Source organism: Sphingomonas panaciterrae, from assembly GCF_036890205.1.
Taxonomy (GTDB): Bacteria; Pseudomonadota; Alphaproteobacteria; order Sphingomonadales; family Sphingomonadaceae; genus Sphingomonas; species Sphingomonas panaciterrae.
This window is the reverse complement of sequence record NZ_JAKNQR010000001.1, coordinates 1233947-1345985: the sequence shown is the minus strand read 5'-3', so window position 1 is coordinate 1345985 and position 112039 is coordinate 1233947. Positions and strand designations below refer to the sequence as shown.

Here is a 112039-nt window from a genome sequence, read left to right as displayed (position 1 = left end):
CGGCCGGCGGACGCGTCTGCGCAGTCGCGGGGCCGGCGAGCGCGAGCAGGCTGGCGGCGAGGGCGGCGAGCATGCGGGGCAGAAGCGCACTCACCGGGCGTTGCGCCATGCCTCGGCCAGCGCCGCCACGTCATCGTCGCGGATGTCGCCGACATGCTGCTTCACCACCACGCCCTTGCCGTCGATCACGAAGGTTTCCGGCACGCCCGACGAGCCGAGCGAGAGCTGCACCTGGCTGTCGCGATCGTCGCCGATCCGCTGATAAGGGTCACCGTGGCGGGCGAGGAAGGTGGCGATGGCGGGGCCGGTGTCGCGGATCGCGACGGCGTCGATCGGAATGCCCATCGCCCTAAGCTTCATGAGCTGCGGCGCCTCCGCGATGCACGGCACGCACCAGCTGGCGAAGATGTTGAGGAGGCGCGGCTGGCCGGTCCTGAGATCAGCGGGCGCGAGGCCGGGCTTGCCCGGGACGATCGGCGGCAGGGTGATGTCGGGCACGGGCTTTCCGACCATCGCCGAATAGACCGTCCGGTCGCTCGGCCGGCGCAGCTCGCGCACCGCGAAGCCGGCGAGGATCACGAACACGACCAGCGGGAGCCAGAGGAGCCAGCGCTTCATGCCCAGGCGAGCGCCTCCGCCGCCTCATCCGCGCGCTTCTTCTGCCGGCGATCGCGCAGCCAATGGCCGAGGATCGACAGCGCGCCGCCCAGCGCGATCAGCCCGCCGCCATACCAGATCAGCGTCACCCACGGCTTCCACCACAGCCGCAGCTGCCAGCGGCCCGCGCCATCGGGCTGGCCGATGACGGTGTAGAGCTGGCCGTCCGCGCTGGTGAGGATCGCGCTTTCGTTGGTGGTCGTCGGCGGGTTGGAGAAATAGCGCGATTGCGGGGCGAGGAAGCTGACCGGGCCATCTCCGCGCTGCACCTCAAGCCGGGCCTCCAGCGCGGTCCAATTGTCGCCGATCACCGGGCGGATCCCGCGCAAGGTGACGCGATAGGGTCCGACGCGCGCGGGCTCCCCGACGCCGGCGGCGACCAGCGTTTCCTTGGTGTACGCCGAGGATGCGGCCATGCCGACGAGGCTGACCGCAATGCCGAGATGGGCGACGACCATGCCATAGACGAACAGCGGCGTGCGGCGCAGGTTGCGGCCGAACAGCGGCGCGACGCTGGCCACAGCGAGCCCGGCGGCCAACGCGATCGCGATCAGCGGCATGATGCCGATCCCGCCGCCGAACACGACCAGCGCCGCGGCGGTGAAGACGGTGGCGGCGATCGGCCAGGTCATCCGCTGCAGAAGCGCCTGCGCATCATCCTTGCGCCAGCGTAGCAGCGGCCCGACCGCCATGATCGCCACAAGGATGAGCGCGATCGGCCCGGCCGCCTTCTCGAAGAAGGGCGGGCCGACCGACAATTGCGTACCCATCGCGGCGGCGACGATCGGGTAGAAGGTGCCGATCAGGACGATGCCGAGGATCACCGAGAGGAGGAGGTTGTTGGCCACCAGGCTCCCCTCGCGGCTCAATAGCTCGAACGTATTGCCCGCCCGGACCACGCCGATACGGGTCGCGAACAGCGCCAGCGCGCCGCCGATGTAGAGCGACAGCAGCACCAGGATGAACAGGCCGCGTTCGGGATCGACGGCAAAGGCGTGGACGCTCGTCAAAATGCCCGAGCGGACCAGGAACGTGCCGAGCATCGACATGGAGAAAGCGACCACCGCGAGCATCACCGTCCAGGCGCGCAGCCCATCGCGGGTGGCGAGCACGCTGACCGAATGGAGCAGGGCGGTTGCGGCAAGCCACGGCATCAGCGAGGCGTTCTCGACCGGGTCCCAGAACCACCAGCCGCCCCAGCCGAGCTCATAATAGGCCCAATAGCTGCCCGCGGTGATGCCGATCGTCAGGAACACCCAGGCGGCGAGCACCCAGGGGCGCATCGCGCGAGCGAAGGTGGGGCCGACGTCGCGGGTGACGAGCGCGCCGACCGCGAAGGAGAAGGCGACCGACAGGCCGACATAGCCGGCGTAGAGCGTCGGCGGGTGGAAGGCGAGGCCGGGGTCCTGCAGCAGCGGATTGAGCCCCTGACCGTCCGCCGGCGGATTGACCAGCCGCGCGAACGGGTTCGAGGCGAAGAGCAGGAAGGCGTAGAAGCCGAGCGCGATCAGCGCCTGCGCGCCGAGTGTCGCCGTCAGCGTGCGTTCGGCGAGGCGGCGTTCGAGCGCAGCGACCGCGGCGCCCGCGAGGCCGAGGATGGTGACCCACAGGAGCATCGAGCCTTCATGGTTTCCCCAGGCGCCGGCGAATTTGTAGAGCCACGGCTTGGCCGAATGGCTGTTCGCCACGACCAAGGCGACCGACATGTCCGATTGGAGGAACACGCCGATCAGCGCGGCCATGGCGACCAGCGACAGCCCGCCCTGGACGATCGCGACGGGGCGCACCGCCCTGGCGAGCGTATCGTCGCCGCGCCTCACCGCCAGCGCGGCGAGCAGCAATTGCATCGCCGCGAGCGCGGCAGCGAACCACAGGGCGGCGAGGCCGGCTTCCGCCATCATGCGGGGATGCCCGCTTCGCGCGTGGGGACGTCCGCCGAGCGCGCGGGTGGGGCCACGATCATGTCAGCCACCGCCGCTCACCTGCTGCTCAGCGCTCATAGGCCTTGGGCAATGCGCCTTCGGTCGGCACCAGATAGCGATCGCGCAGCTGCGACTGGCGCGAGCGCATCGGCTGGGGCTGGCCATCGATCCACACCGCGGTCGGCGCGGAGGCAATCTCCAGCGGGTCGCCATCCCACAGCACGACGTCGGCGCGGCGGCCGGCACGCAGCGAGCCGAGCTCATTGTCCATGCCGAGCGCGGCGGCCGGGCCGGAGGTGATCGCGGCGAGCGCCTCGCCCCAGGTCAGGCCGGTGTGGCCGGGCACGCGGGTAATCGCGACGAGATTGCCGGCATATTGGCGCAGATTATGCTCCCCGCCATTGTTGCCGGTCGAGGCGAGCGCGACCTGGACGCCGGCAGCGCGCATGCGGCCGACGTTGGATTCGGTCGCGCCGAGCGATTCGAACTGCGCCGGCAGATCGGCGAGCGCGGCGGCGATGACGGGCACGCGGGCGGCGGCGATTTCACGCGCGACCATCCACCCCTCGGTGACGCCGGTCAGCACCAGCTTCAGCTTGGGATACTCACGCGGGAGTGCCAGCACTGTCAGGATATCGCTCGCACGCTCGACATGGACGACGAGCGGCACGCTGCCGTCGAGCACGCGCAGCAGCGCCTGCGCGTCGCCGCGCTTCACCATCGAGTCCTTTTCGCGGCCCCCAAAGGCGGCGGGGTTGCGGCGGTAATCCTCTGCCTGCGCCAGCGCATCGCGCAGCGCAGCATAGGCCGCCGGGCGGCTGCCGCCGGCGAGACGCCCGCCGGCTTCGCCAAGCTCGACGAACTGGAAGGCGCGTGGGCGAGTGACGGCATTGGGATCATTGCCGAGATCGATCACCGCGCCCTGGCCGGCGAAGATCGAGTTCGACGCCTCCGGCGCGACCAGCGCGCGGGTGACGCCGCCCAAGCGCTCGTTGGCGATCTTCACCTCGGCCGGGTTGATCGAGGTGGAGACGTCGATCGCGGCGTTGAACGGCGCGGTGCGCGCGCCCGTGTCATTGCTTTCGCGCACGCCGCCGGCATCGCTGATGCCGAGATCGCTGAAGCCGGCGATGAAGCCAGGCGCGACCCATTTGCCGCTGCCGTCGATCACTTGCGCGCCGGCGGGCACGGCGACGCCGGAGCCGGCAGCGACGATGCGGCCGTTCTGGAACACGACCGTGCCGCCTTCGACCGGGGCGCTGCCATCGCCGACCGCGATCGTCGCATTGGTGATCGCGACCGTCTGTGCGGCGACCGGGCTCGCCAGCATCGTGGCGAGGAGGAGGAAAGCGCGCTTCACTTGACGTCTCCCGAACCGGGCTGGCCAAGCTCGAAGTCGCTCACCGGGCGACGCTTGGGATCATTGGCATCATAGAGGAGCGCGCCGTCGATCCACACCTTTTCCGGGCGGGTATAGACGCTGTACGGATCGCCATTCCACAGCACGACATCGGCCATCTTGCCGGGGACGAGGCTGCCGGTCTGGTCGGCGATGCCCATCGCCTTGGCGGGGCCGAGCGACAGCCACTTCCACGCCACTTCCGGCGCGATGTTGATGCCGACGCGGCGACCGCTGGCGAGCACCTTCGCGACTTCCTGGTTCAGCCGCTGAATGCCGTTTTCGTCATCCGAGTGGATCATCGCGCAGGCGCCGGCATTTTCGAGGATGGCGAGGTTTTCGCCGATGCCGTCATAGCTTTCCATCTTGAAGCCGTACCAATCGGCCCAGACCGCGGCGCAGGTGCCGTTCGCCTTCAAGAGGTCAGCGATCTTGTACGCCTCGACCGCGTGGTGGAAGGCGGTGACCTTGTAGCCGAACTCCTTCGCCATATCCTCGACGATCGCCATTTCGTCGGCGCGGTAGCAGTGGTTCTGGATCAGGATCTCGCCCGCCAGCACGCCGCGCAGCGTGTCCATCGCGATATCGCGCGCGGGGGGCTCACCGCCGTCGGCCTCATACTTGTCCCACTTGCGGCGATAATCCTGCGCCTTGGCCCAGGTCGCGCGGTCGACCGCGATATTGCCCATGCGGGTGGAGGGCTGGCGGTTCTTGGAGCCGTAGACGCGCTTGGGATTCTCGCCGCACGCCATCTTCAGGCCGTAGGGCGCGCCGGGGAATTTCATGCCCTGCATGGTGCGCGAATAGACGTTCTTGAGCGTGACCGAGCGGCCACCCATCAGGTTCGCCGAGCCGGGAAGAATCTGCAGCGTCGTCACGCCGCCGTTCGCCAGCGCGCGGCTGAAGCCCGGGTCCTGCGGCCAGACGCTGTGTTCAGCCCAGACATCGGCGGTGATCGGGCTGGTCGCCTCGTTCCCGTCGCTGTGCGCCTGGACGCTGGGGGTCGGATAGTCGCCGAGGTGGCTGTGAATGTCGATGATCCCGGGGGTCACCCACTTGCCGGTGCCGTCGATCACCTGTGCATCCGCCGGCGCATTCACGCTGGCGCCCACCGCGACGATCTTGCCGTCGGCGAAGAGCACCTGGCCATTGTCGATCCGGCCGCCCTCGCCATCGTAGATCGTGACGTTGCGCACCACCGTCGGCACGCCCGGATAGGCGCGGTAGGTGGAGGGGTAGGGATCGCGCGAATAGGGCTTGGCCGGCGCCTTGGACGAGGCGGTCTTGGGGCGGGCATCGCCCTGCGAGCAGGCGACGAGCGACAGCGCGGCGACGCCGGTCGCGAGCAAGCGCCCGGCGGTAAGGGTGCGGAGGGTCATGGACGCCGTGATTGGACGGACGCGGGGCGGAAGACAAGCGCTTAGCCGCCGCCCCGGAACAATCCGCCGCAATCCGTCGCAATCAGCCGGCGCGGCCCGTCAGGTCGCGCTGTCGAGCGTTTCCACGACGAGGCGATCGTTGGTGTAGACGCAGACCTCCGCCGCGATCGCCATCGCCTTGCGGCAGATCGTCTCGGCGTCCTTTTCATAATCGACCAATGCGCGGGCGGCGGCGAGTGCGAAATTGCCGCCCGAGCCGATCGCCGCAATGCCCGCCTCCGGTTCCAGCACGTCGCCGTTGCCGGTCAGGATCAGCGTCACGTCCTTGTCGGCGACGATCATCATCGCCTCCAGGTTGCGCAGATATTTGTCGGTGCGCCAGTCCTTGGCCAGCTCCACCGCGGCGCGCATCAGATGGCCCTGATGGCGTTCGAGCTTCGCCTCGAGCCGTTCGAACAGGGTGAAGGCGTCGGCGGTCGCGCCCGCGAAGCCGCCGATCACCTTGCCTTCGGGGCCGAGCGTGCGGACCTTGCGCGCGTTCGGCTTCATCACCGTCTGGCCCATCGATACCTGGCCGTCGCCCGCGACGACCACTTTCCCGCCGCGACGCACCGACAGGATCGTGGTGCCGTGCCAGACGGGCATGCTGCTTTGTTCACTCATGGCGCGCGATGTAGGGTGGTTGGGGGGCGTGGAACAGACCCCCGGACGCCGGCACGGCAGGGTTTTGCGGGGGCCAAACTTCCCGAACCTTGCGCACAGGAGGGAGAGAAGAGGTCACCGCGCCTTTGCCTTCCCCCATTCGCGCGCGACGGTGTAGCCGAGATAGCCGGTGGCGAAGAGCGCGTAGAGCGGCTCCGGAATGCCGGAGAGATAGGCGTTCATGCCGCTGGCGATGACCCGTGCGGTCGACGGGCTGACGGCGGCGATGATCCCCATCGGGATCGACCAGAGCAGCAGCACGTACATGACGTAGAGGAAGCTCGGCCGTGCCCGGCTGGTCCAGGGATCGGGCGATTCCGCCTCCGCCAGCACAGCGGCCATCTGTGCCTTCAGCCGGTCGAGTTCCTGCGATCCTTCGAGGCGGAGCAATTCGAGCTTCGCCGCCTCGCGCGCCTTGGGATCGGGGATGATCTTGTCGATCAGCCCGGCGACCGGGCCGATGATGGTATCGAGCAATGCCATTTTGCCTTCTCCTTCAGGCGAGGCGGTTGGCGAGCCAGCCGTAGAGGAATGCCTCGTTCGCGGGGCGGCGCTCGGCGAGCGAGACGTAACGCTCGCCCTGAAGTGCCTCGAGCGCCTTGAGCAGCACCGTCTCTCCGGCCGCGCCGCGCGTCGCGAGGAAGCCGTCGAGCGCGCGGAGCGTCTGCGGGCCGATGCGGCCGTCGAGCAGTATGTCGGGATAGTCGCGTGCGCCGCGGTTGAGCGCGTTCAGCGCGCGCTGGAGGAAGGCGAGGGCGACCGCCGGCCCCATGTTGACTCCGGTATCGAACAATTCGGCGGCGATCAGCGGCGCGCGCGTTGCCACGTCGTCGATCCGGGGGCGCTGCCAGTAGATGCGGCGGTAGATGGCGGCGGCGGCCTCACGCGCGAAATGGCGCATGTCGCCGGCATAGCCATTGGCGCGGGCGACCGCCTCCGTAATGCCCCAGCGAGTCGGCCCGCCGCGATCCGCCGGATGGTGGACGTAGCCGCCCTCACGGTCGATCACGCCGTTGATGAGATCGTCGATCATATTCCTCTCCTGCGTTGGAACAGAAGAAGAACATAGGCGCGTTGGAGGGATGTAGGACAGCGGCGCCGCGTGCGCGGCGAGGGTTGCGATTATGGATTCCCGCCTTCGCGGGAATGACGAAGGACGGCGCTAGGCGATGCCGTGGTAGCTTTTGAACCAGTCGACGAAGCGGGGGATGCCGACCTCGATCGGGGTGGTGGGGGCAAAGCCGTGGTCGCGCTGGATCGCGGAAATGTCGGCATAAGTGGCCGGGACGTCGCCGGGCTGCATCGGCTCCAGGCTGCGCACCGCCTTGATGCCGATCGCATCCTCCAGCACGTCGATCATGTGCAACAGCCGTTCGGGCTTGTTGTTGCCGATGTTGTAGACCCGGTGCGGCGGACGGCTGCCATCGTCGGCCGGCGGGCTGTCGGTCACCGCGATCACGCCGGAGACGATATCGTCGATGAAGGTGAAATCGCGGCTCATGTCGCCATTGTTGAAGACGCGGATCGGCTTGCCCTTCAGAATCGCGTCGGTGAACAGCCAGGTCGCCATGTCGGGGCGGCTCCACGGGCCGTAGACGGTGAAGAACCTGAGGCCGGTCAGCGGCACGCGATAGAGATGGGCATAGACATGGCCCATCAGCTCGTCCGACTTCTTGGTCGCGGCATAGAGCGAGACCGGCGCGTCGACGCGATCATCCTCGGCGAACGGCAGCTTGGTATTGCCGCCATAGACCGAGCTGGAGGAGGCGTAGCTCATCGACACGAGGCCGTCGCATGACCGGGCATATTCGAGCAGATTGACCTGCCCGACGACGTTCGACTGGACGTAGGCGTGCGGGTTGGTGAGCGAGTAGCGCACGCCCGCCTGCGCGGCGAGATGGACGATATGGGTGATGCGGTGCGGTGCCAGCGCGGCGGTGAGCGCCGCCTGGTCGGCGATGTCGACAGCAGTGAAGGTGAAGTTCGCTCCGGCGAGCGTCGCGAGGCGATCGTGCTTCAGCTGGACGGCATAATAATCGTTGAGATTGTCGATGCCGACGACCTGCTCGCCGCGATCAAGCAGTTGCCGCGCGACGGCGGCACCGATGAACCCGGCCACGCCGGTGACGAGATAGGCCATATGCTCCGCTTCCCTGTGTCTGGCGCCGCCCTAACGCCTGAGCATTGCGGCGAGCTTAAGACAACAGGGGCGGGCCGGTCGCCCCGGCGCCCGCGCGGGCGCCGGGGCTGGTGGATCAGGCTGCCTCGGCGAGGTCGGCGGGCAGGCGGATGAGATAGTCGAACGCCGACAGCGACGCCTTCGACCCTTCGCCCATCGCGATCACGATCTGCTTGTACGGCACGGTCGTGCAGTCGCCGGCCGCGAAGATGCCGGGGCGCGAGGTTTCGCCGCGATGGTCGATCTCGATCTCGCCGCGGTTGGACAGGGCGACCGTGTCCTTCAGCCATTCGGTGTTGGGGACGAGGCCGATCTGGACGAAGATGCCCTCCTGCTCGATCTCATGCAGCGTGTCGTGATTGCGATCCTTGTAGGTGAGCGAGGTCACCTTGCTGCCGTCGCCCTTCACCTCGGTGGTGAGCGCAGAGGTAATGACCTTCACGTTCGGGAGGCTGGCGAGCTTGCGCTGAAGCACCGCGTCGGCGCGCAGGTCGCGGTCGAACTCGATCAGCGTCACATGGGCGACGATGCCGGCGAGGTCGATCGCTGCCTCGACGCCCGAATTGCCGCCACCGATCACCGCGACGCGCTTGCCCTTGAACAAGGGTCCATCGCAGTGCGGGCAATAGGTCACGCCCTTGTTGCGATAGGCGTCCTCGCCCGGCACGTTCATCTGGCGCCAGCGTGCGCCGGTCGACAGGATCACGGTGCGCGCCTTCAGCGTCGCGCCGCTTTCCAGCGTGACTTCGTGGAGGCCGCCTTCCTGCGTGGCGGGAACGAGCTTCGCCGCCTTCTGCAGGTTCATCACGTCGACGTCATAGTCGCCGACATGCTGTTCGAGCTGGGCGACGAGCTTGGGCCCCTCGGTATGCGGGACGGAGATGAAATTCTCGATCGACATGGTGTCGAGCACCTGGCCGCCGAACCGCTCGGTCGCGATGCCGGTGCGGATACCCTTGCGCGCGGCATAGATCGCCGCCGAAGCGCCGGCCGGACCGCCGCCGACGACGAGCACCTCGAACGGCTCCTTGGCCGAGATCTTCTCCGCGGTGCGGGCGACCGCGCCGGTGTCGAGCTTGGCGAGAATCTGCTCCACGTCCATGCGGCCCTGCGCGAACGGCTGGCCGTTGAGGAAGATCGCCGGCACCGACATGATCTGCCGCGCCTCGACCTCGTCCTGGAAGGCGCCACCCTCGATCGCGACGTGGCGGATGCGCGGGTTCAGCACGCTCATGAGGTTGAGCGCCTGCACCACGTCGGGGCAGTTCTGGCAGGTGAGCGAGAAATAGCTTTCGAACTGATAGTCGCCGTCGAGCGCCTGGACCTGCGCGATCACTTCCTGCGACAGCTTCGACGGGTGGCCGCCGACCTGCAGCAGCGCGAGGACGAGCGAGGTGAATTCATGCCCCATCGGCACGCCGGCGAAGCGCACGCCGATGTCGGTGCCGACACGGCGGATCAGGAACGAGGGGCGACGCTGGTCGTCGTCGGCGCGCACCACGCTGACCTGGTCGGACAGTGCGGCGACCTCGTCCAGCAGCTCCATCATCTCGCGCGACTTGGCGCTGTCGTTGGTGGAGGCGACCAGCTCGATCGGCTGGCGGATGTTGGCGAGATAACCCTTGAGCTGGGTCTTCAGATTCTGGTCGAGCATCAAAAGCCCTTTTCGTGATTGCTGTCTGCCGTCACGTCAGCGGTGCGGCCCCGCGTCGGGGGCAGGGGGGAGACGCGGGGGGAGGGCGCCGCACCGCTGGCGTGAGGGCAGGTGGGGGGACCGTCGTCGCCCCGGCCGCGTGGCCGGGGCCCATCCTTGTCCAGCATACCGGGCGCGGGGGCGCGCCTGCGGGGTGGTGGATGCCGGGACGGGCCCGGCATGACGGCGTGCTGGACGGGGCCGTTACGCTGCCCCGCCCATGATCGTTGCGTGGCCGCTCAGATCTTGCCGACGAGGTCGAGCGACGGGGCGAGCGTGGTTTCACCCTCTTCCCACTTCGCCGGGCAAACCTCACCCGGGTGCGCCGCAATGTACTGCGCCGCCTTGATCTTGCGCAGCAGCTCGACCGCGTTGCGGCCGACGCCTTCGCTGGTGACTTCCATCAGCTGGATCACGCCATCGGGATCGACGACGAAGGTGCCGCGATCGGCGAGGCCCTGGCCAGCGCGCAGGATCTCGAAATTGTTCGAGATGGTGTGGTTCTGGTCACCCAGCATGGTGAACTTGATCTTGCCGATCGCCGGCGAGGTGTCGTGCCATGCCTTGTGGCTGAAATGCGTGTCGGTCGACACCGAGTAGATCTCGACGCCCATCTTCTGGAACGTCTCGTAATGATCGGCGAGGTCCTCCAGCTCGGTCGGGCACACGAAGGTGAAGTCGGCCGGGTAGAAGAAGAACACCGCCCACTTGCCACGGGTATCGGCGTCGGTGACGGTGATGAACTTGCCGTCCTTGTAGGCCTGGGTCTCGAACGGCTTGATGGTCGTGCCGATAAGCGACATGCGTAACTCCTTGGGTGTATCCGAGGCCCCGAGATAGTGCGCCGCAGCGAGTGATCCAATCGTTTATATTGGATGTGGGTGATCGAAAGAGTCGATTACCGTTTTCCTGAATACATCGTTTTTCAACGGGTTGGGATCGCTGGGGCGCCGCGCGACCGACTGGTCGACGGATCAACGCATTGCGGCGCGGCAAGGATCCTGCCGCGGCACATCATTTCGTCGCCTGTGGCTTGCCGGCGCCAGTAACGTCGCCTAGCCTCATGGTTAACGGGGCGGGGAAAACATGATGTCGCAGCGAAAGGTGGCGCTGATCACCGGCGTGACGGGGCAGGACGGGGCGTATCTGTCCGAATTGCTGCTGGCCAAGGGCTATCAGGTCCATGGCGTGAAGCGACGATCATCTTCGTTCAACACGGGGCGGATCGAACATATCTATCAGGATCCGCACGAAGACGATCCTCGCTTTCACCTTCATTATGGCGACCTGACCGACGCGACCAACCTGATCCGGCTGGTGCAGCAGGTGCAGCCGACCGAAATCTACAATCTGGCGGCGCAGAGCCATGTGCAGGTGAGCTTCGAATCGCCCGAATATACCGCCAACGCCGACGCGATCGGCACCTTGCGGCTGCTGGAGGCAATCCGCATCCTGGGGCTGGAGCAGACGACGCGGTTCTACCAGGCGTCGACGTCGGAGCTGTACGGGCTGGTGCAGGAAGTGCCGCAGCGCGAGACGACGCCCTTCTACCCGCGATCACCCTATGGCGTGGCGAAGCTGTACGCTTACTGGATCGTGGTGAATTATCGCGAGGCATATGGGATGCACGCCTCCAACGGCATCCTGTTCAACCACGAGAGCCCGGTACGCGGCGAGACGTTCGTCACGCGCAAGATTACGCGGGCGGCGGCGGCGATCAGGCTGGGGCGGCAGGAGCGGCTGTATCTCGGCAACCTCGATGCGCGGCGCGACTGGGGCCATGCGCGAGACTACGTCCGCGGCATGTGGATGATGTTGCAGCAGGACGAGCCGGACGATTATGTGCTGGCGACCGGCGAGACGACGCCGGTGCGGCATTTCGTCGAATGGGCGTTCGCCGATGTCGGGATCACGCTGCGCTGGCATGGCGAGGGGGTGGCCGAGAAGGGCTATTGCGATCGCAGCGGCGATTGCCGGGTGGAGATCGACCAGCGTTATTTCCGGCCGACCGAGGTCGACCTGCTGATCGGCGACCCGCGCAAGGCCAAGCAGAAGCTGGGCTGGGCGCATGAGACGAGCGTGCGGGAACTGGCGCGCGAAATGGTGCTGGCGGACCTCGATGCGATGAAGACCGCGCCGATCGCGCATCATGCCTGACGTGATGGCGGGGTTGCGGGCGAGGGCGCGCGCGTGATCGGGCGGCCGTATGACCTCGCGGGCAAGCGCGTGCTGGTCGCGGGGCATCGCGGGATGGTGGGCGCCGCGCTGGTGCGGCGGCTGCAAGGGGTGGGCTGCACCATCGTGACGGTCGGGCGGGAGGAGCTTGACCTCACCCGGCAGGCGGCGGTGGGGAACTGGTTCGCCGCCAACCGCCCGCAGGCGGTGTTCCTGGCGGCGGCGCGGGTCGGCGGGATCCTGGCCAATGATCGCTACCCGGCCGATTTCCTGCACGACAATCTGATGATCGCCGCGAACGTCATCGACGCGGCGCACCGATCGGGGGTGGAGAAGCTGCTGTTCCTCGGGTCGTCGTGCATCTACCCGCGGCTGGCAGCCCAGCCGATCCGCGAGGAGGCGCTGCTCGCTGGGCCGCTGGAGCCGACCAACCAATGGTATGCGATCGCCAAGATCGCCGGGGTAAAGCTCGTCCAGGCCTATCGCCGCCAGCACGGCTGCGACTTCATCGCCGCAATGCCGACCAACCTTTATGGCCCGGGGGACAATTTCGACCTTGAATCGAGCCATGTCCTGCCGGCGCTGATTCGCAAGGCGCATGAGGCGCGCGTTGCGGGGGCCGCGGCGATGCCGATCTGGGGCAGCGGGACGCCGCGGCGCGAATTCCTGCACGTCGACGACCTGGCCGACGCCTGCGTGTTCCTGATGATGCATTATTCGGACGATGCGCCGATCAACGTCGGGTCGGGCGAGGAAGTGACCATCCGCGAGCTGGCGGCGATGGTGGCGCGCGCGATCGGGTTCGACGGCGCGATCGTGGCGGACCCGGCGAAGCCCGATGGCACGCCGCGCAAGCTGGTCGATTCAGGCCGGCTGCGTGCGCTGGGATGGCAGCCGCGCATCACCCTGGCGGATGGGATTGCGGGCACCTGTCGCTGGTTCTGCGAGGCGGCGGGCGATGTGCGCGGCCAGCGTTAGGGCTGGCGACACGAAACGAAACACGACATTAGCCCCCTCATCTGACAATAATCATGCGGGAATGGGGATGACGAGAGGCCAGGAGATCGCCGCCAAGGTCGAGGCGTTCGTGCGCGGGACGATCGTGCCGTACGAACGGGATCCGCGGTGCGGCACGCACGGGCCATCCGACGAACTGGTGCAGGAAATGCGCGGGCTGGCGCGCAAGGCGGGCGTGCTGACGCCGCACATCCTGCCCGACGGTGGCCATTTGACGCATCGCGAGACGGCGGACGTGCTGCGCGCGTCGGGGCTGTCGCCGCTGGGGCCGCTGGCGGTGAACGTGATGGCCCCGGACGAGGGCAATATGTACCTCCTCGGCCAGAAGGCGAGCCCCGAGCTGAAGGAGCGGTTCCTGAAGCCGCTCGTCGCCGGCGAGGCGCGTTCGGCCTTCTTCATGACCGAACCGGCGATGGACGGCGAGGGCGGCGGTGGCGCCGGTTCCGACCCGTCGATGATGCGCACCACCGCAGTGCGCGACGGCAACCACTGGGTCATCAACGGCCGCAAGACGTTCATCACCGGCGCTGATGGCGCAAAGGTCGGCATCGTCATGGCCAAGGCCGACGAAGGGGCGTCGATGTTCCTCGTCGACCTGCCCGACCCTGCGATCCGCATCGAACGCGTGCTCGACACGATCGACAGCTCGATGCCGGGCGGCCATTCGGTGGTGACGATCGACAATCTTCGCGTGCCGGCCGACCAGATGCTGGGCGATCCCGGCGATGGCTTCAAGCTGGCGCAGGTTCGCCTCGCGCCCGCGCGGCTGACGCACTGCATGCGCTGGCATGGCGCCTGCGCCCGCGCGCATGAGATTGCGACCGATTACGCCAATCGCCGCCACGCCTTCGGCAAGCCCCTGGTCGACCATGAAGGCGTCGGTTTCATGCTGGCGGAGAATCTGATCGACCTGAAACAGGCCGAGCTGATGATCGATTGGTGCGCCGACGTGCTCGACACCGGCGTACTGGGCACGGTGGAAAGCTCGATGGCGAAGGTCGCGGTGTCGGAGGCGCTGATGCGCATCGCCGATCGCTGCGTTCAGGTGATGGGCGCGACGGGCGTCAGCGGGGACACGATCGTCGAGCAGGTGTTCCGCGAGGTGCGCGCGTTCCGCATCTATGACGGCCCCACCGAGGTTCACAAATGGAGCCTCGCGAAGAAGGTGAAGCGCGACTGGAAGGCGGCGCAGGCCGGCTGACGCCATGCGGCGCGGGGCGGCCTTGTGCCGGCATGCCCCCTGCCGCACAGTCGGCGACCGCGATGGCGTGGAAAACCGAAGAGCCCGGGGCAGCAGGCCCGGCGCGTAGATGGAGAATGTGATGCTGGGTCTGATGCAGTCGGGGCAACTGACCGTCGATACCTTCCTCGACCATGCCGCCACCTGGCAGCCGGGGCGCGAGGTCGTGTCGCGCGATGCGGCGGGCCATGTGACCCGCAGCAATTACGCCAGCATCCGCGACATGGCGAAGCAGGTGTCGTCGGCGCTGTCGCGCGCCGGCATCCGCCAGGGCGACCGGGTCGCCACCATGGGCTGGAACACGCATCGCCATGTCGCCGCCTGGTATGGTGCGACCAACATGGGCGCGGTGCTCCACACGCTGAACCCGCGGCTGTTCCTGGAACAGATCGTCTATATCGCCAATCACGCCGGCGATCGCATCCTGCTGGCCGATCCCAATTGTGCCGATCTGGTCGCGCAATTGCTGCCGCAGGCGCCGTCGATCGAGCGGGTGATCTTCCTGTGCGATGCCGCGTCGATGCCGGCGACCGATTATGCCGCCACCGCGTTCGACGACTGGATCGCGGGCGAGCCGGCGGAATATGCCTGGGGCGGGTTCGACGAGAAGCTTGCCTGTGGCCTGTGCTACACCAGCGGGACGACCGGCAATCCCAAGGGCGTGCTGTATTCGCACCGCTCCAATTACCTCCACACCATGCTGACGCTGCAGGCCGATGCGCTGGCGCTGTCGGGACGCGACACGGTGCTGCTGGTGGTGCCGATGTACCATGCCAATGCCTGGGGCGTGGTCTATTCCGCGCCCGCAGTCGGCGCGAAGCTGGTGCTGCCGGGGCCCCGGATGGACGGCGAATCGATCTGCGACCTGATCGAGAGCGAGGGCGTCACATATTCCGCCGCGGTGCCGACGGTGTGGCAGGGGCTGCTGCAGTATCTGCGCACATCGGGGCGGCGGATCGACACGCTCAGCCGGGTGACGATCGGCGGATCGGCGGTGCCCGAGGCGCTGGTCCGTGCGTTCCGCGACGAATATGGCGTCGAAGTCACGCAGGGCTGGGGGATGACCGAGACCTCGCCGCTCGCCACCCTGTCCTCGCCCAGCGCCGAGGTGGCGGCGATGGATGACGATGCGCAGGTCGCGCACAAGATCAAGCAGGGCCGGCTGATGTGCGGGCTAAAGTTCAAGCTGACCGATGATGACGGCAACCCATTGCCGCATGATGGCGAGACGTTCGGGCACCTCAAGATCAAGGGGCCGACGATCGTCTCCTCCTACTTTGGTGGCGAGGGCGGCGAGATCCTGGACGAGGAGGGCTATTTCGACACCGGCGACGTCGCGAAGATCGACCGGCGCGGCTATATGCAGATCACCGATCGCGCGAAGGACGTGGTGAAATCGGGCGGCGAATGGATCAGCTCGATCGAGATCGAGAATATCGCGGTCGGCCACCCATCGGTGGCGATCGCCGCGGTGATCGGCGTCGCGCATCCGAAATGGGACGAGCGACCGATCCTGCTGTGTCAGCTGAAGCCGGGTGAGGCAGCGACGGGCGACGACCTGCTCGCGTTCCTGGAGGGCAAGATCGCCAAATGGTGGATGCCCGACGATGTGGTCTTCGTGGAGGAGATCCCGCTCGGCGCGACGGGGAAGATCGACAAGAAGCTGATCCGGCAGCAGATGGCCGGCTATGTGCTGGCGGTGGCGCTCGACTGACGCGCACGGGCGCTTTCCGTCGATAATTGTCATCGAACGCAGGGCAATGACGCGATGATCGCCGCGCGCTACAGACGCGCGCGATGATCTCGCGTCGAACCTTGTTGGTGACCGGAGGGGCGGGGGCCGGGCTCGCGCTCGCCTGGGCGGTGTGGCCGCGCCATTATGCCGTCGACCTCGCGCCCGAGCGCAACGAGACCGCGATCGGCGCGTGGCTGAAGATCGCGCACAACGGCCGCATCACCATTGCCGTTCCGCAAGCCGAGCATGGCCAGGGCGTCTATACCACCCTGCCGCAGATCGTCGCGGACGAGCTGGGCGCGGACTGGCGCACTATCGGGGTGGAAGCGGCGGTTCCTGGGCCGACCTATGCCAATCCGCTGGCCGCGGCGGCGCTGTTCGGCGGCGGATTGGCGCATGTCCCCGACGCGATCCGGCGCGAGCATTGGGTGCGATCGGGGCTGGTGCTGACCGGCGGCTCCACCTCCGTCCGGATGTTCGAGGCGCCGCTGCGCGAGGCGGGGGCGGCGGCGCGCGTGCTGCTGACCAAGGCGGCGGCCAAGCACTGGGGCGTCGACTGGGAGCAATGCGACACCGCTGACGGCTTCGTTGTTAACGGCAACCGGCGGCTGCGCTTCGGCGAGCTGGCGGCGGAGGCGGCGGGGTTCGACCTGCCCGAGGAATTGCCGCTGCGCTTTGGTGACGAGGGGCGGTTGTCGGGTCAGTCGCTGCCACGGCTGGACGCGCCGGCGAAGGTCGATGGATCGGTGAACTTCACCGCCGACGTGCGGCTGCCCGACATGGTGTTCGCGACGATCGCGCAGGGGCCCGCGGGCGTCACACACAGCCGACTGGTGCGGGTCGACAAGCCGGCGGCGGACCGGGTGCGCGGCGTGACCGGGGTGGTCGAGAATCCGCATTGGGTGGCGGTGGTCGCCAATACCAGCTGGGCGGCGATCCAGGGGCTGGCGGCGCTTCGCCCGCGGTTCGAGACGCGCGGTGGGCTGGCGGACAGCGCGGCGATCGATGCCGGACTGGAGGCGGCGTTCGAGCGACCCGCACTGGCGTTTGCGCGGCACGGCGAGGCGGCGGACGAGCTGGCGGGCGATGTGGCGCGCGCGAGCTACGCGATCGGGCCCGGTGTCCACGCATCGCTGGAGACGCCGTGCGCGACGGCATGGTGGCACAGCGACCGGCTGGAACTATGGGCGCCGACGCAGGCGCCGGGGCTGGCCCGTGCCGCCGCCGCGCGCGCGATCGGCGTGTCCGAACAGGCCGTCACCATTCATCCGATGGTGATCGGCGGATCGTTCGGCCGCGCGCTCGACCATGAGGCGGTGGAGCAGGCCGCGATCCTGGCGGCGACGCTGCGCCGGCCGGTGCAGCTGCTATGGACGCGGCGCGAGGCGACGCTGCACGACCGGTTCGGCGCGCCGGCGCGTGCGCGCATGGCCGCGCGGCTGGCGAGCGACGGGCGGATCCTGGACTGGCAGGCGCGCATCGCCACCCCCGCCACCGGCGCGGCGCTGACCGACCGATTGCTGGGCCATGATGCGCTGGCACGGTCGGCGATGTTCCTGCCCCAGCGCGCGGATGGCTATGCGATGGCCGGCGCGGTGCCGCCTTATGCCTTTCCGGCGGCGTCGATCCTCCACCATCCGGCCGATATCCCGCTGACCGTCGGGCATCTGCGCGGCGGGGCGGATCGCGCCAATGCCTTTTTCACCGAATGTTTCATCGACGAGCTGGCGCATCGTGCCGGAACCGAGCCGATGTCCTACCGGATCGGGATGCTGGGCCATGACCCGCAGCTCGCCCGCTGCCTCAGCACCGCCGCCGCGCTCGGCGAGTGGGACGGCGGGGCGGCGGGCACGGGGCAGGGGCTGGCGTGCCATGCCATGGCCGGCAGCCGGATCGCGCTGGTCGCCGAGGCGCAGCAGGACGGCAGCGGCGGGGTGAAGGTCGACCGGATCGTCGCTGCGGTGGATTGCGGGCGGGCGATCAACCCCGATGTCGTACGCCAGCAGGTGGAGGGCGGCATCCTGCTGGGCCTGGCGCTGGCGACCGGCCGGGCGCCGCATTTCACCGCCGGGCTGGCCGATACGCGCACGCTGGGCGACCTGCGGTTGCCGCGGCTGGCGGATACGCCGGAGATCACCGTCGAACTCATCCCCAGCCGGGGCGATCCGGGCGGGGTCAGCGACCTTGGCGTCGTGGCGGTTGCCCCCGCCATCGCCAACGCGCTGGCCGCCGCCGCGGGCAACCGCCCCCGCACCCTGCCGTTTGGAGCATCATGACCCCGCCCCCCGATCACCCCCCGATCGCGCCGCGCCGTATCGGCGTCCTGCTGATCAACCTCGGCACGCCCGACGCGCCCGATCCGCCCGCGGTGCGCCGCTATCTGGCGGAATTCCTGTCGGACCCCCGTGTCGTCGAGATCCCGCGGCTGATCTGGCAGCCCATTTTGCGCGGTGCGGTGCTGACCACGCGACCCAAGAAGTCGGCGCACGCCTATCAGCAGGTGTGGCGCGCGGATGGTTCGCCACTGGCGGCGATCACGCGCGCGCAGGCGCAGGCGCTGGCCGGTGACTTCGGGCCGGACGTCACGGTGGATTACGCCATGCGCTACGGCAATCCTGCGATCGGCGACCGGATCCAGGCGCTGAAGGATGGTGGCTGCGATCGCATCCTGCTGGCGCCGCTGTATCCGCAATATTCGGGTGCGACGACGGCGACCGCGAACGACAAGGCCTTTGCCAAGCTGGCGCAGATGCGTTGGCAACCGGCGATCCGCACGCTGCCGCCCTACCATGACGATCCCGCCTATATCGCCGCGCTGGCGACGTCGGTGCGCCAGGCGATGGCCGCCTTGCCCTTCACGCCCGACGCGCTGCTCACCAGTTTCCACGGGATGCCCGAGCGGACGCTGAAGCTGGGCGACCCATATCATTGCCAGTGCCAGAAGACGGCGCGGCTGCTGGGCGAGGCGCTGGGGCGCGAGGTGACGATCACCTTCCAGTCGCGGTTCGGCCGCGCCCGCTGGCTGGAGCCGGCGACCGATGTGGTCCTGGCCGAGTTGCCCGCGCGCGGCATCCGCAAGGTGGCGATCGTGGCGCCGGGCTTTTCCGCCGACTGCCTTGAAACGCTGGAGGAACTGGCGATCCGCGGGCGCGAGACGTTCATCGAGGCGGGGGGCAGCGACTTTGCCTATCTGCCGTGCCTGAACGACAGCCCGGTCGGACTTGATTTGTTACGCACGCTGATCCGCCGCGAGCTTGAAGGCTGGCTGCCCGTCACCTAGCGTTCGCGGACACTGAACGAGGGGGGACTGATGGGGCGGGTTGCGATCGTCACTGGCGGCACGCGGGGCATCGGTGAAGCCGTCAGCATCGCGCTGCGCGACATGGGCCTGACCGTGGCCGCCAATTATGCCGGCAACGACGCGCGTGCGGCGGATTTCACCGCGCGTACCGGCATCCGCGCAGTCCGCTGGGACGTCAGCGATCATGAGGCGTGCCTGGCGGGGGTTGCCGACGTGGAGGCGGCGCTGGGCCCGGTTGACGTGCTGGTCAACAATGCCGGCATCACCCGCGACGGCACCTTCATGAAGATGACCTACCAGATGTGGAAGGAAGTCATGGACACCAACCTTGGCGGGTGTTTCAACATGGCCAAGGCGGTGTTTCCGGGAATGCGCGAGCGACAATGGGGGCGGATCGTCAACATCGGGTCGATCAACGGCCAGGCCGGGCAATATGGCCAGGTGAATTACGCCGCGGCGAAGAGCGGCATCCACGGCTTCACCAAGGCGCTGGCGCTGGAAGGGGCGCGCGTCGGCGTGACCGTCAATGCCATCGCGCCCGGCTATATCGACACTGACATGGTGGCGGCGGTGCCGGGCGAGGTGCTGGACAAGATCGTCGCCAAGATCCCCGTCGGGCGGCTGGGCCGTGCGCAGGAGATCGCGCGCGGCGTCGCCTTCCTCTGTTCGGAGGACGGGGGCTTCGTTACCGGATCGACGCTGAGCATCAACGGCGGCCAGCACATGTACTGACCGCCGCCGCGGGGGTTATTCCACCAGGGCGAGCAGGCGGCGGGCGCTTTTGAGGTGTGGGGCGTCGATCATCTTCCCGTCGAGCTGAAGCGCGCCGGCGCCTGGATTGGCCTCGAACGCGGCGATGACGGCGCGGGCGTGCGCCAGTTCGGCCTCGCTCGGCGTGAAGGCCTGGTTGATGACGGCGACCTGCGTCGGGTGGATCGCCAGCATGCCGGTGAACCCGTCGCGGCGGCCGCGCGCCGCATAGGCGGCGAGACCGTCGAGGTTACGGAAATCGGGAAACACCGTTTCGATCGCAGGCACCCCGGCGGCGTGCGCGCCGAACAGGGTGAGCGCACGGACCACGCGATAGGGATCGGTGTAGCTGCCGTCCTCCTCACGCGCGCTGGTCGCGCCGATCGCGGCGGGGAGATCCTCCGCGCCCCAGGTGACGCCGGCGAGGCGGCCCGCGACGCTGCCGAAGGTGCCGAGCTGGAACACCGCCGCGGCCGTCTCGCTGGCGACGGGCAGGATCGCATAATCGCCCGGCAGGCGATCGGTGAGGGTGGCGACCGAGGACGCCCCTTCCGCCTTGGGAAGGACGATTCCGTCGGGCGACAGGCCGGCGAGCGCCTCCAGATCGGCGGCCACATCGTCGCTGTCGATCGGGTTGCTGCGCACGAAGATGGCCGGACCATCCTCGCGCGGGGCCTCGATCCAGGCGCGGACGGCGGCGCGCGCCTCCGGCTTGCGATCAGGGGCGACGGCGTCCTCGAGGTCGAGGATCAGCGCGTCAGCGCCGGTCGCCACTGCCTTGGGGAAGCGTTCCGGCCGGTCACCGGGGACGAACAGGAGCGATCGAAGCTTCATTTACCCATCTCCGCAAGCTTGCGTTCCCAGGCGAGCGCATCGCGCACGATGCCGTCGAGATCGGCGCGCTTCGGCTGCCAGTCGAGCGCGGCGAGGATCGCGCTGTTATCCGCCACCAGCTCCGCCGGGTCGCCCGCGCGGCGGCCCTCGATGCGGCGCTCGATCGTCATGTTGGTGACGCGATCAACCGCGTCGAGCACTTCGAGCACCGAGAAGCCGCGCCCATAGCCGCAATTGAAGGTGAAGCTTTCGGTCGGGGCGGCGATCAGCTGCTTCAAGGCGGCGACATGCGCATCGGCAAGGTCGGAGACGTGGATGTAGTCGCGCACACCGGTGCCGTCGCGGGTGGCGAAATCGGTGCCGAACACGCCGACGGCGGCGCGCTTGCCGGTTGCGGCCTCGACCGCGATCTTGATGAGGTGGGTGGCGCCGACGGTGGACTGGCCGCTGCGCGATTGCGGATCGGCGCCCGCGACGTTGAAATAGCGCAGTGCGCCATAGTTCATCGGATGCACCGCCGCGACATCGCGCAGCATCGCCTCCGTCATCAGCTTCGACATGCCGTACGGATTGATGGGCAGTTGCGGGTCGGCCTCGGTGATCGGCGACTTCGTCGGGTTGCCGTAGGTCGCCGCGGTCGATGAGAAGATGAAGTGCGGTACGCCCTCGGCCACCGCGCTTTCGATCAGGCTGCGCGTAGCGGCGGTGTTGTTGCGATAATATTTGAGCGGGTTCTCGACCGATTCCGGCACCACGACCGAGCCGGCGAAATGCATGATCGCGCGGACGTTGTGATCGCGGATCACGTCGCGCACGCCCGGATCCTCGACCGCGATGTTGACGAAGGCGGCGCGCGGATCGACCGCCCAGTCGAACCCGGTGACGAGATTGTCGATCACGACGACGTCATGGCCGGAATCGAGCAGCGCCAGCACCGCGTGGCTGCCGATATAGCCGGCCCCGCCCGTCACCATCACCTTGCCGCCCAAAGTTTCGCCGCCAAGCGCCATGTCGATCTCCCTCTTTGCGTGCGACCTAGCGGCTTCCTACATGGGCCGCAAAGGAGACTGCATCCATGACCGAATATGCGACGCTTGCCGGTGGCTGCTTCTGGTGCACCGAGGCCGTGTTCAAGGACGTGATCGGCGTGGAAAGCGTCGAGAGCGGCTATATCGGCGGCACCGTGCCCAAGCCGACGTACAAGCAGGTGTGCAGCGGCGATACCGGCCATGCCGAGGCGATCCGCGTCGGTTTCGATCCGCAGCAGATCAGCTATGGCGACCTGCTCGACATCTTCTTCGCGACGCATGATCCGACGCAGCTCAATCGCCAGGGCAATGACGTGGGCACGCAATACCGCTCCGCCATTTTCCCGATGACGGTGATGCAGGAGGAGCAGGCGAACCAGGCGATCGCGCGGGCGCAGGAAGACCATGACAAGCCGATCGTCACCACGATCGAATATGCCGACGAATGGTATCCGGCCGAGGATTACCACCAGGAATATTGGAACGGCGAGGGCCAGCGGAACCCGTACTGCCTGGCGGTGATCCCGCCCAAGCTGCAGAAGCTGCGCAAGAGCTTCGCGGCGCGATCCAAGGCCGCGACCGTCTCCGCCTGACGCGATGGCGTTCGACCTCCGCGCCGCGCTGCTGAAGAAGGCGGAGGTCGAAACCGCGCGGCTGGTGGACTTCGAGTTCCGGCTGCGCGCCCGCACGATGCGGGTGCTGGCGGCGCAGATCGGAGAGGATGCGGATGCGCTGGTCGGGCGCATCGTGCACGCGGACGATGCGGCGATCCTTGACGGGCTGGAGACAGCACGAGGGTTGGCGCCCGGGGCGCTGGGGGCGGACTATCGCCGCAGCCTCGCCGAGGCGCGGGCGCAATTGATCGACGAGGTGGGCGATCCGTCGCCCTATCGGCTTGCCTGAGAACTAGCGGTGCGCGGCGCGGCGCAGGCGATCGTTGATCGCGGCGCCGATACCGTCGTCCGGCACGGGGGCGATGGCGATCTTCGCCCGCGAGGCAGTGTCAGCGCGGTGAAGTGCGTCGAACAGGCGGGCGGCGGCCTCTACCGGATCGCCGGCGGCCGAGAGCGTGTCATCGCCGGCGATATCGCCATAGCCGATCAGCCATTCGTCGCCCTGACGCGCCGTGGCGTTGAGGCGCAGCGGCTTGGCGGGGGCGTAATGCGTGGCGAGCTGGCCGGGGGCAGTCACTTTCTGGCCGAGAACGGCCGCTACCAGGCCGAGCTGCTCCGCGGTGATCGGGCCGGGGCGAAGGATCGTGCCGTTTTCGACAATGGTGGATTCGAGGCCGGCGGTCGTCGGGCCATCGTCGAGGATCAGCGGCACGCGGGTGCCAAGGCTGGCGGCGACATGCGACGCGCGGGTCGGGCTGATCGCGTTGCTGGCGTTGGCGGAGGGGGCGGCGAGCGGGCGAGCCGAGGCGTGCAGCAGCGCCTGCATCGCGCGGTGCGCCGGCACCCGGAGCGCGATCGTGTCGAGGCCGGCGGTGACGAGGCCGGCGATTCCCGCGTCGGGGCGCAGCGGCAGGACGAGGGTCAGGGGCCCCGGCCACCAGCGATTCGCGAGCGCGCGGGCGGCATCGTCGAATACGGCAATCCGTTCGGCGGCGGCGCGATCGGGCAGGTGGACGATCAGCGGGTTGAAGCTCGGCCGGCCCTTGGCGGCGTAGATCCGCGCGACGGCATCGGCATTGGTTGCGTCAGCGGCGAGCCCATATACCGTTTCCGTCGGCACGGCGACGATCCCGCCCGCGTGGATCAGCGCCGCCGCCTCGGTGATCGCAGCATCACCAAAGGGCAGGATTCGAGGGATTTGAGCCGTCATCGCGTGCCGGTATAGCGGCGCGACACTGGAGAAGAACATGCCTTACACCGCCCCGGTCGCCGAGCAGCGCTTCGTGCTCGAGCATATCGTGCGCATTGCCGAGCTTGCCGCTACGGAACGCTACCATGCCGCCAGCCCCGACGTGATCGAGGCGGTGCTGGAGGGAATCGGGCAGCTGGCCGAGGGCGAATGGGCGCCGCTGGCGCGCGCCGGCGACACCGTCGGGGCGAAGTGGACGCCGGACGGGGTGGTGATGCCCGACGGCTACAAGGCGGCGTACAAAGCCTATGTCGAAGGCGGCTGGGGCACGATCGGCGTGCCGGAGGAATTCGGCGGACAGGGCCTGCCCTTCGCCGTGCAATGCGCGGTGCTGGAGACTTTGGGCAGCGCCAACATGGGATTTGCGCTGGCGCCGATCCTGTCGGTGGGGGCGATCGAGGCGTTGCAGCATCACGGCACGCCCGAGCAGCAGGCGACGTGGCTGCCCAAGCTTGCCACCGGCGAGTGGACCGGCACGATGAACCTGACCGAGCCGCAGGCGGGCAGCGACGTCGGCGCGCTTCGGGCCACTGCCACGCCGCGCGGCGACGGCACCTATTCGATCAAGGGCACCAAGATCTTCATTTCGTTCGGCGACCATGACCTCGCCGACAACATCGTCCATCTGGTGCTCGCCCGGACGCCCGATGCGCCCAAGGGGACGAAGGGCATTTCGCTGTTCCTGGTGCCCAAGGTGCGCAGCGACGGCACGTCCAACGACGTTCGCGTCGTTTCGATCGAGCACAAGATGGGGCTCCATGCCTCGCCGACGTGCGTGCTGTCGTTCGGCGATCATGACGATTGTGTGGGTGAGCTGATCGGGCCGGAGTTCGGTGGCATGCGCGCGATGTTCACGATGATGAACAATGCGCGCCTCAACGTCGGCCTGCAGGGTGTGCAGGTGGCCGAGGCCGCGACGCAGAAGGCGGTGGAATATGCCCGCGAGCGGATCCAGGGCGCGCGCGAGGGCAAGGCCGCGGCGATCATCGAGCATCCCGACGTTCGCCGCATGCTGATGCGGATGAAGGCGCAGACGCAGGCCGCGCGGGCGCTGGTCTATTATGCCGCGGGGCAGGTGGATCGCGCCAATCTGGGTGACGCGGCGGCGCGTGATCGGCTGGAGATCGCGACGCCGCTGGCCAAGGCGCATGGCACCGACATCGGCAACGAGGTCGCGAGCCTCGGCGTGCAGGTGCATGGCGGCATGGGTTATATCGAGGAGACGGGCGCGGCACAGTTCTTCCGCGATGCGCGCATCACCCCGATCTATGAGGGGACGAACGGCATTCAGGCGGCCGACCTGGTGGGCCGCAAGCTGTCGCTGTCCAATGGCGCAGCGTTCGCGACGCTGATCGAGGATCTACGCGGCGCCGCGCATCCGGCGCTGGGCGAGCTGGTCGCCGCGTGCGACGCGGTCGGCCGGCGGTTGCAGACGGCGGATGCTGATGATCGGCTGGCCGCGAGCTATCCGTTCCTGACGATGCTGTCGGTCGCGACCTGCGGCTGGCTGCTGGAGCGGGAAGCGGCCGAGGCTGGCGATGATGCGTTCGGCAAGGCGAAGAAGGCGGTGGTCGCCTTCTACCTCGACCAGATCGTGCCCGAGGCGCTGGGCCTGCGCGCCGCGGCGGAGGCGCCGGCCGCGCCGCTCTACGCGCTCGAGGCGGAGGCGTTTGCCGCATGAGCCTGCCGTTCAACCTTCCCGCCTATCTGGAGCGCATCCGCCTGCCGGCACGCGCGACGGTCGACCATCATGGCCTGTCGGCGGTGCAGCGCGCGCACCGACTGGCAATCCCGTTCGAGAATCTCGACGTACCGCTCGGGCGCGGGATCAATATTTCGTCCGACGCGGTGTTCGGCAAGCTCGTCGTCGCGGGGCGGGGCGGCTATTGCTTCGAGCACAACCGGCTGTTCCTCGATGCGCTGGCGGCGCTGGGGTTCGAGGCGCGGCCGCTGCTGGCGCGGGTGTGGCTGAACGGCGGCGGGGTGCCGCCCAAGACGCACACGCTGAGCCTCGTGACCTTCGGCGATGAGCAATGGATCGCCGATCCGGGATTCGGCGGCAGCTATACCCCGGCGATGCCGCTGGTAGATGGCGCCGAGGCGGAGGCGCCCGATGGGGCGACGTTCCGCCTGGTGCGCGATGCCGAACATGGCTGGATGCTGCTGCGCGATGGGCATAGCGCGACCACCGACGGGCGTGGCGGGGGCGAGGGCTTCCAGCCGCAGTACAGCTTCACCACCGACACGGTGTGGCCGGCGGATCTGGAGATGGCGAACCGCTGGACGTCGACCGCGCCCGACACCCGCTTCACCACGCTGAAGGTGGTGAGCATCGTACTGCCGCACGGCTTGGCGACGCTGACCGACCGGCAGTATCGCCGGCGGGCGGGCGAGGAGGAGACGGCGGCGGTGATCGAGGATCCGCGCGTCTATCGCATGCGGCTGAGCATGATGTTCGGCATCGACCTGTCGAAAGAGGATGTCGCGGCGCTCGGGCTGTTCTGAGCGGGCGCGTCGCGAATAGCCGATACATGAACGCCGCGGTCCTGATGGAGCCGCGGCGTTGGAGGATATGGTTCCGCCTTCGCGGGAATGACGGGTCGGCCGGGCGTTACGCGTCGACCTCGATCACGCCGTCGCTGAGTTCCTCGGTGAACAGCGCCTTCACCACATCGTCGCGCGCCGTCAGCGTCGCGCGCTGGTTGACGTAGCCCTTGTCGGTGATCTCGCCGGCGTCGATCGACGGGGGCGTGCGCAGGATGGTGAAGCGGCGGATGCGGCGCGAGGAGCCGCCGGCGGTGGCGTTGAACGCCTCCAGCTTCTCCTTCACCAGCGCTTCAAGCGTCGGGATCGGATCGGCACCGGGGGATGCCTCGGCAAGCGTCTGAAGCGCGGCCTGCGAGGGCCAGGCGAGGATGGCGATATAGGGCTTGTCCTGACCGGCGATCACCACGTCCTGAATGTACGGCGAGCAGGCGGCGCAGATGTCCGGGCGAAGCGTGCCGACCGAGACCCAGGTGCCGGTCGACAATTTGAAATCCTCGGTCACGCGGCCGTCGAACACAAGGCCGAGCTCGGGCCGCTCGGGATCAATGAACTTGGCCGCGTCGCCGAGCATGTAGAAACCTTCCTCGTCGAAGGCTGCGGCGGTCTTTTCCGGGTCATTGTGATAGCCTCTCGTGACGGTCGGACCCTTCACGCGAACTTCCAGCTTGGCGCCGTTGGGCACGAGCTTGAGCGTCGAGCCCGGCAGCGGCAGGCCGATCAGGCCGACGCGTTCCGATGCCCAGTGAACGACGGTGACGCCCAAGGTTTCCGTCGCGCCGTACATGGTGGTGAAGGGCATGCGCTCACCCGTCTCGGCGATCGCCAGCGCCTGCATGCGATCGTAGAGATCGTCGGACAGCGTCGCGCCGCCATAGCCCATGCCGCGCAGGTTCTTGAAAAACGCCTGGCGGAGTGTGGAATCGCGCTCCATCGCGTCGGCCAGCATGGCGAAGGCGACAGGGGCCGAACCGAAGCTCATCGGGGAGACTTCGCGCAGGTTCGCGATCGTCGTCTCGAACATGCCGGGGATCGGCTTGCCCTCATCGATGTAGAGCGTGCCGCCGCCGGCGATATTGGCGTTGAAGTGGATCGTGCCGGCAGAGATGTGGTTCCACGGCATCCAGTCGAGCGAAATCGGGTGATCGACGGGATCGGGATCATCGCGCAGCCCCTCGGACGCGGCGATGAGGTTCACGAACATGCCCTGATGCTGCGGCACGCCCTTTGGCATGCCGGTCGAGCCGGAAGTGAAGAGATATTTGCCGACCGTCTCGTGAGTGAGCGCGTCGCGCGCTTCATCCACCGCCGGGGTGGCGGGCGTGCCGGTCAGGTCGCTGAAGGGGATGGTGCCCGCACCGCCATCCATGGTGACGAAGGTGAGCGAGGAGTCGAGATCGCGCAGCGTGGCGAAGGCGCGTTCGAACTGCGCGGCATTTTCGGCAAAGACGATGCGCGGGCGGACGGTGTTGAAGCAATGCTTCAGCTTGGCGTGATCGGTCGAGATCAGGCTGTACGCGGGACTCAAGGGCGCGATCGGCACGCCGGCGGTGAAGCAGCCGAGCATCAGGACGCCGTGCGCGACCGAGTTGCCGCTGATGCACATCACCGCGTCATTGGCGCCCAGCCCGCGATCGAGCAGCCACTGCGCGACGCTGTCGGCGGCAGCCTTGCCCTCGCCATAAGTGACGCCCTGCCACGGGCCGTGGTTCGGCGCGCGCTGCATCAGCCACGGGCGATCGGGGTGGAGCGCGGCCTTTTCCGCCATGAGGTGCGGGATCGAGCGGGCGGGCGTGCCCATCGCATGGTTGGAGCTGATGAGGATCGAGCCGTCGGCGCGGTGCTCGACGGAAATGTCCGGGCCCTTCTGCGGCAGGCGGCGGAAGGGCGGCTGGCTGGGCATGGCGGGGGCGGTTGCCATCGGGTCTCTCTCCTAATTTTGTCCCGATATAAGCCAGCCGTATTACTTTCGCCTAGCGCTGAATCGCCTTTGCCTTGCCGCCCTCGCGCACGGCGACGCGGACCAGCACCGCGGTGGACACGAGGATCGCCGACACGAGCCCTCCGATCGCGAGCAGGCCGCCGCTGGTGATGTCGATGCGCGCGCCGATCCGGGCGCGCTTGCCGGCGCGAACGGTGGCGTTGGCGTGGTGATGGGGAGGTTTGGCCATGACGGGTCAACGCCGACTGGGCGCGCAGGTTCAGTCGATGGTAGCCGCGCTTGGCGGGCTCGCCGCGTGGCGCTAGGCCCCCCGCAACGCGAGGGAGGGAGAGCGATGGAGCAGTTCGACGGCTGGACGCCGGTGGAAACGGTACAGGCCGATGATCTCGTCGCGGCGCCGCTGCGCCGGCTGGCGGCGCTGTTCGATCATGACGGCGGGCATTGGCCGGCAGGTGAACTGCCGCCGCTGGCGCACTGGCTGTATTTCCTGCCCGAAGCGCCGCAATCGACCATCGGCGTCGACGGCCACCCGGCACGCGGGGCGGCGCTGCCGCCGATCGAGGCGCCGCGCCGGATGTGGGCGGGCGGCCGGCTGACCTTCCATGCGCCGCTGCCGATCGGCGCGCGGGCAGAGCGGCGAAGTATCGTCACCGATGCAAAGGTGAAGGATGGCCGGTCGGGGCGGCTGACCTTTGTCACCGTGCGGCATACCATCGTCGTCGATGGCGCGACCGCGATCGTCGAGGAACAGGACCTGGTGTTTCGCGGCGCCGGCAATGGCACGCCGCCGCCGGCACCGGCCGATCCGCGCGTCGCCGAAGCGAAGCAGCCGGTTCGGTTCGACGCAACGGCGCTGTTCCGCTTCTCCGCGCTGACGTTCAACGCGCACCGCATTCATTACGACCGGCCCTATGCGCAGGAGGAGGAGCTGTACCCCGACCTGGTGGTGCATGGGCCCTATCAGGCGATGCTGCTGGCCGATCACTTGCTGCGCCAGCGGCGGGGCACGCGGTTGACGCATTTCTCGTTTCGCGGGGCGCGGCCGCTGTTCGTCGATCGGGCGGCGGCGCTGAACCTGGCGGGGGACGGCAGCGTCGCGCTGTGGACGACCGATCAGGATGGCTGCGCGTGCATGGAGGCCGAGGCGCAGATCGCCTGACGGCGCGCGCTCAGTTCGGCATCGGCCCCGCGATCAGCAGCGGGTCGATCCGGGCCTCGCGCCACTTCATCGCCCAGTGGAGATGCGGGCCCGAGGCGCGGCCGGTGGCGCCGATCGCGCCAACCGTCTGCCCCTGACGGACGCGTGTGCCGACCGGCACGTCGATCCGCGAGAGGTGCAGGAACGCGCTGTTCAGCCCCATGCCATGGTCGATGATGAGGAGATTGCCCTCCAGCGTGAAGGGGGAGGCGGCGGCGAGCACGACCACGCCATCGGCGGGCGCCACGACCGGCGTGCCGCTCGGCCGGGCGACGTCGACGCCGGAATGGTAGGAGCCGGGCTCGCCGCGATAGATGCGCTGCGCGCCGAACAGGCCGGAGATGCGGCCGGTGACCGGCCAGACCAGCCGCTGGCGCCAGCCCTCGACCGGAGACTCGATCGCGCGTGCGGCCTCGATCTGCGCCAGCTCGCCGGGGCGGCGGCGCTGGAAATCGGCGCTGGGCACGGGGTATTTGGCGACGCGGTCGAGCCGCTCGATCCGCCAGGCGCGCGGCGCGACGGTCAGCGTGCGGCGGGCTGTGCGCCCATCCTCCAGCCGTGCCTCGAGGGTGGCGGTGGGTGCGGCGTCACGGTCAAAGGCGATCAGGAAGCGGCGGTCGGGCGCGATCGCGACTTGCCGGCCGTCGAGGGTGAGCGACACCGTTCCTTCGGGCGCGGTGCCGCGCGCGAGGCCGCCCTGGCTGAACGGACCGTCGATGGTGATGACGGCGGGGGGCAGCGGGGCCGGTGCGGCCTGCACCGGTACCGGCGCGGGCTGTACCGGCGCCCGCACGGGCTGGGGGCGAGCCGAAATGAAGGCGGGGCCGGCGGCGGCTGGCACGCAGCCGGTGAGGGCGAGGACGATCGCGGGGCCCAGCCGCCAGTCGATCATTGCGGAGCCATCGCCTCCGAGGCGAGGGTGGCCGAGGCGAAGGCATGCTGCGACGCCACGTCCCAGTAACGCAGATCCTCGATCGCGATTCGCGCGCCGCTGACCGCGCAGGTGACATGATCGCCCGGCGTCAGGACACGGAAGCCATTGGCCATATAGTGCAGGCGGGCGGGGCGATCGGTATTCGACATCAACATTTCTATCTCCCTAGAACAGCGTCGGCTGTTCGGGTTTCTTGGTCGGATAGGAGCGCGCGCGGGCGCCCTCAACCTTTGCGTCCACCGCAGCGTCAGCGAATTTGAGCGTCAGCTCCCCCGCGGCGCGGGCGGCGGCGGCGCTGGTCAGCGTGGCGCCGGACCGATCGGTTACGCGGGCATAGCCACGCGCGAGCGGCGCGTCGGGATCGACCGAGGCGAGCAGCCGGCCCAGATCCTCCAGCCGTTGCCGGGCGCCATCCAGCCGTTGCTGAAGCAGCGCCGGGCGCAGGATCGCGCCGGTGCGGTCGAGTTCGCCGCGGGCACGCACCACGCGGCGTTCGAGCCCGCGATCGAGCCGCGCGCCCAGATCGTCGGTGCGCTGGCGCTGGGGACCGAGCAAACGGTCGCGCGTCGGCAGCAGGCGCACCATCGCGTCGAGCCGCTCGCGCCCGCGATCGATATAGCGGCGCGCGCACCGCTCGGTCCGCTGGGCATGCGCGGCGACGGTGAGGCGCAGGTCGGCGAGCACGGGGACGGCCAGTTCCGCCGCCGCGGTGGGCGTCGGCGCGCGCAGGTCGGCGGCATAGTCGCACAGCGTCGTATCGGTCTCGTGGCCGACGGCGGAGATGATCGGGATCGAGCAGGCGGCGATGGCGCGGACCACCGATTCCTCGTTGAAGGCCCACAGATCCTCGATCGAGCCACCGCCTCGCGCGACGATGACGAGATCGGGACGCAGGTGATCGGGCAGCGAATCGAAGCCACGCACCGCCGCGGCGATCTCGTTCGCCGCGCCATCGCCCTGAACCTTCACCGGCCAGACGAGGACATGGCTGGGGCAGCGATCCTCCAGCCGGTGGATGATGTCGCGGATCACCGCGCCGGTGGGGGAGGTCACGACGCCGATGCGCTGCGGCAGATAGGGCAGCGGGCGACGCGCCTTTGACTTGGCGAACAGCCCCTCGGCGTCGAAGCGCGCCTTGTTGCGTTCGAGCAGCGCCATCAGCGCGCCCGCGCCGGCAAGCTCCATCCGCTCGATGATCACCTGATATTTCGAGCGGCCGGGATAGGTGGTGAGGCGGCCGGTTGCCACGACCTCGATCCCGTCCTCCGGCCGAAAGGCGAGCGCGGCGGCCTGCCCCTTCCAGATCACGCCGTCGATCACCGCGGCGTCATCCTTCAGGCACAGATAGCAATGGCCGGACGCGACACGCTTGAACCCGGAAATCTCGCCGCGCAGGCGGACGTGGCCGAATTCGCCCTCCACCACGCGCTTCAGCCGGGCGGAGAGTTCGCCCACCGACATCGCGGCTGCGTTGTCCCCCGGCACCGGGTCCGCTACGAGCCGCGCGGGAACGTCAAATAAGGGGTCGGGCATGAACGTCCTGCTGATCGGATCGGGCGGGCGCGAGCACGCTCTGGCATGGAAACTCGCGCAGTCTGAGCGTCTAGATACGCTCTATGCGGCGCCCGGCAACCCCGGCATCGCCCAGCATGCGACGCTTGCCGCGCTGGACGTGACGGATCACCGCGCGGTGATCGATTTCGTCCGCCGGCACGGCATCGGCCTGGTGGTGATCGGGCCGGAACAGCCGTTGGTCGACGGGCTGGCCGACAATGTGCGCGCGATCGGCGTGCCCGTGTTCGGGCCTGGCCGCGAGGCGGCGAAGCTGGAGGGGTCGAAGGGCTTCACCAAGGATCTGTGCGCGCGCGTCGGCATCCCAACGGCGCGTTATTTCCGCGTCACCAGCCGCGATGGGGCGCTGGCCTGCCTCGACGATTTCGCGAGCGGCGACGAGTTGCGCTGCGTCATCAAGGCCGATGGTCTGGCGGCGGGCAAGGGCGTGGTCGTCGCGATGACGCGGGCTGAGGCCGAGGCGGCGATCGCCGCGCTGTTTACAGGCGGGCCGGCCGAGGCGGTGATCGAGGAATTCCTGGAAGGGGAGGAGGCGAGCCTGTTCGTCCTGTCGGACGGGACCAGCACGGCGAGCTTTGGCAGCGCGCAGGACCACAAGCGCGTTGGCGACGGCGACGTCGGTCCGAACACCGGCGGGATGGGCGCTTACTCCCCCGCCGCGGTGCTGACGCCCGAGCTGGAGGAGCAGGCACTGGGCGAGATCGTGCGCCCGACGATCGACGCGCTCGCCGCGTCGGGCACGCCCTATGTCGGGGTGCTCTATGCCGGGCTGATGCTGACCGCCGAGGGGCCGAAGCTGATCGAATATAACGTGCGCTTTGGTGATCCCGAGTGCCAGGTGCTGATGGCGCGCTTCGCCGGCGACCTGGTCGAGACGCTGCTCGCCGTGGCGGAAGGGCGGCTTGCCGATATGCCGGCGCCCCCCTTTGCCGATGACGTGGCGCTGACGGTGGTGATGGCGGCGAACGGCTATCCGGGCACGCCCGAGACCGGCGGCGCGATCCGCGGGATCGAGGCGGCGGAGGCGACCGGGGCGGTCGTGTTCCAGGCGGGAACGCGCGCCGATGGTGAGGAGATCGTGGCCGCGGGCGGGCGCGTGCTGGCCGTGACCGCGACGGGCGGCGACGTCGCCGAGGCGCAGCGCCGGGCCTATGCCGCGGTCGATATGATCGACTTTCCGACCGGTTTCTGCCGCCGCGATATCGGCTGGCGCGCGCTCTGATCGAGGAAAATCGCGCCGGAACGGTCGCGACGGGGATGACCGGTAACGTTTCGCCCCCGTTGCGGGAACCATGACGCGCCCCTAAGGCTTGGCGTTCGGCGTAGCGGAGTGTCTTCATGCAGCCCACCACGGTGGACAATACATTGATCGGCATCGTGCTCGCGATCATCGCGGTTATTGCGGTGCTGGCGATCGTCGCGATGCTGGCCGGCAATCGCAGGAAGCGGGCCCGGCAGCAGGCGGAGCGTTCCGAGCGCGACCGTCTGGCCGAAGCGTCGCAGCCGCACCAGCGTGCCGCTGCGCCCGAGAGGGTAGCGGCTCCGGCGCCGGTCCCCGTGCAGCCGCCGGTCGCCCCGCCGCCACCGCCGCTGACCGACCTGCCCGAAACGGCACCGGTAGCGCCGGCACCGGTTACGCCAGCGCCGGTCGCGTCCGCATCCGCACCTGTCGAACCGGCGCCGGAACCTGCCGCGACCGAGCCGCCGCCGCTGGCGGACGAGCCGATTGCCGCGGCTGCCCCGCTCGATGCCTCCCCCGCGGTCGAGGCGCAGCCCGAGCCGCTGGCACCGCCCGCGCCGTCACCTGCAGCGCCGCCCGCCGCCGCCCCCGTCCCCGCCCCCGCCGCGCCGCCGCCGGGGGACGCGCCGGTGACGCGCATCAAGGGGCTGGGCCCGAAGGTCGCTGCACGGCTGGCCGAGCTGGGCATTTCGACCGTCGGGCAACTGGCCGCGCTGGACCAGCGCGCCGCCGAGGACCTCGACGCGCATCTTGGGCCGTTCACCGGCCGGATGGGGCGCGATCGCTGGCTGGAACAGGCGCAATTGCTGGCCGCCGGCGACATCAAGACGTTCGAGGAACGGTTCGGGAAACTGTGAGTCGCGGGCGGCGCGATCCGGCGCCCACCGCATTGTTTGTTCGCGGCGCGCCGATCCGCTAAGCGGCCCCCATGCCGCACCTCTATCTCGTCGATGGCTCGAGCTTCATCTTTCGCGCGTACCACGTGCTGCCGAAGCTCACGAACAAGCATGGTGAGCCGGCCGGTGCGGTTTATGGCTATACGACCATGTTGTGGAAGCTGGCCAACGACCTGCACAAGGCCGATGGTCCGACTCACCTGGCGGTCATCCTCGACAAGTCCGAGACGACGTTCCGCAACGAATTGTACGACCAGTACAAGGCGCATCGCCCGCCCGCGCCGGAGGATCTGAAACCGCAGTTTCCGATGATCCGCGATGCAACGCGCGCCTTTTCGCTGCCGTGCATCGAGGAAGCGGGCTGGGAAGCCGACGACCTGATCGCATCGTACAGCAAGGCGGCGCTGGCGCAGGGCTGGCAAGTGACGATCGTCAGTTCCGACAAGGACCTGATGCAGCTCCTCACTGAGCCGGGCATCGACATGCTCGACACGATGAAGGACAAGCGCTTTGGCCCGCCCGAGGTGGTGGAGAAGTTCGGCGTCGGGCCGGACAAGCTCGGCGAAGTGCTGGCGCTGATGGGCGACAGCGTCGACAATGTGCCGGGCGTGCCGGGCGTGGGGCCCAAGACCGCGGCGAAGCTGATCCTGGAGCATGGCAGCGTCGAGGCGGTGCTGGCCGCCGCGCCCGAGATGAAGAAGGGCAAGCTGCGCGAGAATCTGATTGAGTTCGCCGATCAGGCGCGGCTGTCGCGCAAGCTGGTGGAGCTGGCGTGCGACGTGCCGCTGCCGCACCCGCTGGAGGAAATGGCGCTCGACGGGATCCCAGAGGCGCCGCTGCGCGCGTTCCTGGAGCATCACGGGTTCAAGTCGCTGCTGACGAAGCTGGCGGCGGAGCAGAATGACGGCGTCGATCCGACGCCGCCCGAGCCGGTCGGCGTGCCGCAGGAGGAAGACCCGCCCTGCGACCATGACAGTTACGAAACGGTGGTCGACGAAGATGCGCTCGATCGCTGGATCGCCGTGGCGCGGCATCAGGGCTGGGTTGCGATCGATACCGAGACGACCGCCAAGGATCCGATGCTGGCCGAGCTGGTCGGCGTGTCAATGGCGCTGGCGCCCAATCTCGCTTGCTATGTGCCGCTGGCGCATGTCGGCGAGGGCGGCGGGGGCGACATGTTCGCCGAGAAGCCCGTGCAGCTCGACCGCGACCTGGCGCTCGCCAAGCTGAAGCCGCTGCTGGAGGATCCGGCAGTGCTGAAGATCGGGCACAATCTGAAGTACGATATGGTCGTGCTGGGGCGGCTGGGGATCGCGCTTGCGCCCTATGACGACACGATCGTGATGAGCTTCGACCTCGACGCCGGGCTGCACGGGCACGGGATGGACGAACTGGCGGCGACGCACCTGTCGCACAGCTGCATCGCGTACAAGGACGTGACGGGCACGGGGAAGAAGGCGATCGGGTTCAACCAGGTCGATCTGGCCGCCGCGACGCGGTACGCGGCCGAGGATGCCGACGTGACGCTGCGGCTGTGGCGGCGCTTCCGCCCGCGGCTGCCGATCGAGCGGGCGACGCGGGTGTATGAGATGGTCGACCGGCCGCTTGTTTCGGTCATCGCGCGGATGGAGCGGCACGGGATCAAGGTGGATCGCGAGCGGCTGGCGCAGCTTTCGACCGAGTTCGCGACTCAGATGGCGGAGCTGGAGGGCGTGATCCACGGCATCGCCGGCGCACCGTTCACGATCGGCAGCCCCAAACAGCTGGGCGACGTGCTGTTCGAGAAGATGGGCATCAAGGGCGGCCGCAAGGGCAAGAGCGGCGTCTATTCGACCGACGTCAACGAGCTGGAGCGGATCGCCGCCGATAAGGATTCACCGGGCAAGGAGATTGCCGCGCGGGTGCTCGACTGGCGCCAGCTGTCGAAGCTGAAATCGACCTACACCGATGCGCTTCAGGAGCAGATCAACCCGGCGACGGGCCGCGTCCACACCAGCTATTCGCTGACCGGCGCGCAGACCGGGCGGCTGTCATCCACCGACCCGAACCTGCAGAACATCCCGATCCGCACCGAGATCGGCCGGCAGATCCGCGACGCCTTCGTCGCCGAGCCAGGCAACGTCATTCTGGCGGCGGACTATTCGCAGATCGAGCTTCGGCTGGCGGCGCACATGGCCGACGTGCCGGCGCTGAAGGAAGCGTTCGCGCGGGGCGACGATATCCACTCGCTGACCGCGCAGGAGCTGTTCGGCGCGGTCGATCGCGACACCCGTGGGCGCGCCAAGACGATCAACTTCGCGATCCTCTACGGCATCAGCCGCTGGGGCCTTGCCGGGCGGCTGGACGTGACGGCGGACGAGGCCCAGGCGATGATCGACCGCTATTTCGAGCGGTTCCCGGGCATCAACCGCTACATCGCCGAGACGCTGCAAGCGGTGCGCGAGCAGGGGTTCACCGAGACTCTGTTCGGCCGCAAGACGCATTTCCCGCGGATCAAATCAAAGGTGCAGCACGAGCGGCAGGGCGCCGAGCGCGCGGCGATCAATGCGCCGATCCAGGGCACGAGCGCCGACATCATCAAGCGCGCGATGGCGCGGATGGAGCCGGCGCTGGCCGAGGCCGGGCTGACCGGCACGCGCATGCTGCTGCAGGTGCACGACGAACTGGTGTTCGAAGTCCCCGAAAGCGAAGTCGAGGCCGCGAAGCCGGTGATCGAGCGCGTGATGGCAACCGCAGCCGAGCCGTCGGTGAAGCTGGACGTGCCGCTGGCGGTGGAGATCGGCACCGGCGCAAGCTGGGGGGCGGCGCATTGACCGGCCCATTGACTGGCGGGCAGCGCGGGACCGGCGGGACGCCCCGGTGACCGAAACGTCGAAGGATATTGCGCAGCTCGCCAAGGGCGGGCGCACCAATGTCGCGGGGTTCATCCTGCGGCTGGCGGCGCGCATCCCGTTCCTGTTCATCGCCGGGCGGCTGTACGGACCGGAGCTCGTCGGGCGGTTCGCCATCGCGGTGGTGGTGGTGGAGCTGGCGGCGCTGCTGGCGACGCTGGGACTGAAGCGCGGGCTGGCGCAGGCGCTGAGCCGCACCGACCGGCCGCACGTCCATGTCGTCGCCGACGGGCTGGTGGTCGCGGCGCTGCTGTCGCTGCTGGCGAGCGCCGTGCTGTGGACCTTCCCCGAGGTCATGTACCCCAATACGCCCATCATCGGCCTCGATCGATGGCTGCCGTTGATCGTGCTGGCGATCGCCTGGTCCGACGTGAGCCTGGCGGCGCTGGCCTATCGCCACAACGTGAAGGCGGCGGTGACGGCGCGCGCGGTGGTGGAGCCGTGGACGATCTCGATCGCGGCGTGGATATTCTCCTTCTTCACCACGCGCGATGGGCTGGTGCTGAGCTATGTCGCGTCGATGATCGCGGCGCTGATCGCATCGATCGTGCCGCTGGTGCGCAGTTACGGCCTGCCGCGTGGCTGGTCCCCGCACGTGCGCGGGCTGCTGGCGATGATCCGCGACAATGTGCCGCTGGCGGGCGCGGATGCGTTCGAATGGGGCACGCGTAATGTCGACCGGTTCATCCTGGGCGTGATGTTCGAGCCCAAGATCGTCGGCATCTATTATATGGCGCAGCAGGTCGCGAGCCTGCCGCAGAAGCTGAAGACATCGTTCGACCCGATCCTGGGCCCGGTGATCACGCAGAGCCTGGCGGTGAACGACCGGCTGGCGATCGCCAACCAGGTGCGGCAGGTCGCCTTCTGGATCATGGCGGCGCAGCTTGGCCTGGCGCTGATGGGATCGATCCCGGGCGAGGCGGTGATGGGGACGGTGGGGCCGCAATTCGTGGCTGGCACCGCGGCGCTCGCCTTCCTGCTGTTCGCCGAAGTGCTCGCGTCGACCGGGGCGGTGTGCGAGACGGCGCTGGTCTATACCGCGCGGCACCGCAACCTGCTGATCTCCGCCGTGATGCTGGCGTTCCAGGTGGCGCTCAGCTTTGGCATGATCATCGCCACGCGGCGGCTCGGCTGGTCGGAAGAGGCGCAGGCGGCGGCGCCGGCGGTGGCGCTGATGGTGAGCGTCGCGCTGACCTCCGTCATCAAGGCGCGGCTGCTGCGCCACATATTGTCGGCGCCCGTGTCGCCCCTGCGCTGGCCGCTGGTGTGGGCGATGCTGGCGGCGCTGGTCATCGGCGGATTGGTGACGTCGCTGCCGCATGAATATGAATGGGCGGAGATCGTGTTCGGCATCCCGGCAATCGCCGGCGTCTACCTGTTCGTGCTGTGGCGCTGGGCGTTCACGCCGGCCGACCGGGCATTGTTCGGCAAGATGCCCAATGCCGAGGAGGCGACGCTGCCGAACGTCGGGTCGCCGGCGCGCTGAGCGGCGCGCGGATCATCCCAGGAGCCAAGAAGGAAGATTGTGGACATCACGACCGAACCCGGCATCGCGCTGACGCCGATCGACGACGGTGAGTGGCAGGGATGGCTGCGCTGGCCGGGGACCGACCCGTTCGAGGACCATGCCGGGCCGTTCTTCGCGCGCTATGATGCCGAGGGGCAGATCGAGTGCGGTTTTCGCCCCGACGCCAAGAACCGCAACGGCGGCGGCAACGTCCATGGCGGGTCGCTGCTGACCTTTGCCGATTTCTCGCTGTTCATGGTCGCGTCGGCAGTGCTGCCTGCCTTTCACGGCGTCACCGCGACGCTGAACGCCGAGTTCGTCGGCGCGGCGGTGCCCGGCCGGTTGCTGACCGCGCGGGGCGAGGTGGTGAAGGCCGGGCGCAGCCTGATCTTCGTGCGCGGCGTGATCGATGACGCGGGCGACGCGGTGATGAGCTATTCCGGGGTGATCAAGAAGATCGCGCGGCGGCCCGCGACGGCCTGACCGGTCGCGGGGTACGGTGCGCAGGCGTTATCGCTTGCGCACGAACTCGGCCCGCAACACCAGTCCCTTGATGCCTTCGTAGCGGCAGTCGATTTCCTGCGGGTCTCCGGTCAGGCGGATCGACTTGATGAGCGTGCCGCGCTTCAGCGTCTGGCCGGCGCCCTTGACCTCCAGATCCTTGATCAGCGTGACCTGATCGCCGTCCGCCAGCAGATTGCCGACGGCGTCGCGCACCTCCACCTGATCGGCCTCGGCGCGCTTGGCGGCAAGCTCGCTCGCCGGCAGCCATTCGCCGCTTTCCTCGTCATAGACATATTCGTCGTCGGCCATCTTGCTTCCCTGTTGTGCGCAGCGCGGTGGGGTGGCTTCTATGCCGGCGGCGGCTCGGTCGCCATGGGACATGATGCCATGCCCGTCACAGCATCTTCACCGCGTTGACGATGAATTGCATCGCCAGCGCGACCTGCAGGACGCCGAACACGGCGCCCATGATTTCCAGCGGGCTGGAGCCCATCTTGCGCATCAGCCACTTGGACCGCAGCATCAGCAGCCAGTTGAGAAGGATGATGCCAAGGCCGATGGCGATGATCTCCAGTTGGGCGCCCGTATTCGGCACGGCGGCGGCGAAGATGATCGGGATCGTCACTGCGATCGGTGGGAAGAGGCCGGGAAAGACGAGCGTGGTCGGGCGCAGCTTCTGCGGATCGAGCAGCGTGGGGCTCTGCGCCGCCGGCACGAGCAGCGACTGGAGCGAGAGGGCCAGCAGCACGACGCCGGCGCTGCCGATCAGCACGGGGAGCGACACCTCCCACGACGCGAGCGTGCCGGTGCCGCCATAGACGGCAAGAACGAAGGCGAGTGCCGTGAGCAGCGCGGCGCGCGTCGCCAGCCGGCGGACGCCCGGCGCCTTGTCATCCGTCCCGACGGTCGCGAATATCGCCACGGCGCGGATCGGCCCCATGGTCATGAAGAGCAACCCGAAGAGCGTTGCCGCCGGGAATTCCATAGGAGCCTCGCTTCCGTCTCAGGCGGCCGCCCTTGCGGCGCGGTCCCCCGACGATGAGGCGGGGTGAAAGCTCACGGGCAGGAACCGCTGCGCGCAGGGATCATCCATTGAGTTCCTGGACGCCGCCGCCCGACACGGTGAGGACCTGCCCGCTGATCCAGGATGCGGCGGGCGAGCAGAGGAAGAGCGCCGCATAGGCGATGTCATCGGGGGTGCCGAGGCGTGGCAGCGGGGTGTGGCGCAGCATCGCCTTCTCGATCTCCGGCGTCAGGACGGAGGCGAGCGCATCGGTCTTGGTCGCGCCGGGCGCGATCGCGTTAACCCGGATGCCAGACGGCCCGAGGTCATAGGCGATGTTGCGCGTGAGGTGATTCACCGCCGCCTTGGACGCGGCGTAGGACGCCATATGGTCGTCGCGGTTCTCCCCCGCCATCGACGAGATGTTGAGGATCGCGCCGCTGCCATGCGCCGCCATGTGCGGGGCGGCGAGCTGCGCCAGCCGGAACGAGGAGAAGACGTTCAGCTCAAAGGCGCGGCGGAAATCTTCCATGGGCATGTCGAACGGCTTGGGACCACCGCCACCGGCATTGTTCACCAGGATCGTCAGCGCCTTGAATGTGTCGACCGTGGTGCCCACCGCGTCCTGCAGCTCCGCCTCCACGGTGACGTTGCAGGTGAAGGCGCCGGCCTTTCCGCCAGCGGCGCGAATCTCGTCGGCGACGGCCTCCGCCTTGTCACGCGCGAGGTCGGTGACCATCACCGCGGCGCCCGCGCCGGCGAACAAGCGCGCGATGGCACGCCCGATGCCGTTGCCGGCGCCGGTGACCAGCGCGACCTGGCGGGTGAGGCGGAATCGGTCGGGGTCGAACAGCCGGTCGTCCACACGCATTCCTTTCCCGCGAATGCGACCAGGACAGGGCAGGCGCCGTGTCGCGGATGCCAGATGAGGCGTGCGCGGAGGTCGCGGCAATCAGTAACATGCGCAGACGGCCGCGCCGGGACGTGGCGAATGGGGCGGGGGCGGGCAGCTCCGCGCCACGGCGGAGTTTCGTTCAATGACGGTCGGGGAAAATGGTGCTGCCGGTGAGGATTGAACTCACGACCTCAGCCTTACCAAGGATGCGCTCTACCACTGAGCTACGGCAGCACTCGGCCCGCGATCGGCGGGCGAGGGGGCGCTAGAGACGAGCGGCGGCCGATTGTCAAGGCGCTAAAGTCGCGCGATAGCCTGTTTCGATGGAAAGCAAGGCAGAACGGGACGCGCGGCTGGCCGCGGCGCTGCGGGCGAACCTGCGCCGGCGCAAGGAGCAGGCGCGGGCAGTGAAGGACATAGCGGCGGACGGTGAGGGCGAGGATCAGTCCGCGACGAATCGGCCGACCGCATAGCAGAAGTCGCCCGTCAGATAGGCGATGGTCAGCGCCGCCCCGCCGACCACCGCCCAGGGAAGCGTCACCCGACAGTGATGGGCGAACACCTTAAGACGATCCATTCGCGTTCCTCCCCCTCCAGCACGGGGGCGAGCGTTGCCGCGACCCAGGCGTGATAGTCATTGAGCCATGACAATTCGCCGGGGGTCAATAGGGCCGGATCGACCAGATCGCGGTCGATCGGAGCGAGGGTGAGCGTTTCGAAGGCGAGCATCGTCGACTCCCCGCCGGGCACGTCCTGTTCATGGACGAGGAGCAGGTTCTCGATTCGGATGCCGTATTCGCCGGCCTTGTAATAGCCCGGCTCGTTGGAGAGAATCATGCCGGGCAGCAGCGGCTCCGACGGGCCGGCGCCGGGATAGCTCGGCTTGGCGATCCGCGCGGGCCCTTCGTGTACCGAGAGGTAGCTGCCGACGCCGTGGCCGGTGCCATGGGCGAAATCCAGTCCCGCCTGCCACAAGGGGAGGCGGGCGAGCGCGTCGAGCTGCGCGCCCGTCGTGCCGCGCGGGAAGACGGCGGTGGCGAGCGCGATATGCCCCTTCAGCACGCGGGTGAAGCGATCGCGCATCTCCTGCGTCGGCCGGCCGATCGGGACGACGCGGGTGACGTCGGTGGTGCCGTCGACATATTGGCCGCCCGAATCGATCAGGTAGAGCTGCCCCGGCTCGATCGGGAGGTTCGATTCCTCCGTCACATGATAATGCGGGATCGCGCCGTGCGGGCCCGTGGCGGAGATGGCGTCGAACGACAGGTCCTTCAGCACGCCCGTTTCGCGGCGGAATTCCTCCAGCTTTGCCGCCGCGGACAGTTCGGTCTGACCGCCCTTCGGCGCCTCGATCGCGATCCAGCGCAGGAAGCGTGACAAGGCGGCGCCGTCGCGGATGCTGGCGGCGCGATGGCCGGCCTGCTCGACCGCATTCTTGGTCGCGCGCGGGATGACGGTGGGGTCGCGCAGCGGCACGACGGTGCCGCCGCAGGCCTCGATGGCGTGTGGAATGGCCGCCACCGACAGCGCGGGATCAACCGCGACGCGCCGGCCGGCGAACTGGCCCAGCGCGGCGGCGAAGCTGCGCCGGTCATGGACACGAACGGCGTTGCCGAGATGCGCGGCGACCGCGTCGTTCATCTTCTCCGGCGCGACATAAAGGTCGGCGGTGCCGTCGGCGTTGACGATCGTGTAGGACAAAGCGACCGGGGTGCGCGAAACGTCGCCGCCGCGCACGTTGAGCAGCCATGCGGTCGATTCAAGCGACGCGAGGACCACCGAATCCGCGCCATGCGCCACCAGCCAGTCGGCAACGGCGGCGCGCTTTTCGGCCGAGGACCGGCCGGCATGGGCGTCGTCCTGCACGGTGAGCGGCGCATCGGAAGGCGTAGGGCGATCGGGCCAGACCGCGTCCACCGGATTGGTGTCGACCGGCACCAGCGTGGCGTCGATCGCGGCCAGCGCGCGGCTTGCCTCATCGACCCAGGCGCGGGTGTGGAGCCACGGATCATAGCCGATGCGCGCGCCCTGCCGGGCATGATCGGCAAGCCAGCCGGAGACGCTGGTTTCCGGCACGCCGACGAACTGCCAGTCGTCGCCCGACACCTGTTCGCGCACCTGCAGCGTGTAGCGGCCATCGGTGAAGATCGCGGCCTCCGCCGGCAGCACGACGGCGGTGCCGGCCGACCCTTGGAAACCGGTGAGCCATGACAGGCGCTGCGCATAGGCGCCGACATATTCGCTCATATGCTCATCGGTCAGCGGCACGACGAAGCCGTCGAGCTGCTGGCGCGCAAGCTGGTCGCGCAGGGCGGCGAGACGGGCGGAGTAGGTGGACATGGAGCTTCCTTGCAAACCAACCCACGGCCACCTCACCGGGTCAGGTGCCGCGCGGGAACATCATCGCCCGATATGGCAGATGCCGGCGCTTCGTGCCATGCAGCCGGGATGCTTCTTCCTCCCCAGAGCCGCGCATGACGAGCGCGGACGTGCTTATCGTCGGATCGGGTGCTGCGGGGCTGACGGCCGCGCTCAACCTCGCCAATCGATTCAAGGTGATCGTGCTGGCAAAGGGCGCGCTCAACGAAGGGTCCACCGCCTGGGCGCAGGGTGGGATCGCCGCGGTGCTGGAGCCGGGCGACACGTTCGAGAACCATGTCGAGGATACGATGGTGGCGGGCGCTGGACTCAATGACCGCGAGATCGTTGAATTCGTGGTGGAGAATGCGCCGGCGGCGATCGAGCGGCTGCAGAAGCTGGGCGTGCCGTTCGCGCAGGACGGGAATGCGCTGCACCTGACGCGCGAGGGCGGGCATTCGCATCGGCGCATCGTGCATGTCGACGACGCGACCGGCTGGGCCGTGCAGGAGGCGCTGCAGCGGGCGGCGGAGGCGCATCCCAACGTCACGCTGGTTCCCGATCAGGTGGCGATCGATCTCGCCACCAGCCGGCATGAGGAGCGCTATTCCGGGGCTGGCAACGTCTGGGGCGTCTATGCCGTCGATCGCAAGAGCGGGCATGTGAACCTCTACACCGCCCGTGCGACGATCCTGGCCACAGGTGGAGCGGGGCGGACGTATCTGTTCTCTACTGCGCCGCGCGGCGCGACCGGCGACGGGATCGCCATGGCGTGGCGCGCGGGCTGCCGCGTCTCCAACATGGAGATGATGCAGTTCCATCCGACCTGCCTGTACAACCTCGACGTCAAGAACTTCCTCATCACCGAGGCGGTGCGCGGGGAGGGCGGGCGTCTGATCAACCCGCTGAACGGCCACCGCTTCATGGTCGATTATGATCCCGAGCGGCTGGAGCTGGCGCCACGCGACGTGGTGGCGCGCGCGATCGATGCCGAGATCAAGCGCTACGGCCTCGACTATGTTCACCTCGACATCAGCCATCAGCCGGCCGATTTCGTGCGCGGGCATTTCCCCAACATCTACGACAAGTTGATGAGCCTGGGCATCGACATGACGGTGCAGCCGATCCCGGTCGTGCCCGCACAACATTATACCTGCGGCGGGATCATCGTGGACCGCGACGGGCGCACCGACCTGCCGGGGCTGTATGCGGCGGGCGAATGTACCGAAAGCGGGCTGCATGGCGCGAACCGGCTGGCGTCGAATTCGCTGCTGGAATGCTTCGTCTTCGGCGAGGCGGCGGCGCAGCATATCGCGGCGCACTGGGATGCGCTGCCGCCGGTGCCGAAGATCCGGCCCTGGGATGAAAGCCGCGTCGCCGATTCCGACGAGGAAGTGGTGATCAAGCAGAACTGGACCGAGATCCGCCGCTTCATGTGGAATTACGTCGGCATCGTGCGCACGACCAAGCGGCTGCAGCGCGCGCAGCATCGCATCAAGATGCTGACCGCCGAGATCGAGGATTATTACGGCCATTTCCGGGTGACGCCCGATCTGATCGAGCTCCGCAACCTGTTGCAGACGGCGGATCTGATCGTTCGATCCGCGCTTCACCGGCATGAAAGCCGTGGGCTGCATTATACGCTGGATTGGCCCGACACGCTGCCTGAGCCGGTTGACACGGTGCTGGTTCCCTAACGGCATCCTGTTCATCGCACCTCAGGCGCCGTTCATCGCAGATGCGGTAAGCCCCGGTTTTCAATGGTGACTTTTAGGATAGCCTCCCGAGTCATGAAGACGGGGCAGGCGAGGATGATGATCGGACGGTTGGGCGCAGGAGCTGCGTTGCTCGCGCTGGCCGGCTGTGTCGGGGAGCCACCCTCGCGGAACGCGCGCGCCGTCGCGCCGGCCCCCGCGCCCTCCTACGTCGTCGCGATTCCGGTGCCCAAGCCCAAGCCGCTGCCGGCCAGCCGCGCGCCGCGCGCGCTGGATGCGTCGATCCAGCAGCTGGTGCGCGAGTTCCCGGGTATTGCCGGCGTGGCGGTGCGCGCCGTCGACGAGGATTGGACGATCGAGGCCGGGGGGCGGCGACTGCTGCCGCAGCAGAGCGTCAGCAAATTGTGGGTCGCGATGACCGTGCTCGATCAGCGCGATACGGGCCGGCTGAAGCTCGACGATCCGGTCAGCGTGACGGCCAGTGACCTGACGCTGTTCCACCAGCCGGTCGCCTATCTGGTGAAGGGCGGGACGTGGAATACGACCGTCGGCAACCTGCTGTTCCGCGCGCTGACTCAGAGCGACAATACCGCCAATGACCGGCTGCTGACGCTGGTCGGCGGGCCGAGGGCGGTGAACGCCTTTATCGAGCGCAAGCGGCTGGGCGACATCCGCTTCGGCCCGGGGGAGCGGCTGCTCCAGGCGAAGACCGCCGGGCTGACGTGGGATCAGTCGATGAGCATCGGCAACAATTTCTCCATCCAGCGGGCGAAGCTGGACCCGGCGGTGCGCGCGCGGGCGCTGCAGGCCTATATCGACAACCCGCCCGATGGCGCGGCGCCGCTGGCGATTGCCGATGCGCTGTCGCGGCTGGCGCGGGGCGAATTGCTGTCCGAGACCTCCACCCGGCTGATGATCTCCACGCTGGAATCGAGCCGCACCGGGCGGGCGCGGCTGAAGGCGGGGATCGCACCGGGATGGACGCTGGCACACAAGACGGGGACGGGGCAGGAACTGGGCCGCCGCAACGCCGGCTTCAACGACGTCGGCCTGCTGACCGCGCCGGACGGCCGGCGTTATGCCGTGGCGGTGATGATCGGCGACACGACGCGCCCGATGCGCGAGCGCCAGCAGCTGATCCAGGCGGTGGCGGCCAGCGTCAGCGGCTATCGCGGGACGGCGACGATCGCCTCGCGCGAGCAGGACGATCCCGAAACCTGATCCGGTCACAGCGTCGGTGCCCGATCGCTTGATCCGTGTCGATTGACGGTCGCGCGGTAGCGCCGCAAGGCACCTGCATGCGCTTCTTTTCCGACAATGCCGCCCCGGTCCATCCCGCCGTGCTCGCCGCCATGGCCGAGGCCGATGTGCTCGACACCGCCTATGATGGCGATCGCTGGTCCGGGATGCTGGACGCGCGGCTGTCGGCGTTGTTCGAGACCGAGGTCGAGACCTTGTGGGTGCCGACGGGCACCGCGGCCAATTGCCTGGCGCTCGCGGCGCTCTGCCCGCCGCATGGTGCGGTGCTGTGCCACCATGACGCGCATATCCAGAACGACGAATGCGGCGCGCCGGAATTCTATACCCATGGCGCCAAGCTGTTGCTGGCGGGCGGCGAGGGCGCGAAGCTGACGCCGGAAACGCTTCGCGCGCTGCTCGGCACGATCCGCAAGGACGTGCATCAGGTGCAGCCGCATGCGATCTCGATCACCAATGCGACCGAATATGGGCTGGTGTACCGTCCCGACGAGGTGGCGGCGATCGGTGCGCTGGCGGCCGAGCACGGGCTGGCGCTGCACATGGATGGTGCGCGCTTTGCCAATGCGCTGGTTCACGCCGGCTGCTCGCCCGCCGACATGACGTGGCGCGCGGGCGTGACCGCGCTCAGCATGGGCTTCGTCAAGAATGGCGGGATGGGCGCCGAGGCGCTGGTGTTCTTCAAGCGCGGGCTGGTTGAGGCGAGCCGTTACCGCCGCAAGCGCGCTGGCCTGCTGTTTTCCAAGGGGCGCTATCTGGCGGCGCAGATCCTCGCACTGCTGGAGGAGGACCGCTGGCTGGCCAATGCGCGCAATGCCAACGAAGGCGCGGCGCTGATCGGCACGGCGGCGGGTGATCGGCTGGTGCACCCCGTGGAGGCGAACGAGGTGTTCCTGCGCGTCTCGGCCGAGGAAGCGGCGGCGCTGCGCGCGAAGGGTTTCGACTTTTATGATTGGGGACCCGGCGAGGCGCGGCTGGTAGTGTCGTGGAACCAGCGGGCCGAGGATATCCGCCCGCTCGCCGAGGCGATCGCGGCGCTCGGCTAACCGCTTCACCCGCCGCCCAATCCGCACTACGCGGCGGCATGACCACCGCCCCGCCACCGCAATCGACTCGCGCCCGTGTCCTGATCCCGTTCGGGATCGTGACGCTGATCTGGGGATCGACGTGGCTGGTCATTCGCGACCAATTGGGCGTGGTGCCGCCGTCCTGGTCGGTGAGCTACCGCTTTTTGGTGGCGGGCGCGGCGCTCCTTGCCTGGGCGGTGATCCGGCGGGAGCCGGGGACGATCGATGCGCGTGGCTATGCCTTTGCCGCCGCGCTGGGGCTGGCGCAGTTCGTGCTCAATTTCAACTTCGTCTATCGCGCGGAACAGTTCATCACCTCGGGGCTGGTCGCGGTGGTGTTCGCGCTGCTGCTGATCCCCAACTCCTTGTTCGGGCGCATATTTCTCGGGCAGCGGATGGGGCGGCAGCTGATAGTCGGATCGGCGGTGGCGATGGGCGGGGTGGCGCTGCTGTTCGTCCATGAGGTGCGCAGCGACCCGCATGGGCCGACGACCGCGCTGACCGGTATCGCCTTGACCTTGTGCGCTATTCTGTCCGCCTCCAGCGCCAATGTTATGCAGGGGACTGATACCGCGCGGCGCTATCCGATGCTGCGCACCACCGCTGTGGCCATGCTGATGGGTGGGATGTTCGATGCGGCCTGGGCGTGGTTCACGGCGGGGCCGCCGGTGATGGAGTGGCGGCTGGGGTATGTGGCCGGCATCCTGTACCTGGGGCTGGCGGCGTCAGCGCTGGCGTTTCCGCTGTATTTCGGGGTGATCCGGATCATAGGCCCGGCAAAGTCGGCCTATTCCAGCGTCATCGTGCCCGTGATCGCCATGGCCCTTTCCACATTGTTCGAGGGTTACCGTTGGTCCACATTGGCCGCTTGTGGCGCAGCATTGGCCGCTTTTGGCCTCGTCATCGCGCTGACCGCCCGAAGGCCCAACCGATAGTCCGGATAGAGCGGGGTCCAGCCGAGCACGCGCTTTGCCTTGCCATTCGCGACGCGGCGGTTCTCGGCATAGAAAGCGCGGGCCATCGGTGAGAGGCTGTCGAGCGGCACCACGGGGGGCGGCGGCAGGCCGAGCAGCGCGGCGGCGAATTCGATCACCGCATCCTGGCTGGACGGATAATCGTCGGCGAGATTGTAGGCGCCCGGCGGCGCGGTGAAGCCGGCGACGACGCCACGCGCGATGTCATCGACATGGACGCGGCTGAACACCTGGCCGGGGATGGTGGTGCGGTGCGCCTTGCCGGCCGCCACCCGGTCAAGCGCGGAACGGCCCGGGCCGTAGATGCCGGGGAGGCGGAAGACGCGCGCGCCGAGCGCCAGCCATGCCGCGTCGGCGGCGTTGCGGGGCGCGCGCCGGCCGGTGATGGGCGCGCTTTCGTCCACCCAGGCGCCGCCGGCATCGCCATAGACGCCGGTGGAGGAGAGGTAGCCCAGCCACTTGCCCTCCAGCAGCGCGCAATATCGCACCAGCACCGGATCGTCCGCGCCATCCGGTGGCACGGAGGAGAGGACATGGGTCGAGGCGGCGAGCCCGGCGCGCACCGCATCTCCATCATCGAAGCGGATCGTGCCGCCGCGGCCGTCACGCGTCGTCGCCAGCACCGGGCCGCCGGCGGCATCGGCGATCGCGCTGGCGGCATAGCCAAGCCCGAAGATGAACAGCCGGCTCATTTCGCGAGCGTCGGGGTGACCATCGTGGCGCCGGGCACGTTATCCTTCTTCCACTGCATCGACATCCGAACGCGCGTCGCGCCCGAAGGATGATCGAAGAACAGGAATTCCTCGACCGGGCCGGGTTCGAGCTTGCGATATTCTGACAGGCGGATCGCCGCGGTGGCAAAGCCGTCAGGCGCGCGGGCGGCGTCGAGGCCGAAGTGGTCTGCCTCGCTCTCGCTCAGGCGGGTGACCGTGCTGATATACGGCGTCGCCAGCGCCACGAGGACGCTCGTGATCGCGAGCAGCAGCGGCGCGCCCGCGGGGTCCGCCACGTCGCGCACGCCCCAGCGCGGATGGCGCGCGATCAGCCGCGGCGCGATCCGGGAGAGCGCGAAAAAGATGACGAGCACGGCAAGGGCGAACCAGAGGAGCAGTCGCCAGATGTGGCCGAGCACATAATGGCCCATCTCATGCCCCATCACCGCTGCGACCTCGTCCGGTGAGGTGCGGTTAAGGAGATTGTCGTTGAGCGCGATGCGGATCGTCGGGCCGAGCCCGGCGACATTGGCGGAAATCCGCTTCGTCTGGCGTGAGGCATCAGCGACATAGATATGGTCGGCGGGGATGTGATGCGCCTCGGCCATCGCGACGATTCGGTCGCGCAGCGGGCCGGCGGGCATTTCGGTGTAGCGGTTGAACAGCGGCTCGATGAACACCGGGCCGAGCAGCAGCCCGATGGTGAGGAAGCTGATCATCACCGCCGTGCCGACCGCCCACCATCCGCGGCGAAAGCGGCGAATGACGGCGTAGATCGCGGTGAACAGCAGCGCATTCACCACCAGCGACACGCCCAGCATCTTGAGCTGGTCGATAAGCCAGGCGCCGAACGTCTGGCTCATCAGGTCATATTGCGCCTCGCGCACGAAGCCGGTGTAGATCGTCCATGGCAGGAACAGGAGGAAGCTGACGAGCGTGAACAGCACGCCGTACAGGCCGGGGACGAGCCAGGTGCGCCTGACGCGCTGTTCGGCGAGATCGCGCATCCGGGCGGAAAAGCCACTGGCGAGCAGCGCGCCATAGACCAGCACGGCGACAGCTGCGTTCCACAGGATCAGCCAATAGCCACCCTCGAAATAGGCGTCCGACTTCGCCCGTGCCGGCCCCTGCAGAAGATCGAGGTAGGCGCGGGTTGCCGCGTCGACGTCGAAACCGGGGTTTGCCCCCTGTCCTTGCGCGATGGCGGGCAACAGCGCCGCTGCCCCCAGCAGCGCTGCCCCGATGACCTTCCTCATCCCCTGTTCCCCCGGTTACGGGGCCATTGGCCCCTTGAACAACGTGCCGAAATAATCGCCCTTGTTCCACACCGGGCGCGTGGGCGCGTCGGCAATGTCGCGGGCGATGCGATAGTTCACATCCACGAAGCGGACCCCCTGTTCCCACTCGATCGGCTGCGACAGATCGTCGCTGGGCTTGTGGTAGTTGGTCGACATGAAATGTTCGACCGCGGCCTTGCCCGGTCCCTTCTGGCCCGGCCACAGGAAGACCGAGGGCACGCCCTTCTGCACGAAGCGGAAATGGTCGGAGCGAACGAAGATCCCCTCATCCGGCATCGGGTCGGGCGACAGGCTGACACCGGCGCCCGCGACCGCGCGGCTGATGATCGGGCCGAGCGTCGAGCGGTCGCCGCCGAACGCGACCATATCCTCGAACTTGTAGGTCAGGATCGGCATGTCGAGATTGACGTTGGCGATGATCGACGAGGCCGGGACGGTCGGGTGGTTGGCGAAATAGTCGCTGCCGATCAGCCCCTTTTCCTCCGCCGTGACCGCGAGGAACAGGACGGTGCGCTTGGGCGCCCCTTCCTTCTGGAAGCGCTTGGCCTCCTCGATCAGGCTGGCGATGCCGATCGCATTGTCGAGCGCGCCATTGTGGATCTTGTCATCGGCCTTGCCGCTGACGCCGACGTGATCGAGGTGCGCCGAGAGGACGACGACTTCCTTCGCCAGCGCCGGATCGCTGCCGGGCAGCACGCCGACGACGTTGGACGAGCGCGCCGGGGCGAAGCTGGTGTTGGTGGTGGCGGAGAGCGTGGCGGGCAGCGCCTCGGGCGTGAAGCGCGCATCGGCCTTGTCCGATTCCTTCGCGACCTTCGCCCAGCTGGTGCGCGCGCCGGCGAACAGCTTTTCCGCGCCGGTGAGGCTCAGCGTCGCGAGCGTCGGGATGCCGCCTTCCTCGACATGGCCGGTGCCGTCGGGATTGGCCCAGGTCATGCGGGTGTGGCCGATCCCTTCGACCATCTTGGCGAAGGGGCGCTGCTTGTCGCTGCGCGGGGTGACGAGCGTGATCGTGCCGACCGCGCCGCGTTCCGCCGCGAACCGTGCCTTGGTCGTCGGCGAGCCGAGCCAGGCACGCTCCTCACCCGTCATCTTGGACGGCGAGCCGCTGACGAAGGCGACGATCTTCCCCTTCACATCGACGCCGCGATAATCGTCGCGGCCATATTGCGGCGCGACGATGCCATAGCCGACGAACACCACCGGCGCGGACAGATTGGTTTCCTTGGCGCGCGGGTTCGCGGAGGGGACGTAATCGGTGCCGTAGGTGAGCGGCAGCGTGGTGCCGCCGCGCGTGATGCCGAGCTTCCCCTCGCCCTCGGGTTTGTAGGCGACCAGCGGCACTTCCTGCAGATAGCCGCCCTTGGCCGCGCCCGGCTTCAGCCCGGCGGCAAAGAATTGCGAGGCGACATATTCGGCGGCGATATCATATTCCGGGCTGCCAGCCTCACGCCCGCGCATCGCGTCCGAGGCGAGGAACATGACGTGCGACTTGATCGCCGCAGCCTCGGGCGAGAGCGGCGTGGTGGCCGCGGCGGTTTGAGCCTTCGCAGGCGTTGCCGGAGCGGCGGGGGCAGCCTGCTGCGCGATGGCAGCGACGGGCAGGGTGGCAAAGCACAGAGCAATGGCGAAACGACGCATGGATATCCCGTGGTGATGGCGCCCGCCCCCGACCGGGACGGCGAGAAGGGCGGGGCGACGTGGCACCGGCGACGGGCGCCTGCGACACGCGGCTCGACCTCACTCGACATGAAAGACAAGGATTGGGCGGCTTGATGCCGTAAGTCGTAGCATTGGGGGAGCGCGCCGCAAGCATTACCGATGGAACCGGATCGCGCGCCGTCTATATCTCTTCCCATGCTCGACGCTCTTACCGCCACCGCGACCCCGGCCGTTCACCGCCGCGAGGATTATCGACCGCCGGCATGGCTGGTCCCCGACGTGTCGCTGGACTTCGCGCTCGACCCGTCGGCGACGCGGGTGCGCGCGCGGCTCGATGTGCGGCGGGGCGGCGAGACGGGCGAGCCGCTGCGGCTGGACGGCGACGGGCTGACGCCGATCGCGGTGCTGGTCGATGGTATCGCGGTGAACGACTGGCGGATGGAGGAGGGCCAGCTGGTCATCCCGCTGTCCGGCGACGCGCATGTGATCGAGACCGAGGTGGAGATCGCGCCCGATCGCAACACGCAGCTGATGGGGCTGTATTCCTCCGGCGGAAACCTGTGCACCCAATGCGAGGCGGAGGGGTTTCGCCGCATCACCTTCTTCCCCGACCGGCCCGACGTGCTGGCGACCTATCGCGTGCGGATGAGCGCGGACAAGGCGCGCTATCCGGTGCTGCTGGCCAATGGCGATCCGATCGCGTCGGGCGACAATGGCGATGGGACGCACTGGGCCGAATGGCACGATCCGTTTCCCAAGCCATCCTATCTGTTCGCGCTGGTTGCCGGCGACCTGGCCTGCAATCGCGGCACTTTCACCACCCGGTCGGGGCGCGAGGTGGAGCTGGGCATCTGGGTGCGCGCGGCGGACCTGTCCAAGACGGATCATGCGCTCCACGCGCTGAAGCTGTCGATGGCGTGGGACGAGCGCGTCTATGGCCGCGAATATGATCTGGACGTGTTCAACATCGTCGCGGTCGATGATTTCAATTTCGGCGCGATGGAGAACAAGGGGCTGAACATTTTCAACAGCCGCTACATCCTGGCCGATCCCGATACCGCGACCGACTACGATTACGACGCGATCGCGACGGTGGTGGCGCACGAATATTTCCATAACTGGTCGGGCAACCGGGTCACCTGCCGCGACTGGTTCCAGCTGTCGTTGAAGGAAGGCTTCACCGTCTTTCGCGACCAGGGATTTTCGGCCGACCAGGGATCGGCGGCGGTCAAGCGGATCGAGGATGTGCGCGGGCTGCGCGCCAGCCAGTTCCCCGAGGATGCCGGCCCGCTGGCGCATCCGGTGCGGCCCGAAAGCTATCTCGAAATCTCGAACTTCTACACCTCGACGATCTACAACAAGGGCGCCGAGCTGATCCGCATGATGGCGACGATCCTGGGGCCGACGCGCTTCCGGGCGGCGTGCGACCTGTATTTCGATCGCTTCGACGGGACGGCGGCGACGTGCGAGGACTTCGTCGCGTGCATGGAGGAGGGCGGCGGGGTCGACCTGTCCCGCTTCCGCCTGTGGTACAGCCAGGCGGGGACGCCGCGGGTGGCCGCCAGCCTGTCGCATGATGGCGGTCGCGCGACGCTGCGGCTGGCGCAGCATGTGCCGCCGACGCCGGGACAGGCGGTGAAGGAGCCGATGGTCCTGCCGCTCAAGATCCGGCTGTTCGGCGCGGAGACCGGGCGGCCGCTGGGGCCTGAGCAACTGGTGCTGTTGGAGGATGCGAGCGAGACAATCGTGTTCGACGGCATCGCCGAGCGGCCGGTGCTGTCGATCAACCGCGGTTTTTCAGCGCCGGTAACGATCGAGAGCGATCGTACCGCGGAGGAGCTGGCGTTTCTGGCGCGGCACGATGACGATCCCTTCGCGCGCTATGAAGCGATGCAGCAGCTGATGCTGGACACGCTGGTAGCGGGCGCGGTCGAGGGCGCGGCGGATCATCGTGCGGTGATCGACGCGGTGGCCGACACGCTCGACGATCCTACGCTGGACCGGGCGTTCGTCGCCGAGGCGGTGCTGTTGCCGTCAGAGAGCTTCATCGGCGACCAGCTGAGCGTGGTCGATCCCGATGCGATCTTTGCTGCGCGCGAGGCGCTGCGCGCGGACCTTGGCCGCGCGCTGGGCGATCGCTGGCGCGAGATCTACGACGCCAATGAGAGCGACCGGCCGTATGAATATACGCCGGCGGCGAAGGCGGCGCGGCGGATTCGCAACGTGGCGCTGGGCTATATCGCGGCGTCGGGGGCGAGCGATGCGGCGGCGCTGGCGTTCCGCCAGTTCGAGCGCGCCGACAACATGACCGATCGGCAGGGCGCGCTGTCGGTGCTGGTCAATGGCGAGAGCGACCTGCGCGAGGCGGCGCTCGACATCTTCTACAACCGTTATGCGGGTAATCCGCTGGTGCTGGACAAATGGTTCCAGACGCAGGCGTTGTCGACTCGGGTCGATACGCTGGCGGCGGTGCGCGCATTGGCCGAGCATCCCGACTTCACGCTGGCCAATCCCAATCGGGCGCGCAGCCTGATCGGCGCCTTTGCGGTCAACCAGCGGGCGTTCAACCAGGCCGATGGCGCGGGCTATCGCTTCCTTGCCGACCAGCTGATCGCGCTTGACCGGCTCAACCCGCAGACGGCGGCGAAGCTGCTGCCGCCGCTGGGCCGGTGGCGGCGGTTCGACCCCGCGCGCGCGGCGCTGATGCGGGCGGAGCTGGAGCGGATCGTCGGGACCAGCGGGCTGTCCAAGGACCTGTTCGAACAGGCGTCGAAGAGCCTCGACGGCTGAGGCCCGCTGAACCCCAAAGCCCAGACGCGTGCGGCGCGTCAGGGTGCCTTGGGCAGCAGCGCGGCCGTGGCCGGGTCCGGCCCGTCGAAGAACCGGTCGATGATCGCCTGGAACGGGGCAGGATCATCGGCCGCGCGCGCGAAGAGCGTCATCGAGGACCGAAGCTTCATCGCGTCGACCGGCCCAAGGATGTCGACCGCACTGCCGCTGGCGGCAGCCAGCGCGGCGCACGCCGCGTGCAGACGCGGGCCGAGCAGGGGATGCGCAAGATAGGCGCGCGCCTCATCCAGCGACGCGATTCCGAAATGCTGCGCAGTGGGGCTGTGACCCAGCCCGCGGAGCTGCGGAAAGACATACCACATCCAGTGGCTGGTCTTTCGGCCGTGGCGCAATTCCGTCAGCGCGTCGGCATAGCTGCCGTGCTGCGCGGTGACGAAGCGGTCGAGATCGAACGGGTCGTCCATGCCGCACCCAACGCGCAACACGCATCGCGGATGCGGCCTCGTGCGTTGAAATCGGCGCAAGAAAAGGAGGCGACATGCTGGAACATATCCCCGCCTGGCTTGGGCGAACGCTGGGCAATGTGCGCGCGGGTGCGGACAAGCTGGCGATCGTGCAGCCCGAACTGGGTGGAACATTCGGCGCGCTTGACCTGTCCAGCCCGGCGTTCGCGCAGGAGGCGCGTCTGCCGCCGCGATTCACCGCCGATGGCGAGGGTGTCTCACCGCCGCTGACCTGGGGCGCGGTGCCGGAAGAAACGGCGCTGCTGGCGCTGTTGGTCGAGGATGCGGACGCACCGGCGCCGCAGCCGCTGGTCCATGCCGTCATGTGGGGCCTGCCGGCGGACGCCGGGCGGCTGGAGGAGGGCGCGATCGTCGCCGATGGCAACGGGCTGGCCGAGCAAGGCGACGTGGGTCGCCATTCGTACCTGGGCGAAGGCTGGCTGCCACCCGATCCACCGACCGGTCATGGCGAGCATCGTTATGTGTTTCAGTTGTTCGCGCTGGGTGCCGGGGTGGGCGATCCCGGCGCATCGCCCGGTCGAACGGCGCTGGTGCGCGCCATGACCGGGCATGTGCTTGCTGCGGGGCTGCTTATCGGGACCTATTCGCGTGGCGAGCCGGCCGAGGCAGCGCCGGCTCAGACCGCGTTTGCGGCGGCGTCGACATAAGCGAGGAGGCCCGACATGCTGACAAAGGCAGCGAGGGCGAGGCAGGCGGAGCGGACCATCGAACAATCCTTTCCAGAACAGAGGGAGGCGTGTGGCCGGATCAGGCGATCGGGCTGACGGGAACGGCGGCGCTGATCATGAGCGCGGCGAAGATGAAGGCGCCGGCGAGGCTGGCGACATTCTGGTGAAGCTGGTTGAGGCGGACGAACATGGTGCAATTCCCTTGTGCTATCTGGCGGCCGGACCATCCGGCGCCGATGCTCAAGGCGTTTGCATGGGGCGTGCCAAGTTTGACCGCTGACGCAATATCAATCACTTAGCCGGTTCGCCGTTCAGGGTTGGGAAATATCGCCATCCGCGCGCGGCGGATCACACCATCAAACGGCGCTGAGTACCTGATTACGGCCGGCCGCCTTTGCCTGGTAGAGCGCGGCGTCCGCTCTCGCACACAGGACCTCGCGCGTTTCGCCGGCCGTGCCGGCGGCGAGCCCTGCGGAAATCGTCACCACGCCGATCGGGGCATCGGTCGCACGCGAGCGGAAGCGGCGCGCGGCAACCGCGCTGCGGGCGCGATCGACGATGCCGGTCGCAGTGTCCATGTCGACGCCGACGAGGAGCAGCGCAAATTCCTCGCCGCCATAACGCGCGACCAGCGCCGACCCGCTTTCGGCGGCGATCGTCTGGCCCACCGCGCGCAGCACCCGATCCCCGACGGCATGGCCGAACTGATCGTTCACGCGCTTGAAGTGGTCAATATCGCACAGTGCGAAGATCACCGGGGTGTGCGGGGGCAGCGCCGACAGCGCCTCGTCAAAGGCGCGGCGATTGGCCAATTCGGTCAACGGATCCTGCCGCGCGTCGCTGCGTGCATCGGCGAGGGCGCTGCGGAGCGCCTCGCTTTCCTGTTCCGCCGCGGCCAGCCGTGCCTCCGCCTGGCGGACCCGTTCGATCATCGCGGCGGTGAGTTCGCTGATGTAGTTGCGCGTCGATGCGGGGTCCGCCTGTCGCATCGCGGCGGCGGTGGCGATCAGATCGCGGCCAAAGTCGCTGGTTTCGGCATGGATCGACCGGACGGTTTCCGAGAAGTCGCCCAATTGCATGGTGAGTTGCGCGACCAGCGCATCCTCGGCGGGGCGGGCGGGGGTGTCGTGCGGCTGCGTTCGGGCGAGCACGCCAAGTTCCGCCATATCCTGCTGCGTGAGGCGTACGCCGCCGTCGGTGCGCACGGCGACCGCCCGCGCCAACGCGCCGTCCGGATGGCTCAATATTTCATGCGCCAGCGCATAATATGCCGGGTCGGCGCTGAGGCGGTGAATGGCGAGAAAGGCGCCAATCGCCTCATAGAGGCTGAACGCCTCCGTCTCGGCCGTGCTTACCTTCACCGTGCTGGTCCGCTTTCTTCCCCAGGCGCTGCCAGCCAGCGCCACGGGCGGTGTCCTGAGCTAGCGCGAAATCGCTAAGATAGCGTTGCGATTGTTACGACTTTGCGAGGCGGCGCACCGCGTCCAGGGTGAGGGCGACGTGGCGTTCGGCGGACATGTCGTCATGCACGAAGGCGATGCGGCCGGTGCGATCGATGACGTAGCTGGTGCGGCGGGTGGCATCGCGGCCCTTCACCTGCCGGCCGAGCGCCACATCATAGCCGCTGACGACGCGCGGTCCCGCACTGGCCACTGCGAAGCGGCCGGCGCATTCGGCGGCGGAAAACTTGGTGAGATCCTCGACCGAATCGGCCGACATGCCGATCACCGTCGCCCCCGCGGCGCGGAACTTGTCGATATTCTCGGCAAAGGCGCGCGCCTCCGCATTGCAGCCGGCGGTGAAGGCCGCGGGGAAGAAGTAGAGCACGACCGGCCCGTTCTTCAGCTGGCGGGCGAGATTGACGTTCACCACCTTGCCCGCGATCGCGCCGCGGGTGGTGAAATCGGGCGCCTTTGCGCCCACCGCCAGCGTCGCCCCGGCGGGAGCGGCGAGCGTAAGGGAAAAAGCGGCTGCAAGGGCAAGGACGTGGCGCACAGGGTATCTCCCGTTGGTGCGCCGGTTCTAGCGCGGCCGTGCGGGGCGCGATAGGGCTGCGCCATGCCGATCCGCCAAGCTGACCTCGCCCTTGCCCACCGCCTCGCCGATGCCGCGGGGGAAGCGATCCGCCCCTATTTCCGCGGCGAACTGGGCACCGAGATGAAAGCCGACCATTCCCCGGTCACGCTGGCCGATCGGGCGGCGGAGGCGGCGATGCGCCGGATCCTGGATGCCGAAGCGCCGGGCGACGCGGTGCATGGCGAGGAATATGGCATCAAGGAAGGCGTGACCGGTCGCACCTGGGTGCTCGATCCGATCGACGGTACGCGCAGCTTCACCGTCGGGCGGGCGATTTTTGGGACGCTGATCGCGTTGGTCGAGGATGGCTGGCCGATGACGGGGGTGATCGACCAGCCAATCCAGCGTGAGCGGTGGATCGGCGCGGCGGGGCGGCCGACGCTGTTCAACGGGGCGCCGGTGCGCACGCGCGCCTGCCGCGAAGTGGAGGGCGCGATCCTGGCGACGACCAGCCCGCACGCCTTCAACGACGATGAAGTGCCCTATTTCATGGCGCTGGTCGCGGCGGTCTCCGGCGGGCACGCGCGGCAGGGGCCGGTCTATGGCGGCGACTGCTACAATTACGGGCTGCTGGCGAGCGGGCACCTCGACATCGTGTGCGAGGCGGGGCTGGCGCTGTACGATTTCGCCGCGCTGGCGCCGATCGTCGAGGGCGCGGGCGGGCGGATGTGCGACTGGAACGGTGATCCGCTGACGCAGGCGAGCACGGGGCAGGTGCTGGCGATCGGCGACCCGGCGCGGATGGACGAGGTGCTGGAGGCGCTGCACGCTGCGCCCGGCGCGCACGACCATGGGCATGGGCATGGGCATGGGCATGGGCATGGGCATGACCACGATCATTGAGCGGTAAAGGGGAGGGCGTGGGCGCGCCCTCCCCGATTGCGGGTCAGACGACGGACAGCACCAGCTTCCCGTCACCTTCGTCGACCTTGATCGTGCTGCCGTCCTTCACTTCGCCGCGAAGGATGAGATCGGCGAGCGGATCCTGCAGGTAGCGCTGCACGGCGCGCTTCAGCGGGCGGGCGCCGTACACCGGATCGTAGCCGACGCGGCCGAGCCACGCGCGCGCGGCATCGGTGAGGTCCAGCGTCACCTTGCGGTCCGCCAGCAGCTTGCCGACGCGCGCCACCTGGATGTCGACGATCGGCCCCATGTGGGCCTGGCCCAGACGGTGGAAGAGGATGATCTCGTCCAGCCGGTTGAGGAATTCCGGGCGGAAGTGCGCGCGGACGATCTCCATCACCTGAGGCTCGACCGTCTCGACATCCTCGCCCTCGCCAAGATTGGCGAGATACTGGCTGCCAAGGTTCGAGGTCAGGATGATGAGCGTGTTCGAGAAGTCGACCGTGCGGCCCTGGCCATCGGTGAGGCGGCCGTCGTCGAGCACCTGGAGGAGGACGTTGAACACGTCGCCATGCGCCTTCTCCACCTCGTCGAACAGCACGACCTGATAGGGCCGGCGCCGCACCGCCTCGGTCAGCAAGCCGCCTTCCTCATAGCCGACATAGCCCGGAGGCGCGCCGATCAGCCGCGCGACCGAATGCTTCTCCATGAACTCGCTCATGTCGATGCGGACCATCGCGTTCGGATCGTCGAACAGGAACTCGGCGAGCGCCTTGGTCAGCTCGGTCTTGCCGACGCCCGTCGGGCCGAGGAACAGGAACGAGCCCAGGGGGCGGTTGGGATCCTGTAGCCCGGCACGCGCACGGCGGACGGCGGTGGAGACGGCGCGCACCGCATCCTCCTGACCGATCACGCGCTTGCCGATCACCTCCTCCATCTTGAGGAGCTTGTCGCGCTCACCCTCCATCATTCGCTCGACCGGGATGCCGGTCCAGCGGGCGACGACGCCGGCGATATCCTCCGACGTCACTTCCTCGCGCAGCATGGCGTTGGCCGCGGCGCCCTGCGCCTCGGCAAGCTGCTTTTCGAGCGCGGGGATGCGGCCGTAGGAAAGCTCGCCCGCCTTGGCGAGATCGCCCTGGCGCTGGGCCTGCTCCAGCTCCAGCCGGGCAGCGTCGAGCTGTTCCTTCAGCTTCGCCTCGCCCGCCAGCTTGTCCTTCTCGGACTGCCAGCGCTGCGTCAGCTCGGCGGACTGCTGCTCGAGATTGGCGAGTTCCTCCTCGATCTTCTCCAGCCGATCCTGCGACGCCTCGTCGGTCTCGCGACGCAGGCCCTCGCGCTCGATCTTGAGGCGCAGGATGCGGCGGTCGAGCGTCTCGATCTCCTCGGGCTTCGATTCCACCTCCATACGGATGCGGCTCGCGGCCTCGTCCATCAGGTCGATCGCCTTGTCGGGCAGGAAACGGTCGGTGATGTACCGGTTTGAGAGCGTGGCAGCCGAAACCAGCGCGCCATCGGTGATGCGCACGCCGTGGTGAAGCTCATACTTCTCCTTCAGCCCACGCAGGATCGAGATCGTATCCTCGACCGTCGGCTCGCCGACGAAGACGGGCTGGAAGCGCCGCTGGAGCGCGGGATCCTTCTCGACATATTTGCGATACTCATCGAGCGTGGTCGCGCCGACGCAGTGCAGCTCGCCGCGCGCGAGGGCCGGCTTCAGCAGGTTGCCCGCGTCCATCGCGCCTTCGGATTTTCCGGCGCCGATCAGCTGGTGCATCTCGTCGATGAAGAGGATGATGTCGCCTTCGGCGGCCTTCACCTCGTCGATCACGCCCTTCAGCCGCTCCTCGAACTCGCCGCGATATTTCGCGCCCGCGATCAGCGCGCCCATGTCCAGCGCCATCAGCGTCTTGTTCTTGAGCGTATCGGGCACGTCGCCGTTGGCGATGCGTAGCGCCAGCCCCTCGGCGATCGCGGTCTTGCCGACGCCGGGCTCACCGATCAGCACGGGATTGTTCTTGGTACGGCGGGCGAGGACCTGGATCGTGCGGCGGATTTCCTCGTCGCGTCCGATCACCGGATCGAGCTTGCCGTCGCGTGCCGCCTCGGTCAGGTCGCGGGCGAACTTCTTCAGCGCGTCGTAGCGATCCTCCGCGGTCGCAGTGTCGGCGGTGCGCCCGCCGCGCAGATCGTTGATCGCGGTGTTGAGCGCGTCGGCGCGCACGCCGGCGGCCTGAAGCGCCTTGCCTGCGGGGGTGTTGAGCGACAGCGCGAGCGCCACCAGCAGGCGTTCGACGGTGACATAGCTGTCGCCGGATTTCTGCGCGATCTGTTCGGCAGAATCGAGCACGCGCACGGCATCGTTGTTGAGGCCGGGCGTCGACTGCGCGCCCGAACCGCTGACCGCGGGGATTTTCGCGAGCGCGGCGTCGGTCTCGGTTACCGCGCGGCGCGCGTCGCCACCGGCGGACTGGATGAGGCCCGCGGCCATGCCCTGTTCGTCTTCCAGCAGCGCCTTCAACAGATGCTCGGGGCCGATCTGCTGGTGGCTCATGCGGATCGCAACGGTCTGCGCCGACTGGAGGAAGCCCTTGGCGCGGTCGGTAAATTTCTCGAGGTTCATGGTGTCCCTGTTTCCTTCGAGCATCATGTGGTGTTGCCGATTGGCAACACAAGAGAGCGATCAAGCGAAAGATGGCGACGCGCGGCGGGCGCGTCCAGAGGCGCATGTCTAGCCGGCATCTTCCCGACTTCCTTGTTGTCATCGGAGGCGAACCCCGCCGCGGGCATCCGGGATTTCCGAAGGACAGTTGACGTGCCTGGCGATTGCGCTTCCCCTGTAGGCAAAGCGACACGGGAGCGGATCATGAAGGCTTTGCGGTATTTCGGCGCGCGCGACATCCAATACGGATCGACCGAGGACGCAGCGTTGCAGGACGACCGTGATGTGCTGGTCCAGGTGAAGCATTGCGCGATCTGTGGCAGCGACCTTCACATTTATCACGGCCACGGCTTTTCCGAGGATACGGGCTTTTGCGTCGGGCATGAGGCGGTGGGCGAAGTGGTCGAGACCGGCCGCGCGGTGCGCACCCTGAAGTCAGGCGACCGAGTGATGATTTCGGCCGCGGTCGGATGCGGCGCGTGTCCCGGGTGCCTGATGGGCCGGGTGCATGAGTGCGAGAACAATGGCTCCGGCTGCTACGGGCTGTCCGCGGCGCTGCAGGGTAGCCAGGCGGAAGCGGTGCGGGTGCCGGCGGGCGACGTCAACGCGCGGCGCATTCCGGAGGGCATCACCGACGAACAGGCGCTGATGCTGACCGATGCGCTGCCGACGAGCTGGATGGCGGTGCGCAATGCCGACATCAAGCCGGGCGCGAGCGTCGCGGTGGTGGGGCTGGGCCCGATTGGACTGATGGCAGTGGAGGGCTGTTTGGCGATGGGGGCGGGGCGGGTCTATGCGATCGACCTGGTGCCCGAGCGCCGCGCGATCGCCGAGGGGCTGGGCGCGATCGGCGTCGATCCGGCCGAGGCGGTGCCGTTCATCCGCGAGGATACGAAGGGGCGGATGTGCAGCAGCGTCGTCGAGGCGGTGGGGGCGGATGCGACGATCGACCTGTCGCTCCGGCTGGTGGGGAAATGGGGCACCGTGTCGTGCCTTGGCGTCAACCAGACGCGGCGCTTTCCGTTTCCGATGGAGCGCGCCTTCGCCAGCGGGCTGACGTTCCGCACCGGCACCTGTTCCGTGCCGCACTGGTGGCGGGAGCTGATCCCGATGGTGCAGAAGGGGCAGCTCAGGCCCGAACGCTACATCTCGCACCGGCTGCCGCTGTCACAAGGCGCCGAGGCCTACGCCATCCTCGACCGGCGCGAAGCGCTGAAGGTGGTGATGACGCCGGAGTGAGGCTATAGTCGTGGGTAAATCGAACGAAGGAGAGTTTGCCATGGCCACGCTGGCGCCGGTCGACAACACCAACCAATATGCCCCCGGTGAGTGGGAGGCGCGGGTTGATCTGGCCGCGGCGTACCGCCTCGTCGCGCTGTACGGCTGGGATGACCTGATCTTCACGCACCTGTCGGCGCGCGTGCCCGGGCCGGAGCATCACTTCCTGATCAACCCCTATGACATGATGTTCGAGGAGATCACCGCGTCGAGCCTCGTGAAGATCGATGTCGAGGGCAATCCGGTCGGCCATACCGATCATCCGGTGAACCCGGCGGGCTTTACGATCCACTCGGCGATCCACATGGCACGCGAGGATGCCGCCGCGGTGATGCATCTTCACACCCCGCATGGCCAGGCAGTCTCGGCGATGGAATTCGGCCTGCTGCCGCACACCCAGACGGCGATGATCGCGCAGCACAATGTCGCCTATCACGACTATGAGGGCATCGCGACCGACCTCGACGAGCGCGAGCGGCTGGTCGCGGACATTGGCGACAAGCATGCGATGATCCTGCGCAATCATGGAACGCTGGCGGTGGGCGACAGCGTCGCATCCTGCTTCCTGCGGCTCTATTTCCTAGAGCGGGCGTGCGAGGCGCAGGTGCTGATGCTGTCGGCCGGGCGCGAGAACCTCAACAACCCGCCGCAGGGCGTGGAGGAGAAGGTCGCCGGGCAGAGCGCGCCGGCGGGGATGGGCAAGCTTGCCGAGAAGCTGGCGTGGCCGGCGCTGCTGCGCAAGCTCGACCGGATTGATCCCAGCTTCCGCAACTGAGGCAGCGCGGTCGTCATCCGGTACCCGCCGGGTGACGACCGCAGCGGATGTTATGTGCGGGTCGCGGTGACGAGGTAGTTCAGCGACAGCGAGTCGGAGAGGGTGAAGCCGCTGGTCGGCGAGAAGGCGATGCCGCGCGTGTCGCGCACCGTGAAGCCAACGGCGGAGAGCATCTCGCCCAGCTCCTCCGGCGTGATGAACTTGTCCCAATCGTGCGTGCCGCGCGGGATGCGGCCGGTGCCCTCCGCCAGCGTGATCATCGCGAGGCGCGACACGGGCGTGCGATTGGGGGTCGACATGATCAGCAGGCCGCCATCTGCGACCGCGCCTGCCAGCCCCGCGACGAAGGCTGCCGGATCGGCGACATGCTCGATCACCTCCATGCAGGTGACGAGATCGAACTGCTCGCCCTCCACGGCCTCCACGCCGCCGGCGCGGTAGTCGATGACCAGCCCGCTCTGCGCAGCGTGATCGCGCGCGACCGCGATATTCTCCGCCGCGGCATCGATCGCGGTGACTGCGCCACCCAGCCGCTTGAGCGGTTCGGCGAGCAGGCCGGCGCCGCAGCCGACATCGAGCACGGTCTTGCCCGCGAGCGGCGTGAAGCTGGCGGGATCGAGATCGAAATGCCGGTCGGCCTGTTCGCGGATGTAGCGCAGGCGCACCGGATTGAGCCGGTGAAGCATCGCGGATGAGCCGCGCGGATCCCACCATTCACTCGCCATGGCGCCGAAATGCGCCGCCTCGCGCGCCACCACGCTGGCGTGGCCGCTGCCGTCGCTTCCGGCGGGGGAGGGTGCGGTATCGGTTGTTACAGTTGCGTCGGCCATGACGCTTTCCTATCAGGCGCGCCTGTTTTCCCCAAGCACCCGAGAGTATCCCGTGGCCCGCATCGTCATGAAATTCGGCGGCACCTCGATGGCGGGGATCGAGCGGATTCGCTCGGTCGCGGCGCGGGTGAAACGCGAGGCGGCGGCCGGCAACGAGGTGGCGGTGGTCGTCTCCGCGATGGCGGGCGAGACCGACCGGCTGGTCAATTTCTGCCGGGAGGCCAGCGCGCTTTACGATCCCAAGGAATATGACGTCGTCGTTTCCGCCGGCGAGCAGATCACCAGCGGGCTGCTGGCAATCGCGCTGCAGGCGATCGGCGTGCCGGCGCGTTCGTGGCTGGGCTGGCAGTTGCCGGTGAATACCTCGGGCGCGTTCGCCAAGGCGCGGATCGAGACGATCGACGCCGACGCGCTGCTGGCCAGCATGGGCGCGGGCGAAGTGGCGGTGATCCCGGGTTTCCAGGGCGTGCATAACGGCCGCGTGACGACGCTGGGGCGCGGTGGCTCCGACACGTCGGCAGTGGCGGTGGCGGCGGCGATCAAGGCCGATCGCTGCGACATCTACACCGACGTCGACGGCGTCTATACCACCGACCCCAGGATCGTGCCGCGCGCGCGCAAGCTCGCCAAGGTGACGTATGAGGAAATGCTGGAGCTCGCCAGCGTCGGCGCCAAGGTGCTGCAGACGCGGTCGGTGGGCCTGGCGATGAAGGAGAATGTCCGCATCCAGGTGCTCTCGTCGTTCACCGGCGACGATGCCCCGATGGCGGATACACTGCCCGGCACGATGATCGTGGGCGAAGAGGAGGTTGAAGACGTGGAACGCCAGCTGATCACCGGCATCGCGCACGACAAGAACGAAGCGAAGATCACGCTGACCGCGGTTCCGGACAAGCCGGGCTCGGTCTCGGCGATCTTCGAGCCGCTCGCCGCGGCGAACATCAACGTCGACATGATCATCCAGAATATCGCCCATGGTTCGGGCTCGACCGACGTGACGTTCACGGTGCCCTCGGCGGATCTCGCGCGATCGATCGAGACGCTGAACCAGGCGCGTGCGGCGATCGGCTTCGAGGAGCTGGTGCACGACACGCGCGTGGCGAAGATCAGCGTCGTCGGCGTCGGCATGCGCAGCCATGCGGGCGTCGCGAGCACGATGTTCTCGACGCTGGGCGCGCGCGGGATCAACATCCTTGCGATCTCGACCAGCGAGATCAAGGTCAGCGTGCTGATCAACGAGGACGAGACCGAGCTGGCGGTGCGCGTGCTGCACACCGCCTACGGCCTCGACGCCGACGAGGCGGCCTGAGCCGCTAGGTCAGCATGATCGCCGCCGCGATGATCAGCGCGGCGACGATTAGGGCGGCCGCGAGGATGCGGCTGTCGAACGGCTGCGCCGGGGCAGGCGTTGGCGGGGCCTCCGCGCGGCGGACGAGCGCGCGGATCAGACGCGGGAGATCGTCGCCCAGCCGATCGACCTCCAGTGCGACGGCGGCGGCGCGGCGTGACCAGCGTTCCGGCGAGAGCCGCTCCATCACCAGCCGGCCGCTTGCCCGGCGCATCGCGGCGGCGAGATCGAAGTCGGGCTCGATCGCGCCGAGCACGCCGTCCAATGTGATCAGCGCCTTGAACAGCAGCAGAAGATCGGGCGGGAAGGCGAGCTTCTCCTCGCGCAGCGTGCCGAACAGGTCGGCGACGAGATCGGCCAGCACCAGACGGCGGCCGTGGCGGACCACCAGCCCCTCCGCGATCGGCATGAAGCGCGGGACCTGATGTTCCAGTTCGGCCCAGCGGGCGAGCGTTTCGGCGAGTAGCGCGGGATCGTCGGTGACCAGTGCCTGGACGAAGGCGATGAATTCCTCACGCCGGCGCGGGCTGACGTGGCCGATGAGGCCGAAATCGATCATGCCGATGCGGTTGCCGGGCAAGCACAGGAGGTTGCCGGGGTGCGGATCGCCGTGGAAGCGGCCGTTGATGAGCGCCATCTGAAGCACGATGTCCGCGCCCGAGGCGGCGATCACGGCGGGGTCGATCCCGGCATCCCGAAGCACCTGGGCGTTGCGCGGCGGCACGCCGGGGATGTGGTCCATCACGATCAGCGCTTCGGACGTATAATCCCAGTGGATGCGCGGGATCAGCACGCGGGAGTCGCGCGCGAAATCGTCGCGCAGCAGATCGGCGTTGCGGCCCTCGTTGGCGAAATCGAGTTCGCCCAGGATCGCGCTGCCGAGCTGGCGGATGAGCTTGGTCGCGCCGAAGCGGCGGGCCTCCGCATTGGAGCGTTCCATGACGCGCGCGACTTCGCCGAGCAGGCGCAAGTCCGCCTCCATCCGCGGGCGGATGCCGGGGCGGCGGATCTTGACCACCACGGCCGTGCCATCAGGCAGCGTTGCGCGGTGGACCTGCGCCATCGAGGCGGCGGCGAGCGGTTCGGCATCGAACTGGGCGAACACCGTCTCGGGCGGCTCGCCGAGCGCGGTCTCCACCGCCGGGCGCAGGTCCTCGAAGGGCAGGCGCGGGGCCGAGCTTTGCAGCTGTTCGAACGCGGCGATCCATTCGGGCGGCAGGATATCCGCGCGCGTCGCCATGATCTGGCCGAGCTTCACCCAGGTGGGGCCGAGCGCCTCCAGCGCGCGGCGCGTGCGGTCGGGAAGGTCGAACGGCTCGGGCTCGTCCTGCGCGCTGCCGAGGCCGAGGCGGGCGAGCAGCACGTCGAGGCCGAAGCGCGACATGACGGCGGCGACTTCGCCCAGCCGGGCGCGATCGCGGGCGGCGACTTTCAGCGTTCCCAGCATCGCCGTCACTCGCCGATCAGGTGAAGCGCGACCTGCCGGCGGTGCGACGCGCGGCGATGCTCGAAGAGGTAGATGCCCTGCCACGTGCCGAGCACCGGGTGGCCATTCGCGACTGGGATCGAGAGGCTGGTGGCGGTGAGCGCCGAGCGCAGGTGCGCGGGCATGTCGTCCGGCCCTTCATCGTCATGCTCGTAATCACGCGATTCGGGGGCGATGCGGGCGAGATAGCGTTCTATGTCGCGTCGCGCGGCGGGGGCGGCGTTTTCCTGGATCAGCAGCGAGGCGGAGGTGTGGCGGATGAAGAGGGTGAGAAGGCCCTGTTCGATGCCGGTCGAGGCGACCCAGCCGGTGACATCGCGGGTGAATTCGTGAAGGCCCTGGCCGGGCGAGGTAACAATCAGTTCGGTGGCGTATTGCCGCATGTTTGTCTCCGCCGCGCGACCGGTGTAGCGGCGCGGTGATGAACGATACCACGATCGACCGTTCGGGTTCCGCCCGTCTCGCCCGCCGCATGGAGCGCGGCGCCGCATTCCTCGGCAGCGAAGTGGCCATCATGGCCGGCGCGATGAGCTGGGTTAGCGAGCGCAATTTGGTCGCCGCCATGTCCAACGCCGGCGGGTTCGGCGTGATTGCGTGCGGGGCGATGACGGTCGAGCTGCTCGACAAGGAAATCGCCGCGACCAAGGCGCTGACCGACAAGCCGTTCGGCGTGAACCTGATCACCATGCACCCCGATCTGATGGCGCTGATCGAGGTGTGCGCGAAGCATGAGGTCGGTCATGTCGTGCTGGCGGGCGGGCTGCCGCCCAAGGGCTCGCTGGAAGCGATCAAGGCATCAGGCGCCAAGGTCATCTGCTTTGCGCCGACGCTGGCGCTGGCGAAGAAGCTGATCCGCTCGGGCGTCGACGCGCTGGTGATCGAAGGGTCCGAGGCAGGGGGGCATATTGGCCCCGTTTCGACCAGCGTGCTGGCGCAGGAGATCCTGCCGGCGATCGCCAATGACGTGCCGGTGTTCATCGCCGGCGGCATCGGCCGCGGCGAGGCGATTGCGGGCTATCTCGACATGGGCGCGGCTGGCGTCCAGCTCGGCACGCGCTTCGTCTGCGCGACCGAATCGATCGCGCACCCGAAGTTCAAGCAGGCGTTCATCCGCGCCTCTGCGCGCGATGCGGTGGCGAGCGTTCAGATCGACCCGCGGCTGCCGGTGATCCCGGTGCGCGCGCTGAAGAATGCCGGGGGCGAGCTGTTCACCGCCAAGCAGCGCGAAGTGGCGCAGGCGCTGGACGAAGGTGCGGTCGCGATGGCCGAGGCGCAGCTGCAGATCGAACATTATTGGGCCGGTGCGCTGCGCCGCGCGGTGATCGACGGCGATGTCGAGCATGGCAGCGTGATGGCGGGCCAGTCGGTCGGCATGGTGACCAAGGAAGAGCCGCTTGCGGATATCATCGCGTCGCTGATGGCCGAGGCGGCGCAGGCGCTGGAACAGCGCGCGGCCTGATCAGGCAAACGAGCAGGGCCATTGCCGCGGCGCGGCGGTGTCTCAGCGAGTCAGCTGGTGCGCCGTCCAGGTGACCAGAATCGAGGCGCTGGCGAGGCCGAGGTCGACCCCGGCCTGGAAACGGGCCGGCGAGGTGTCGGCGCGCTCATGCGTCAGGATGCGGATGTCCGCGCTGGGCGGGTCGATCATGGCGAGCGCGGCGAGCGACAACGTGCCGGCGACGATCGCGATCTGGCGGCGCTTTTCCATCAAAGGATCATACGCCCGCTCGCGGAGTCGCGCCAAACGATTATGGCATGGCGGCGAACGCGCGGTCCGCCGCCATGCCGATGATCAATTGGCCGGGGTGGATGCCGCCGGCGCGGCGTTGCGGTAGCGATCGAACCAGGCGAGGATCGCGCTGGCCTTCGCCGCCGATTGTGACGGGCGGCTGGTGAAGCCGCCGTGGCTGGCGCCGGGCACCTTCACCAGCGCGGTCGGGACGCCGGCGATCTGGAGCGCGGCATAATATTGCTCACTCTCGCTGACGGGGGTGCGGTAATCCTCGCTGCCGACGACGACGAGCGTGGGGGTCTTCACGTTGCCGACGAGGCTCAACGGCGAGCGGTTCCAGTAGCTCATGGGATCTTCCCACGGCAGCTTGGAGAACCAGTAGCGCGACGTGAACAGCGTGTTGTCCATCGTCAGCGCCTCGCTGATCCAGTTGATCACGGGCTTTTGCGTGGCCGCCGCCTTGAAGCGATCGGTCTTGCCGACGATCCAGGAGGTGAGCACGCCGCCGCCCGAGCCGCCGGTCACGAACAGATTGTTGGGATCGGCCACGCCCTCCGCGATCGCCGCGTCCACCGCGGCCATCAGGTCGTCATAGTCCTCGCTGGGATAATTCTTGTCGATCAGGTTCGCGAACTCGGCGCCGTAGGAGGTGGAGCCGCGCGGGTTGGTCCACAGCACGGCATAGCCGGCGGACGCATAGAGCTGGACGTCGGTGGCGAAGCTCGGGCCGTAGGCGGAATGCGGGCCGCCGTGGATTTCGAGGATCAGCGGCACGCGGGTGCCCGGCTGCCAGCCCGGCGGGGTGGCGAGCCAGGCGTCGATCGGGCGGCCGTCGGGCGCGGTCACCGCGATCTTGCGCACCGGCGCCAGCGTCTTGGAGGCGGTGAGCACGGCGTTGAGGTTGGTCAGGCGACGCGCCTTGCCGCCGCTCCACACCCACACGTCCGCCGGGGCCGAGGCGTCGCCGCCGGTGTAGGCGATGGTGCCGCCGCGCGAGACGGAGAAATCGCCGCCCGTATAGGGGCGATCGAGCCCGCCGCCGGCGAGGTTGTCGGCAAGCACCGTCGAACGTCCGTCAAGCCCGATGCGGGCGAGCTTGCGCTGCCCCTTGTCGTCATAGCTGGCGTAGAGCGCGCGGCCGTCGCCGGCCCACTGCGCGTCATCGATCGAACGATCGAGCGACGCGGTGAGCGAGCGCGGCGACGCTGCATTGGCGTCACCGACGTACAGTTCGGCGTTGGTATAAGCGCGGCGCTTGTCGTCGAAGCCGATCCAGGCAATCCGGCTGCCGTCGCTGGAGAAGCGCGGTGCGCCGTCGGGCCCATCGCGGCTGGTGAGCGTGCGCAATGCACCGGTGCGGGCGTCCACCGCGATCACCTCGGAATTCATCACCTGACGCTCGGCATCCGGGCCGCGGATGGCGGAGAACAGGATGGTGCGGCCGTCCGCGCTCCACGACAGCGGGCCGCCATCGTCGAACTTGCCGAAGGTCAGCTGTTGCGCCGCACCGCCCTCCGCCGAGACGACGAAGACATGGTCGTAGCCGGGCTTGCGATAGCCGGGGCCGTCGTTGCGATAGGTGATGCGGTCGATCACCTCGAGCGGTTCGGCCCATTTCGCCCCCTCCGGTTTGGCGGGCGCCTTGCCGAGCTTGGTGGGCTCGCCGGCGACGGTCGCGATGTACGCGAGGCGCGTGCCGTCGGGCGACCAGGACAGGCTGTTGGGATCACCCGGAAGGCTGGTCACGCGCGTGCTGGCGCCGCTGCCGATCCAGCGGACGAAGAGCTGGGCGCGGTGGCCATCGGCGGCGACATAGGCGATCCGCGAGCCGTCGGGCGACCAGCGCGGGCTGGAGCCGCTGGTGGCGAAGGGCGTCTGCTTTCCGCTGGCGACATCGATCAGCCACAGTGACGATTGCATCCGGTCGGTCATGATGTCGCCGGTGCGGCGGACATAGACGATGGTGCGGCCGTCCGGGCTGATCTGCGGATCGGCCGCGATCGAGAGGCCGAACAGGTCGTTGCCAGTGAAGGTGCGGCTGGGGCCATCAACCGGCGCGGCATTCGCCTGCTGCTGCGCAAGCGCGGGGGCTGGGGCGGCGAGGACGGGGGCGGCGAGGACGGGGGCGGCGAGGACGGAACAGGCAAGGAGAAAAGCGAAACGGCGCATTGGGTTACTCCGGTGGATGCGCGGTTGAAGCGCAGCAGGGGGGCGGGGCGCAAGCAAGCATCGTGCGCGCGCCATTGCAGTTCGGGCATGGGTCCGCGCCGCTTCCGGCAACGGTGATGGCGGCGATGGCGGGGCGAGCGCCGTCAGCGGCCCCACCAAGGGTAGCCGGGCGGCATGTCGGTGGCGATCCGCCCGGGGAAGGCGGGGGGGCGCTTTTCCAAGAAGGCGGCGACGCCCTCGCGCACGTCGGGCCCGGCGCCGAGCGTCATGGCGAATCCGCCATCGACCTTGAGCGCGGCGGCGGGCGATGGCTCGCCAGCGAAGCGCCACAGCATCTGGCGGGTCAGCGCGATCGAGACGGGAGCGGTGTTCTCGGCAATCTCGCGCGCGATTTCGTGGGCGCGGGCGAGCAGGATGTCGGCGGGGACGACCTCGCTGACCAGCCCGCCGCGAAGCGCCTCAGCCGCGTCGAACAGTGCGCCCGACAGGCACCAGCGCAGCGCCTGGGGCAGGCCGACGAGCTGCGGCAGGAACCAGGCGCTGCCCGCCTCAGGGACCAGCCCGCGGCGCGCGAAGACGAAGCCGAAGCGCGCGGTGTCGGCGGCGATGCGGATGTCGCATGGCAGGGTGAGCGTGGCGCCGACCCCGACCGCAGCGCCGTTGATCGCGGCGATGATCGGCTTGGGACTGTCGAACAGCGCGCCGACGAAGCCGCCGCCGTCCTGCCGCGGCTTGCCCTTGGCGGCGAAATTAGGCCCGCCGCTGCCGAAGCTGTCGGCGCCGCCGGAGATGTCCGCGCCCGCGCAGAAGCCGCGGCCCTCGCCAGTCAGGATGATGACGCGCACCTTCTCCTCGGTGCCCGCCTTGCGCACCGCTTCGGCCAACTCAGCCCCCATCACCGCGGTATAGGCGTTCATCTTCTCCGGGCGGGCGAGCATGATCGTCGCGATCGGGCCATCGATCGTGTAGCGGATCTGTTCAAAGGTCATCGGCCTCTCCTGATGATGCGGATCCTGCGTCCGCTTGCGGCACGGCATAACCTGCCCCGGCGTGACACGCCATGCGGTGGCGCAAGTTCGCCGAAGCGCCTTTCACTGGCCGGCTTGGCGGCCTAACGATGGGGCATGTGGCAGCTCCATCAATTTCCTTTGTGTCCCTTCACCCGCAAGGTCCGCATCCTGCTGGGCGAGAAGGACGTCGGCTATGAGCTGGTGCGGGAAATGCCGTGGTCGCGGCGGGACGAGTTCCTGCACCTGAATCCCGCCGGGCAGACGCCGGTGATGGTGGATGGCGAGCGCGGCACGGTGCTGATCGATTCGATGGCGATCTGCGAATATTTCGAGGAGACGGTCGACCGCGCGGCGATGATCAACGGATCGGCCGCCAACCGCGCCGAGATCCGCCGCCTGACGACCTGGTTCGACGCGCAATTCTTCCGCGACGTCAGCCAGCCGTTGATCGAGGAGCGGATGGTGAAGCGGCTGGTGCTGCGCCAGTCGCCCAATGCCGCCCGGCTGCGCGAGGCGATGAAATCCGCGGTCGGGCATCTCGATTACATCGATTACCTGCTCGACCATCGCAAATGGATGGCGGGCGCGACGATCAGCCTCGCCGACCTTGCCGCCGCGGCGCATATCTCGGTCGCGGATTATCTCGGCGGGATTGACTGGTCAGGGCATACCCATGCCAAGGCGTGGTATTCGGCGTTCAAGAGCCGCCGCAGCTTCCGGCCCTTGCTGGCCGAGCGGATGAGCGGGATCGAGCCGCCTGATTATTACGAGAACCCGGATTTCTGATGCACGCCAATCATGATGCCGGCGCCCCGGCGGCCGAGACGATCAGTTTCGACGATTTCCTGAAGGTCGACATTCGCGTCGGCACGATCGTGTCGGCCGAGCCGTTCCCGGAAGCGCGCAAGCCGGCGCTGAAGCTGGTGATTGATTTCGGGGCGGTGATCGGGCGCAAGAAATCGTCGGCGCAGATCACCGAGAACCATGCCGCCGAGGATCTGGTCGGCAGGCAGGTGATGGCGGTGGTGAACTTCCCGCCGCGGCAGATCGGCCCGGTGATGAGCGAAGTGCTGACGCTCGGCTTTCCCGACGCGGCGGGCAAGGTGGTGCTGGCTGCGCCGACGCTGGCGGTGCCCGACGGCGGGCGGCTGTTCTAGGTCGTCCCGTTTCGGCCACAGTGGTGTTGCTGCAATGCAACAGGATTTCTTTGTCTCGCAAGTGCAGCAACTTGCGGGAACCCTGACGGTTTGAACGTGTGGACCGCGCATCAAGCGGCGGCCTCGTGATAAGGTATTGTGATGAAGAAGTTGCTTTCGGCGGCCGTTGCCGCCGCTTTTGTGATCCCGTCGGTTGCTGCGGCGCAGGAGACCACCAGCGACGGTTCGCGCGCGTTCGGGATCGATCCCTATGTCGGCGTGCTGGGCGGCTATGAAGGCTTCGAGAGCGCACCGGGCGGCGGCATCCCCGTGTCGCAGCCGGGCAACCGCCTGAAGGGCGGCCTGGTCGAGGGCGTGGTCGGCGTAAACGTGCCGCTCAACAGCTTCTTCGTCGGCGTCGAGGGCAATGCGGCCAAGGGCTTCACCGGCGACATCGACTGGGAATATGGCGTGCACGGCCGGGTCGGCGCGCGCGCTGGTGAGACCGGCCTCATCTACGTCAAGGCCGGCTATCGCTGGGTCAACTTCGACCGCTACGGCAACAACAGCCGCGACTATGGCCGTATCTCCTACGGCATCGGCGGCGAGTTCGGCCCGTCGGCGATCGGCCTGGACGGTCTGGTCAAGAAGGAAGGCATCCGCATCCGCGCCGAAATCGCCACCACCGGCGATTTCGAGACGGTGCGTCCGATGCTGGGCGTGATCGGGCACTTCTGATCCCCGCGCCGAGCTAGCGAAAGGGGGCTCCGGCGCAGGCCGGGGCCCCTTTTTTCGTGCAATCGGAGCGGGGGGCTTGGTCAGAGCCCCAGCACCTGTTTGGCGATGATGTTGCGCTGGATTTCGTTGGAGCCGGCGTAGATCGGGCCGGCGCGCTCGTTCATGTAGCGCAGCGGTGCGAGCGCGTGCCATTCCTCGCCCGACACATAGCCGTCGGCGGGCGGCGTGTGGCGGGGGACCGGGCCGCCGGGCATGGTGGCGTGGGGTTGATAGACGAGGCCGCGGTCGCCCGCCGCCTCCATGGTCAGTTCGGTCAGCGTGCCGGCGAGTTCGGTGCCCATGATCTTCATCATCGACGACAAGGCGCCGACGCTGCCATCGTCGTCCGCGGCCGAGAGCAGGCGGAGTTCCATGATCTCCAGCACGTCGGCGCGGATCCGCGCGCGGGCGAGCTTGGTGGCGAAAACCGGGTCATCGAGAAGCGGCGCGCCGTCGCTGCCGATGGTTTCCGCCGCATAGCGGGCGATGGCGTCGGCGCGGGCCTTGAGCGCGGGGGCGTAGGCATTGCCGCCGCGTTCGAATTCGAGAAGATATTTCGCGACGCTCCAGCCGCGGTCGATCTCCCCCATCACGTTCGCCTTGGGCACGCGCACGTCGGTGAAGAAGACCGCGTTCTGGATCTGCTCGCCCGAGGCCATGGTGAAGGGGCGGACCTCAACGCCGGGCGTGGTCATGTCGATGAGGATGAAGGTGATGCCCTGCTGCGGGCGGCCTTCCTTCGAGGTGCGGACCAGTGCGAAGATCCAGTTCGCCTCATTGGCGTGGGTGGTCCACACTTTCTGGCCATTGATGATGAGGTCGTCGCCGTTCTCGATGGCGCTGGTCTGCAAGGATGCCAGATCGCTACCCGAGCCGGGTTCGGAATAGCCCTGACAGAAGAAGATTTCCCCGGACAGGATGCGCGGCAGGAAGAAGCGTTGCTGCTCGGGCGTGCCGTATTTCATGATGACATAGGCCACCATCGAAATGCCCATCGGCGACAGGCCCGGTGCGCCGGCGGCGATCCGCTCCCGATTCCAGATGTAATGTTGTGCCACCGTCCAGTCGGTGCCGCCGTGCTCGGGCGCCCAGTGCGGCGCGGCCCAGCCCTTTTCGACCAGGATCTGCTGCCACTCCATGCTGGCTTCGTGATCGGCATAGACGCTGGTGGAGAGGCGGCCGGCGCGTTGCAGATCGGGGGTGAGCGCGGTGGCGAGAAAATCGCGCACCTCCGCCTCGAACGCCCGTTCCTCGGGGCTCCACGTCAGGTCCATCCGGCCTCTCCTAAGTCGCTCGCGGGGTTGCACCCCCGTCACGAGGGTCTATGTCGCAGCCGGTTTCCCTAATCCAGAGGCGAGTGCACCCGATGGCTGACGAATTCGACTATGACGTTCTCGTGATCGGTGCCGGTCCGGGTGGCTATGTCGCAGCGATCCGGGCGGCACAATTGGGCCTGAAGACCGCCTGCGCCGAGAGCCGCGAGACGCTGGGCGGCACCTGCCTCAACGTCGGCTGCATCCCGTCGAAGGCGATGCTGCACGCGAGCGAATTTTTCGATGCGGCGGCCAATGGCTCGATGGCGAAGATGGGCGTGAAGGTGACGCCGGAGCTGGACCTCGATGCGATGCACGGCCAGCGCCGCGAGTCGGTGAAGAGCCTGACGGGCGGCATCGAATACCTCTTCAAGAAGAACAAGGTGACGTGGCTGAAGGGCCGCGCCAGCTTCGAGGATGCGCACAGTGTCACCGTCGGCGGGCAGAAGGTGACGGCGAAGAACATCGTCATCGCGACCGGATCCAGCGTCACCCCGCTGCCGGGCGTGACGATCGACCAGAAGGTGGTGGTCGATTCGACTGGTGCGCTGGAACTGCCCAAGGTGCCCGAGCACATGGTCGTCATCGGTGGCGGCGTGATCGGGCTGGAGCTTGGCTCGGTGTGGCGTCGTCTGGGTGCGAAGGTGACGTGCGTCGAGTTCCTCGACCAGATCCTGCCGGGCTTCGACGGGGACGTGCGCAAGGAAGCCAACAAGATCTTCAAGAAGCAGGGGATCGAGTTCAAGCTGGGCACCAAGGTGACCAATGTTGCCGTGAACGGCGACAAGGCCACGCTGACCGTTGAGCCGGCCGCTGGCGGCGAGGCATCGACGATCGAGGCGGATTGCGTGCTGGTGTCGATCGGCCGCAAGCCGAACACCGACGGCCTGGGGCTGGAGAAGATCGGCCTCACCCCGAACAATCGCGGCCAGATCGAGACCGACCACGATTTCCGCACCTCGGTTTCGGGTGTCTGGGCGATCGGCGACGTCATTCCGGGGCCGATGCTGGCGCACAAGGCCGAGGACGAGGGCATCGCCGTTGCGGAGAATATCGCGGGCCAGCATGGCATCGTGAACCATGATGTGATCCCGTCGGTCGTCTACACCTGGCCGGAGATCGCGGGCGTCGGGCTGACCGAGGAAGCCGCCAAGGAGAAGGGCGAGATCAAGGTCGGCAAGTTCCCGATGATGGCGAACAGCCGCGCCAAGACCAACCATGAGCCGGACGGGTTCGTGAAGGTGATCGCCGACGCCAAGACCGATCGCGTGCTGGGCGTGTGGTGCATCGCGAGCGTCGCGGGCACGATGATCGCGCAGGCGGCGCAGGCGATGGAGTTTGGCGCGACCAGCGAGGACATCGCCTACACCTGCCACGCGCACCCGACCCATTCGGAAGCGATCAAGGAAGCCGCGATGGCGGTGCAGGGCAAGCCGATCCACATCTGATCGGGTCGCCCGGGCGACACAGGAAAAGGGGCGCTGGCGAATTTGCCGGCGCCCCTTTTTCGTTGGTGGCGGCTAGGCGGTGAGTTCCTTCAGCGGGGTCGCCGCATCCGCCAGTCGCGCGGGATCGGGCGCGGCGCGGGTTTCGATGAGCTTTCGCCCCTGGACGTAATCCTTGACCGAATTGACGCAGTCGAGCGCGATGACTCGGCCGGCCTTGAGGTAGATGATCGAGAAGCTGCGGGCGGCGGGGTCGCCGCGCAGGACAGTGGCGTCATGGCCGATCGAGAGGCCGACGGTCTGAAGCTTCAGATCGTACTGGTTGGACCAGAACCACGGCACCGCGTGATAGGCGGCGTCCTGACCGGCGATCGTCCTGGCGACGACATTGGCCTGATCATTGGCGTTTTGCACCGATTCGAGCCGGATGTTGGCGCCTTCCGCGAAGCCGTTGGCGTGGAGCGCGCAATCGCCGATCGCGAAGATGTCGGGCAGGCTGGTGCGGCATTGCGCGTCGACCGCGACGCCATTGCCGCCGACCGCGCCGGCGGCCAGCAACGGTTCGACCGCGGGGATGATGCCGATGCCGACGATGACGAGCTGCGCGGGGATCACGCTGCCGTCGGCGAGGCGAACGCCGGTGGCGCGGCCGTCCTCCCCGACGATGCAGTCGACCGCGACGCCGAGCCGAACGTCGACGCCGTGCGCGCGATGCTCCGCCTCGTAGAAGCGCGAGAGGTCCGGGCCGGCGACTCGGGCAAGGACCCGGTCGAGCGCCTCGAGCAGAACGACCTTCTTGCCGAACTTCGCGAGGACGGCCGCGGCCTCCAGCCCGATATAGCCGCCGCCGATGACGACCGCGTCCGTCACGCCGGGAAGCTCGGCCATCATGCGATCGGCATCGGCGCGGGTGCGCACGGTGTGGACGCCGGCGAGATCGTTGCCGGCGCAGGCGAGGCGGCGCGGGCTGCCGCCGGTGGCCCAGATGAGGTGGCGATAGCCGATCGTCGCGCCGTCAGCGGTGGTGACACGATGCGCGGCGGGATCGACGGCGGTGACTTCGCGGCCGAGCAGCATGTCGACGCCGCGTTCCTCCCAGAAGGCCGCCGGGCGGATCAGGATACGGTCGAACGCCTTGTCGCCGGCGAGATATTCCTTGGACAAGGGCGGGCGTTCGTAGGGCAGTTCCGGCTCCGCGCCGATCACCGCGATCGTGCCGTCGAACTTCGCCTGGCGCAGCGCGATGGCGGCCTGAGCACCGCCATGGCCCGCACCGACGATCACCACGTCATAGCTGCTCATTCGTCCTCCCCGCAGACATTCGCGAGGGTTCCTGCGCGGGGGCGCGGCCAAGGGCAAGCGAAACGCGCTTGACAGCGCGACGCTGTTTGTGTACAAAACAGGAACATCGAGGAAGTGCAGGCGCAATTGGGCAGCGCCGCCAGCTCGATGCGGCGACGGGCCGGTGAGTGCAGGGGTAGGCCCTGTCGCTCCCGGCCCGTCGGCGTTTGGGGGCCTGTCCGAATGGCGGGACGTCCACGGCAGCGGGGGAGAGGCGCGATGAACAAGGGCGCAGCGGAGGGGGTCGTGCGCATCGACGGCGGCGGCGCGCGGGAGCATGGGGCTGCCGATCCGGCACGAGCGCGGCGGGCCGTGCGAGGCGCCCCGGGGGGTGAGGCCGCGCAAATCACGGCGCGCAAGCCCGGCGCGGCGGTGACGGGCATCGGGCGGACAAGGAAAGCGGGCAGCCGCGGTGAAGCGCCCGGGACCGTGTCGCAGGGCGGCGGCGCGGCCCTCGTGGCTGACGCCGCGACGTTATCGGCAATGCCCGAGGATGAGGCGGCGGACGCGAGCGCGTGGCCGCAGGACGAGAGGCGTGGGGTCGAGCGGATCGCCGGCCATACCACCCGGCTGCGGCAGCTGCGCTTTGCCAAGGTGCTGGCGGAGACCTGCAATGTGGCGGCGGCCGCGGCGTCGGCGGGGCGGACTTTGGCGACGGTGCATCGCTGGCGCAGCGTGGATGCCGCCTTTGCCGCGGCCTGGGATGAGGCGCTGGCGATCGGATACGACCGGCTGGAAAATGCGCTGCTGGTCTATGCGATCGGCAAGGTCGATGCGGTGGCGGCGGGCGCGGCGGGCGCGAGCATCAGCAATGGCGACCTGCAACTGGCGGTCGGCATGTTGCAGCGGCATCGCGCCGCCGATGGCGGGCGCAGGGGGCAGGTGCTGCCGGTCCGCATGCCGACCGAGGCGGAGAGCGACGCGGCGCTGAAGCGCGCGCTCGACGGGCTGGCCAGGCGGGGGGCGGCGTCATGAACGGGCATCTGTTGATGAGGCTGGCGCTGTTGCCGCCGGACGAGCGCGACCGGGTGATCGCAGAACTGTCGATGCCGATGAAGGTGGAGCTGGCGGGGCGCTGGCACACCTTCGCGCATGGGGGACAATATTGGTCGGAGGAGGCGTGGCGCGTGTGGCTGGTCCGGGCGGGGCGCGGGTTCGGCAAGACGCGCGCCGGGGCGGAATGGGTCAATGGCGTCGCGCGGCGGGTGCCCGAGGCGCGGATTGCCTTGGTCGGCGCGACCGCGGACGAGGCGCGGCGGGTGATGGTGGAGGGGCCGAGCGGGGTGCTTGCCACCGCGCGGCTCGACATGCGGCCCGCATGGGCGGCGAGCAAGGGCGAGGTGCGCTGGCCGGGCGGGGCGATCGCCACCGTCTATTCGGCGGATTCGCCCGAGGGGCTGCGCGGGCCGGAACATCATGCCGCCTGGTGTGACGAACTGGCGAAGTGGCGGCGCGGCGAGGCGGCGTGGGACAATCTGATGATGACGATGCGGCTGGGAAAGCAGCCGCAGGTGATGGTGACGACCACGCCGCGATCGACCGTGCTGATGCGCCGGGTGATGGCGCTGCCGGGGCTTCACCAGACGACCGGGCGGACGGGCGACAATGTTCATCTGCCGGCGGCGTTCATCGAGACGATGATGGAAAGCTATGGCGGCACCGCGCTGGGCCGGCAGGAGCTGGACGGCGAGATGATCGAGACGGTCGCGGGGGCGCTATGGTCGCGCGCGATGATCGAGGGGTGCCGGATCGTGGCGGCGCCGGTGCTGGTGCGCGTGGTGGTTGGGGTCGATCCGCCGGCGGGGGTCGGTGGCGACGCCTGCGGGATCGTCGCCGCCGGGCTGGACGCCGAGGGAGGCGGCCATGTGATCGAGGATGCCAGCGTGACCGGCGCGACGCCCGAGGGCTGGGCGCGCGCGGTGGCGGGCTGCGCCGCGCGGCATGGCGCCGACCGGGTGGTGGCGGAGGCCAACCAGGGCGGCGAGATGGTGCGATCGGTGCTTCATGCCGCGGATACGGGGCTGCCGGTCAGGCTGGTCCATGCCAGCCGCGGGAAGGTGGCGCGGGCGGAGCCGGTGGCGGCGCTGTATGAGGCGGGACGCGTGCGCCATGCGGGCGTGTTCCCGATGCTGGAGGACGAGCTGTGCGGGATGGTGGTCGGCGGCGGCTATGAGGGGCCGGGGCGATCGCCGGATCGCGCGGATGCCCTGGTCTGGGCGCTCAATGAGCTGATGCTGGGGCGGCGCGGGGCGGCGGCGGTGCGCGCGCTGTAGCGCGCCTCTGGAGCTGTTGCGGGCGCGCTGTAGCGCGCCGTCGGCTTCGACATTCGGGAGAGATGAGCATGAGATGGTTCGGCATGAGGGCCGGGCGCGAGGAATCGCGTCCGGCCTTGTCGCGGGGGGCGGGGTCGCACGGGGGGCAAAGCTTCGCACACGGGGAGTGGCCCACGGGATATGAGGCGCAGGTGCGCGCGGGGTATCTCGGCAATGCGGTGGCGCAGCGCGCGGTGCGGCTGGTGGCGGAGGCGGTGGGATCGGCGCCGCTGGACGCGAGCGATCCCGCGCTGCTGGCGTTGGTGACGGCACGCAGCGGGGGCGGGCGGCTGGCGGAAGTGGTGGCGGCGCAGGTGCTGCTGCACGGCAATGCCTTCGTCCAGGTGCTGCGCGACGAGGCCGGCAAGGTGGCGGAGCTGTATCCGCTGCGGCCCGAGCGGGTTGGCGTGGTGCTGGACGCCGGCGGCTGGGCGGCGGGCTATCGCTACACCGTGGGCGGGCGGGTGAGCGAGATTGCGCCCGACGCGGTGATCCATGTGCGCGGGTTCCACCCGCTGGACGATCATTACGGGCTGGGGTGCCTTGGCGCGGCATCGGGGGCGATCGCGGTGCACAATGCCGCTGGCCGCTGGAACAAGGCGCTGCTCGACAATGCGGCGCGGCCTTCGGGGGCGCTGGTCTATGATCCCGGCGATGGATCGGCGTTGTCGGCCGACCAGTTCCAGCGGCTGCGCGAGGAAATGGAGGCGGGCTTTGCCGGTGCGGGCAATGCCGGGCGGCCGATGCTGCTGGAAGGGGGGCTCAAGTGGCAGGCGCTGAGCCTGTCGCCGGCCGACATGGATTTCGTCGGGCTGAAATCGGCGGCGGCGCGGGAGATCGCGCTGGCCTTTGGCGTGCCGCCGATGCTGCTGGGGCTGCCCGGGGATGCGACCTACGCCAATTATCGCGAGGCCAATCGCGCATTGTGGCGGCTGACCGTGCTGCCGCTGGCGGATGCGGTGTTCGGGGCGCTGGCGGCTGGCCTGCGCGACTGGTTTGCCGAGGCGCGGATCGAGATCGATCCCGATCGCGTGCCGGCATTGGTGGAGGATCGCGAGCGGCTGTGGGCGATGGTGTCCGCGGCCGATTTCATTTCCGCCGACGAAAAGCGGCAGATGGTGGGGTGGGCGCAATGACAGGGTCTTCTGGGACTGGTTCTGTTCTGGCGCAGCTGCTGGCGCAGGGGAGCGCTGGCGGCACGGACATGGCGACGTTGCGCGCGATTGCCGAGGAGGCGGGCGAGCTGGGCGCGACGCGGGCGATGACCCGGCTGGGGCTGGCCGACGATGCGGCGTCACGTGATCTCGCCGAACTGCGCGAGCTGCTGACCGCGTGGCGCGATGCCAAGCGGAGCGCGTGGAAGGCGTTCGCCGGCTGGGCGGCGGCGCTGCTGCTGGCATTGCTGGCGGTGAAGCTGGGGTTCGGGGAGTGGGTGCGATGAGCCTGCGCATCCAGGGCTATGCCGCCTTGTTCGACCGGGTCGATCGGGCGGGCGATGTGTTTCGCAGCGGCGTCTTTGCCGATGCGGTGCCGGTGCCGCTGCTGATGCAACATCAGGGCAAGCCGGTGGGGGAGATCTGGGCGATCGGGGAGGATGCGCGCGGGCTGTGGATCGAGGCGTGCGTTGTTGATCCTGACGTGGCGCGGATGGTGCGCAGCGGGGCGCTGCGCGGGCTGTCGGTCGGGTATCGCGCGCTGGCGGCGCGGCAGGGGGCGTGGCGCGAGGTGCTGCGCGCACGCCTTGCCGAAGTGAGCCTGGTCGCTGTGCCGATGCAGGCGGCGGCGCGGGTGGAGACGATCATCGAGATCTGAAGGTGCGCGCCCGTGGTGGGTGCAGCTTCCCGGCCAAGCGCGGCCGGGGAGGGTTTTCGCGTGGGAGAAGAACATGGGTGAGATGATGGTGGCACGGCCGGTGCTGGATGGCGCGTCGGCAATTCTGGGTGCGGGCCGCGATGCGGCGTTCGGGGCGTTCGTGCGCAGCGGCGCGGTGCTGGAGATGAAGGCGTTTTCGGGGGTGACCGGCGACACCGGCGGCTATGCCGTGCCGAAGGAGCTCGACGCGGTGATCGATGCGACGCTGAAAGCCGCGTCGCCGATCCGGAGCATCGCCAATGTCGTGTCGGTCGGCAGCGCGGGCTATCGCAAGCTGGTGACGACGGGCGGCACGCCGTCGGGCTGGGCGGCCGAGACGGGCGAGCGGGGTGAGACGGCAACGCCGACGATGGTGGAGATCGCGCCGCCGATGGGCGAGCTGTTCGCCAATCCGTCGGCGACGCAGGCGATGCTGGACGACGCGCATTTCGACGTCGAGGAATGGCTGGCGGGCGAGATCGCGGCGGAATTCGCCAAGGCGGAAGGCGCGGCGTTCGTCAATGGCAACGGCATCAACCGGCCCAGGGGGTTCCTGCAGCAGGCGACGGCGGCGACCGGCGATGCGACGCGGCCGTTCGGCACGCTGCAGCATATCCTGTCGGGCGCAGCGGGCGATTTCGGCAGCAATCCGCAGGAGCGGCTGATCGACCTGGTCCAGTCGCTGCGCGCGCCGTACCGGCAGGGGGCGGTGTTCGTGATGAACGCGGCGACGCTGGCGCGCATCCGCAAGTTCAAGACCAGCGACGGCGCGTTCGTGTGGCAGCCGAGCCTGGCGGCGGGGCAGCCGGCGACGCTGCTCGGCTATCCGGTGGTCGAGGCGGAGGACATGCCCGACATGGCCGCCAACACGCTGTCGATCGCGTTCGGCAACTTCAAGGCGGGCTATCTGATCGCCGAGCGCAGCGAGACCGCGATCCTGCGCGATCCCTACACCAAGAAGCCGTTCGTCAGCTTCTACGCCACCAAGCGCGTCGGCGGCTGCGTGTCGAACAGCGAGGCGATCAAGGTGATGAAGTTCGCCGCGTCGTGATCCTTTCCCGCCCCTCCCGTTCGCGCGGGAGGGGCGTGTCGTTGCTGAGGGGGAGAGGATGATGACGGTTTCGGGGGTGTCGCCAGCCGCGATCGCCGCGGCGGTGGCGGAGGCGCGCGGCTTTCTGCGGCTGGAGGGGGAGGCGGAACAGGCGCTGCTGGAGCGGCTGGCCGCTACCGCGATCGCGCTGGCGGAGGCGTTCACCGGCACGTTGCTGGTGACGCGGACGGTGGAGGATGTGCTGCCGGCGGCGCGCGGGGGCGGGTGGCAATTGCTGGCGGCGGCGCCGGTCCGCGCGATCGGCGGCGTCATGGGACTGCCGGCGGAGGGGGCGCCGTTCGTGCTGCCCCCGGACGGCTATGCGGTCGATGTGGATGGCGCGGCGCGTGGCTGGGTGCGGGTGATCGCGCCGGGCGCGGCGGGGCGCGTGGCGGTGAGCTATACCGCGGGGCTGGCAGTGGACTGGGACGCGCTGCCGCCACCCATCGCGCAAGGCGTCGCGATGCTGATCGCGCATCTGTTCAACGATCGCGACGTCGGGCGCGCGCCGCCGGCAGCGGTGGCGGCGCTGTGGCGGCCGTATCGGCGAATGCGGCTGATGGCGGAGGCGCATCCATGAGTGGCGGCGGGAGCGATCCGGCGACGGCGTTGCAGGCGGCGCTGGTCGCCGCGGTCGGCACTGTCGTGACAACGTTCGATGCGCCGCCGGTGCGCGCGGCGCTGCCCCATGCGGTGGTCGAGGACGCCGTGCTGGCGCGCTGGGGCGGGGCGGGGATCGACGGCCGCGAGGGGCGGGTGCGGATCATGCTGCACGATGCGGGCGAGCGGCCGGTGCGGCTGCGCACGCTGGCGGCGCAGGCGGAGGCGGCGGTCGCGGCGCTGTCGGGGGCGATCGATGGCGGGTGGCGCGTGGTGGCGCTGCGGCTGGTGCGAACGCGCATCGTGAAAAGTGGCGGGGGAGACCGCTGGACCGCGACGGGCGAGTTCGCGGTGAAACTGTATCGGGAGAGGTGAGATGGCGGTGGAGAAAGGTTCGGCCTTCCTGCTGAAGGTGGGCGATGGCGCGGCGACGCCGGCATTCGCGACGGTGGCCGGGATGCGCACCACGCAGCTGAGCATCAATGGCGAGGCGGTGGTGGTGACCAACAAGGGGTCGGGCGGGTGGCGCGACCTGTTGTCGGGCGCGGGCGTGCGCAGCGTCAGCGTGTCGGCGGCAGGGGTGTTCACCGGATCGGCGGCGGAAACGCGGGTGAAGACCAATGCGCTGGCGGGGACGATCGACGATTACCGGCTGAGTTTCGAAAGCGGCGAGACGCTGACCGGCCGGTTCCTGGTGACTCGGCTGGACTATGCCGGCGATTTCAACGGCGAGCGCAGCTACACGGTGAACCTCGAAAGCTCCGGCCCGGTGGTGGCGGCATGAGCGGGGCGAACGCGCAGCGCGGCGAGGCGAGCCTGCGCGTCGCGGGCGAGGCGCTGGTGCTTCGGCCGAGCTTTGCCGCGCTGGTCGCGGCGGAGGCGGAGCTGGGGCCGCTGTTTGCGCTGGTCGAGCGGGCCGCCGAGGGGCGGCTGGCGCTGGGCGAGATCGTCGGGCTGTTCTGGCATTGCCTTCGCGATCGGCCGGCGGCGCTGACGCGCGACATGCTGGGCGAGGCGGTGGCGGCGCAGGGGCTGACCGCGGCGATGGCGCCGCTGAAGGTGCTGATCGGGCAGATACTGGCGGGGCGATGAGATCCGCCACGGCCGCGCCCCGGCCGGGGGACAGCTTTGCCGAGGCGGCGGTGCGGCTGGCGGGGCTGTCGGGCGTGCTGTTCGGCTGGTCTCCGCACGCGTTCTGGGGCGCGACGCCAGCCGAGCTCGCCGCGCTGGTGCGGGTGCTGGGCGGGGCTGACGGGGCAGGCGAGGCAGGGCCGCCCGATGCGGCGATGATCGCCGCGCTGAAAAGGGCATTTCCGGATGGATGAGGATTGGGATCGGATGGTCGTCGGCGTGCGCGCCGACGCCAGTGGCTTTGCACGCGACGTGGCGGAGATGCGCGCCGCGCTGGAAGGGCCGCTGGCCGCAGGTGCGGACCGCGCCGGGCGGGCGATCGAGACGACGCTGGCGCGCGCGGTGCGGACGGGCAAGCTGGGGTTCGAGGACCTGAAGACCGTCGCGGTGGCGGCGATGGGCGAGATCGCGGCCAATGCGCTGCGTGCCGGGATCGGCAGCGTGTTCGGCAGCGTGGCGGGCGGGAGCGGGGGTGCGCCGGGCGGCGGGCTGGCGAGCGTGCTGCTTGCCGCGCTGGGCGCGCCGGGACGGGCGACGGGCGGGCCGGTGTCGCCCGGGCGGCCCTTCTGGGTCGGCGAGCGGGGGCCGGAATTGTTCGTGCCGACCGCGGCGGGATCGGTGCTGCCGACGCCCGGGCCAGCCGGCGGGGGCGGGCGCGACGTGCGGGTGAGCATCGCGATCAACGCCGCGCCCGAGGCGGCGCCGGCCGCGCTGGCACGATCGAGCCGGCAGGTGGCGCGTGCGGTGAAGGCCGCGCTGGCGGATCTGGAGGACTGACATGGCGCATTGCCTGGTGGCCGAGCGGCGGCCGCATCATGCCGCGGACGTGATCACGCGGTTCGACCCGACATTCTGGACGATCAACTTCCCGCGGCCGATGATGGCGGCGGTGACGACGACCGCGCCCGACGCGCTGCGGGTCGATTGCGCCTTTTACCGGCGCGACGATCTGGCGGGGCTGATCTGGGAGGCGGAGGATCGCCACGATCACCCTTTGCTGGCCTATGATACCGAACGCGATTTTCGCGCATGCCGATTGTCGTTCCGCTGGCGATCGGGCGGGGTGCGGCCGCTGGACGCGGTCCACGGCCCGGTGCTGACGATCGAGGGGCGCGATGCGGCGGGCGTGGCGCGCGCCTGGTATGTGCGGCTGTGGAATTATGCGGTGGGGACGCCGGGGGACGCGGTCGTCGCGATCGATTTCGCCGACCTGACCGGCGGGTTCGACCTGCCGACCGATGCCGATCCGGTATGGGCGGGGGATGTCGACCGGCTGTTCATCTCGCTCGTCGCGCCGGGCTATGACGCGAGCGACGCGATGCTGGACGCGCCGGCCGAGGGCTGGGCGGAACTGAGCGCGATCCGTTGCGAGGGCGCGGGATCGGTGATCGGGATCGGCGATGCGGTGCTGCCCGAGCATGGGCTGCGCATCGCGAGCGGCTATGACGACAGCTATCACCTGACGCCGGCGCGGCTGCTGCGCAATGTGCTCCACCTCGGCTATCGCGGTGCAATCATCCATTATGTCGGGATGAGCCATTATTTTCGGCTCGACGCCGACATGATGGTGACCGGCGGGGTGAATGCGCCGTGCGCGGCGTGGCACCGATCCTTTGCGCAAGCGGCGGCGGCGCTTGGCCAGGACGTGATCTGGTCGCTGTCATACGAATTGTTCGATGCGCATTGCCCGGCGGACTGGAAGCAACGTGACGCCGATGGCGCGCCGGCGCTGACCGGGTGGGAGCCGCCGTCGACCCTGCTGTCACCCGCCCATGCGGGGGCGATGGCGTATCTCCAGCGGATCGCCTGCGCCTTTGTGGCGATCGGGGTGGAGGCGGGGCTGGCGCCGCGGTTCCAGGTGGGGGAGCCATGGTGGTGGGTGCGGGCGGACGGGCGGCCGTGCCTGTATGATGAAGCCGCGGTGGCGCTGTTCGCGCCGGTGGCGATCCCCAGCGTGGCGGCGCCGCTGACGGCAGCGCAATGCCTGACGCTGGACCAAGCGGGGGCGGTGCTGGCCGGCTCCACCGCGGCGCTGTGCGCGGCCGTGGCGGCGGCGCATCCCGGGTGCGAGACGCATCTGCTGGCCTATCTGCCGACCGTGCTGGACCGCGCGGCGCCAGAGGCGAAGCGGATGAACCTGCCGATCGGCTGGGCGAGCCCGGCGTTCGATGTGCTTCAGCTGGAGGATTATGACTGGGTGACGGCGGGCGATGTCGCCTCGACCCGCGAGGGCGTGGCGCTGGCGAGCGCGCGGCTCGGCTATCCGGCGGCGCGGCAGGATTATCTCGCCGGCTTCGTGCTGCGGCCCGAGGACAAGGCGCAATGGGCGCCGATCGAGGCGGCGGCCGCAGTGGCGCGCGGGCGGGGCGTGCGCGGCGTGCATGTCTGGGCGCTGCCGCAGGTGATGCGCGACGGCTTCGTTCATTGGGATGCGCCGGGCGCGCGACACGGGGAGGACGGGGTGCAGGACTTTGACGATGTGCTGTTTCCGCTGGCGCTTGGCGCGGAGGCGGAGGTGACGCCGGAGTTCTCGACGGCGGTGGTGACGAGCGCGGGTGGGCGGGAAAGCCGCAATGCGAGCTGGGCGGGGGCGCGCACCCGCTATGACGTTGGGCCGGGGGTGCGCAGCGAAGCGGATATCGCGGCGCTGCTGGAATTCTTCCGCGCGCGGATCGGGCCGGCGCGGGGGTTCCGGTTGCGCGATCCGTTCGATTTCGCGGCGTCCGAGGTGGTGATCGGCACGGGCGATGGGGTGACGCGCGGCTTTGCGCTGGTGAAGCGGTACGGCGAGGCGGGCGATGCTCCTGCGCGGCGTATCACGCGGCCGGTGCCGGGATCGGTGCGGGTGATGCTTGACGGGGTGGAGACGCAGGGGTTCACGGTCGAGCCCGGCGGGGTGGTGATGCTGGACGAGGCGCCCGCGGCGGGGGTCACGGTGCGGGCGAGCTTCGCCTTCGACGTGCCGGTGCGCTTTGCCGACGACCGGCTGAGCGTGACGCGCGCGACGTTCCTGGCGGGGGCGGCGCCGGCCGTGCCGCTGATCGAGGTGCATGAGGCATGAGCGATCGGCTGACCACCCTTGCCATGCTGTGGACGCTGGAGCGGCGCGACGGCGTGACGATCGGGCTGACCGATCACGACCGCGACCTCGTCATAGAGGGGCGGCGCTATCACGCGGCACCCGGCATGATCCCGGCGGCGATCCGGCGCAGCGATGGGCTTGATGCCGCGATCAGCGAGACGGAGGGCGCGCTGAGCAGCGCGGCGATCGCGGCGGATGACCTGATCGCCGGCCGCTGGGACGCAGCGCGGATCACGGTGGCGATCGTCGACTGGGCGCGCGGCGGGGCGCCGCTGGTGCTGAACAGCGGAACGATCGGCGCGGTAGAATTGGAGGTCGATGCGGCCGGCGGGGGCGCGTTTCGGGTCGAGCTTCACGGGCCGGCCGCTGCGCTCGACCGCGCGGTGGCGGAGGAGACGAGCGCGACGTGCCGCGCCAGCCTGGGCGATCGCCGATGCCGGGTGGCGATGGCCGGGCGGCGGCGGTTCGCGCGGGTGCGCGCGGTCGAGGGGGCGAGCGTGATGCTCGATCAGCGCGAACCGGTGGCCGATGCTTATGGCGGGGGCACGTTGCGCTGGATCGGCGGCGCCGCGTGCGGGCTGGAGCAGGCGATCCTGCAATCGGACGACGAAAGGGTGACATTGTCCGCCGAAGCGGCGGTTGGGGCGGCGCCGGGTCTGTTGGTGCTGCTGCGCGAGGGGTGCGACAAGACGGTTGCGACGTGCGTGGCGCGGTTCGGCAATATCGTGAACTTTCGCGGGGAGCCGTACCTGCCCGGCATGGACCTGTTGACGCGCTACCCCGGCGCATGACCCGGGGAGAGCGCGTCGCGGCGGCGGCGCGGGCGCTGATCGGCGTACCCTTTCGGCTGCATGGTCGTGATCCGGCGATCGGGCTGGACTGCGTCGGCGTGGTGGCCGCAGCGCTGCGGGGCGCGGGGCACATCGGCCCGATGCCGGAGGGCTATGCGATCCGTTGTGGCAATGCGCAGGGCTACGCCGATTGCTGGCAGGGCCTCGCGCCGGCGGGGGGCGGGCAAGCCGGCGACATCCTGTTGTGCCGGGTGGCCGCGATGCACCTGCATCTAGCGGTGCGCACGCGGGAGGGGATCATCCATGCCGATGTCGGGCTGGGCCGGGTGGTGGCGCGACCGGGCGCGCCACCCTGGCCGATCGAGGCGGCGTGGCAATTGGGGGAAGGTTGATGGCGACTTTGGTGCTGACGACTGTCGGCGGGCTTGCCGGAGGGCCGATCGGGGCGGCGCTGGGCGGCATGCTGGGCCAGGCGGTGGACCGCAATGTGCTGTTCCGGCCCAAGGGGCGACATGGGCCGCGCCTCAACGATCTGGCGGTGCAGACGTCGCGCTATGGCCAACCGATCCCGCGCCTGTTCGGGCGGATGCGCGTCGCGGGCCACGTGATCTGGGCGACCGACCTGGTGGAGCGGCGCGAGCGGCAGGGCGGGGGCAAGGGGCAGCCGGCGATGACGCGCTACGCCTATTCGGCGAGCATCGCGGTGGCATTGTCGGCGCGGGCGATCCGCGGCGTGGGGCGGATCTGGGCCGATGGCAACCTGTTGCGCGGAGCGGCGGGGGACTGGAAAGTGCCGGTGCAATTTCGCCTGCACCTGGGCAGCGAGGATCAGGCGGCCGACCCGCTGATCGCGAGCGCCGAGGGTGGCGAAAATGCGCCGGCCCATCGCGGCATCGCTTATGCCGTATTCGAGGATTTGCCGCTGGAGGCGTTCGGCAATCGCATCCCGTCGCTGACGTTCGAGGTGATTGCCGATGATGCGCCGGTACCCGCCGCTACGATCGCGCAGGCACTGGCGCCCGCGGTGATCGCGAGCGTGCCGGGCGACGAGGCGGCGATGCTGCCGATCGATGGCTTTTCCGCTTACGGTGACATTGTCCGGTCGGTGATCGAGACGCTGGCGGAAGTGGCGGGCGCCTGGTTTGTTCCGATCGGTGACCGGGTGGCGATGCGCGGTGACCCCGCGCCGGCGCGGATGCTGGCGGGGGGAGCGGGGCAGCGGCGGATCGCGCCGCCTGCACGCGCGCCGCATGCCATGACGGTCAGCCATTATGATCCGGCGCGTGATTGGCAGGCGGGGGTGCAGCGCGCGGTTCGTCCTGGCGCGCTTGGGGCGGCGATGTCGATTGACCTTGCTGCGGCGCTGCCGGCGGAGCGCGCGCGGGCGGTGGCAGAGACGATGCTGGCGCGCACCTCCAGCGCGCGCGCCACGCGGCGGATCGTCACGGACATCGCGACGGTCGACGTGTTGCCGGGAAGCGTGGTGTCGCTGTCCGGCGAGGCGGGGGCGTGGCGTGTGCGATCGGTGGAGATCGAGCGATTTGCCGTGACGATCGAGCTGGTGGCCTTGCCGCCGCCGGTGGTTGCGCTGCCGGCCGCGTCCGGGCGGGTGCTTCGCCAGGTGGATGTGCCGGCGGGGCAGACGATCGTGCACGTCGCGGAACTGCCCGCCATGATGGGGGAGGGCGCCGGTCCGACGATCGCCGTCGTCGCGGCGGGCAGCACGCCGCATTGGCGACGCGCGATGATCCATCACAGCATCGACGATGGCGCGAGCTGGACGGCGGCGGGGGCAACGCCGGCCGCCGGAACCATCGGCACGACCGTGGCCGCAGCATCGGCCGCGCCCGCCACGCTGGTCGATCGCCGCACCGTGATCGAGGTATCGTTGGCGCATGACGGCATGATGCTGACGAGTATGGACGCGGCAGGGCTGGATCGCGGCGGGAACCTGGCGCTGGTCGGTGACGAGTTGCTGCAATTCGGAAGCGTCGAGCAGGTCGGGGCGTGTCGCTGGCGGCTCTCCGATCTGTGGCGCGGACGGTTCGGGACGACGCCGGCCTTGCTGGCACCCGGGGATCGCTTCGTGATCCTGGAGCGGGAAGCGATGCTGCGGATCCTTCCTCTCACGGGCGCCGGTGGAACCGTGCGCGTCATGGCGCGGGGGGTCGGGGATGAGCAAGGTGTGGAGGCCGCGGTGCGGCTGACCGGCGCTGCGAGTCTTCCGCTGGCGCCGGTGCATCTGTCGGCGGACATCCGCGAGGGGGTGCTCGCCCTGCGCTGGCGCCGCCGCAGCCGCGTCGATTGGTGGTGGCGCGACCATGTCGACGTGCCGCTTGGCGAAGAGCGCGAGGCCTATGAGGTTACCGTCACCACTGCGATCGCCAGCCACATTGTCGTGACGGCGGTTCCGTACGTGACGGTGCCGCTGAGCGCGCTGAACGGCGCGCCGCTGCGGGCCGCGGTGCGGCAGATCGGCAGCCTCGGCGCATCCTCGCCCGCAACGCTGACCCTGGGAGATGATGAATGATGGTGAACACCACGGCGCGCTGGGCGCTGCCGCTGCTGCATGCCGGACAGGCGCAGAAGGAACTCGACCACAATGAAGCGCTGGCGCTGATCGATCTTGCCCTTCACGCCTGCGTCGAGGCGATCGGGGTCGATGTGCCGCCGAGCGCGCCGGTGGACGGGCAATGCTGGATCGTCGGGGCGGAACCTGTCGGCGACTGGGCGGGACAGGCGCTGGCGCTGGCGGGATGGACGGCGGGCGGCTGGCGCTTCGTTGGCCCGCGCGACGGCATGGCGGTGGCGTGCCGCGAGGGCGGGGTGATCGCGCGCTTTGGAAACGGTGAATGGGTGGCCGGGGCAGTGCACACAACCGGTGTTTTCGTCGGCGGAACCCGCGTGCTCACGACGCAACAGCCCGCCATCGCCGACGCAACCAACGGAACTAACGTCGATTCCGCCGCCCGGGCCACGCTTTCCCTTGTTCTGGAGGCGCTTCGGGCGCACGGTTTGATCGCCCGCTGAGGGTGTGGCAAACCCGCAACAGTCGCTTCTTTTTGTCGTCTTGCGTGGAAACTATCCCTTCTTTACTGAGTTAGCGCTGTCCGTAGTGACACCATGGAAAGGGGAATATTATGCGGAAGCTTGCCGTAGTTCTGGCATTCGCTTCTACCGCACTCGCCTCGCCTGCACTTGCCCGCGACAACGCGTGGTACGTAGGCGCCGAGTTCGGTGGGATGATCGTCGAGGACATCGAGTACGACATCACCGCCGCCACCAGCGGCACCGGCACCGTCGATAGCAAGTACGGCTATGACGTCGGTGGCGTGACCGGTTACGACTTTGGCAGCTTCCGCTTGGAAGCCGAAGTCGCCTACAAGTCGGCTGTGGTTGACGGCTATTCGTCGACCGTCGGTACGCCGGTTCTCGGCGCCGCTGGGCCGGGTATCGCGGCTCCGGGCACCTATGACTATGCTGGCGGCCGTAGCTCGGCGCTGAGCTTCATGGTCAACGGCCTGCTCGATTTCGGCGACGACGACAGCATTCAGGGCTTCATCGGCGGCGGTGTCGGCGTGGCGCGAGTCAAGTCGCGTATCGCGCTGAACCAGCGTGGCAGCTTCCTCGATGACTCCGACACCGTGTTCGCATGGCAGGGCATCGCGGGCGTTCGCGCACCGCTGACCGACAACCTCGATGCAACGCTGAAGTATCGCTTCTTCAACGCCAGCAACGTGAAGCTGGTCGACGTGGCGAACCGTGGCTTTGACGGTCGTTTCCGGTCGCACAGCATCCTGGGTGGCCTGACCTACAACTTCGGCGAGCCGGTTGCACCGCCGCCGCCGCCGCCGCCGCCGCCTCCCCCGCCGCCGCCGCCGCCGCCGCCGCCGCCGGAAGTGGTGTGCTCGCCGGGTCCGTTCATTGTCTTCTTCGAGTGGGACAAGTCGGACATCACGCCTGAGGCAGCGTCGATCCTCGACAACGCCGTGACCCAGTACCAGACCTGCGGCAACGCCCAGGTGATGGTCGCCGGTTACACCGACCGTTCGGGTTCGGCACAGTACAACGTCGGTCTGTCGCAGCGTCGCGCAGACTCGGTGAAGTCGTACCTCGAGTCGAAGTCGATCCCGGGTGGCGTCATCACCACCGAGGCGTTCGGTGAGAGCAACCCGCGCGTGCCGACCGCAGACGGCGTCCGCGAGGTTCAGAACCGTCGCGTGGAGGTTACCTACGGCCCCGGCGCGGGCATGTAAGACCTTCGTCGTCAGACGAAAAAAGAGGGAGGGGTCGGCATTGCCGGCCCCTCTTTTTCTGTGCGGCACCGCTTGGTGAAGGCGCAGCAGCGTTCTTTCCGCTGCGGCGGGGTCCGCATGATCCTGGATGCCGTTGAGCGGTCGCGGCTCAGCGCAGCTTTACAGTTCCTGCGGGCGGTGCGTCCGCCATTCCACCCACCAGCGCAACGAGGCGCAGAGCTCATCTGCTTGCAAGGTGCGGAAAGCGCGACGCCATACGGCAGGGCGCTGAGGCTGGCCACGACGACGCGGCTTGGTTCAGGCAGCTCGCATGGCGCATAAGGCGGCGCCGGGTGTGGAGGCCGCCGGAGCAGCGTTGGCCCGGGTTCAGCCGCTCAGGGAGCAGCCAAGCAGGGTGTCAGTCTAGGTCCCGGGCGACGCGGGTGATGTGGCCCATTTTGCGGCCCGGGCGAACCTCGCGCTTGCCATAGAGATGCAGGTGGGCGCCGGGCTCTGCCAGCACATCCGCCCAGCAATCCACGTCGGCGCCGATCAGGTTTTGCATCACCGCTTCACGGCCGGTGAGTGCGACACTGCCCAGCGGCAGTCCGAGGATCGCGCGAACGTGGTTCTCGAACTGCGATGTCTCCGCGCCCTCGATCGTCCAGTGGCCGGAATTGTGCACGCGCGGCGCCATTTCGTTGAACACAGGGCCATCGGGCGTCGCGAAGAACTCGCACGTCAGGACCCCGACATGCCCCAGCGCATCGGCAACGCGCCCGGTGAGCGCCGCGGCCTCCGTCCACAGTGCGGCGATCTCCGCCGGTGCGGGAACGGTCGAGCGCGACAGGATGCCGTCGACATGCTGATTCCATGCCGGCGGATAGCTCACCATCGATCCGTCATGGCCGCGCACCAGGATGATCGAGAATTCATGGGTAAACGGAACAAAGGCTTCGAGCACGGCCGGACCACCAACCGCCTCCCACGCGGCGTCGGCATCGGCGCGATCCATGATCCGTGCCTGGCCCTTGCCGTCATAGCCCATGCGCGTCGTCTTGAGGATCGCGGGGACTCCGATCTCCTCGATGGCGGTTTCCAGCGCCGCGCGATTGTCGACCGCGGCCCAGCGCGCCGGGCGACCACCGAGCTTCTCGACAAAGCTTTTTTCCGCAGCGCGATCCTGCGCCACGCGCAGGCTGGCGGAGGAGGGGTGGACCGGCACGTGATCGGCCAGCCATTCGACGGGCTCGGCGGCGATATTCTCGAATTCGTAGGTGACCACATCGCATTGGGCGGCAAAGTCCGCGAGGACGATGCGGTTGTGATAGTCGGCGCGGGTCAGCGACGATGCCGTCTGCGCCGCGACGCTTTCGCGGTCAGGGGCCAGCACATGGGTGCGATAGCCCAGCTGCGCCGCGGCTGCGGCGATCATGCGCCCCAATTGTCCGCCGCCGAGGATCCCGATGGTCGAGCCTGGAGGCAGCGGTGTCATTGGGGCAGCTCCGCGACATTGTCGGTCTGGGTCGATCGCCATGCCTTCAGCCGCTCTTCCAGTGCCGGGTCAGCGAGGGCGAGGATGGCGGCGGCGAGAAGCGCGGCGTTGATCGCGCCGGCCTTGCCGATCGCCAGCGTCCCCACAGGGATGCCACCGGGCATTTGGACGATCGACAGGAGGCTATCCATGCCCTTCAGCGCGTGCGATTCCACCGGCACGCCAAGCACCGGCAAATGCGTCATCGCCGCGGCCATGCCGGGCAGGTGCGCCGCCCCGCCAGCACCCGCGATCAGCACCTTCAGCCCGCGATCGGCAGCCCCGGTGGCGTAATCATACAGCCGCTGTGGGGTACGATGGGCCGACACAACGCGGGTTTCGTGGGGGATCTCCAGCACGGCGAGAATGTCGGCCGCGTGCCGCATTGTCTCCCAGTCAGAGGTGGAGCCCATGATGATGCCAACGTGCGCCATTGGCGGCGGTTAGCGAGCGTGGCGCGGCAGGGCAACAGCGAGTGTGCGCAGTGCCGCCCTCAACGGTCCCGATGGAAGATCGGATGGACCGCGATGGCGCGTTCCACGTCGCGATCGACGACCCGCGCGGTGGCGCGCTGGATCAGGCGCTGCGCGCTGCGCCACGGCCGTAGTTCGCCGTGCCGCTGGCGGTCGCCGCGCAGCAGCCGGCTGCCCCAGCCGTTCACCGCGGGTATCGTGGCCGCCGCATCCGCGCCGGACAGGACGAGCGACGGGAACGGAAGCGCGATGGCGGGCGAGGCGAAGGGCTGGGATTCTTCGGCGCCTTCGGCGGGCGGATCGAACAGCAAGGCGCCGGCGATCCGTGAGACATAGCTCGCCGGGGAGAGGCGCGCCCACCAGGACGCCGCATGGCAGCCGAGTCCCTCGGCGACCAGCAGCACGGTGCGATCGGCGCGCATCACCGCCGCGTCGAGCTGCGCCGCCCACAGGCTGCGGCGTTCACCGTCGTGAAGGACGACGTGATCATCACCCTTCACCGGCCAGCGCATCCGCGTGTTCCACGCCGGATCGGCGCGCCCGGCAGCAGCGATCGTGATGATCGACCAATGGTTTGGCATGACGGCCGTCGAAATCGACATGGCGTCCACTCCATCCTGTTCGCGGCGCGACTATCCCTGATTCGCGGGCTCGCGGCAATCCTGCGGCATTCGCGCAGGGCTGTACCGGTGACGGCGGCGTCCGTCGGTCGGCCAGCGGAAGGCGAGGCGGGTCACGCCGTCAGCGGTTCCATCGGGATGAAAACGCCGCTCGACGATGATCCCGTCGCCGGCGTGGTCGATCGCGATCACGGTGCTGCAACGGGTGCCATAGACGGCATCGCGGATGAAGACCGGCCGCTCTCCCTCAGGGGCGGGCGTCTCATCCACCAGCAGGTCGAGCAGGTGGCCGATCGGCTGCGGTGCTCTAAGCCATGTGTCGAGCGCCATCGTCACCGCCCGGGTGCGCAACGACGGCGGATCGAGCGGCCCGTTGGAGATGCCGTGCACCCCGGATGAGAGAACATGGCGGAGCGGGCGCGGCTGATTGGTCCGATAATCGGCGACGGGTCCGATCGTGATCAGGCTGAACCCGCCATAGGCGTCCAGCCGGTCATCGTCAGGCAGCGCCCCGCAGCGCAGATAGTCCGCAACCAGCGCGCCGCGCGATGGCGCGCCGTCGCCGCGGGGGTGGCCGGCGACATTGGTCACCACTGCGAACCGCCCCGCCTCCGACACCCCGATCCAGCTGCCGCCGGAGAGCAGATCCCGCCCTGCGAGCACGTCATGGGCATCGGTCCAGCGATCGAGCGGGGCGGAGGGGCGCGCGTGGAATTCATCGCGATTGGCGGCGACAACCAGGCGCCAGTCGGGATGCGCGCGATGTGCCAGCGCCACGACGCACATCAGCGCGCGCGCCCGATGCCGGCCGATGCGGCGAGCGTCGGACCTCGGCAGCTCATCCGACAAACGCCCGGTCACGCAGGCCACGCCAGACTCGCAGCGCCTGCAGGGTTTCGGCGACGTCATGGACGCGGAGCACCTGAACCCCCGCCTCCGCACCCTTGAGCGCCAGCGCCACCGAGCCGCCAAGCCGCTCCCCGACCGGCGCCTCGTTCGACAATGCCCCGATCAGCCGCTTGCGGCTGGCGCCGAGCATGATGGCGCAGCCCAGCCCGTGGAACATCGCCAGCGCATTGATGAGCGCGAGATTGTCCTGCAGCGACTTGCCGAAGCCGATGCCCGGGTCGACGATGATCCGCGAGCGGTCGACCCCGGCCGCGACGAGCGCCTCGATCCGCGCGTCCAGCCAGTCGAACACCTCCACCGCGACATCGCGGTAGATGGTCGTTCCGTGGCCGCCCTTTTCCGGGTCGGGCGAGTGCATCACGATCACCGGGCAGCCGGCACGCGCGACGACGTCGACCGCGCGCTTGTCCCATAGCAATGCGGAGACGTCGTTCACGATCGCCGCACCGGCAGCCAGCGCGCGCTCCATGACAAGTGCCTTGCGCGTGTCGATGGAGACGAGCGCGCCGGCCCGCGCCAGCCGCTCGATCACGGGAACGACGCGCGCTGCCTCGTCCTCCTCCCATACGGCGGCAGCGCCGGGGCGGGTCGATTCGCCGCCGACGTCGATCAGCGCCGCGCCGGCGCTTGCCATGTCCATGCCGGCCGATGCCGCGGCAGCGGGATCATCGCGATGCGTGCCGCCGTCGGAGAAGCTGTCGGGCGTGACGTTGAGGATGGCGGCCAGCACCGGCTGGTCGAAGCGCAACGTGCGTTCGCCAAGGGCGAGCGGGGGGCGCGGCGCAACGAAGCGGGCGTGCAGCATCGCCGCGCGGGCGCCGAGCGTGGCGATCTCCGCGACCGGGGCGATCCGCTTGGCCCCGCTTTCCTTCACCTCATAAGCGGCGAACCACTGCATGCCGCCGGCAAGTCGCGCCACCGCGCCATCATCATAGGCGAAGGGCGCGTCGACAAATTGTACCGGACGAAGGTGCATGAACCGCTTTCACAGAAGGAGCGCCTTTTGTGCGGCAGCGATCGACAGGGGGCAAGCATCCCGCCAGCGCGAGGCTGACGCGGCGGCCGTTGCGGAGCCTGTCGCGTCGCCGGGCAACTGCCCCGCGGCGACAGGCTCAGCGGTGCTTACACCTGGGTGGCGAGCAGGTACGTCTGCCGCAGGGCGTCGATCGGCTTGAGCGCGCCCTCGACCTCGTAGTGCCAGAAGCTCCAGCCGTTGCAGGTTGGTGCCCCCTGAAGCGTCGCACCGAGCTTGTGGATCGAGCCGCTGGCGCCGCAGTCGCTGGCGAGGCTGCCGTCGGCGCATACGGTGGCGCGGAAGCGGCGCTTGGCGTCCACCACGATGCTGCCGGCGGGTAGATAGCTGTTTTCCACCAGCACGCCGAAGGCGACCTTGGGCTGCTGCTTGGGGCTCTGCATCGTGCGCAGCGCCGATTCGTCGAGCGGCAGCGCGGCGTCGATACGCGCCTGCGCCGCATCGATGTACACGCCCTCGCGCTCGATGCCGATCCAGCGGCGGCCAAGACGCTTGGCAACCGCGCCCGTCGTGCCGGTGCCGAAGAACGGATCGAGCACCACGTCGCCCGGCTTGGTGCAGGCGAGCAGCACGCGATAGAGCAGCGCCTCGGGCTTTTGCGTCGGGTGCACCTTGTGCCCGTCGGCGCCCTTCAGCCGTTCCTGACCGCCACAGATCGGGAATTCCCAGTCCGAGCGCATCTGGATCTCGTCGTTCAACGTCTTCATCGAACGATAGTTGAAGGTGTATTTCGCCTTCTCGCCCTTCGACGCCCAGATCAGCGTCTCGTGCGCGTTGGTGAACCGGGTGCCGCGGAAATTGGGCATCGGGTTGTTCTTGCGCCACACGATGTCGTTGAGGATCCAGAAGCCCAGATCCTGCACCGCCACGCCGACGCGGAAGATGTTGTGATAGCTGCCGATCACCCAGATCGTGCCATTGTCCTTCAGGATCCGGTTCGCCTCCGTAAGCCAGGCGCGCGTGAACGCGTCATAAGCGGCAAAGGTATCGAACTTGTCCCAATCGTCGGTGACGGCATCGACATGGCTGCCGTCCGGACGAAACAGCTCACCCCCGAGCTGCAGATTGTACGGCGGGTCGGCGAAGATCATGTCCACCGACTTGGCCGGCAGCGCGCGCATCTGCGCGATGCAGTCACCGATCAGAATCCGGTCGAGCGGCAGGGCGGCCGGATCGGCCGCCACCTTCGTCGACACCTTCGCCGGGGCGCGACGCACGCGCGTTTTCTCGATGACACTCATGCGGTTCCCCCTTTTCGCACGCGACCGTCGCCGCGCGGTGGACTCCCCGTCAAGCGATGATTGGTTAACGATAAAAGCTGCAAAGCCGTTAACATGGCGGAACATTCCGCGCCCGAACCCAGATGTTGAGTCAACCGCGGCGGCAGGACTCAAGCAATGGGGTGTGGCGCAAAAGACTCAGAGCGGAAGAACCGTTTGCGCCACCGGCGCGAAGCTGCGGCGATGGGCCGTGTTCCACCAAGGCGCGGCGGTGGGTGGCGCAGCCATACCCCTTGTTAGAGGCCCAATTGTAATGCGGATATGATTCGTGATGCCGAATCATGATCGTGTCGCGCGTGTGCTTCGCGACGATCGAGGCCGCGGCGATCGAGCGGCTGAGCGCGTCGCCCCCCACGATGGGGGTGGCGGCATAGCCCCAGCGCGGCAGGCGGTTGCCGTCGACCAGCACGTGACCCGGCGCGCAGCCGAGCGTGGCGGCGAGTTGATCGACCGCCACGGTCATCGCCTTCATCGTCGCCCAATAGATGTTGAGCGTGTCGATCTCCTCCGCCTCGACGATGCCGACGCCGACGATCGCGCAATCCAGCAGCCGGCCGCACAGCCGGGCGCGCTCGGTGGCGGAGAGTTTCTTCGAATCGTCGATGCCTCGCGGCACGCCACGCTCCGGCAGGATCACCGCCGCCGCCACCACGGGCCCGGCGAGTGGCCCGCGCCCGGCCTCGTCCACGCCAGCGACTGGCGCGAGATACAGGCGTTCGTGCTTCATTCCGGGCATTGCGAGGGGACACGCTTTCTCTGACAGGATCGGGTGCGGCTCTAGCAAAAGCGGCGCGCCAGCCGAAGCGCGGATCGTCGCCCTTTCGCCTCGGGTGATCTGTTGCGGAACCGCATCGACACTGCGACGGTATTGATCCTGATTTGCCCGTTTGAGGAGTTATCGTGATCTCGCGCAGCCTGTTCGTCGCGGCCCTGCTGGCCGCCACCGCCTGTTCCGCAGAGCCGCAGGCCGGCAATGCGGCGAGCGATTCCACCGCGGCCACCGCCGGCAAGCCGTTTGTCGAGACGGTCGTCGCCGATTTCGATGCGCCCTGGGCGATGACGTTCCTGCCCGACGGCCGGATGCTGGTGACGGAAAAGGACGGGCGGCTTCTGCTGGTCTCCGCCGACGGCAAGGCGCGCCAGACGATCGCCACGCTGACGGTCGATTCGGCCGGCCAGGGCGGGTTGATGGATGTCGTGCTGGCGCCCGATTTCGCGCAGTCGAAGCGTGTGTACCTCAGCTGGTCGACGACGGGTGCGGGCGGCAAGGGCGTGGTGCTGGCGCGCGGCGTGCTCGATGAAGCGAACCCTGGCGCGGCCAAGCTGAGCCAGATCCAGGAGATCTTCCGCGCGACGCCGTTCGTCGAGGGCAATGGCCATTATTCCGGTCGCATCGCCTTCTCGCCCGACGGCCAGTATCTGTTCTTCACCAATGGCGAGCGGCAGAAGTTCGATCCCGCACAGGATCCCAAGGCGACGCTTGGCAAGGTGCTTCGCCTCACCCCCGACGGGAAGCCGGCGGCGGGCAACCCGCTGGCGGCAAAGGGCTTCCACCCCGCGGTGTGGAGCTATGGCCATCGCAACCTGCTCGGCATCGCCTTCGACGCGCAGGGCAATCTGTGGGAGCAGGAGATGGGGCCGAAGGGCGGCGACGAGCTGAACCTCGTCCTGCCGGGCCGCAACTATGGCTATCCCAAGGTGTCGAACGGCGACCATTATGACGGGCGGCCGATCCCTGATCACGCGCCCGGCGACGGCTTCGAGGCGCCCAAGGTGTCGTGGACCCCGGTGATCTCGCCCGGCGGCCTGATGATCTATTCGGGCAACCTGTTCCCGCAATGGAAGGGCGACGCGTTCATCGGCGGGCTGTCATCCAAGGCGCTGGTGCGCGTCGATTTGGATGGCACCAATGCGCGCAAGGGCGATCAATGGGACATGGGTGCCCGCATCCGAGAAGTGGAGCAGGGCCCGGACGGCGCAATCTACGTGCTGGAGGATGGCGCGCAGGGGTCGCAGGGCCGGATGCTGCGGCTCACCCCCGCGCGATAAGGTAGTTCATCCGTGCCGAGGCGATCGGCTTGGCCCGGCTTTCCTGCCAGGCGATCGCCTCCACATTGGCGATACGATTGCCCAGCCGGGTGACCGTGCCAGCGGCATAGGTCAGCCGCTCTCGCCCGCCGCGCATGAAATCGATCGTGACGTTGATCGGCTTCACGCGCCGGTTGCCGTCCGCGCCATCCTCGCCCGCCATCTGGTGGCGCAGCGCGGCCAGCGCCGCCATTTCGATGAGGCCGGTGATCGCGCCACCCTGGACGAAGCCGGGGCGCCCGATCACTGCGGGCCCGAACGGCATGGCGAGGACGGGGAGGCCATCTTCCCATTCCAGCGTCGCGCCGAGCAGATCGGCATAGGGTGGCAACTTCATGCGCCCTCTCCCAGGAACATGAAGGTACCCGAGACATGCGCGACGGGATCGTTCGGGTCACCGTCATGCGCCTGGCCGCGCACGAAGCTGATCGATCGCTTGATCGCATAGCATTCGCCATGGCCGATCACGGTGTGCCCGGGCTTCGCCGGCCGTAGGTAATCGACCCGCAGGTCGAGCGTGGCGTGCGCCACGAACCGCCCCAGCTTGCGCATCGTCGCCAGGCTGGTGGCGATATCCATCAGCGCGAAGATCGGGCCGGACGCGATCACGCCGCTGTCCTCGTCGCCGATGATGTCCGGATGATAGGGCAGCGTCAGCTCACACCAGTCCGGGCCATGCGCGTGATAGGCGATGCCGAGCCGCCCGCCATGGCCGCCGAAGCGCACATCCTCCATGCCGGGGATGTCGCCCAATGCCGTCTCGATCTTCATGCACCCGCTGATACACCCGCCTTCCTCGAGCGCAACGATCGCGGCATTTCCGGGGCGGCATTGCTGGACGCGGCCGGCTTGTCTAAGTCGATCGTATCAATTTGCGGGAGAGCGAGATGGAAGAGCGGGTTACGATCACGGTCGAGAACGGCATCGCGGACGTTCGGCTGAACCGACCGGACAAGATGAACGCGCTCGATCCGGCGATGTTCGCCGGCATCAACGCCGCCATCGAGCGGCTGGCGGGCATGAAGGATGTGCGGGTTGCCGTGCTGTCGGGTGAGGGGCGGGCGTTCTGCGCCGGGCTCGACATGGGATCCATGGCGGCTGGCGGATCGGGCAACGATCTGGGCAAGCGCAGCCATGGTGTCGCCAACACGGCGCAGAATGTCGCCTGGGGCTGGCGCACCTTGCCGATGCCGGTGATCGCCGCGGTGCATGGCGTCGCGCTGGGCGGCGGGTTCCAGATCATGTCGGGCGCCTGCGTGCGCATCGCGCGGCCGGACACGCGCATGTCGATCCGCGAAACCTATTGGGGGCTGGTGCCCGACATGGCCGGCCTCGCGCTGTGGCGGACGCTGGCGCGCGACGACGTGCTTCGCGACCTGACCTACAGCGCGCGCGAGTTCACCGGCGGGCAGGCCGAGCGTTATGGCTTTGTCACCCGGCTCGCCGATGATCCGCGCGCCGCGGCGTTCGAGCTGGCGCGCGAGATCGCCGGTCGCAATCCCGACGCGGTGAAGGCGTCCAAGCGGCTGATCAACCTGATGGTGGATGGCGACACCGCCACCGTGCTGCAGGGCGAGAGCGACGAGCAGGTCAAGCTTATGCGCTCGCCCAACCAGGTGGAGGCGGTAAAGGCCAATATGGAAAAGCGCGCGCCGGTCTTCGTCGACTGACGTTTTCGTGCCGCTCGCCTCCGGTCTCGCGGCCGGCGGCGAGCGGCCCGGCATGTGGCACAAAAGCCCGTCTGACCCGTTGTCGCCTCCGGGAAATCGGAGGTATTGATCATGGCTGACGCACTTACCGCAGATATGAACACGGTGACGGGCAAGGTGAAGGAAACGGCCGGCGCCGCGACGAACGATCGTTCGATGCAGGCGAGCGGCATGCTCGATCAGCTGAAGGGTTCGGTGCAGAAGGCGATGGCGCCGGGCGCTGACGGGCAGCCCGCAGTGGTCGGACAGGCAAAGGCCTTTGCCAAGGAGCGTCCGTGGGCAGCAGCCGCGCTGGTCGGCGTCCTTGGCCTCGCCACCTTGGGTACGCTGCGCGGGAAGTAACCCGCCGCAACCAAGCGGAGAAATGCGGGCCCGTGCGCTGCCGATGATCGCGATCATCGATGGCGCCGGGCCCGCTGCCGTTGTGGTGCCCCGCCGCGATCAGGCGGCCTTCACCTGAACCGCCTTCAGGCGCTCAACGAAGTCGGCCGGGAGGGACTCGCCCTTCGGATCGGTCATGACGATCGTCGTGTCGCAGGTGGCGATACACGCGCCCGACTGAAACGCCGCCGCCAGCATCTCGAAGCTGCGATTGCCGATGCGACCGATGCCCAGGCCAATCTCGACATCCTCGGGGAAGCTGCCTTCGGCGAGGTAGTTGATCTCGTTGCGGGCCACCACCGCGCGGAACGAGCCTTCCGCCATCTTCCCGCGGTTCACGCGTCCCAGCTGCTGGTTCATGCGCACGCGGGCATCCTCGAACAAGGCGGCATAAGCGACGTTGTTGAGGTGGCCCATCGTGTCGAGATCCTGGAAGCGCGTCTGCTTCACCTCGCGCTTGGGATAGGATGAAAGGTCAAGGCGCCAGGGGGCGGGGCGGGACATGCGATATTTCCTGTAGCTCTGAAACACGTTCCCCGGGGGTGACCAGCGCCGGGACGATCCGATCGTCGCTGGCCATGGCCCTCCCCGGGGAGGTGTCATCGTTCGATAAAGACGGTCAGGCGCGGCGGCAGGCACCGCGCCGTCAGCGTGTCGCCGTGCTCAGCGCGGCGCCATGCGGATCGCGCCGTCGAGGCGAACGTCCTCGCCGTTGAAATAGCCGTTCTCGATCATCAGCGTGGCGAGCGCGGCATATTCCTCCGGATCGCCAAGGCGCTTCGGGAACGGCACGGACGCGGACAGCGCATCCTTCACGTTCTGCGGCGCGCCCTGCAGCAGCGGGGTGTTGAAGATGCCCGGCAGGATCGTGTTGACGCGAATGTGCTCGTTCATGAGATCGCGTGCGATCGGCAGGGTCATGCCGACCACGCCGCCCTTCGACGCCGAATAGGCCGCCTGGCCGATCTGGCCGTCCTCGGCCGCGACCGACGCGGTGTTGACGATCGCGCCGCGGTCGCCATCGGGAAGCGGATCGAGCGTCATCATGCCGGCCGCCGACTTGGCGATGCAGCGGAAGGTGCCGACGAGGTTGATCTGGATGATCCAGTTGAACGCGTCGAGCGGGAAGTGCTTGATCGAGCCGTCTTCCTTGCTGCGGCTGGCGGTCTTGATCGCATTGCCGGTGCCGGCGCAATTCACCAGGATGCGCTCCTGGCCGATCGCCGCGCGCGCCTTGGCGAAGCCCTCGTCCACCGATGCCTCGTCGGTGACGTTGACCTTGCAGAACACGCCGCCGAGTTCCTTGGCGATCGCCTCGCCCTTTTCTTCCTGAAGGTCGAAGATGGCGACCTTCACGCCCTTGGCGGCGAGCTGCCGCGCGGTCGCGGCGCCAAGGCCGGACGCGCCGCCGGTGATGACGGCGGAAATGCTGTTGTCGAGCTTCATTGAATTCCCCTCCCGAGAAAGTGCTCCCGCACAAGCGGGGCACGATCCCGTCCCCCGCTTGTGCGGGGAACGGGCCATTTAATCACGGCAACAGGTTCAGGCTGCGGCCTTCGCCTCGCCCTGCCAGTCGCAATTTTCGATGATCGTGACGTTGGCGACACCGCCGCCTTCGCACATCGTCTGCAGGCCGTAGCGGCCGCCGCGACGGCGCAGTTCGTGGACCAGCGTCGCCATCAGCTTCGTGCCCGACGCGCCGAGCGGGTGGCCGAGCGCGATCGCGCCGCCGTTGACGTTCAGCTTGTTCGGATCCGCCTTGGTATGCTCGAGCCAGGCGACCGGGACCGAGGCGAACGCTTCGTTCACTTCGTACAGGTCGATGTCGTCGATCGACAGGCCGGCCTTCTTGAGCGCTTTGTCGGTCGCGAACAGCGGCTCTTCGAGCATGATCACCGGGTCGCCCGCGGTCACCGTCAGGTTGACGATCTTCGCCAGCGGCTTGAGGTTGTACTTCTTGAGTGCTTCCTCGCTGACGATCAGCACCGCGCTGGCGCCGTCGCAGATCTGGCTCGACGAGGCGGCGGTCAGCACGCCCTCTTCCGACAGCTTCTTCACGCCGGCCATGCCCTCGGCAGAGGCGTCATAGCGGATGCCCTCGTCAGAGGTGTGCACTTCCTTGCCCTCGGGCGTCTCGATCTCGATCGGGACGATCTCGTCCTTGAACTTGCCGCCCTGCGTCGCGGCCACCGCCTTGCGGTGCGAGTTCAACGAATATTCGTCGAGCTGCTCGCGGGTGTAGCCGTACTTCTTGGCGATCATCTCCGCCCCAGCGAACTGGTTGAAGTTGATGCCCGGGAACTTCTCCTCCAGGCCCGGCGACTTGTTCTTGCCGAGGCCGGCGTCGTAGAACAGCTTGTAGGTCGAGCCCATCGGCACGCGCGACATGCTTTCGATGCCCGCCGCGATCACCACGTCCTGCGTCCCCGACATCACGGCCTGCGCCGCAAACTGGATCGACTGCTGCGACGAGCCGCACTGGCGATCGATCGTGACGGCCGGCGTCGACTGCGCCAGCTTCTTGGAGGCGAGCACCGCATTGCGCCCCACCTGACCGGCCTGCTCGCCGCCCTGGCTGACGCAACCCATGATGACGTCTTCGACAGCGTTGCCCGGAATGCCCGAACGCTCGATTACCGCGTCCAGAACCTGTGCTGCCAGATCGACCGGATGAACCCCCGCGAGCTTTCCGCCGCGTCGTCCACCAGCCGTCCGCACCGCTTCGACGATATACGCCTCGGCCATCTTCCGACTCTCCATAACAGATGTTATCCCAGCCGCTCATGTGCCGCGATTTAACGCGCACGGCAAGAGGTGGAGAGGCGAATGAACGTATCCGACGCAGTAAGGGAGCGGCGTTCGGTCCGCGGATTCCTGGACAAGGAGGTGCCGCTGGACGTGCTGAAGGATCTGGCGCTGACGTCGGCGCGCGCGGCGACGGGCGGGAATATTCAGCCTTGGCACATCGACATCGTGACCGGGGAGAAGATGGCCGAGCTGAAGGAGATCATGCGCGGCAAGATCGAGCGGCGCGAGACCGAGACGCCAGGCTATGACATCTATCCGCGTGAAATGACCGACGCCACGAAGGCGCGCACGTTCCAGATCGGCGAAATCATGTACGGGCACCTCGGCATCCCGCGCGAGGACAAGCGCGCGCGTGCGCAGTGGTTCGCGCGAAATTTCCAGTTCTTCGGCGCGCCGGCCGCCTTCTTCGTGACGGTCGACCGCCGCATGGGGCCGCCGCAATGGGCCGACCTTGGCATGTACCTGCAGAATCTGATGCTGCTGGCGGTGGAGAAAGGGTTGGCGACCTGCCCGCAGGAATGCTGGGCGGTCTATCCCAGCACGGTCGAAACGTTCCTCGGCACGCCGCCAGAGCGGATGCTCTTCTGCGGTGTCGCGATCGGCTATGAGGATGCGGAGGAACCGGCCAACCGCACGCGCAGCCCGCGCGCGCCGGAAGAGGAATGGCTCACGGTTCTGGCCTGAACCGAACGTGTCGCCGGGGGGCGGCCTGTGCTCAGGCGCCCTCTGGCTGCGATTCCTCGATGGCGGCCAGGATCATCCGTTCCCACACGGCGGGGTCGCCGGCGGCGGCCATCGCCTTGCTGGGCGCGCGCAGCGTGTGGAGGACGGCCATCGCTTCCTCGCGATAATCGCGCCAGGCGGCATCCACCGCATCGCCGGCGGATTCCTGATCCCCGTGCGCATTTACGCTGAGCCGCTCGCCGGCCAGTACGCGCGCAATGCGCTCCAGAACCGGGCCAGTCGCGATATCCATGGGGCCGTCTCCTTCTTCAGGAGAGGCAACCGATCACGCGCGGCCGGGTTGCACGGCCGCGCGCAATTGGCGTGAGGTCAGGCCTGAGCGGCAGTGCGTGCGCCGCCGCGCCCACGGCCGCGACCGCCGCGTCCGCGACCACCGCCCTGTCCGCTGCCATGGCCACCAGGTCCGCCACGGCGGCTGGCATTGGCATAGTCACGGGTTGCCGTCGGCGCATGGCTCGCCTTGGGGCGTGCCGGCGGGCGGGGCCCGCGCGGACGATCCTCACGCGGCGCCGGATCGGCACCGATCGCCTTGACGCGCGCCGCCTTCAGCGCGTCGGCGCGCTTCAGGAAATCGGCCGGCAGGGCGCGATGCGGCACCTTCTGGCGGGTCAGCTTCTCGATGTCCTTCAGATACGGCCGCTCGTCGTCGGCGCAGAAGGAAATGGCGATGCCGCTGGCGCCGGCGCGCGCGGTGCGGCCAATGCGGTGCACATATTGCTCCGGCACGTTCGGCAGTTCGAAGTTGAACACGTGGCTGACACCCGAAATGTCGATGCCGCGCGCCGCGATGTCGGTCGCGACCAGGATCGGCACTTCGCCGCTCTTGAACGCGGCAAGCGCGCGCTCGCGCTGCGGCTGGCTCTTGTTGCCGTGGATCGCGTTGGACGCGATGCCGTTGCCAGCCAGCAGCTTCACGACGCGGTCGGCGCCATGCTTCGTGCGGGTGAAGACCAGTGCGCGGTCGATCTTCTCTTCCTGAATCAGGATCGTCAGCAGCGCCTGCTTTTCGGTCTGATTGACCAGCACCACCTGCTGCTCGACCCGCTCCGCCGTGGTCGAGGCAGGGACGACCGAGACGGTTTCCGGATCATTCAGGAACTTGTCCGCCAGGTCGCGGATCGAGGTCGGCATCGTGGCGGAGAAGAACAGGGTCTGACGGCGACGCGGCACCATCTTCACGATCTTCTTCAGCGCATGGATGAAGCCGAGGTCGAGCATCTGGTCGGCCTCGTCCAGCACCAGGATCTCGAGCATCGTGAGGTTGCAGAAGCCCTGCTCGACCAGATCGAGCAAGCGCCCGGGCGTGGCGACGAGGATGTCGACGCCGCGCGACAGGTCCTGCCGGTTCTTGTTGATGCTGGTGCCGCCGAACACCGTGGCGACGGTCAGGCGCGAATGGCGCGCGTAGAGCTTCGCATTGTCCGCGATCTGGCTGGCCAGCTCACGGGTCGGGGCGAGGACCAGCATGCGCACATGCGTCGGCAGAACGCGCTTCTCGCTGCCGAGCAGTCGCTGGATCGAGGGGAGGACGAACGCTGCCGTCTTGCCGGTACCTGTCTGGGCGATGCCCAGGAGGTCGCGGCCGGTGAGTACCGTCGGGATGGCATCACGCTGGATCGGCGTGGGCGTCTCATAGCCCTTTGCTTCAAGCGCGCGGACAAGCGGCTCGGCGAGGCCGAGATCGGAAAATGACATGCAATAAACCTATAAATAGTCGCAGCCCGCAACGTCATGGGACGTGCAGGAACGGGGGAAAATAGACACCCCGCGTGACTTGGGAAGCCGGTTCAATCGACCGAGACGGAGCCTGGGCACGAAGCCCGATCACGCTGCAAACGTCTCGATCACGCTGAAATGCAGATCCTGCGCGAGAAAGTCAAGGAGGCGCGGGTAGTGGCCAACGCTCCACGGCCCGCGGCCATGCTTTACCTGGTCCTAACCCTCGTCAGGCCAAAGGCAGCCGTATGGGTTCTGTTTTTCTCCGGCATACGCTGATCGCGCGCGGGCTTGGCCTTGTCATCGGGCAGGTCGCGATTGCCGCTGGCGCGCTGGCGGTACTGGCGCTGGCGCCCCCGCTGCGCGGCGACATGCTGCTGATTCCGCTGTGGCCAGACGCACCAACCGCCCGCCTCGCGCTGGCGCAGGATGCGCGGCTGGTGGCGGCGGGGCCCGGCGGCGGCATGGTGGTTCGGGGGGAGCGCGACGCGCTCTTCTGGCCGCTCCTTCGGGCGGGAATAGTGACGATCGCGGCGCCGTCGCTGATCTGCGGGGGGCGTGCCTCATGAGCTCGCTAGACAATCTGCGCATGCGCGGGATCCGCGTCATCGCGGCGGTGGGATGGTTGTGCCTACCGCTGCTGCTGATCTGGGGCGCGGCGATGAACGCGCCGGGAACCGGGCTCGCAATCGCCGCGGCGGCGATGGTGAACATCATACCGACCGCTCTGGCGGTGCGTGGCCGGCATGATCTGGCCGCACGGATGAGCTGCGGCGTGCTCGCCGCGGCGATGCCGGCGATCTACGTCTATCTGCTGGCGGGTTCGGCCTGGCAGATGGATGGGCACATGTACTTTTTTGTCGCGCTGGCGATGATCGCGGTGCTGTGTGACTGGTGGCCGCTGGCGCTGGCGGCAATCCTGATCGCGCTTCACCATCTGGTGCTGTCCTACGTGCTGCCGAACTGGGTGTTCGAAAATGGCGGCGCGCTGGACCGCGTGCTGTTCCATGCGCTGGCGGTGGTGCTGGAGTTTGCGGCGCTGACCTATCTGACCACCCGGCTGCGCATCCTCATCGTGGCGCAGGACGTGGCGCGCCAAGAGGGCGAGCGGCTGCTGGCGCTTGCCGAGGTGGAGCGCGGCCGGGCGGTTGCGGCGCTGGCGGCGGCGCAAGCGGCCGACGAGCGGTCACAATCGGAGCGCCAGCGGCGAGAAGCGGCCGAAGCGCGGCTGGAGAGCGAAAGGCGGAGCGCGCTGATGGCGCTGGCCGACGACTTCGAGCGGTCGGTGGCGGGCGTGGCGGTGGCGATCGAGGGTGCCTCGGCAACGCTGGAAGGGTCGGCCGCGACGCTGACCCGGATCGCGGCGGAGGCCGGGCGGCAAGCGAGCGAAGTGGCCGTAGGTGCCCATCAGGCGGCCGGCGCGACACAGGACGTGGCCGATGCCGTCCACCGACTGACCGATTCGATCGGCGAAATTGCCGAGAGCGCGCATGCCCAGGCGACGCTGACCGGCGACGTTCAACGCAATGCCGAACAGGGCAAGGCGGCGGTACTGGATCTCGCCGCACGTGCCGGCGACATCAATGGCCTGGTAGGCGAGATCCACGAGATCGCCACGCGTACCAACCTGCTCGCGCTGAACGCCACGATCGAGGCCGCGCGCGCCGGGGACGCGGGACGTGGCTTCGCCGTGGTGGCGGGCGAGGTGAAGCAACTCGCCGGGGGAACGGCGCGGGCCAGCGAGAAGATAGTGTCGCTGATCGGCAGCGTGCGGCACGGCGTGGATTCGACCGAGGCCAGCATCGTGGGCGCGGCGGACGCGGTGTGCCGGGTGGCTGCCGCGGCCGATGCTATCAAGGGCGCCGTGTCCGGTCAGCGCGGCGTCGCGGGGCAGATCGAGCGTACCGCGCACGAGGCAGCACGCGGTGTGGACATGATCGAGCAGCGGATCGCGCAGGTCGCGGAGGCCGCCAACGAGGCGGACGTCCTGTCGCAGCAGGTGCGCGAGGCGGCCGGCGCCCTGTCCGACCAGGCACGGCGGCTGCGGCGAAGCACTGATGGGTTCGTGGAGCAACTGCGCACCGGCGAACGCGCGGTCGCGGCCTGAGGATCACTCCTTCAACCGCCGTCTGATACACGACGCCCCGCCCGCCGGATGGCGCGCGGGGCGTGCTGTGTGTCGGCTAACCGGCCGGGCTCAGAGCTTGCGGCTGATCACTTCCTTCATGATCTCGTTCGTGCCGCCGTAGATCCGGCTGACCCGCGCGCCGCGCCACATGCGGGCGATCGGATATTCGTTCATATAGCCAGCGCCGCCGTGCAGCTGGAGGCACTTGTCCATGACCTCCCACTGGAGGTCGGTGTGCCACAGCTTGGCGGCTGCGCCTTCCTCGTTGGTCAGTTCGCCCTTCAGATGGCGTGCGATCGCCCAGTCGAGGTGCGCCCAGCCGACCTGAAGCTTCGCCTTGAGGTCCGCGAGGACGAACTTGGTGTTCTGGAAGTCGAACACCACGCCCTTGAACGCGCGGCGCTCTTTCACGAAGGCGACCGTGTCGTCGAACGCCTTCTGCGAGGAGGCCATGGTGCTGACCGCGATCGACAGACGCTCCTGCGGCAGCTGGCTCATCAGGTAGATGAAGCCCATGCCCTCTTCGCCAAGGCAGTTGGTGATCGGCACGCGCACGTCCTCGAAGAACAATTCAGAGGTGTCGGCCGCGTCCTGACCGATCTTGTCGAGCTTGCGGCCCTTGCTGAAGCCCTCCCGGTCGCTCTCGACCAGGATGATCGACATGCCCTTGTAGGCCGGCTGCGCGTCCGGATCGGTCTTGGCCACGACCAGCGTCAGGTCGGTGTTCTGACCGTTGGTGATGTACGTCTTCGAGCCGTTGATGACGTAGTGATTGCCGTCCTTCTTCGCGGTGGTGCGGATCGACTGAAGGTCGCTGCCGGTGCCCGGTTCGGTCATCGCGATCGCGGTGATCACGTCGCCCGACACCATCTTCGGCAGCCATTCCTTCTTCTGCTCCTCGGAGCCGTAGGTCTCCATATAGCCGGCGACGATGTCCGACTGGAGCGAGAAGCCGGCGGGGACGCCCGAATAGGCCATTTCCTCGTCGACGATGGCATTGTAGCCAAAGTCGAGGCCGAGGCCGCCATAGGCCTCCGGCACGGTCGGGCAGAGCATCCCGACCTCGCCAGCCTTCTGCCAGAAGCTCTTGGGAACGAGGCGATCCTTTTCCCACTGGTCCGCGTTCGGCACGCCTTCCTTGGCGAGGAAGCTGCGCACCGTCTGACGGAACGCCTCATGATCCTCGTTATACGCGAAACGGCCCGCAATCTGGTCGAGCGACATTCGAAACCTCTCCGGAAAATTACAGCGCCGCTTGTCGCCAGCCCCGCCTGAAC

At 68.5% G+C, this 112039-nt stretch carries 110 protein-coding genes and 1 tRNA gene (1 of these 111 only partly in view); 56 read left to right on the top strand and 55 right to left on the bottom strand.

Features of this window, described 5'->3' with window-relative positions:
• The 11 genes from L8F96_RS06595 to ahpC all read right to left on the bottom strand — a co-directional run.
• Positions 1-73: the 5' portion of a cytochrome c-type biogenesis protein gene (locus L8F96_RS06595; protein ID WP_334655642.1), read on the bottom strand. The gene continues 341 nt to the left of window position 1, outside the view; only the first 73 of its 414 coding nucleotides appear in the window; it begins with the start codon at positions 71-73; its stop codon lies off the left edge, out of view.
• Between the two features lie 17 nt (positions 74-90).
• A complete protein-coding gene (locus L8F96_RS06590) occupies positions 91-618 on the bottom strand; it encodes a redoxin family protein (protein WP_334655577.1) in 528 nt (175 codons plus the stop codon).
• Positions 615-2558 (bottom strand): heme lyase CcmF/NrfE family subunit, encoded by a 1944-nt coding sequence (locus tag L8F96_RS06585; RefSeq protein ID WP_334655576.1) that lies wholly within the window; start codon positions 2556-2558, stop codon positions 615-617. The genes L8F96_RS06590 and L8F96_RS06585 overlap by 4 nt, the downstream gene beginning before the upstream one ends.
• Before the next feature lie 88 nt (positions 2559-2646).
• Entirely contained in the window at positions 2647-3939 is a 1293-nt protein-coding gene (locus tag L8F96_RS06580) for an amidohydrolase family protein (RefSeq protein WP_136451012.1), read from the bottom strand.
• Complete coding sequence (locus L8F96_RS06575) at positions 3936-5357, bottom strand: amidohydrolase (RefSeq protein WP_046407994.1); 1422 nt, start codon at positions 5355-5357, stop codon at positions 3936-3938. The genes L8F96_RS06580 and L8F96_RS06575 overlap by 4 nt, the downstream gene beginning before the upstream one ends.
• Positions 5358-5456: 99 nt before the next feature.
• A complete protein-coding gene (gene hslV, locus L8F96_RS06570; RefSeq protein WP_082102736.1) occupies positions 5457-6002 on the bottom strand; it encodes an ATP-dependent protease subunit HslV in 546 nt (181 codons plus the stop codon).
• Positions 6003-6134: 132 nt separating this feature from the next.
• On the bottom strand, positions 6135-6542 hold the full coding sequence (locus tag L8F96_RS06565; protein WP_136451014.1) for a holin family protein: 408 nt from the start codon (positions 6540-6542) through the stop codon (positions 6135-6137).
• 13 nt (positions 6543-6555) lie between these two features.
• Positions 6556-7092: a glycoside hydrolase family 108 protein gene (locus L8F96_RS06560; RefSeq protein WP_301091321.1), complete on the bottom strand. Its 537-nt coding sequence runs from the start codon at positions 7090-7092 to the stop codon at positions 6556-6558.
• A 129-nt stretch (positions 7093-7221) separates the two neighbouring features.
• On the bottom strand, positions 7222-8199 hold the full coding sequence (locus tag L8F96_RS06555; protein ID WP_125946396.1) for an NAD-dependent epimerase/dehydratase family protein: 978 nt from the start codon (positions 8197-8199) through the stop codon (positions 7222-7224).
• Between the two features lie 115 nt (positions 8200-8314).
• Entirely contained in the window at positions 8315-9892 is a 1578-nt protein-coding gene (gene ahpF / locus L8F96_RS06550) for an alkyl hydroperoxide reductase subunit F (RefSeq protein WP_334655575.1), read from the bottom strand.
• A 278-nt stretch (positions 9893-10170) separates the two neighbouring features.
• On the bottom strand, positions 10171-10734 hold the full coding sequence (ahpC, locus tag L8F96_RS06545; protein WP_046406992.1) for an alkyl hydroperoxide reductase subunit C: 564 nt from the start codon (positions 10732-10734) through the stop codon (positions 10171-10173).
• A 286-nt stretch (positions 10735-11020) separates the two neighbouring features.
• Between ahpC and gmd the strand changes: the two genes are divergently transcribed.
• From gmd to phbB, 7 genes are all read left to right on the top strand, one after another.
• Complete coding sequence (gene gmd, locus L8F96_RS06540; RefSeq protein WP_301091318.1) at positions 11021-12088, top strand: GDP-mannose 4,6-dehydratase; 1068 nt, start codon at positions 11021-11023, stop codon at positions 12086-12088.
• A gap of 33 nt (positions 12089-12121) precedes the next feature.
• Positions 12122-13084 carry a GDP-L-fucose synthase gene (gene fcl, locus L8F96_RS06535; protein ID WP_334655574.1) on the top strand — a complete coding sequence of 321 codons (963 nt, stop codon included), beginning with the start codon at positions 12122-12124 and terminating at the stop codon, positions 13082-13084.
• Between the two features lie 67 nt (positions 13085-13151).
• Entirely contained in the window at positions 13152-14324 is a 1173-nt protein-coding gene (locus L8F96_RS06530; protein WP_046407034.1) for an acyl-CoA dehydrogenase family protein, read from the top strand.
• A gap of 121 nt (positions 14325-14445) precedes the next feature.
• A complete protein-coding gene (locus L8F96_RS06525) occupies positions 14446-16077 on the top strand; it encodes a long-chain-fatty-acid--CoA ligase (RefSeq protein WP_334655573.1) in 1632 nt (543 codons plus the stop codon).
• 83 nt (positions 16078-16160) lie between these two features.
• Positions 16161-18374, top strand: coding sequence for a molybdopterin cofactor-binding domain-containing protein (locus L8F96_RS06520; RefSeq protein ID WP_334655572.1), 2214 nt, complete (start codon positions 16161-16163; stop codon positions 18372-18374).
• Positions 18371-19378 carry a ferrochelatase gene (gene hemH / locus L8F96_RS06515; protein ID WP_334655571.1) on the top strand — a complete coding sequence of 336 codons (1008 nt, stop codon included), beginning with the start codon at positions 18371-18373 and terminating at the stop codon, positions 19376-19378. The genes L8F96_RS06520 and hemH overlap by 4 nt, the downstream gene beginning before the upstream one ends.
• 30 nt (positions 19379-19408) lie before the next feature.
• Positions 19409-20131 carry an acetoacetyl-CoA reductase gene (gene phbB, locus L8F96_RS06510; protein WP_125946390.1) on the top strand — a complete coding sequence of 241 codons (723 nt, stop codon included), beginning with the start codon at positions 19409-19411 and terminating at the stop codon, positions 20129-20131.
• Positions 20132-20146: 15 nt separating this feature from the next.
• On the opposite strand, the gene L8F96_RS06505 is transcribed toward phbB, so the two are convergent.
• Together L8F96_RS06505 and galE are read right to left on the bottom strand one after the other, a co-directional pair.
• The gene (locus L8F96_RS06505; protein ID WP_334655570.1) at positions 20147-20983 is read right to left on the bottom strand and encodes an HpcH/HpaI aldolase/citrate lyase family protein; all 837 of its coding nucleotides are present in this window, start codon (positions 20981-20983) and stop codon (positions 20147-20149) included.
• Positions 20980-21993: a UDP-glucose 4-epimerase GalE gene (gene galE / locus L8F96_RS06500; protein ID WP_334655569.1), complete on the bottom strand. Its 1014-nt coding sequence runs from the start codon at positions 21991-21993 to the stop codon at positions 20980-20982. Before galE ends, L8F96_RS06505 begins: the two co-directional genes overlap by 4 nt.
• A 65-nt stretch (positions 21994-22058) precedes the next feature.
• On the opposite strand from galE, the gene msrA reads away from it, so the two are divergent.
• A complete protein-coding gene (gene msrA, locus L8F96_RS06495; RefSeq protein WP_334655568.1) occupies positions 22059-22604 on the top strand; it encodes a peptide-methionine (S)-S-oxide reductase MsrA in 546 nt (181 codons plus the stop codon).
• Positions 22605-22608: 4 nt separating this feature from the next.
• Positions 22609-22914, top strand: a complete 306-nt coding sequence (locus L8F96_RS06490; protein WP_334655567.1) for a hypothetical protein — start codon at positions 22609-22611, stop codon at positions 22912-22914.
• 3 nt (positions 22915-22917) lie between these two features.
• Here L8F96_RS06490 and L8F96_RS06485 read toward each other — a convergent pair whose 3' ends face one another.
• On the bottom strand, positions 22918-23835 hold the full coding sequence (locus tag L8F96_RS06485) for an L-threonylcarbamoyladenylate synthase (RefSeq protein WP_334655566.1): 918 nt from the start codon (positions 23833-23835) through the stop codon (positions 22918-22920).
• Between the two features lie 37 nt (positions 23836-23872).
• Here L8F96_RS06485 and L8F96_RS06480 point away from each other — a divergent pair, with 37 nt between their 5' ends.
• Positions 23873-25555 carry an acyl-CoA dehydrogenase gene (locus L8F96_RS06480; RefSeq protein ID WP_334655565.1) on the top strand — a complete coding sequence of 561 codons (1683 nt, stop codon included), beginning with the start codon at positions 23873-23875 and terminating at the stop codon, positions 25553-25555.
• A complete protein-coding gene (locus L8F96_RS06475) occupies positions 25552-26379 on the top strand; it encodes an arylamine N-acetyltransferase family protein (RefSeq protein ID WP_334655564.1) in 828 nt (275 codons plus the stop codon). Before L8F96_RS06480 ends, L8F96_RS06475 begins: the two co-directional genes overlap by 4 nt.
• A 106-nt stretch (positions 26380-26485) precedes the next feature.
• Here the strand turns inward: L8F96_RS06475 and L8F96_RS06470 are convergent, their stop codons facing one another.
• The gene (locus L8F96_RS06470) at positions 26486-28339 is read right to left on the bottom strand and encodes an AMP-binding protein (protein ID WP_334655563.1); all 1854 of its coding nucleotides are present in this window, start codon (positions 28337-28339) and stop codon (positions 26486-26488) included.
• Between the two features lie 52 nt (positions 28340-28391).
• Positions 28392-28589 (bottom strand): hypothetical protein, encoded by a 198-nt coding sequence (locus L8F96_RS06465; protein WP_334655562.1) that lies wholly within the window; start codon positions 28587-28589, stop codon positions 28392-28394.
• A 105-nt stretch (positions 28590-28694) separates the two neighbouring features.
• Here L8F96_RS06465 and L8F96_RS06460 point away from each other — a divergent pair, with 105 nt between their 5' ends.
• Entirely contained in the window at positions 28695-29519 is an 825-nt protein-coding gene (locus L8F96_RS06460; protein ID WP_334655561.1) for an HTD2 family dehydratase, read from the top strand.
• A 10-nt stretch (positions 29520-29529) separates the two neighbouring features.
• On the opposite strand, the gene L8F96_RS06455 is transcribed toward L8F96_RS06460, so the two are convergent.
• From L8F96_RS06455 to xseA, 3 genes are read right to left on the bottom strand one after another with little or no spacing between them, the layout of a single operon-like run.
• Entirely contained in the window at positions 29530-30450 is a 921-nt protein-coding gene (locus tag L8F96_RS06455) for a M23 family metallopeptidase (RefSeq protein WP_334655560.1), read from the bottom strand.
• Positions 30447-30647 carry a DUF2093 domain-containing protein gene (locus tag L8F96_RS06450; RefSeq protein WP_334655559.1) on the bottom strand — a complete coding sequence of 67 codons (201 nt, stop codon included), beginning with the start codon at positions 30645-30647 and terminating at the stop codon, positions 30447-30449. The genes L8F96_RS06455 and L8F96_RS06450 overlap by 4 nt, the downstream gene beginning before the upstream one ends.
• A gap of 10 nt (positions 30648-30657) precedes the next feature.
• Entirely contained in the window at positions 30658-32025 is a 1368-nt protein-coding gene (gene xseA / locus L8F96_RS06445; RefSeq protein ID WP_334655558.1) for an exodeoxyribonuclease VII large subunit, read from the bottom strand.
• Between xseA and purD the strand changes: the two genes are divergently transcribed.
• The 5 genes from purD to L8F96_RS06420 all read left to right on the top strand — a co-directional run bounded on the left by purD (position 32024) and on the right by L8F96_RS06420 (position 39081).
• Positions 32024-33286 carry a phosphoribosylamine--glycine ligase gene (purD, locus tag L8F96_RS06440; RefSeq protein WP_334655557.1) on the top strand — a complete coding sequence of 421 codons (1263 nt, stop codon included), beginning with the start codon at positions 32024-32026 and terminating at the stop codon, positions 33284-33286. The two genes, xseA and purD, sit on opposite strands and share 2 nt — an antisense overlap.
• A 116-nt stretch (positions 33287-33402) precedes the next feature.
• Complete coding sequence (locus L8F96_RS06435) at positions 33403-34161, top strand: hypothetical protein (RefSeq protein WP_334655556.1); 759 nt, start codon at positions 33403-33405, stop codon at positions 34159-34161.
• Positions 34162-34232: 71 nt separating this feature from the next.
• Entirely contained in the window at positions 34233-37013 is a 2781-nt protein-coding gene (gene polA / locus L8F96_RS06430) for a DNA polymerase I (RefSeq protein WP_334655555.1), read from the top strand.
• A 46-nt stretch (positions 37014-37059) separates the two neighbouring features.
• Complete coding sequence (locus tag L8F96_RS06425) at positions 37060-38577, top strand: lipopolysaccharide biosynthesis protein (RefSeq protein WP_334655554.1); 1518 nt, start codon at positions 37060-37062, stop codon at positions 38575-38577.
• 39 nt (positions 38578-38616) lie between these two features.
• Complete coding sequence (locus L8F96_RS06420) at positions 38617-39081, top strand: PaaI family thioesterase (protein ID WP_046407376.1); 465 nt, start codon at positions 38617-38619, stop codon at positions 39079-39081.
• 27 nt (positions 39082-39108) lie between these two features.
• Here the strand turns inward: L8F96_RS06420 and L8F96_RS06415 are convergent, their stop codons facing one another.
• The 6 genes from L8F96_RS06415 to L8F96_RS06390 all read right to left on the bottom strand — a co-directional run bounded on the left by L8F96_RS06415 (position 39109) and on the right by L8F96_RS06390 (position 43340).
• Entirely contained in the window at positions 39109-39411 is a 303-nt protein-coding gene (locus tag L8F96_RS06415) for an alkylphosphonate utilization protein (RefSeq protein WP_046407374.1), read from the bottom strand.
• Positions 39412-39496: 85 nt separating this feature from the next.
• A complete protein-coding gene (locus tag L8F96_RS06410; protein ID WP_052742400.1) occupies positions 39497-40087 on the bottom strand; it encodes a MarC family protein in 591 nt (196 codons plus the stop codon).
• A gap of 100 nt (positions 40088-40187) precedes the next feature.
• Entirely contained in the window at positions 40188-40970 is a 783-nt protein-coding gene (gene hdhA, locus L8F96_RS06405) for a 7-alpha-hydroxysteroid dehydrogenase (protein ID WP_334655553.1), read from the bottom strand.
• 189 nt (positions 40971-41159) lie between these two features.
• A tRNA-Thr gene (locus L8F96_RS06400) sits at positions 41160-41234 on the bottom strand.
• A 208-nt stretch (positions 41235-41442) separates the two neighbouring features.
• Positions 41443-41577, bottom strand: coding sequence for a hypothetical protein (locus L8F96_RS06395; RefSeq protein WP_269430555.1), 135 nt, complete (start codon positions 41575-41577; stop codon positions 41443-41445).
• Positions 41538-43340, bottom strand: coding sequence for an aminopeptidase P family protein (locus L8F96_RS06390; RefSeq protein WP_334655552.1), 1803 nt, complete (start codon positions 43338-43340; stop codon positions 41538-41540). Before L8F96_RS06390 ends, L8F96_RS06395 begins: the two co-directional genes overlap by 40 nt.
• Before the next feature lie 134 nt (positions 43341-43474).
• On the opposite strand from L8F96_RS06390, the gene nadB reads away from it, so the two are divergent.
• The 4 genes from nadB (at position 43475) to L8F96_RS06370 (ending at position 48332) form a co-directional block, all read left to right on the top strand.
• Positions 43475-45055: an L-aspartate oxidase gene (gene nadB, locus L8F96_RS06385; RefSeq protein WP_334655551.1), complete on the top strand. Its 1581-nt coding sequence runs from the start codon at positions 43475-43477 to the stop codon at positions 45053-45055.
• A gap of 117 nt (positions 45056-45172) precedes the next feature.
• Entirely contained in the window at positions 45173-46294 is a 1122-nt protein-coding gene (locus tag L8F96_RS06380) for a serine hydrolase (RefSeq protein ID WP_334655550.1), read from the top strand.
• A 77-nt stretch (positions 46295-46371) separates the two neighbouring features.
• Complete coding sequence (locus L8F96_RS06375) at positions 46372-47376, top strand: threonine aldolase family protein (protein ID WP_334655549.1); 1005 nt, start codon at positions 46372-46374, stop codon at positions 47374-47376.
• A gap of 38 nt (positions 47377-47414) precedes the next feature.
• Positions 47415-48332, top strand: coding sequence for a DMT family transporter (locus L8F96_RS06370; RefSeq protein ID WP_334655548.1), 918 nt, complete (start codon positions 47415-47417; stop codon positions 48330-48332).
• Here the strand turns inward: L8F96_RS06370 and L8F96_RS06365 are convergent.
• Genes L8F96_RS06365 through L8F96_RS06355 form a run of 3 tightly spaced genes read right to left on the bottom strand, consistent with a single transcriptional unit; the run spans position 48242 to position 52023 of the window.
• Positions 48242-49063, bottom strand: a complete 822-nt coding sequence (locus L8F96_RS06365) for a Rossmann-fold NAD(P)-binding domain-containing protein (protein WP_334655547.1) — start codon at positions 49061-49063, stop codon at positions 48242-48244. The two genes, L8F96_RS06370 and L8F96_RS06365, sit on opposite strands and share 91 nt — an antisense overlap.
• Complete coding sequence (locus L8F96_RS06360; RefSeq protein ID WP_334655546.1) at positions 49060-50340, bottom strand: M48 family metallopeptidase; 1281 nt, start codon at positions 50338-50340, stop codon at positions 49060-49062. Before L8F96_RS06360 ends, L8F96_RS06365 begins: the two co-directional genes overlap by 4 nt.
• Before the next feature lie 15 nt (positions 50341-50355).
• The gene (locus L8F96_RS06355; protein ID WP_334655545.1) at positions 50356-52023 is read right to left on the bottom strand and encodes a M28 family metallopeptidase; all 1668 of its coding nucleotides are present in this window, start codon (positions 52021-52023) and stop codon (positions 50356-50358) included.
• Between the two features lie 216 nt (positions 52024-52239).
• Between L8F96_RS06355 and pepN the strand changes: the two genes are divergently transcribed.
• Positions 52240-54834, top strand: coding sequence for an aminopeptidase N (gene pepN, locus L8F96_RS06350; protein WP_334655544.1), 2595 nt, complete (start codon positions 52240-52242; stop codon positions 54832-54834).
• A 38-nt stretch (positions 54835-54872) separates the two neighbouring features.
• Here the strand turns inward: pepN and L8F96_RS06345 are convergent, their stop codons facing one another.
• Positions 54873-55298, bottom strand: coding sequence for a DUF1810 domain-containing protein (locus L8F96_RS06345; RefSeq protein WP_046407358.1), 426 nt, complete (start codon positions 55296-55298; stop codon positions 54873-54875).
• Between the two features lie 74 nt (positions 55299-55372).
• Between L8F96_RS06345 and L8F96_RS06340 the strand changes: the two genes are divergently transcribed.
• The gene (locus L8F96_RS06340) at positions 55373-56005 is read left to right on the top strand and encodes a YbhB/YbcL family Raf kinase inhibitor-like protein (protein ID WP_046407357.1); all 633 of its coding nucleotides are present in this window, start codon (positions 55373-55375) and stop codon (positions 56003-56005) included.
• A gap of 377 nt (positions 56006-56382) precedes the next feature.
• On the opposite strand, the gene L8F96_RS06335 is transcribed toward L8F96_RS06340, so the two are convergent.
• Entirely contained in the window at positions 56383-57432 is a 1050-nt protein-coding gene (locus L8F96_RS06335) for a GGDEF domain-containing protein (RefSeq protein ID WP_334655543.1), read from the bottom strand.
• A gap of 49 nt (positions 57433-57481) precedes the next feature.
• Positions 57482-58021: a peroxiredoxin gene (locus L8F96_RS06330; RefSeq protein WP_046407356.1), complete on the bottom strand. Its 540-nt coding sequence runs from the start codon at positions 58019-58021 to the stop codon at positions 57482-57484.
• Between the two features lie 63 nt (positions 58022-58084).
• Between L8F96_RS06330 and L8F96_RS06325 the strand changes: the two genes are divergently transcribed.
• The gene (locus L8F96_RS06325; RefSeq protein WP_334655542.1) at positions 58085-58945 is read left to right on the top strand and encodes an inositol monophosphatase family protein; all 861 of its coding nucleotides are present in this window, start codon (positions 58085-58087) and stop codon (positions 58943-58945) included.
• 43 nt (positions 58946-58988) lie between these two features.
• Here the strand turns inward: L8F96_RS06325 and clpB are convergent, their stop codons facing one another.
• On the bottom strand, positions 58989-61568 hold the full coding sequence (gene clpB, locus L8F96_RS06320; protein ID WP_334655541.1) for an ATP-dependent chaperone ClpB: 2580 nt from the start codon (positions 61566-61568) through the stop codon (positions 58989-58991).
• 243 nt (positions 61569-61811) lie between these two features.
• On the opposite strand from clpB, the gene L8F96_RS06315 reads away from it, so the two are divergent.
• Together L8F96_RS06315 and L8F96_RS06310 are read left to right on the top strand one after the other, a co-directional pair.
• Positions 61812-62846: an alcohol dehydrogenase family protein gene (locus tag L8F96_RS06315; protein ID WP_334655540.1), complete on the top strand. Its 1035-nt coding sequence runs from the start codon at positions 61812-61814 to the stop codon at positions 62844-62846.
• Between the two features lie 40 nt (positions 62847-62886).
• Positions 62887-63660: a class II aldolase/adducin family protein gene (locus L8F96_RS06310; RefSeq protein ID WP_136451046.1), complete on the top strand. Its 774-nt coding sequence runs from the start codon at positions 62887-62889 to the stop codon at positions 63658-63660.
• A gap of 50 nt (positions 63661-63710) precedes the next feature.
• Here L8F96_RS06310 and ubiG read toward each other — a convergent pair whose 3' ends face one another.
• The gene (gene ubiG / locus L8F96_RS06305; RefSeq protein ID WP_334655539.1) at positions 63711-64490 is read right to left on the bottom strand and encodes a bifunctional 2-polyprenyl-6-hydroxyphenol methylase/3-demethylubiquinol 3-O-methyltransferase UbiG; all 780 of its coding nucleotides are present in this window, start codon (positions 64488-64490) and stop codon (positions 63711-63713) included.
• 52 nt (positions 64491-64542) lie between these two features.
• On the opposite strand from ubiG, the gene L8F96_RS06300 reads away from it, so the two are divergent.
• Complete coding sequence (locus L8F96_RS06300) at positions 64543-65799, top strand: aspartate kinase (protein WP_334655538.1); 1257 nt, start codon at positions 64543-64545, stop codon at positions 65797-65799.
• 4 nt (positions 65800-65803) lie between these two features.
• On the opposite strand, the gene L8F96_RS06295 is transcribed toward L8F96_RS06300, so the two are convergent.
• Together L8F96_RS06295 and L8F96_RS06290 are read right to left on the bottom strand one after the other, a co-directional pair.
• On the bottom strand, positions 65804-67285 hold the full coding sequence (locus L8F96_RS06295; RefSeq protein ID WP_334655641.1) for an ABC1 kinase family protein: 1482 nt from the start codon (positions 67283-67285) through the stop codon (positions 65804-65806).
• Between the two features lie 5 nt (positions 67286-67290).
• Positions 67291-67707 carry a secondary thiamine-phosphate synthase enzyme YjbQ gene (locus L8F96_RS06290; RefSeq protein ID WP_145117887.1) on the bottom strand — a complete coding sequence of 139 codons (417 nt, stop codon included), beginning with the start codon at positions 67705-67707 and terminating at the stop codon, positions 67291-67293.
• Between the two features lie 89 nt (positions 67708-67796).
• Here L8F96_RS06290 and L8F96_RS06285 point away from each other — a divergent pair, with 89 nt between their 5' ends.
• Positions 67797-68783 (top strand): NAD(P)H-dependent flavin oxidoreductase, encoded by a 987-nt coding sequence (locus L8F96_RS06285; protein ID WP_145120048.1) that lies wholly within the window; start codon positions 67797-67799, stop codon positions 68781-68783.
• 42 nt (positions 68784-68825) lie between these two features.
• Here L8F96_RS06285 and L8F96_RS06280 read toward each other — a convergent pair whose 3' ends face one another.
• From L8F96_RS06280 to L8F96_RS06270, 3 genes are all read right to left on the bottom strand, one after another.
• Positions 68826-69032 carry a hypothetical protein gene (locus L8F96_RS06280; RefSeq protein ID WP_136451050.1) on the bottom strand — a complete coding sequence of 69 codons (207 nt, stop codon included), beginning with the start codon at positions 69030-69032 and terminating at the stop codon, positions 68826-68828.
• Between the two features lie 84 nt (positions 69033-69116).
• Positions 69117-71225 (bottom strand): S9 family peptidase, encoded by a 2109-nt coding sequence (locus L8F96_RS06275; protein ID WP_334655537.1) that lies wholly within the window; start codon positions 71223-71225, stop codon positions 69117-69119.
• 143 nt (positions 71226-71368) lie between these two features.
• Entirely contained in the window at positions 71369-72214 is an 846-nt protein-coding gene (locus tag L8F96_RS06270) for an enoyl-CoA hydratase-related protein (RefSeq protein WP_046407343.1), read from the bottom strand.
• 135 nt (positions 72215-72349) lie between these two features.
• On the opposite strand from L8F96_RS06270, the gene L8F96_RS06265 reads away from it, so the two are divergent.
• The 3 genes from L8F96_RS06265 (at position 72350) to L8F96_RS06255 (ending at position 74109) form a co-directional block, all read left to right on the top strand.
• The gene (locus tag L8F96_RS06265) at positions 72350-73021 is read left to right on the top strand and encodes a glutathione S-transferase family protein (protein WP_334655536.1); all 672 of its coding nucleotides are present in this window, start codon (positions 72350-72352) and stop codon (positions 73019-73021) included.
• The gene (locus tag L8F96_RS06260; RefSeq protein ID WP_046407341.1) at positions 73021-73392 is read left to right on the top strand and encodes a tRNA-binding protein; all 372 of its coding nucleotides are present in this window, start codon (positions 73021-73023) and stop codon (positions 73390-73392) included. The genes L8F96_RS06265 and L8F96_RS06260 overlap by 1 nt, the downstream gene beginning before the upstream one ends.
• A gap of 141 nt (positions 73393-73533) precedes the next feature.
• On the top strand, positions 73534-74109 hold the full coding sequence (locus L8F96_RS06255; protein WP_334655535.1) for an opacity protein: 576 nt from the start codon (positions 73534-73536) through the stop codon (positions 74107-74109).
• Positions 74110-74189: 80 nt separating this feature from the next.
• Here the strand turns inward: L8F96_RS06255 and L8F96_RS06250 are convergent, their stop codons facing one another.
• Positions 74190-75422 (bottom strand): acyl-CoA dehydrogenase family protein, encoded by a 1233-nt coding sequence (locus L8F96_RS06250; protein WP_334655534.1) that lies wholly within the window; start codon positions 75420-75422, stop codon positions 74190-74192.
• 92 nt (positions 75423-75514) lie between these two features.
• On the opposite strand from L8F96_RS06250, the gene lpdA reads away from it, so the two are divergent.
• Complete coding sequence (lpdA, locus tag L8F96_RS06245; protein WP_046407336.1) at positions 75515-76909, top strand: dihydrolipoyl dehydrogenase; 1395 nt, start codon at positions 75515-75517, stop codon at positions 76907-76909.
• A 72-nt stretch (positions 76910-76981) separates the two neighbouring features.
• On the opposite strand, the gene L8F96_RS06240 is transcribed toward lpdA, so the two are convergent.
• Positions 76982-78208 carry an NAD(P)/FAD-dependent oxidoreductase gene (locus L8F96_RS06240; protein ID WP_334655533.1) on the bottom strand — a complete coding sequence of 409 codons (1227 nt, stop codon included), beginning with the start codon at positions 78206-78208 and terminating at the stop codon, positions 76982-76984.
• 258 nt (positions 78209-78466) lie between these two features.
• Between L8F96_RS06240 and L8F96_RS06235 the strand changes: the two genes are divergently transcribed.
• From L8F96_RS06235 to L8F96_RS06150, 18 genes are all read left to right on the top strand, one after another.
• On the top strand, positions 78467-79222 hold the full coding sequence (locus L8F96_RS06235; protein ID WP_334655532.1) for a hypothetical protein: 756 nt from the start codon (positions 78467-78469) through the stop codon (positions 79220-79222).
• A complete protein-coding gene (locus tag L8F96_RS06230; RefSeq protein WP_334655531.1) occupies positions 79219-80520 on the top strand; it encodes a DNA-packaging protein in 1302 nt (433 codons plus the stop codon). The genes L8F96_RS06235 and L8F96_RS06230 overlap by 4 nt, the downstream gene beginning before the upstream one ends.
• Before the next feature lie 68 nt (positions 80521-80588).
• Entirely contained in the window at positions 80589-81695 is a 1107-nt protein-coding gene (locus L8F96_RS06225) for a phage portal protein (RefSeq protein ID WP_046407385.1), read from the top strand.
• Positions 81692-82000 carry a DUF6127 family protein gene (locus tag L8F96_RS06220; RefSeq protein WP_046407331.1) on the top strand — a complete coding sequence of 103 codons (309 nt, stop codon included), beginning with the start codon at positions 81692-81694 and terminating at the stop codon, positions 81998-82000. Before L8F96_RS06225 ends, L8F96_RS06220 begins: the two co-directional genes overlap by 4 nt.
• Complete coding sequence (locus L8F96_RS06215) at positions 81997-82371, top strand: HK97 family phage prohead protease (protein ID WP_211095191.1); 375 nt, start codon at positions 81997-81999, stop codon at positions 82369-82371. Before L8F96_RS06220 ends, L8F96_RS06215 begins: the two co-directional genes overlap by 4 nt.
• A 73-nt stretch (positions 82372-82444) precedes the next feature.
• Complete coding sequence (locus tag L8F96_RS06210) at positions 82445-83461, top strand: phage major capsid protein (RefSeq protein ID WP_417158934.1); 1017 nt, start codon at positions 82445-82447, stop codon at positions 83459-83461.
• Positions 83462-83519: 58 nt separating this feature from the next.
• Positions 83520-84080 (top strand): head-tail connector protein, encoded by a 561-nt coding sequence (locus tag L8F96_RS06205; RefSeq protein ID WP_334655530.1) that lies wholly within the window; start codon positions 83520-83522, stop codon positions 84078-84080.
• Entirely contained in the window at positions 84077-84475 is a 399-nt protein-coding gene (gp17, locus tag L8F96_RS06200; protein ID WP_334655529.1) for a tail completion protein gp17, read from the top strand. Before L8F96_RS06205 ends, gp17 begins: the two co-directional genes overlap by 4 nt.
• Before the next feature lies 1 nt (position 84476).
• Positions 84477-84884, top strand: coding sequence for a phage major tail protein, TP901-1 family (locus L8F96_RS06195; protein WP_046407325.1), 408 nt, complete (start codon positions 84477-84479; stop codon positions 84882-84884).
• Complete coding sequence (locus L8F96_RS06190; RefSeq protein WP_046407324.1) at positions 84881-85192, top strand: GTA-gp10 family protein; 312 nt, start codon at positions 84881-84883, stop codon at positions 85190-85192. Before L8F96_RS06195 ends, L8F96_RS06190 begins: the two co-directional genes overlap by 4 nt.
• A complete protein-coding gene (locus L8F96_RS06185; protein WP_136451063.1) occupies positions 85189-85425 on the top strand; it encodes a phage tail assembly chaperone in 237 nt (78 codons plus the stop codon). The genes L8F96_RS06190 and L8F96_RS06185 overlap by 4 nt, the downstream gene beginning before the upstream one ends.
• Positions 85418-86008, top strand: a complete 591-nt coding sequence (locus L8F96_RS06180; protein ID WP_334655528.1) for a tail tape measure protein — start codon at positions 85418-85420, stop codon at positions 86006-86008. Before L8F96_RS06185 ends, L8F96_RS06180 begins: the two co-directional genes overlap by 8 nt.
• A gap of 1 nt (position 86009) precedes the next feature.
• A complete protein-coding gene (locus tag L8F96_RS06175; protein WP_334655527.1) occupies positions 86010-88292 on the top strand; it encodes a DUF2460 domain-containing protein in 2283 nt (760 codons plus the stop codon).
• Positions 88289-89104, top strand: coding sequence for a DUF2163 domain-containing protein (locus L8F96_RS06170; protein WP_334655526.1), 816 nt, complete (start codon positions 88289-88291; stop codon positions 89102-89104). The genes L8F96_RS06175 and L8F96_RS06170 overlap by 4 nt, the downstream gene beginning before the upstream one ends.
• Positions 89101-89496 (top strand): peptidoglycan endopeptidase, encoded by a 396-nt coding sequence (locus tag L8F96_RS06165; RefSeq protein WP_334655525.1) that lies wholly within the window; start codon positions 89101-89103, stop codon positions 89494-89496. Before L8F96_RS06170 ends, L8F96_RS06165 begins: the two co-directional genes overlap by 4 nt.
• A complete protein-coding gene (locus L8F96_RS06160) occupies positions 89496-91634 on the top strand; it encodes a phage tail protein (RefSeq protein ID WP_334655524.1) in 2139 nt (712 codons plus the stop codon). Before L8F96_RS06165 ends, L8F96_RS06160 begins: the two co-directional genes overlap by 1 nt.
• Complete coding sequence (locus tag L8F96_RS06155) at positions 91631-92134, top strand: DUF2793 domain-containing protein (protein ID WP_046406538.1); 504 nt, start codon at positions 91631-91633, stop codon at positions 92132-92134. The genes L8F96_RS06160 and L8F96_RS06155 overlap by 4 nt, the downstream gene beginning before the upstream one ends.
• 110 nt (positions 92135-92244) lie before the next feature.
• Positions 92245-93360: an OmpA family protein gene (locus tag L8F96_RS06150; protein ID WP_334655523.1), complete on the top strand. Its 1116-nt coding sequence runs from the start codon at positions 92245-92247 to the stop codon at positions 93358-93360.
• A 397-nt stretch (positions 93361-93757) separates the two neighbouring features.
• Here L8F96_RS06150 and L8F96_RS06145 read toward each other — a convergent pair whose 3' ends face one another.
• From L8F96_RS06145 to L8F96_RS06115, 7 genes are all read right to left on the bottom strand, one after another.
• Positions 93758-94834, bottom strand: coding sequence for a 5-(carboxyamino)imidazole ribonucleotide synthase (locus L8F96_RS06145; protein ID WP_046407260.1), 1077 nt, complete (start codon positions 94832-94834; stop codon positions 93758-93760).
• Positions 94831-95307: a 5-(carboxyamino)imidazole ribonucleotide mutase gene (gene purE / locus L8F96_RS06140; protein ID WP_082102663.1), complete on the bottom strand. Its 477-nt coding sequence runs from the start codon at positions 95305-95307 to the stop codon at positions 94831-94833. Before purE ends, L8F96_RS06145 begins: the two co-directional genes overlap by 4 nt.
• 59 nt (positions 95308-95366) lie before the next feature.
• Positions 95367-95948: an alpha/beta hydrolase gene (locus L8F96_RS06135; RefSeq protein WP_334655522.1), complete on the bottom strand. Its 582-nt coding sequence runs from the start codon at positions 95946-95948 to the stop codon at positions 95367-95369.
• Positions 95949-95978: 30 nt separating this feature from the next.
• Positions 95979-96827, bottom strand: a complete 849-nt coding sequence (locus tag L8F96_RS06130; RefSeq protein WP_334655521.1) for an NRDE family protein — start codon at positions 96825-96827, stop codon at positions 95979-95981.
• The gene (gene folP, locus L8F96_RS06125; protein ID WP_334655520.1) at positions 96805-97851 is read right to left on the bottom strand and encodes a dihydropteroate synthase; all 1047 of its coding nucleotides are present in this window, start codon (positions 97849-97851) and stop codon (positions 96805-96807) included. The genes L8F96_RS06130 and folP overlap by 23 nt, the downstream gene beginning before the upstream one ends.
• A gap of 146 nt (positions 97852-97997) precedes the next feature.
• Positions 97998-99149, bottom strand: coding sequence for a site-specific DNA-methyltransferase (locus L8F96_RS06120; RefSeq protein ID WP_296218490.1), 1152 nt, complete (start codon positions 99147-99149; stop codon positions 97998-98000).
• Between the two features lie 130 nt (positions 99150-99279).
• Positions 99280-99915, bottom strand: coding sequence for a ribonuclease HII (locus L8F96_RS06115; protein ID WP_334655519.1), 636 nt, complete (start codon positions 99913-99915; stop codon positions 99280-99282).
• Positions 99916-100091: 176 nt separating this feature from the next.
• Between L8F96_RS06115 and L8F96_RS06110 the strand changes: the two genes are divergently transcribed.
• Positions 100092-101237 carry a PQQ-dependent sugar dehydrogenase gene (locus tag L8F96_RS06110; protein ID WP_046407312.1) on the top strand — a complete coding sequence of 382 codons (1146 nt, stop codon included), beginning with the start codon at positions 100092-100094 and terminating at the stop codon, positions 101235-101237.
• On the opposite strand, the gene L8F96_RS06105 is transcribed toward L8F96_RS06110, so the two are convergent.
• Positions 101221-101613, bottom strand: a complete 393-nt coding sequence (locus L8F96_RS06105; protein ID WP_046407268.1) for a PaaI family thioesterase — start codon at positions 101611-101613, stop codon at positions 101221-101223. The two genes, L8F96_RS06110 and L8F96_RS06105, sit on opposite strands and share 17 nt — an antisense overlap.
• Positions 101610-102047 carry a PaaI family thioesterase gene (locus tag L8F96_RS06100; RefSeq protein ID WP_046407269.1) on the bottom strand — a complete coding sequence of 146 codons (438 nt, stop codon included), beginning with the start codon at positions 102045-102047 and terminating at the stop codon, positions 101610-101612. Before L8F96_RS06100 ends, L8F96_RS06105 begins: the two co-directional genes overlap by 4 nt.
• A gap of 116 nt (positions 102048-102163) precedes the next feature.
• Here L8F96_RS06100 and L8F96_RS06095 point away from each other — a divergent pair, with 116 nt between their 5' ends.
• Positions 102164-102946 (top strand): crotonase/enoyl-CoA hydratase family protein, encoded by a 783-nt coding sequence (locus tag L8F96_RS06095; RefSeq protein WP_125945850.1) that lies wholly within the window; start codon positions 102164-102166, stop codon positions 102944-102946.
• Positions 102947-103057: 111 nt separating this feature from the next.
• Positions 103058-103327: a CsbD family protein gene (locus L8F96_RS06090; protein ID WP_046407273.1), complete on the top strand. Its 270-nt coding sequence runs from the start codon at positions 103058-103060 to the stop codon at positions 103325-103327.
• Positions 103328-103426: 99 nt separating this feature from the next.
• Here L8F96_RS06090 and L8F96_RS06085 read toward each other — a convergent pair whose 3' ends face one another.
• The 3 genes from L8F96_RS06085 to L8F96_RS06075 all read right to left on the bottom strand — a co-directional run bounded on the left by L8F96_RS06085 (position 103427) and on the right by L8F96_RS06075 (position 106111).
• Positions 103427-103870, bottom strand: a complete 444-nt coding sequence (locus L8F96_RS06085; protein WP_046407313.1) for an acyl-CoA thioesterase — start codon at positions 103868-103870, stop codon at positions 103427-103429.
• 159 nt (positions 103871-104029) lie between these two features.
• Entirely contained in the window at positions 104030-104812 is a 783-nt protein-coding gene (locus tag L8F96_RS06080; RefSeq protein ID WP_046407275.1) for an SDR family NAD(P)-dependent oxidoreductase, read from the bottom strand.
• Between the two features lie 96 nt (positions 104813-104908).
• On the bottom strand, positions 104909-106111 hold the full coding sequence (locus L8F96_RS06075; RefSeq protein WP_334655518.1) for an acetyl-CoA C-acetyltransferase: 1203 nt from the start codon (positions 106109-106111) through the stop codon (positions 104909-104911).
• Positions 106112-106192: 81 nt separating this feature from the next.
• On the opposite strand from L8F96_RS06075, the gene L8F96_RS06070 reads away from it, so the two are divergent.
• Entirely contained in the window at positions 106193-106858 is a 666-nt protein-coding gene (locus tag L8F96_RS06070) for a nitroreductase (protein ID WP_046407278.1), read from the top strand.
• 31 nt (positions 106859-106889) lie between these two features.
• On the opposite strand, the gene L8F96_RS06065 is transcribed toward L8F96_RS06070, so the two are convergent.
• A complete protein-coding gene (locus tag L8F96_RS06065; RefSeq protein WP_046407280.1) occupies positions 106890-107150 on the bottom strand; it encodes a hypothetical protein in 261 nt (86 codons plus the stop codon).
• A gap of 77 nt (positions 107151-107227) precedes the next feature.
• On the bottom strand, positions 107228-108613 hold the full coding sequence (locus tag L8F96_RS06060; protein ID WP_046407281.1) for a DEAD/DEAH box helicase: 1386 nt from the start codon (positions 108611-108613) through the stop codon (positions 107228-107230).
• 269 nt (positions 108614-108882) lie between these two features.
• Between L8F96_RS06060 and L8F96_RS06055 the strand changes: the two genes are divergently transcribed.
• On the top strand, positions 108883-109203 hold the full coding sequence (locus L8F96_RS06055) for a hypothetical protein (protein WP_334655517.1): 321 nt from the start codon (positions 108883-108885) through the stop codon (positions 109201-109203).
• Positions 109200-110741 (top strand): methyl-accepting chemotaxis protein, encoded by a 1542-nt coding sequence (locus tag L8F96_RS06050; RefSeq protein WP_334655516.1) that lies wholly within the window; start codon positions 109200-109202, stop codon positions 110739-110741. The genes L8F96_RS06055 and L8F96_RS06050 overlap by 4 nt, the downstream gene beginning before the upstream one ends.
• Positions 110742-110831: 90 nt before the next feature.
• Here the strand turns inward: L8F96_RS06050 and L8F96_RS06045 are convergent, their stop codons facing one another.
• A complete protein-coding gene (locus L8F96_RS06045) occupies positions 110832-111986 on the bottom strand; it encodes an acyl-CoA dehydrogenase family protein (protein ID WP_046407286.1) in 1155 nt (384 codons plus the stop codon).
• Positions 111987-112039 lie beyond the last annotated feature (53 nt).

Coding starts and splice junctions, on each gene's coding strand:
- L8F96_RS06050 (WP_334655516.1), top strand. CDS start 109,200: ATGAGCTCGCTAGACAATCTGCGCATGCGCGGGATCCGCGTCATCGCG.
- L8F96_RS06590 (WP_334655577.1), bottom strand. CDS start 618: ATGAAGCGCTGGCTCCTCTGGCTCCCGCTGGTCGTGTTCGTGATCCTC.
- lpdA (WP_046407336.1), top strand. CDS start 75,515: ATGGCTGACGAATTCGACTATGACGTTCTCGTGATCGGTGCCGGTCCG.
- L8F96_RS06205 (WP_334655530.1), top strand. CDS start 83,520: ATGATGACGGTTTCGGGGGTGTCGCCAGCCGCGATCGCCGCGGCGGTG.
- L8F96_RS06275 (WP_334655537.1), bottom strand. CDS start 71,225: ATGCGCCGTTTCGCTTTTCTCCTTGCCTGTTCCGTCCTCGCCGCCCCC.
- L8F96_RS06355 (WP_334655545.1), bottom strand. CDS start 52,023: ATGCGTCGTTTCGCCATTGCTCTGTGCTTTGCCACCCTGCCCGTCGCT.
- L8F96_RS06145 (WP_046407260.1), bottom strand. CDS start 94,834: ATGACACCGCTGCCTCCAGGCTCGACCATCGGGATCCTCGGCGGCGGA.
- L8F96_RS06060 (WP_046407281.1), bottom strand. CDS start 108,613: ATGTCATTTTCCGATCTCGGCCTCGCCGAGCCGCTTGTCCGCGCGCTT.
- hemH (WP_334655571.1), top strand. CDS start 18,371: ATGACCCCGCCCCCCGATCACCCCCCGATCGCGCCGCGCCGTATCGGC.
- ubiG (WP_334655539.1), bottom strand. CDS start 64,490: ATGGCCGACGCAACTGTAACAACCGATACCGCACCCTCCCCCGCCGGA.
- L8F96_RS06555 (WP_125946396.1), bottom strand. CDS start 8,199: ATGGCCTATCTCGTCACCGGCGTGGCCGGGTTCATCGGTGCCGCCGTC.
- L8F96_RS06135 (WP_334655522.1), bottom strand. CDS start 95,948: ATGTCGATTTCGACGGCCGTCATGCCAAACCATTGGTCGATCATCACG.
- L8F96_RS06165 (WP_334655525.1), top strand. CDS start 89,101: ATGACCCGGGGAGAGCGCGTCGCGGCGGCGGCGCGGGCGCTGATCGGC.
- L8F96_RS06345 (WP_046407358.1), bottom strand. CDS start 55,298: ATGGACGACCCGTTCGATCTCGACCGCTTCGTCACCGCGCAGCACGGC.
- L8F96_RS06095 (WP_125945850.1), top strand. CDS start 102,164: ATGGAAGAGCGGGTTACGATCACGGTCGAGAACGGCATCGCGGACGTT.
- L8F96_RS06070 (WP_046407278.1), top strand. CDS start 106,193: ATGAACGTATCCGACGCAGTAAGGGAGCGGCGTTCGGTCCGCGGATTC.
- L8F96_RS06435 (WP_334655556.1), top strand. CDS start 33,403: ATGCAGCCCACCACGGTGGACAATACATTGATCGGCATCGTGCTCGCG.
- L8F96_RS06260 (WP_046407341.1), top strand. CDS start 73,021: ATGCACGCCAATCATGATGCCGGCGCCCCGGCGGCCGAGACGATCAGT.
- L8F96_RS06375 (WP_334655549.1), top strand. CDS start 46,372: ATGCGCTTCTTTTCCGACAATGCCGCCCCGGTCCATCCCGCCGTGCTC.
- L8F96_RS06310 (WP_136451046.1), top strand. CDS start 62,887: ATGGCCACGCTGGCGCCGGTCGACAACACCAACCAATATGCCCCCGGT.
- L8F96_RS06285 (WP_145120048.1), top strand. CDS start 67,797: ATGGAGCGCGGCGCCGCATTCCTCGGCAGCGAAGTGGCCATCATGGCC.
- L8F96_RS06480 (WP_334655565.1), top strand. CDS start 23,873: ATGCCTTACACCGCCCCGGTCGCCGAGCAGCGCTTCGTGCTCGAGCAT.
- L8F96_RS06475 (WP_334655564.1), top strand. CDS start 25,552: ATGAGCCTGCCGTTCAACCTTCCCGCCTATCTGGAGCGCATCCGCCTG.
- phbB (WP_125946390.1), top strand. CDS start 19,409: ATGGGGCGGGTTGCGATCGTCACTGGCGGCACGCGGGGCATCGGTGAA.
- L8F96_RS06360 (WP_334655546.1), bottom strand. CDS start 50,340: ATGAGGAAGGTCATCGGGGCAGCGCTGCTGGGGGCAGCGGCGCTGTTG.
- L8F96_RS06090 (WP_046407273.1), top strand. CDS start 103,058: ATGGCTGACGCACTTACCGCAGATATGAACACGGTGACGGGCAAGGTG.
- L8F96_RS06265 (WP_334655536.1), top strand. CDS start 72,350: ATGTGGCAGCTCCATCAATTTCCTTTGTGTCCCTTCACCCGCAAGGTC.
- L8F96_RS06180 (WP_334655528.1), top strand. CDS start 85,418: ATGGATGAGGATTGGGATCGGATGGTCGTCGGCGTGCGCGCCGACGCC.
- L8F96_RS06160 (WP_334655524.1), top strand. CDS start 89,496: ATGGCGACTTTGGTGCTGACGACTGTCGGCGGGCTTGCCGGAGGGCCG.
- L8F96_RS06270 (WP_046407343.1), bottom strand. CDS start 72,214: ATGACCTTTGAACAGATCCGCTACACGATCGATGGCCCGATCGCGACG.
- L8F96_RS06505 (WP_334655570.1), bottom strand. CDS start 20,983: ATGAAGCTTCGATCGCTCCTGTTCGTCCCCGGTGACCGGCCGGAACGC.
- L8F96_RS06195 (WP_046407325.1), top strand. CDS start 84,477: ATGGCGGTGGAGAAAGGTTCGGCCTTCCTGCTGAAGGTGGGCGATGGC.
- L8F96_RS06255 (WP_334655535.1), top strand. CDS start 73,534: ATGAAGAAGTTGCTTTCGGCGGCCGTTGCCGCCGCTTTTGTGATCCCG.
- L8F96_RS06155 (WP_046406538.1), top strand. CDS start 91,631: ATGATGGTGAACACCACGGCGCGCTGGGCGCTGCCGCTGCTGCATGCC.
- L8F96_RS06370 (WP_334655548.1), top strand. CDS start 47,415: ATGACCACCGCCCCGCCACCGCAATCGACTCGCGCCCGTGTCCTGATC.
- L8F96_RS06470 (WP_334655563.1), bottom strand. CDS start 28,339: ATGGCAACCGCCCCCGCCATGCCCAGCCAGCCGCCCTTCCGCCGCCTG.
- L8F96_RS06560 (WP_301091321.1), bottom strand. CDS start 7,092: ATGATCGACGATCTCATCAACGGCGTGATCGACCGTGAGGGCGGCTAC.
- L8F96_RS06185 (WP_136451063.1), top strand. CDS start 85,189: ATGAGATCCGCCACGGCCGCGCCCCGGCCGGGGGACAGCTTTGCCGAG.
- L8F96_RS06065 (WP_046407280.1), bottom strand. CDS start 107,150: ATGGATATCGCGACTGGCCCGGTTCTGGAGCGCATTGCGCGCGTACTG.
- gp17 (WP_334655529.1), top strand. CDS start 84,077: ATGAGTGGCGGCGGGAGCGATCCGGCGACGGCGTTGCAGGCGGCGCTG.
- L8F96_RS06075 (WP_334655518.1), bottom strand. CDS start 106,111: ATGGCCGAGGCGTATATCGTCGAAGCGGTGCGGACGGCTGGTGGACGA.
- L8F96_RS06575 (WP_046407994.1), bottom strand. CDS start 5,357: ATGACCCTCCGCACCCTTACCGCCGGGCGCTTGCTCGCGACCGGCGTC.
- L8F96_RS06210 (WP_417158934.1), top strand. CDS start 82,445: ATGGGTGAGATGATGGTGGCACGGCCGGTGCTGGATGGCGCGTCGGCA.
- msrA (WP_334655568.1), top strand. CDS start 22,059: ATGACCGAATATGCGACGCTTGCCGGTGGCTGCTTCTGGTGCACCGAG.
- L8F96_RS06225 (WP_046407385.1), top strand. CDS start 80,589: ATGAGATGGTTCGGCATGAGGGCCGGGCGCGAGGAATCGCGTCCGGCC.
- L8F96_RS06410 (WP_052742400.1), bottom strand. CDS start 40,087: ATGGAATTCCCGGCGGCAACGCTCTTCGGGTTGCTCTTCATGACCATG.
- L8F96_RS06115 (WP_334655519.1), bottom strand. CDS start 99,915: ATGAAGCACGAACGCCTGTATCTCGCGCCAGTCGCTGGCGTGGACGAG.
- L8F96_RS06175 (WP_334655527.1), top strand. CDS start 86,010: ATGGCGCATTGCCTGGTGGCCGAGCGGCGGCCGCATCATGCCGCGGAC.
- L8F96_RS06450 (WP_334655559.1), bottom strand. CDS start 30,647: ATGTTGATGTCGAATACCGATCGCCCCGCCCGCCTGCACTATATGGCC.
- L8F96_RS06085 (WP_046407313.1), bottom strand. CDS start 103,870: ATGTCCCGCCCCGCCCCCTGGCGCCTTGACCTTTCATCCTATCCCAAG.
- clpB (WP_334655541.1), bottom strand. CDS start 61,568: ATGAACCTCGAGAAATTTACCGACCGCGCCAAGGGCTTCCTCCAGTCG.
- L8F96_RS06055 (WP_334655517.1), top strand. CDS start 108,883: ATGGGTTCTGTTTTTCTCCGGCATACGCTGATCGCGCGCGGGCTTGGC.
- L8F96_RS06240 (WP_334655533.1), bottom strand. CDS start 78,208: ATGAGCAGCTATGACGTGGTGATCGTCGGTGCGGGCCATGGCGGTGCT.
- L8F96_RS06235 (WP_334655532.1), top strand. CDS start 78,467: ATGAACAAGGGCGCAGCGGAGGGGGTCGTGCGCATCGACGGCGGCGGC.
- hslV (WP_082102736.1), bottom strand. CDS start 6,002: ATGCCCGTCTGGCACGGCACCACGATCCTGTCGGTGCGTCGCGGCGGG.
- L8F96_RS06455 (WP_334655560.1), bottom strand. CDS start 30,450: ATGATCGACTGGCGGCTGGGCCCCGCGATCGTCCTCGCCCTCACCGGC.
- L8F96_RS06190 (WP_046407324.1), top strand. CDS start 84,881: ATGAGCGGGGCGAACGCGCAGCGCGGCGAGGCGAGCCTGCGCGTCGCG.
- L8F96_RS06460 (WP_334655561.1), top strand. CDS start 28,695: ATGGAGCAGTTCGACGGCTGGACGCCGGTGGAAACGGTACAGGCCGAT.
- folP (WP_334655520.1), bottom strand. CDS start 97,851: ATGCACCTTCGTCCGGTACAATTTGTCGACGCGCCCTTCGCCTATGAT.
- purD (WP_334655557.1), top strand. CDS start 32,024: ATGAACGTCCTGCTGATCGGATCGGGCGGGCGCGAGCACGCTCTGGCA.
- L8F96_RS06215 (WP_211095191.1), top strand. CDS start 81,997: ATGAGCCTGCGCATCCAGGGCTATGCCGCCTTGTTCGACCGGGTCGAT.
- L8F96_RS06120 (WP_296218490.1), bottom strand. CDS start 99,149: ATGAGTGTCATCGAGAAAACGCGCGTGCGTCGCGCCCCGGCGAAGGTG.
- L8F96_RS06340 (WP_046407357.1), top strand. CDS start 55,373: ATGCTGGAACATATCCCCGCCTGGCTTGGGCGAACGCTGGGCAATGTG.
- L8F96_RS06565 (WP_136451014.1), bottom strand. CDS start 6,542: ATGGCATTGCTCGATACCATCATCGGCCCGGTCGCCGGGCTGATCGAC.
- L8F96_RS06415 (WP_046407374.1), bottom strand. CDS start 39,411: ATGGCCGACGACGAATATGTCTATGACGAGGAAAGCGGCGAATGGCTG.
- L8F96_RS06220 (WP_046407331.1), top strand. CDS start 81,692: ATGACAGGGTCTTCTGGGACTGGTTCTGTTCTGGCGCAGCTGCTGGCG.
- L8F96_RS06380 (WP_334655550.1), top strand. CDS start 45,173: ATGATCGGACGGTTGGGCGCAGGAGCTGCGTTGCTCGCGCTGGCCGGC.
- L8F96_RS06230 (WP_334655531.1), top strand. CDS start 79,219: ATGAACGGGCATCTGTTGATGAGGCTGGCGCTGTTGCCGCCGGACGAG.
- xseA (WP_334655558.1), bottom strand. CDS start 32,025: ATGCCCGACCCCTTATTTGACGTTCCCGCGCGGCTCGTAGCGGACCCG.
- L8F96_RS06295 (WP_334655641.1), bottom strand. CDS start 67,285: ATGCTGGGAACGCTGAAAGTCGCCGCCCGCGATCGCGCCCGGCTGGGC.
- L8F96_RS06530 (WP_046407034.1), top strand. CDS start 13,152: ATGACGAGAGGCCAGGAGATCGCCGCCAAGGTCGAGGCGTTCGTGCGC.
- galE (WP_334655569.1), bottom strand. CDS start 21,993: ATGGCGCTTGGCGGCGAAACTTTGGGCGGCAAGGTGATGGTGACGGGC.
- gmd (WP_301091318.1), top strand. CDS start 11,021: ATGTCGCAGCGAAAGGTGGCGCTGATCACCGGCGTGACGGGGCAGGAC.
- L8F96_RS06365 (WP_334655547.1), bottom strand. CDS start 49,063: ATGAGCCGGCTGTTCATCTTCGGGCTTGGCTATGCCGCCAGCGCGATC.
- L8F96_RS06170 (WP_334655526.1), top strand. CDS start 88,289: ATGAGCGATCGGCTGACCACCCTTGCCATGCTGTGGACGCTGGAGCGG.
- L8F96_RS06520 (WP_334655572.1), top strand. CDS start 16,161: ATGATCTCGCGTCGAACCTTGTTGGTGACCGGAGGGGCGGGGGCCGGG.
- L8F96_RS06490 (WP_334655567.1), top strand. CDS start 22,609: ATGGCGTTCGACCTCCGCGCCGCGCTGCTGAAGAAGGCGGAGGTCGAA.
- nadB (WP_334655551.1), top strand. CDS start 43,475: ATGACGAGCGCGGACGTGCTTATCGTCGGATCGGGTGCTGCGGGGCTG.
- ahpF (WP_334655575.1), bottom strand. CDS start 9,892: ATGCTCGACCAGAATCTGAAGACCCAGCTCAAGGGTTATCTCGCCAAC.
- L8F96_RS06150 (WP_334655523.1), top strand. CDS start 92,245: ATGCGGAAGCTTGCCGTAGTTCTGGCATTCGCTTCTACCGCACTCGCC.
- L8F96_RS06280 (WP_136451050.1), bottom strand. CDS start 69,032: ATGGAAAAGCGCCGCCAGATCGCGATCGTCGCCGGCACGTTGTCGCTC.
- L8F96_RS06100 (WP_046407269.1), bottom strand. CDS start 102,047: ATGAAGATCGAGACGGCATTGGGCGACATCCCCGGCATGGAGGATGTG.
- L8F96_RS06250 (WP_334655534.1), bottom strand. CDS start 75,422: ATGGACCTGACGTGGAGCCCCGAGGAACGGGCGTTCGAGGCGGAGGTG.
- L8F96_RS06525 (WP_334655573.1), top strand. CDS start 14,446: ATGCTGGGTCTGATGCAGTCGGGGCAACTGACCGTCGATACCTTCCTC.
- pepN (WP_334655544.1), top strand. CDS start 52,240: ATGCTCGACGCTCTTACCGCCACCGCGACCCCGGCCGTTCACCGCCGC.
- L8F96_RS06105 (WP_046407268.1), bottom strand. CDS start 101,613: ATGAAGTTGCCACCCTATGCCGATCTGCTCGGCGCGACGCTGGAATGG.
- L8F96_RS06585 (WP_334655576.1), bottom strand. CDS start 2,558: ATGATGGCGGAAGCCGGCCTCGCCGCCCTGTGGTTCGCTGCCGCGCTC.
- L8F96_RS06290 (WP_145117887.1), bottom strand. CDS start 67,707: ATGCGGCAATACGCCACCGAACTGATTGTTACCTCGCCCGGCCAGGGC.
- L8F96_RS06465 (WP_334655562.1), bottom strand. CDS start 28,589: ATGGCCAAACCTCCCCATCACCACGCCAACGCCACCGTTCGCGCCGGC.
- L8F96_RS06045 (WP_046407286.1), bottom strand. CDS start 111,986: ATGTCGCTCGACCAGATTGCGGGCCGTTTCGCGTATAACGAGGATCAT.
- polA (WP_334655555.1), top strand. CDS start 34,233: ATGCCGCACCTCTATCTCGTCGATGGCTCGAGCTTCATCTTTCGCGCG.
- L8F96_RS06485 (WP_334655566.1), bottom strand. CDS start 23,835: ATGACGGCTCAAATCCCTCGAATCCTGCCCTTTGGTGATGCTGCGATC.
- ahpC (WP_046406992.1), bottom strand. CDS start 10,734: ATGTCGCTTATCGGCACGACCATCAAGCCGTTCGAGACCCAGGCCTAC.
- L8F96_RS06395 (WP_269430555.1), bottom strand. CDS start 41,577: ATGGATCGTCTTAAGGTGTTCGCCCATCACTGTCGGGTGACGCTTCCC.
- L8F96_RS06315 (WP_334655540.1), top strand. CDS start 61,812: ATGAAGGCTTTGCGGTATTTCGGCGCGCGCGACATCCAATACGGATCG.
- L8F96_RS06080 (WP_046407275.1), bottom strand. CDS start 104,812: ATGAAGCTCGACAACAGCATTTCCGCCGTCATCACCGGCGGCGCGTCC.
- purE (WP_082102663.1), bottom strand. CDS start 95,307: ATGGCGCACGTTGGCATCATCATGGGCTCCACCTCTGACTGGGAGACA.
- L8F96_RS06325 (WP_334655542.1), top strand. CDS start 58,085: ATGCCGATCCGCCAAGCTGACCTCGCCCTTGCCCACCGCCTCGCCGAT.
- L8F96_RS06390 (WP_334655552.1), bottom strand. CDS start 43,340: ATGTCCACCTACTCCGCCCGTCTCGCCGCCCTGCGCGACCAGCTTGCG.